Below are 110770 nucleotides of genomic sequence, written 5' to 3' on the forward strand. Positions count from 1 at the left end.
TGCCACGGACGTCCAGGTGTACTTCTGTGATCCCCGCAGCCCTTGGCAGAGAGGATCCAACGAAAACACCAACGGACTGCTGCGCCAGTACTTCCCCAAGGGCACAGACCTGTCCGGGTTCAGTCAGGACCAGCTCGATGCTGTGGCCGACAGGCTCAACACCCGTCCACGCAAGACCCTTGGCTATAGCACCCCGGCCGATACACTAGCCAAGGCACTGTTGCGGTGACCGGTTGAATCCGCCACGCAAAGGTTACGCAGAGGACGCAAAAGGAAGACATTGAAGGTGTCCGTTGGCAAACGACGGCCACGTCCACGAAGGAGCCTTTAGGCGTCCCTCAGCCACGCTGCTCAAGCCACAACGAAACCTTTAAAGGGGTTTCCCTTCTGCGTCCTCTGCGTAACCTTTGCGCCCTCTGCGTTCCGGTTGTCCGCTCCCGCCTTCCGCCCTCTACCAGGCGCGTGCGGGCAACGCGAAGCCGGCCGGAGCGTGGCGTTCGTCGCCGAAGCTGACGACCTGGAAGGCGTCCTGGTCGGCCAGCAGGGCGCGGATCAGCTTGTTGTTCAACGCGTGTCCTGAACGGAACGCGCTATACGCCGCGAGCAAGGGCTTGCCCAGCAGGTACAGGTCGCCCATCGCGTCCAGGATCTTGTGCTTCACGAACTCGTCGTCGTAGCGCAGGCCCTCGGCATTCAGCACGCGGTAGTCGTCCACAACGATGGCGTTGTCCATGCCACCGCCCATGGCCAGGCCGCGGGCCCGCATCATCTCCAGGTCCTTCGTGAAGCCGAACGTGCGGGCGCGCGCGATGTCTCGCGAGTAGTGCCCCGAGCTCAGGTCGAATTCGTAGCGCTGGCCGGTCGAGTTCACCACGCGGTGGTCGAAGTCGATCTCGAAACCCAGCTTGTAGCCGTGGTACGGCTCGAGCCGCGCCCACTTCAGGTTCTCGCCCTCGCCTTCCCGCACCTCCACCGGCTTGGTGACGCGCAGGAAGCGGCGCGGCGCATTCTGCTCCTCGATGCCCGCGCTTTGCAGCAGGAACACGAAGGAGGCGGACGAGCCATCCAGGATGGGCACTTCTTCCGCCGTGATGTCGACGTACAGGTTGTCCACGCCGAGACCGGCGCACGCCGACATCAGGTGTTCGACCGTGTGCACCTTGGCGCCGCCGTTGGAGATGGTCGACGCCATGCGGGTGTCCGTCACGGCCTCGGCGGACACCGGGATGTCCACGGGCTGCGCCAGGTCGACGCGCCGGAACACGATGCCGGTATCGGGCTGGGCGGGCCGCAGCGTCAACTCGACCCGATGACCGCTGTGCAGGCCGACGCCCACGGCCTTGGTCAGAGTCTTGAGGGTGCGTTGACGGAGCATGGTGCCGATTTTAGAGGCGCCCGCGTTCCCGCCACCCTCGCCTTCCGCATGCCCTCGTTGGATCCAGCCCATTGGCTCAGCCTCCACCAGGCGAGTAAAGGGCTGATGTAGCTCGGGTAAAACAGGGGCCAGGGTCCAGGACATGGGGACCAGGAACAACAGTTCGCAATCCCTGGTCCCCCATCCCTGGCCCCTAGCCCCTTCAGTCGGCTTGCTTGCGCAGGAACGCCGGGATCTCGAAATCGTCCATCCCGCCGTTCGACAGCGCATCGACCTTGGCCGCGGCCTGCGTGCGGTTGGTGCGCCACACGCTGGGAACCGCGAGGCCGCCGTAGTCCGGCTGCGGCGCCGTCGTGCCCTGCATCTCGCGCGTGACGATCGCGCCCGGCCCGGCCACCGCGTTGTTGACCGTCGGCACGTTGAACGGCACGTTGTCCGTGCCGGTGCGCAGCACCTGCAGCGGCGGCGCCGTGCGGCGCTGCTGACCCTGACGGGACAAGCCCGTGGCCACCACCGTCACGCGCACCTGGTCACCCAGGGCGTCGTCGTAGGCCGTGCCGTAGATCACGTGCGCGTCCGGCGAGGCGTAGGCGCGGATGGTGTTCATCGCCAGCTTGGACTCGGACAGCTTCAGGCTGCCCTTGGCCGCGGTGATCAGCACCAGCACGCCCTTGGCGCCGGACAGGTCGATGCCTTCCAGCAGCGGGCAGGCCACGGCCTGTTCCGCGGCGATGCGCGCGCGGTCCGGGCCGGAGGCCAGGGCCGTGCCCATCATCGCCTTGCCGGGCTCGCCCATCACCGTGCGCACGTCCTCGAAGTCCACGTTCACGTGGCCGGGCACGTTGATGATTTCCGCGATGCCGCCGACGGCGTTCTTCAGCACGTCATTGGCGTGCGCGAAGGCTTCGTCCTGGGTGATGTCGTCGCCAAGCACTTCCAGCAGCTTCTCGTTGAGCACCACGATCAGCGAATCGACGTTGGCCTCCAGCTCCGCCAGGCCGTTGTCGGCGTTGGTCATGCGCCGGCCGCCTTCCCAGTCGAAGGGCTTGGTCACCACGCCCACCGTGAGGATGCCCATCTCCTTGGCCACGCGCGCGATCACCGGAGCGGCGCCCGTGCCCGTGCCGCCGCCCATGCCCGCGGTGATGAACAGCATGTGGGCACCGGCGATCGCCTCGCGGATCGACTCCACGGCGGCTTCCGCGCACTCGCGGCCCTTCTCCGGCTTGCTGCCGGCGCCCAGGCCGCTGCCACCCAGCTGGATGTGCTTGTGGGCCGAGCTGCGCTGCAGCGCCTGCGCGTCGGTGTTGGCGCAGATGAACTCCACGCCCTGCACGCTGCGCTCGATCATGTGGGCCACGGCATTGCCCCCGCCACCGCCGACGCCGATCACCTTGATCTGCGTTCCCTGGTGGAACTCCTCGACTTCAATCATTTCGATGCTCATTTGCTACTCCTGTTCCTTGCAGTTGCCACTGACTAGTCTTGTTGGATTGCGTGTTAACGCGGAAGCGGTGGATCGGTGCACCGACATCGCTCCTTTCTGCGTGGGCCTGCACGCGCGAGAGTCAACGGAATGTCTTCCTCAGTGCCGCCGCGGAACCGGCTTTGCCGGGCCGCTGGGGGCGCCCCCTTGAGGGGGAGGCGGCCGAAGGCCGCTTCGGGGGTGGTCCATTTCTTCATTTCAGAAATTCCCCACGATGAAATCCTTGATGCGTCCGAAGGCGGTCTTCACCGAGCCGTGCTGCTGCGCCACCTTGGCGCCGCGCACGCGGGCGAGCCGCGCCTCCTCCAGCAGGCCCATGACCGTCGCGGCGCGCGGCTGCGCCACCATGTCGGCCAGGGCCCCGCGGTAGTGCGGGATGCCGCGGCGGACCGGCTTGAGGAAGATGTCCTCGCCCAGTTCCACCATGCCCGGCATCACCGCGCTGCCGCCGGTGATCACGATGCCCGAGGACAGCACTTCCTCGTAGCCCGACTCGCGCACGACCTGCTGCACGAGCGCGAAGATCTCTTCCACGCGCGGCTCGATCACGCCGGCCAGCGCCTGGCGCGAGAGCATGCGCGGACCGCGGTCGCCGAGTCCCGGCACTTCCACCTGCGTCTCGGGGTCCGCGAGCAGCTGCTTGGCGAAGCCCGACTCCACCTTGATGTCCTCGGCGTCCTTGGTCGGCGTGCGCAGCGCCATCGCGATGTCGCTGGTGATCAGGTCGCCGGCGATGGGGATGACGGCGGTGTGGCGGATCGCGCCGCCGGTGAAGATGGCCACGTCGGTGGTGCCGGCGCCGATGTCCACCAGCGCCACGCCCAGTTCACGTTCGTCTTCCGACAGCACCGCGGCGCTCGACGCGAGCGGGTTCAGCAGCAACTGCTCCACTTCCAGCCCGCAGCGGCGCACGCACTTGATGATGTTCTCGGCCGCGCTCTGCGCGCCGGTGACGATGTGCACCTTCGCTTCCAGCCGGATGCCGCTCATGCCGATCGGCTCTTTCACGTCCTGGCCGTCGATCACGAATTCCTGCGGCTCCACGAGCAGCAGGCGCTGGTCGGTGGAGATGTTGATGGCGCGCGCGGTCTCGACGACGCGCGCCACGTCGGCCGGCGTCACCTCGCGGTCCTTCACCGCCACCATGCCGCTGGAGTTGATGCCGCGGATGTGGCTGCCGGTGATGCCCGTGTACACGCGGGTGATCTTGCAGTCGGCCATCAGCTCGGCCTCCTTCAAGGCCTGCTGGATGCTCTGCACCGTGGCGTCGATGTTGACGACGACGCCGCGCTTGAGTCCGTTGGACGGCGCGACCCCCAGCCCGGCGAGCTTGAGTTCGCCGCCGGGCATGACCTCGGCGACGACCGCCATCACCTTGGCCGTGCCGATGTCGAGTCCGACGACGAGATCCTTGTAGTCCTTGGCCATCCGCGTTGTTTCCTCAGTTCCCCTGCGTGCCTGTCGTGGTCACGCCCCTCAGCTTCACCGCATACCCGTCCGTGTGCCGCAGGTCCGCGGTCACCAGGGCTTCGGGCCTGCGACCGTACTTCGCCGTCACCTGCGTGAGCGTGGCCGCGAAGCGCTGGCTGCGTGCCAGCACTTCCTCCGTCGCGCCGCGCCCCAGTTCCACCGTCGCTCCGCTGTCCAGCGTGAGCGTCCAGCCGCCCCGCCCGCTCAGCGCCACCTGGTCGATGCCCAGGTCCAGTGTTTCAAGCATGGGCTTGAGCCCGCGGTACATCGCCAGCACCTGCGCCGCCGTGCCGTCCGGGCCCACCAGCCGCGGCATCTCGTCCTGCTCCACGTCGCCGGGATTCGCTTCGAACACTTCGCCGTAGGTGTTCACCAGCCGCGACTCGGAGTCCGCGCCCCAGAACGCCTCGGCCTCCTGCTCCTGCAGCTGCACGCGCAGCTTGTTCGGGAACTGGCGCTTGACGATCGCGTGCCGGACCCAGGGCACGGCCTCGAAGGCCTCGCGCGTCTTCTGCAGGTCCACGGTGAAGAAATTGCCGCGCAGCCTGGGCAGCACGTTGGCGCGCAGCGTCGCTGCACTGTTGTGTCCCGTGTCGCCCTGCACCACGATGCCGCGGATCGCGAACATCGGGTTGCGCACCACCCACCAGCCCAAGGCTCCCGCGAGCAGCAGGCCGCAGGCGATGAACAGCACCGCAGCGGTGATGTTCATCAGCCTGACGTCCAGCGGCACGGGGGAAGCCTGGTGCTTCATGGCTGCGCGGCTCCTTGCGCCGGCTGGTCCAGCGTGGCATCGGCCAGCAGCAGCAGGCAGAGGTCCTCGTAGCTGATGCCGGTCGCGCGGGCCGACATCGGCACCAGCGAGTGGCCGGTCATGCCGGGCGAGGTATTGATCTCCAGCAGCGAGGGCTGGCGCGTGCGACCATCGATCATCACGTCGATGCGGCCCCAGCCGCGGCAGCCCAGCACGCGATAGGCCTTCACCACGAGCTCCTGGATCGCCGCTTCCTCGCCGGGCGGCAGGCCGCAGGGCACCAGGTACTTGGTGTCGTCGGTGAAGTACTTGTTCTGGTAGTCGTAGTTGCCTTCGGGCGCCACGATGCGGATCACCGGCAGCGCGCGGGCGCCGTCGCCGGTGCCCAGGATCGGGCAGGTCACCTCGTCGCCGGCGATGAACTGCTCGCACAGCACGTCCGCGTCCAACGCCGCGGCCGCATCGACCGCGCCCTGCATCTCCGAGTAGCCCTGCACCTTGGCGACGCCGATGGACGAACCCTCGCGCGCCGGCTTCACGATCAGGGGCAGGCCCAGGTCGTCGGGGATCTTCAGCACCTGCTCGCGCTGGTACGCGCCGCGGCGCAGCAGCGTGTAGCGCGGCGTGGGGATGCCCTCGGCCAGCCACACACGCTTGGTCATGACCTTGTCGATCGCGATCGCCGAAGCCATCACGCCGGAGCCGGTGTAGGGGATGCCGAGCAGCTCCAGCGCGCCCTGCACCGTGCCGTCCTCGCCGAAGCGGCCGTGCAGCGCGATGAAGCAGCGCTGGAAGCCTTCCTTCTTCAGCTCCGAGAGGTCGCGCTCCGCCGGGTCGAAGGCGTGCGCGTCGACGCCCTTGGACTGCAGCGCCTTGAGCACGCCGCCGCCGGACAGCAGCGAGATTTCGCGCTCCGCCGACTTGCCGCCCATGAGGACGGCGACCTTGCCGAAACCCTTGGGGTCCGGTGTTGCCCGTTGGGCCTTGGACGTCATGCCTTGCCTCCCCGTTCGACGATCCTGGCCGGCACGCCACCGATGGAGCCGGCGCCCATGCACATCACGACGTCGCCATCGCGCACCGTGTCCAGCACGGCTTGCGGCATGTCGGCGATGTCGGCCACGAATTGCGGTTCCACCTTGCCGCTCACGCGTACGGCGCGCGCCAGCGAGCGGCCGTCGGCGGCGACGATCGGCTCCTCGCCCGCGGAGTACACCTCGGACAGCAGCACCACGTCGGCGGTGCCCAGCACCTGCACGAAGTCCTCGAAGCAGTCACGCGTGCGCGTGTAGCGGTGCGGCTGGAAGGCCAGCACCAGCCGCTGTCCCGGGAAGGCGCCGCGCGCGGCAGCGAGCGTCGCGCGCATCTCCACCGGGTGGTGGCCGTAGTCCTCGATCAGGGTGAAGCTGCCGCCGCCCTGCGCCGCGGGCACGGGCACCTGGCCGTAGCTCTGGAAGCGCCGGCCGACGCCGCGGAATTCATGCAGCGCCTTCACGATGGCGTCGTCGGGAACGTTCAGTTCCACCGCCACCGCGATCGCCGACAGCGCGTTCAGCACGTTGTGCATTCCGACGAGGTTCAGCTTCACCTGCAGGTCGGGCAGCGTGACGCCGTTGCGCCTCTGCACCGTGAAGTGCATCTGCGGGCCGACCGCCTTCACGTCCACCGCGCGCACCTGTGCGTCCTCGCCGAAGCCGTAGGTGGTCACCGGGCACTGCACCTGCGGGATGATGGAGCGCACGGCCTCGTCCTCGACGCACAGGATCGCCGTGCCGTAGAAGGGCATGCGGTGCAGGAACTCGACGAAGGCCTTCTTCAGGTTGTTGAAGTCGTGCCCGTAGGTGTCCATGTGGTCGGCGTCGATGTTCGTCACGACCGCCATCACGGGCAACAGGTTCAGGAAGGACGCGTCGGATTCGTCCGCCTCCACCACGATGTAGTCGCCGGATCCCAGCTTCGCGTTCGCGCCGGCGCTATTGAGCTTGCCGCCGATGACGAAGGTGGGATCGAGTCCGCCTTCGGCCAGCACGCTCGCCACCAGGCTGGTGGTGGTGGTCTTGCCGTGCGTGCCGGCGATGGCGATGCCCTGCTTCAGGCGCATCAGTTCCGCCAGCATCACGGCGCGCGGGACGATCGGGATCTTGCGCTTGCGGGCGGCCAGCACCTCAGGGTTGTCCTGCTGAACCGCCGTCGACGTGACGACCGCGTCGGCGCCGATGACGTTGCCGGCGGCATGGCCGACGAAGGTCTGGATGCCCAGCTCCGCCAGCCGGCGCAAGGTGGCGCTGTCGGCGATGTCGGAGCCGGAGATCAGGTAGCCGAGGTTGCGCAGGACTTCGGCGATGCCGGACATGCCGGCGCCGCCTATCCCGACGAAATGTATGTGTTTGATCGCGTGTTTCATCGTGCGAGAGCCTCGCAGGCGGCGACCATCTGCTCGGTCGCCTGGGTCTTGGCCAGCTTGCGGGCCGCCACCGCGCGCTGGAGCAACTGCTCGCGCGTCAGCGACTCCAGCATGGCCGCCAGCTTGTCGGGGGTGAGCTCGGCCTGCGGCACGAGCCAGCCGCCGCCGGCATCCACCAGGAACCGCGCGTTGGTGGTCTGGTGGTCGTCGACGGCGTGGGGAAAGGGAACGAACACGGCGGGCGTGCCGACCGCGGCGATCTCGGTGACGGTGCTCGCGCCGGCGCGGCAGATCACGAGGTCGGCTTCCGCGAACGCGCTCGCCGTGTCGTCGATGAAGGGCGTGAGGTCCGCCTGCACGCCGGCCTTCGCGTAGTTGGCGTGCAGTTCGTCGATCTGCTTCGCCCCGCTCTGGTGGACCACCAGCGGGCGGCGCGCCTGCGGAATGCGCGCGAGGGCCTGCGGCACGATGTCGTTGAGCGCCTTGGCGCCCAGGCTGCCGCCCACGACCAGCAGCTTCAGCGGGCCGCTGCGGCCGGCGAAGCGCTGCTCGGGCGGTGGCTGGCGCAGGAAGTCCTCGCGCAGCGGATTGCCCACCCACTGCGCCTTCTTCATCGCCTCGGGAAAGGCGCTGTAGACGCGGTCGGCGACGCCGGCCAGCACCTTGTTGGCCATGCCGGCCACCGAGTTCTGCTCGTGCAGCACCAGCGGCTTGCCGAGCAGCACGCTCATCATGCCGCCGGGGAAGGTGATGTAGCCGCCCAGGCCGACGACGACGTTCGGCCGCACGCGGCGCACCACCTGCAGGCTTTGCCAGAAGGCGCGCAGGAGCTTGAGCGGCAACAGCAGCAGCGTCTTCACGCCCTTGCCGCGCACGCCGCCGAACGCGACGGTCTCCAGCGGGAAGCCGCGGGGCGGCACCAGCCGGCTTTCCATGCTGTCGGGCGCGCCCAGCCAGTGCACGTCCCAGCCGCGTGCGCGCAGCGCCTCGGCCACGGCGAGGCCGGGGAAGATGTGCCCTCCGGTCCCGCCAGCCATCACGAGTGCGGTCTTCATGCGCGGCCTCCGCGCATCAGCGTGCGGTTTTCGTAGTCGATGCGCAGGACGACCGCGATCGTCACCACGTTCATCAGCACCGCCGACCCGCCATACGACATCAGCGGCAGCGTCAGGCCCTTGGTCGGCAGTGCACCGAGGTTCACGCCCATGTTGATGAAGGCCTGGAACCCCATCCAGATGCCGACCCCTTGTGCCACCAGCCCGGCGAACACGCGATCCAGCGCGATCGCCTGGCGGCCGATATGCATGATGCGGCGCGTCATCCAGAGGAACAGGCCGATCAAGGTGATCACGCCGACCAGGCCGAACTCCTCGCCGATCACGGCCAGCAGGAAATCGGTGTGCGCTTCGGGCAGCCAGTGCAGCTTCTCGACGCTGCCACCCAGCCCGACGCCGAAAATCTCGCCGCGGCCGATGGCGATCAGCGAGTGCGAGAGCTGGTAGCCCTTGCCGAGCGTGTACTTCTCGTTCCACGGATCCAGGTACGCGAAGATGCGCTCGCGCCGCCAGTCCGAGAAGGCGATCATCAGCACGAAGGCGAACACCATCACCGCGGCGATCAGGAAGAACATGCGCGCGTTGACGCCGCCCAGGAACAGGATGCCCATCGCGATCACCGCGATCACCATGAAGGCGCCCATGTCCGGCTCGGCCAGCAGCAGCACGCCGACGATGGCCACGGCAGCGGCCATCGGCAGCACGGCGCGGAAGAAGCGTTCCTTCACCTCCATCTTGCGCACCATGTAGTTCGCGGCATAGAGCAGCACCGAGAACTTGGCGAGTTCCGAAGGCTGGAAGGAGATCGGGCCGAATCCGAGCCACCGGCGCGCGCCGTTCACGCCCTTGCCGATGTGCGGGATCAGCACGACGATCAGCAGCAGCAGCGAGGCGACGAACAGCCAGGGGGCGACCCTCTCCCAGGTCTCGACCTTCACCTGGAATGCGATCAGGCCGGCCGCGAAGGACAGCACCAGGAACAGCGCGTGCCGGGTGAGGAAGTACGTGTGCGCGTAGTGTCCGAAGCGCGGGTTGTCCGGCATCGCTATCGTCGCGGAATAGACCATCACCAGGCCCCAGGCGAGCAGGGCCACGGTGACCCACAGCAGCGCAGGATCGAAGGCGTGCACGTGCACGCCGCCGCGCTCGGGGAGGGCGCGCCGCCGCGTGAAGCCACCGAGGACGCCTGCCAGGTTCAAGCCTCGCCTCCCATCATCGCGCCCGCGGCATCGGCCACTGCCTGCACGGCCGCGCGGAACACCTCGGCGCGGTGGGGATAGTTGCGGAACATGTCGAAGCTGGCGCAGGCGGGCGACATCAGTACCGCATCGCCGGCATGCGCGCGCTGCGTCGCAATCTGCACAGCCTCCTCCATCGTGCCGGCGTCCACCAGCGGCACGCCCGTGTCTTCCAGCACCGCGCGGATCAGCGGGCCGTCGCGGCCGATCAGCACGGCCGTGCGGGCGAAGCGTGCGACCGGGTCGGCCAGGGGCGTGAAGTCCTGCCCCTTGCCGTCGCCGCCCAGGATGACCACCACCTTGCGCTCGGCGCCCAGCCCCTGCAGCGCGGCGACGGTGGCGCCGACGTTGGTGCCCTTGCTGTCGTCGAAGTACTCGACGCCGTTCACGATGGCGACCGGCTCGACGCGGTGCGGCTCGCCGCGGTACTCGCGCAGCCCGTACAGCATCGGCGCGAGCTGGCAGCCGGCGGCGGTGGCGAGGGCCAGCGCCGCCAGCGCGTTGATCGCGTTGTGGCGGCCGCGGATGCGCAGCGCGTCGGCGGGCATCAGGCGCTGCAGGTGGATTTCCTCGTCCGCATCCCTGCGCCGCTTCTCGGTCTCGTCCGCTTCGTGCGCGCGCACCAGCCAGGCCATGCCGTGCACGACCTCCAGGCCGAAGTCGCCGGGCCGGTGGGGCAGGTCGCCGCCGAAGGTCAGGTACTCGCGCTGCTCGAACTTGCCGCCCTTCATGCGCACCGGATCGGGCAGCATCTTCATCACCAGCGGGTCGTCGCGATTGAGGATCATGATCGCGCGCTCGCCGAAGATGCGCGCCTTCGCGGCCGCGTAGGCTTCCATCGAGCCGTGCCAGTCCAGGTGGTCCTGCGTGAGGTTCAGCACGGTGGCGGCGGTCGGCTCGAAGCCGGTGACGCCATCGAGCTGGAAGCTGGAAAGCTCCAGCACCCACACCTGCGGCAGTGCGCCGCTCGCGCGCTTGTCCGCCAGCGTGTCGAGCAGCGTCGGGCCGATGTTGCCGGCCACGGCAACCGTCTTGCCGGTGCGTTCCACCAGTTGCCCGGTCAGCGCCGTGACCGTCGTCTTGCCGTTCGTGCCGGTCACGGCCAGCACGGCGGGGTGGTAGCCATCGGCCTCGCGCATCGCGGCCAGCGCGTCGGCAAACAGGCCCAGCTCGCCGCTCACGCGCAGGCCGCGCTCACGGGCCGCCTGCTCCACGGGCGCGACCTGTTGCGGCGTCAGCCCCGGGCTGCGCAGGACCATCTGCTGGCCTTCGACCAGCGACGCTTCGAACGGCCCGGCGACGAAACGCGCCTGCGGCAGCTCCTGCCGCAACTGCTCCAGTTGCGGCGGCGCTTCGCGCGTATCGGCGACCGTCACCTGCGCTCCGGCCTGCGCGCACCAGCGCGCCATCGCGAGGCCGGAGGCGCCGCAGCCGAGGACGAGGACGGGTTGGTCTTGCAGATCCATCACCGCAGCTTCAAGGTGGAGAGGCCGACCAGGCACAGCAGCATGGTGATGATCCAGAAGCGGATCACGACCTGCGTCTCCTTCCAGCCGGTCTTCTCGAAATGGTGGTGCAGCGGCGCCATCAGCAGGATGCGCCGACCCTGCCCGTACTTGCGCTTCGTGTACTTGAAGTAGAGCACCTGCGCCATCACGGACAGCGCCTCCACCACGAAGATGCCGCCCATGATGGCCAGCACGATTTCCTGCCGCACGATCACGGCGATGGTTCCCAGCGCCCCGCCGAGCGCCAGCGCGCCTACGTCTCCCATGAAGACCTGGGCCGGATGCGCGTTGAACCAGAGGAAGGCGAGCCCCGCCCCCGCGACCGCCGCGCAGAAGATCAGCAACTCGCCGGAACCGGGGATGTAGGGCAGCAGCAGGTACCGCGAGAACACCGAGCTGCCGGTCACGTACGCGAACACACCGAGCGCGGATCCGACCATCACCACCGGCATGATCGCCAGGCCGTCGAGGCCGTCGGTGAGGTTCACGGCGTTGCTGGAGCCGACGATCACCAGGTAGGTGAGGATCATGAAGCCGAACACGCCCAGCGGGTAGTTGACCTCCTTGACGAAGGGCACCAGCAGGCCCGCCTTGGGCGGCAGGGTCATGTCGAAGCCGGAGCGCACCCACTCGAAGAACAGGCCGATCACGCGCGTGTTGGAGGACTCGGAGACGCTGAACGCGAGGTAGAGCGCCGCGACCAGTCCGATCACCGACTGCCAGAAGTACTTCTCGCGCGAGGGCATCCCCTCGGGGTCCTTGTTGACCACCTTGCGCCAGTCGTCGACCCAGCCGATCGCGCCGAAACCCAGCGTCACGAGCATGACGATCCAGACGAAGCGATTGGTCCAGTCGAACCACAGCAGCGTGGACACCCCGATCGAGATGAGGATCAGCACGCCGCCCATCGTGGGCGTGCCGCTCTTCACGAGGTGCGTGTCCATCGCGTAGCCGCGCACCGGCTGGCCGATCTTGAGTGCGGTCAGGCGGCGGATCACCCAGGGTCCGGCGATGATGCCGATCAGCAGCGCCGTCATCGCGGCCATGACCGCGCGGAAGGTGATGTACTGGAAGACCCGGAAGAAGCCGAACTCGTGACCGTGGCTCTGCATCCAGGCGGCGAGGCTGACGATCATGCCCGGTCTCCTTGGCTTCGTTCTTCTGCGTGGGCGACGATCGCTTGCACCACGCGCTCCATCTTCATGAAGCGCGATCCCTTCACCAGCACGCTCTCGCTGCCGGCCAGGGCCTGGACCACGGCGGCGTTCAGCGCATCGACGTCACCGAAGTGGCGGGCCTTCAGGTGCGCGGCGAGTTCACCGAGCGTGAATACCTGCTCGATGCCGCGCTCGCGCGCATACGAGCCCACCTCGTCATGGAAACCGGGGCCCTGGTCGCCGACCTCGCCCATGTCCCCCAGCACCAGCAGGCGCGGGCCGGGAAGTTCGGCCAGCACGTCGATGGCCGCGCGCACCGAGTCGGGGTTCGCGTTGTAGGTGTCGTCGACGACGGTGAGCGTGCGCGCGCCCAGGCGCAGCCCCAGCGCGCGCGAACGGCCCTTCACCGGCTCGAAGCTCTCCAGTCCGCGCACGATCGCGGCCAGCGGCGCGCCCGCGGCCAGCGCGCAGGCGGCCGCGGCCAGCGCATTGCGCACGTTGTGGCGGCCGGCGATATGGAGTCGGAACGCGATCGGCCCGGCGGGCGTCTGCGCCCTCACCTGCCAATGTCCCTCTTGCCATTCAGACCCGGCCAGAAAGAGGTCGGCGCCGCTCGCCTGCGCGGCACCGAAAGCCATGCAGGGGCGCGCGTTCGCGAGCCCCGTCCAGAGCATCGTGTACGCATCGTCCCCGGGGAACACCGCGACGCCGCTGCGCGGCAAGGCCTCGAACACGCTGCCGTTCTCGCGCGCCACCGCTTCCACGGTCGCCATGAATTCCTGGTGCTCGCGCTGCGCGTTGTTCACCAGGGCCACGGTGGGCTCGGCGATCTTCGCCAGGTACGCGATCTCGCCGGGATGGTTCATTCCCAGTTCGACGACGCCCACGCGGTGCGCGCCCGTCAGGCGCAGCAGCGTGAGCGGCAGGCCGATGTCGTTGTTCAGGTTGCCCTGGGTGGCGAGATGGTGGCTGGGCTGCCAGGCCTTCAGGATCGACGCCACCATCTGCGTGACGGTGGTCTTGCCGTTGCTGCCCGTGACCGCGATCAGCGGCAGCTGGTAGCGGCGGCGCCAGGCATTGGCGAGCCGGCCCAACGCCAGCTTGCTGTCTTCCACCTCGATGCCGGGCATGCCCGCAGGCAGCTTGCCGGGTTGGGCGATGGCGGCCACGGCGCCCCTGGCGCGCGCGTCGGCGATGAAATCGTTGGCGTCGAAGCGTTCGCCCTTCAGCGCGACGAACAGGTCGCCGGCCTGCAGCGTGCGCGTGTCGGTGTGCACGCGCTGCACCGCGACGGCGCCGTCGCCCACGAGCCGGCCGCCGACCCATGCGGCTGCCTGCTGGAGCTGGAACATCTGGTTCACTGGATGCGGCCCACGCGGGCTCCGTAGTTCTGCAGCGCCGCCTGGGCGTGCGCCTGGTCGGAGAACGGCTGCTTCACGCCCCCGATCTCCTGGTAATCCTCGTGGCCCTTGCCGGCCACCAGGATCACGTCCTGGGGCGCCGCGGCGGCGATGCTGTCGGCGATGGCGCTGGCGCGGTCCGCCTGCACTTCGACCACGTCGGCATGGGACAGCCCCAGCAGCACCTGGCTGATGATGGCTTCGGGCTTTTCGGTGCGCGGATTGTCGCTGGTCACCACCACGCGGTCGGCTTCCTTTTCGGCGACGGCGGCCATCAGGGGCCGCTTCACCGGGTCGCGGTCGCCGCCGCAACCGAACACGCACCAGAGCTGGCCGCCCCGCTGCTGCGCGAGCGGGCGCAGCGCCTGCAGCGCCTTTTCCAGCGCGTCGGGCGTATGCGCATAGTCGACGGCCACCAGCGGCTTGCCCGCTTCGTTCAGCCGCTCCATGCGGCCGGGCACCGGCAAGAGGTCCGCGCATGCCGCCACCGCGTTCGCGAGCGGCACGCCGATGGCGCGCATCATGCCCAGCACGCCCAGCAGGTTGGAGACGTTGTACTGCCCGATCAGCTTCGTGCGCAGCTCGTGCTGCTCGCCGCCTTCGGCCACCAGGAAGCGCAGTCCCTCGCTGCTGTAGCCGATGTCGCGCGCACGCAGGCGGGCGTCACGTTCGCACGAGAGCGTCCACACGTCCATGCGGCTGCGCTGCAGCCTGGCCGCGAGCTCGGCGCCCTTGGCATCGTCGATGTTCAACACCGCCGCCTGCAGGCCGGGCCACGCGAACAGTTCGGCCTTCGCCGACCAGTAGGCGTCCATCGAGCCGTGGTAGTCCAGGTGGTCCTGCGTGAAGTTGGTGAAACCCGCGACCCGGATGCGGGTGCCGTCCAGGCGGCGCTCCACGATGCCGATGGAAGACGCCTCGATGGCGCAGGCCTTCGCGCCTTCCTGCACGAAGCGGCGGAAGTGCCGCTGCATCAGCACCGGGTCGGGCGTGGTCAGTCCCGTGTGCTCCACGTGCGGCGGCCGGCCGATGCCGAGCGTGCCGATCAGTCCGCAGGACAGGCCCACGTTCGACAGCGCCTGCGCCAGCCACCACGCGGTGGAGGTCTTGCCATTCGTGCCGGTGACGGCCAGCACGTCCAGCTGGTGGCTTGGCTCGCCGTAGAACAGCGCGCCGATCGGTCCCGTTGCGGCCTTCAGGCCTTCGTACGCGGCGACCGCGTCGCTGTCGAACCCGTACCCATCGCTCCCGGCCAGCTCCACCAGGCAGGCCTGCGCGCCCTGCGCCAGGGCGCCGGGCACGAACTTGCGGCCGTCGGTGGCCGCGCCGGGCCAAGCGATGAAAGCGTCGCCGCGGCCGACCTTGCGGCTGTCGCAGTGCACGTCGCCGGTGACGCGCGAACGGAGCCACTGCGCGGCTTCGTGCGGCGTGCGCAGGACCTGCATCAGAACGACTCCTCGACCGACTGCACCAGCACCTGCGGCTTCACGCTCATGTCCGGCTGCACGCCCAGGACACGCAACGTCTGCTGCACGGTGGCGCTGAACACCGGAGCGGCGACGTCGCCGCCGAAGTACTTGCCGGCGCTGGGCTCGTCGATCATGACCGCCACGACGATGCGCGGATTGTCGATCGGCGCCATGCCGACGAACACGCCGCGGTACTTGTGCTCGGCGTAGCCGCGGCCTTCCTGCTTGTGCGCCGTGCCGGTCTTGCCGCCGACCGAGTAGCCGAGGGTCTGCGCGCGCGGAGCGGTGCCGCCGTTCTGCGTCACCAGGTGCAGCATCTGGCGAATCTCCTGCGCCACCTTCGGCTGCAGCAGGCGGATGCCGGGCACGTTGCCATCCGTCTTCAACAGGCTCACCGGGACGATCTCGCCGTCGCGCGCGAACACGGTGTATGCGTGCGCCAGCTGGAACAGGCTCACGGACAGGCCGTACCCGTACGCCATCGTCGCCTGCTCCACCGGGCGCCACGACTTGTAGGGCCGCAGCCGCCCGCTCACCGCGCCGGGGAACGCGACTTGCGGCCGCTGGCCAAAGCCGACCTCGGTGTACATCTCCCAGACGTCCTTGGGCGGCATCTGCAGCGAGAGCTTGGCCGCGCCGATGTTGCTGGACTTCTGGATCACCTGGCTCACGGTGAGAGCGGTGCTCGCGTGGTCGTCATGGATGGTGAAGCCGCCCAGGCTCATGCGCCCGCCATTGGTGGCGATCACCGAGTCCGGTGTAACCAGGCCCTTCTCGAGGGCGAGCGACACGATCAGGGGCTTCATCGTCGAGCCCGGCTCGAAGCTGTCGGTGAGCGCGCGGTTGCGCAGCTGCGCGCCCGTGAGGTTCTGGCGCTTCGCGGGGTTGTAGCTGGGATAGTTGGCCAGCGCGAGCACTTCGCCCGTGTGTGCGTCCAGCACGATCACGCTGCCCGCCTTGGCCTTGTTCTGCACGACCGAATCGCGCAGTTGCTGGTACGCGAAGAACTGCACCTTGCTGTCGATGGAGAGCTGGATGTCCTTGCCGTCGACGGGTGGCACCTGCTGGCCCACGTCCTCGACGATGCGACCCAGGCGGTCCTTGATCACGCGGCGCGAGCCCGGCCGGCCGGCCAGCTGCTTCTCGTACGCGAGTTCCACGCCTTCCTGGCCCTTGTCCTCGACGTTGGTGAAGCCCACGACGTGCGCCGCGGCCTCGCCCTCGGGATACTGGCGGCGATATTCCTTGCGCTGGTAGATGCCCTTGATGTCCAGCGTCGCAATCTGCCGCGCGACCGATTCGTCCACCTCGCGCCGCAGCCACACGAAGCTCTTCTCGTCGTCGCCCAGCCGCTTCATCAGCTCCGGCAGCGGCATGTCCAGCAGCTTGGCGAGCTGCGCGAGCTTGGCGGAATCGCGTTCGACTTCTTCCGGCATCGCCCAGATGCTGGGCACGGGAACGCTGCTGGCCAGCAACTGGCCGTTGCGATCGAGGATGCGGCCGCGATTGGCGGGCAGTTCCAGCGTGCGCGCGAAGCGCACCTCGCCCTGCTTGATGTAGAAATCGTTGCCCCACACCTGCACCCAGGCCGCGCGGCCCGCGAGCCCCAGGAAGCCCAGGGCGATGCCGGCGACGATCAGCTTGCTGCGCCAGACCGGCGTGCGGCTGGCGAGCAGAGGGCTCGATGAATAAGCGACGACGCGTCCGCTCATTGCTCGGCCTCTGCGTGAGCGGCGCTGGCGGCCGCGCCCTTGAGCGTCACGTATTGCGTGATCGCGGGCGTCGCCGGCTTCATGTGCAGCTGGTCCTTCGCGAGCCGCTCGACGCGCGCCGGCGTGGCCTGCGCGCGTTTTTCCAGCTGCAGCCGCTCGTGCTCGATGTCCAGCTTGCGCGCCTCGTTCTGCGCCCGCTCGATCTCGGTGTAGAGGTGGCGCGAGTCGTACTGCACCTGCACGAGGTACAGCGCGCTGGCCAGCACCGACACCAGCAGGGTGAGGTTGAGGCGGAGCATCATGCTCGCGTCCTCTCCGCGACGCGCATGATGGCGCTGCGCGCGCGCGGGTTCGCCTGGATTTCCTGCGCGGTCGGCTTGACGCGCTCGATCGCGCGCAGCTTCATCGGCTTGGGTGCGGCGAACGGCGCACGGCGGTCCACCTCATCGCGCGAATGCCTGGCGATGAACTGCTTGACGATCCGGTCCTCCAGCGAATGGAAGCTGATCACCACCAGTCGGCCTTCCGGTTGCAATACGTCGAGACTCGCCTTCAGAGCTTCCTGCAGTTCGTCCAGTTCACCGTTGACGAAAATCCGAAGAGCCTGAAATGTGCGCGTGGCCGGGTCCTGGCCCGGCTCGCGGGTCCGCACCGCACCAGCCACGAGCTGGGCCAGCTCGGAGGTGCTTGCCAGCGGTCCGCGCTCCTGCCGGCGAGCTGCAATCGCCTTTGCAATCGGAACAGCAAACCGTTCTTCGCCATAGTCACGGATCACCTCCGCCATCAGTTCCACCGGGGCGGTGGCGAGCCAGTCCGCGGCGCTGGTGCCGCGCGTCGGGTCCATGCGCATGTCCAGCGGTCCGTCGGCACGGAAGGAGAAACCGCGCGCGGGGTTGTCGATCTGCGGCGAGCTGATGCCCAGGTCCATCAGGATGCCCGTCGCACTGTTCGCTTCCAGCTCGCGCAGCGCCGCGAAGCCCTGGTGCCGGATCTCGAAGCGCGGGTCCTCGATCGCATTGCCCACGGAGATGGCCTCCGGGTCCTTGTCGTACGCGAGCAGGCGGCCGCGCTCGTCCAGGCGCGAGAGGATCAGGCGCGAGTGCCCGCCGCGCCCGAAGGTCGCGTCGATGTAGTTTCCATCCGGCTTGGTGACGAGGGCGTCGACTGCTTCGTTCAACAAGACGGTGGTGTGTTGCCATGTGCCGTCCACCGCTTGCCTTCAGAAAGAGAAGTCCTTGAAGGCATCGGGCATGTCGCCGCGCATTGCCTCGGCCTCCTTGGCCTCGTAAGTCGCCTTGTCCCAGAGTTCGAAGTTGTTGCCCATGCCCAGCAGCATCACGTCCTTCTCGATGCCCGCCGCGGCACGAAGCTCGGGCGACACCAGGACGCGGCCGGTTCCATCCAGCTCCACGTCCATCGCGTTGCCCAGGAAGATTCTCTTCCACCACTGCGCCGACATGGGGAGCTGGGCGATGCGTTCACGAAATGTTTCCCACTCCGGCCGAGGAAAAATCATGAGACAGCCGTGCGGGTGGCGGGTGATGGTGAGGCGGTTCTCGGCGGTCGCGGCCAGGACGTCACGGTGCCGGGTCGGCATGGATAGCCGCCCCTTGGCATCGAGACTCAGCGACGAGGCGCCCTGGAACACTTGTGTCAGTCCTCACTGCGACGGAACGGCAAAAGGAGGAGTGGTTTCCCACGATCCCCCACTTCATTGCACTTTTTTGCACTGTAGCAGGAAATCGTTGAGGCGCAATGGGTGCTTGGTAATTTTTGGCAATGAAATCAAGCACTTAGCAAGCAAAACGGAGGCCGCAGCCTCCGTTTTCCCTTTCAAAGCAAGCACTTAGCCAGTGCACTTGATGTGATTCGTGCAGCCCCTCACAGGATGTAGCGCGAAAGATCCTCGTTGCGACTGAGCTCGGAAAGCCGCGCGTCCACGTACGGCCCGTCGATGCGCACCGACTGGCCCTCCAGGCGCGACGCACCGAAGCTCACTTCGTCCAGCAAGCGCTCCATCACCGTGGAGAGCCGCCGTGCACCGATGTTCTCCGTGCGCTCGTTCACGTCATAGGCGATCTGCGCCAGGCGCGTGATGCCTTCCGGGGTGAATTCGAGCTGCACGCCCTCCGTGGCAAGCAGGGCTTCGTACTGCTTCACGAGCGAGGCATGCGTGGACGTGAGGATCGCCTCGAAGTCCTGCACAGAGAGCGATGCGAGCTCCACCCGGATCGGGAAGCGGCCCTGCAGCTCCGGGATGAGGTCGCTCGGCTTCGCGAGATGGAATGCGCCACTCGCGATGAACAGGATGTGGTCCGTGCGGATGGGGCCGTACTTCGTCGAGACGGTCGTTCCTTCCACCAGGGGCAGCAGGTCGCGCTGCACGCCCTGGCGGGAGACCTCGGCGCCGCCCGCGTCGCTGCGCGAGGTGACCTTGTCGATCTCGTCGATGAAGACGATGCCGTTCTGCTCCGCGTTCTGGATGGCGGCGGCCTTGATCTCGTCCTCGTTCACCATGGCGGCCGCCTCCTCGTCCACCAGCAGCCGCATCGCCTCGCGGATCTTCAGCTTGCGCGTCTTGCGCCGGTTGCCGCCGAACTGGCTGAACATGCCCTTGAGCTGCTCCGCCATGTCCTCCATGCCGGCGGGTCCCATGATTTCCAGCTGCGGCTTCGCGTCGGCGACGTCGATCTCGATCTCCTTGTCGTCGAGCTCGCCCTCCCGCAGCTTCTTGCGGAACACCTGGCGCGCCGTGCTGTCGCCACCGTCCTCGCCGCGCGCCAGCGGAACGAGCACCTGCAGGATGCGTGCTTCGGCGGCGTCTTCGGCGCGCGTGCGCACCTTGCGCATCTCGGCGATCCGCGTCTGCTTCACCGCCATTTCGGCCAGGTCGCGCACGATGGAGTCGACGTCCTTGCCGACGTAGCCGACCTCCGTGAACTTCGTGGCTTCCACCTTGATGAAGGGCGCATCCGCCAGCCGCGCGAGCCGGCGCGCAATCTCCGTCTTGCCCACGCCGGTCGGACCGATCATGAGGATGTTCTTGGGCGTGATCTCGTGCCGGAGTTTCTCGTCGACCTGCTGGCGCCGCCAGCGATTGCGCAGGGCGATGGCCACTGCACGCTTGGCGTCGGCCTGGCCGACGATGTGGCGATCGAGTTCGGAGACGATCTCCTGGGGGGTCATGGAGGACATGAGGGGTCCTGGAGGAGTAAGTGGGGGGAGATGAAGACTGAAAGGCCAACAACCGGACGCAGAGGGCGCAGAGGGCGCAGAGGTTGCGCGGAGGACGCAAAAGGAACAGCCTATGAAGGATTCTCTTGCGACCTCTGCGAACCCTTTGCGGCCCCTGCCTCTGGATGTCTGTCCTTGGAACCTAGTCCAGCACCTCGATGGTGTGGTTCATGTTCGTGTAGATGCAAAGCGAGCCGGCGATCTCCAGCGACTTCTTCACGATGTCCTGCGCGCCGAGCCCGGTGTTGTCCAGGAGCGCCTTGGCCGAGGCCTGCGCAAAGCCGCCGCCGGAGCCGATGGCGATGATCCCCTGCTCCGGCTCCAGCACGTCGCCGTTGCCGGTGATGATCAGCGAGGACTCGCGGTCGGCCACCGCGAGCATGGCTTCGAGCCTGCGCAGGACGCGGTCCGTGCGCCAGTCCTTGGTGAGTTCGATCGCCGCGCGCACCAGGTGGCCCTGGTGCTTCTCGAGCTTGCCTTCGAAGCGCTCGAACAGCGTGAAGGCGTCGGCCGTGGCGCCCGCGAAGCCGGCCAGCACCTTGTCGTGGTAGAGCTTGCGCACCTTGCGCGCGGTGCCCTTGACGACGATGTTGCCCAGCGTGACCTGGCCGTCGCCGCCGATGGCGACCTGCCAGCGGCCGTCAGCGCCCTGGCGCCGGACGCTGACGATCGTGGTTCCGTGAAACTGTTCCATAGGAGTGGCAGCTTGGGGCAGCCACTCCGGATTGCAAGCTACTCGTTGCGGATGGTGATGCGCGCGTGCTCGCTGATGCCGATGACGTTGAAGAACGCCGCCACCAGGCGGTGCACGTCGGAGAACTGGACCTGCCGGCCGTCGACCTCGCGTGCCGTCACCCAGTTGAGCAGGGTGCCGGCCGCCGTGAAGTCGATGCGCATCAGGCGGGCGCAGGAAATGATCATGATGTCCGCATCGCCCAGCTTGGCATCCAGCAGGTCCAGCGCCTCCTTGCCGTCGCCGAGGATCTGTCCCGACAGCTCCACGGTCGCGACGCTCGACATCTGCGAGGACGCGCCGGGCATTTGCGAGTCGCCGTAAGGCATGGCGCTGGACATCACGGAGTCGCGGAACGCCTCGCCGATGATGGTGTTGCGGCTCGCCAGGCTGCCGTCCGGCTGCAGCGACTTGTAGTCGCAGCGGGCGCTCTCCCACGAAGGCGGGGAGACCTCGTAGGTGACGCAGTAGTCCAGTGCGACGAGCTCGAACTCGTCGGGCCGGTGCATCACGCGCAGCACTTCCATGCGCAGCCGCCACCACGCGGCGTTCACCGAGCGGTCGCTGGACGGCGTCGCCTCGCGCAGCACCTTCTCCAGCGTGTCCGCGCCGATGAAGCGCAGTTGCACGTTCTGGCCGGCCCACTGCGTGAACAGCTTGGTCAGCGGCTCCGCCGCGGCCTCGGCAATGGAGTTGAGCTTGGACCAGTTCAGCTTGTACGGCTGCGTGCCGCGCGCGAGCGCTGCGTTCAGTGCCGCCAGCGTCTGCGTGCCGAACACCGCCGGGGACGTCCAGTCCGCCTTGTCCTGCGCGCCCTGCGGAGCCGGCGCCGGCGTGTTCATCTTCGCGACGATCTCGGGCATCGAGAACCACTGCGGCGCCGAGCGGCCGAAGCGGCCGGCGAAATCGATCGCCGCGCTCTCGAAGCGGTCGTGCCATCCGGCCGCGCGGTACAGGTCGAACAGCGTGAGCCAGGTTTCGTCGTGGTTGATCCGCGTGCCGTTGGGCCCGAGCACTTCCAGCAGCCCCGCCTCGGCGCCCTCGTTGTCGCCGTTGGCGAAGCGGATCGACGCCTCCTCGAGCTCGGGGTCGTGCGCGAACTCCTCGACCTGGATCGCGAACTGCTTGGAGGGCGAGAAGGTGCTGGGCCCGCTGGGCGCGCCCGCAGCGGCAGCATCGCGCGGCAGGTCGCTGACCGCAGGCGCGGCGGGACGCCCGAGCGGCGGCGTTGCCTGGAGGGGCACGAGGCCCATCGCCTGCGTCGTCTCGGGCAGACCCGAATCGAACAGGGGCTGCATCGGCTCGGGCGCCGCAGCCGGCTTCGGCGCGAGTTCCTGCGGCGAGGTGCGCGAATAACTGGTGGCCGCGGGAGCCGGGGCGGCGGGGCGCACTCCCTCGGTCGCTGCATGCGCCGACATCGGGTAGCCGCTGCCGCCGCTGCCTGCGGTGCTGCCGCTGTGGCCGCTGTGGGGCATCTGCGAATTGCCATGCTTGGTCTTCCACCACTGCATGGACATCTGCGCCTCGATCTCGTCGATCTTCTTCAGCGTGGTCGCGCGGTCGTCCGGCTTGGACGGCATCGAGCTCTGGAAGAAGGAGGGGCGCAATCCCGGGTCCTGCCCCGCGAGCACCTCGCTGCGGCGCATCTTGCGCAGCATGTCGAACTCCCGCTTGCGCACGAAGTCGTTGCGCCGCTTGCGCTCGATCATCTCCTTGAGCATCTGCTTGGAGTACGAGCTCTCGCGATCGGCGTCGTGGGCATCCGCCTCGTTGAAGCCGCTGCTCGGGTTGCGGACGAACCGCACCACGCGCGACAGCAGGCCGGCGGGTGCGGAATCGTCTTTCGTCGCCATGGGAGCGCCTGGGATGGAACCGGGATGCTGGCTCAATCGCCGAACATCTTCTGCTTCAGCTCGCGGCGCTGCTGCGCCTCGAGCGACAGCGTCGCGGTCGGGCGCGCCAGCAGCCGGCCCACGCCGATCGGCTCGCCCGTCTCGTCGCAGTAGCCGTAGTCGCCGGCGTCGATGCGTGCGATGGACTGCTCGATCTTCTTGAGCAGCTTGCGCTCGCGGTCGCGCGTGCGCAGCTCCAGCGCGTGTTCTTCCTCGATGGTCGCGCGATCCGCGGGATCGGGAACGATCACGGTTTCCTCGCGCAGGTGCTCGGTCGTCTCGCCCGCGCTGTTCAGGATGTCCTGTTTGAGCTGCAGCAGCTTCAGGCGGAAGAACGCCATCTGCTTCTCGTTCATGTACTCCGAATCCGGCATGGCGAGCACTTCTTCGTCCGAGAGCTCCTCCGCGGACTTGGTCTTCCAATTGTTCGCCAGCTTCGGGTCCTTCTTGATGGCCACGACGGGCGGGGGCGTCAGTACGGATTGGGTTGCCATGGGGGTGTAGGTTGCCTTTGCACCTCCCCAGCGCTCCGGCACGGGGGCCGATGGGGGCGCGGTCCGCGGCGCGGCTGATGCCGGCTGGGGGACCCTGGCGCTCACCGGGCCCGGCTTGGCCTGGGCGCTTGCGAGGGGTGCGGGTGGAGGGGATGCCTTGGCGGGCGCGGCCTTGACTGGCGCGGTACTCGCATTGGCGGGGATCTTCTTCGCGGCCGCGACCACGGCCTTGGCGCCGCTCACGACGGCCTTCGCCACCGCGCCGACGACCTTGCCCGCTGCGCTCTTCGCGGCCTTGGGAGCCGTCTTCGCCGCCGCTTGCGCGGTCTTGGCGGGCGCGCTCTTCGCGGGGGTCTTGCCCTTCGCCGGCGGCTTCGCAGCCTTGGCGACGGGTTTCGTTGACTTCACGGGTGCCTTCTTCGCGGGAGTCTTCTTGGGCGCGGGCTTCGCCGCCTTGGCCGCGGGCTTGGCAGCCTTGGCCCTGGCGGGAGTCTTTGCCGCGGTCTTCCTGGCCTTGGCGGTCGCCTTGGGCTGAGCCTTCACTTCCCGTCTCCTCGCGTCGGCGCCGGCGGCCTGGGGTTCCCCCGCATTCCTGCCTTTTGTTGTAAGTGCAACGCCGTCATGACCGCGATTTATACCCTGAGTTAAGGGCTCTGCACGGCCGTGGACCTCCTTTTCATCAAAGCGCGCGGGCCCCACCCTGCTGACGGGGGAAGGCGTGAGTTGCGGAAGCGAGACAAACATGTCCGTGGGCGGCACGCGCAATGGCTGCAAAGGGCGCCAGACTAGTCTGCCGCCCCGTCCCCCCGGTTCAGACCGCGCCGCGCCGGCGCGTCAGACAAGGCACTGCTCGAGCCCCTGCAGGAAGATGTCGCGCGGCAGGTCGATGCCGATGAAGACCATCTTGCTCTGGCGGGCCTCGCCCTCGGCCCACTCCGGTCCGAGATCGCTTCCCATCAGCTGGTGCACCCCCTGGAAGATCACCTTGCGCGCGGTGCCCTTCATGTTCAGGACGCCCTTGTAGCGCAGCATGCGCGGGCCGTAGATGTTGACGATCGCCCCCAGGAAGTCTTCCAGCTTCAAGGGATCGAACGCGCGATCGGAGCGGAACACGAAGCTCTTGACGTCGTCGTCGTGGGCGTGGTGGTGCGGGTGGTCGCAGTGCTCGCCGTGCTCGTGGTCATGATCGTGGTCGTGGCCGTGCGCGTGGTCATGCTCGTCTTCCTTCAGGAAGTCCGGATCGATGTCCAGCTTCGCGTTCAGGTTGAAGCCGCGCAGGTCGAACACGTCCCGGATCGGCACGTCGCCGAAGTGCACGGCCTTCTGCGGCGCGCGCGGGTTCATGTGCTTCAGGCGATGCACCAGCGCTTCGACCTCGTCCTTCCCCACGAGGTCGGTCTTGCTGATGAAGATCTGGTCGGCGAAGCCCACCTGCCGGCGCGCTTCCTGGCGGTCGTCGAGCTGCTGCTCCGCGTGCTTTGCGTCCACCAGCGTGAGGATGGAATCGAGCAGGTAGCTTTCCGCGATCTCGTCGTCCATGAAGAAGGTCTGCGCCACCGGGCCGGGGTCGGCAAGGCCGGTGGTCTCGATGACGACGCGGTCGAAATCGAGCAGGCCCTTGCGCTTCTTCGCGGCGAGCAGTTGCAGGGCGGAACGCAGGTCCTCGCGGATCGTGCAGCAGATGCAGCCATTGCTCATCTGCACGATCTGCTCCTGCGTGTCGCTCACGAGGATGTCGTTGTCGATGTTCTCCTCGCCGAACTCGTTCTCGATGATGGCGATCTTCTGCCCGTGCGCTTCGCTCAGGACGCGCTTGAGCAGGGTCGTCTTGCCGGAACCGAGGAAGCCGGTGAGGATGGTGGCGGGGATGAGGCTCATGATTTTCGGAGGGGTTAGGGGCCAGGGGCTGGGGCCTAGGGAATGCCAAAGTCTAGCCATCTGCCCGCTGTCCAGCGCCGTGCCGCCCGAATCCCCTCGTCGCGAGCCCCTAGCCCCTAGCCCCTACTTCCGCACCACCACCAGTCCCTTGAGGTACTCGCCCTCCGGGAAAGCCAGCGTCATGGGATGGTCGGGGGCGGCGCCCAGTCGCTCGGCGATGTAGCCGTCGACGCCGGCGTCCGTCCCCGCCGACGCCACGATCTTGTGGAACAGGTCGGCCGAGATCCCGCCCGAGCACGAGAACGTGAACAGCAGGCCGCCCGGTGCGAGCAGCTTCAGTGCCAGCCGGTTGATGTCCTTGTAGGCACGCGCCGCGCGCTCGGCGTGCGCGGCGGACGGCGCCAGCTTGGGCGGGTCGAGCACGATGGCATCGAACACGCGCCCTTCTTCCCCGAAGCGCCTCAGGCTGGCGTTCACGTCCGCGTCGAGGAACTCCGCGCGCGCCGCATCGAACCCATTGAGTGCCACGTTGGCGCGGGCACGCTCCAGTGCGGGCCCCGACGAATCGATCGACGTGACCTCGCCCGCGCCGCCCGTGAGCGCCGCCACGGTGAAGCCGCCCGAATAGCAATAGCAGTTCAGGACGCGCTGCGCACCGAAGCCCCGCACCCACGCTGCGAAGCGCGCCCGGCTGTCTCGCTGGTCCAGGTAGAAACCGGTCTTGTGCCCGGCCGCGATGTCGACGCCGAAGCGCCACGTGTGCTCGGTGATCGTGAGCTCGGTCGGCCCGCTGCCCCGCAGCCAGCCCGTGACTTCAGGCAGTCCCTCCAGCGCGCGCGCATTCGCATCGGAGCGCTCGTACAGGCGCTGCAGCCCGGTGGCTTCGAGCAGGCCGTCGGCCAGCACCTTCTTCCAGCGCTCGGCGCCGGCGGACAGGAACTGCGCCACCAGCGTGTCGCCATACCGGTCCACGACGAAGCCAGGCAGACCGTCCGATTCCCCATGCACCAGGCGCACGCTGTCGCTCGCCGGGTTAAGCCGTTGTCTTAAGGCGACGGCCGCGACCAGCCGATCGTGCAAAAACCCGGGTTCGATGCGGTCCGCCTCGGCAAAACTCCACGCTCTCGCCCGAATTTTCGATGCGGGGCTGTAGGCTGCCCACGCAAGGAAGCGGCCGTCGTGCGCCTCGACGCGGACCGTCTCGCCCGCATCGGCCCCTCCGCGCGCAATCGCGGAATCGAAGATCCATGGGTGGCGGCGCAGGAGCGAGCGCTCGCGCCCGGCGTGCAGGCGTATCACTTTCATGGGCCTATTGTCGGCGCGGCCGGAAACCGTAAGAATGTGAAACAAGATATGGACGTCCAGGAGAACTCGTCGATGGGTTGGATCGCTTGCCGCCGCAAGGTGGCCGCACTGCTGTTCCTGGCGCTGCTGGTGCTCGCCGGGCCGGCCGCTGCGCGCGCCGTCCTCCAGTTGAACTCCGGGGCGCAGCCGGTCTCGCTCGCGGACGCCGGCGATGCCTGGCTCGACGACAGCGGCAAGGCCACCGTGGAGGACGTCGCCAGGAACCCCAACCTGCGCTGGCACCACACGGCGGCCGACAACATCTACAAGCTCGCCGGTGGCAAGGCCCTCTGGATCCGCTTCACCGTGCCGCCCACCACGACCAACGAGCGCTGGTACCTCGAGGTGATCTATCCCGGCGTGGATCGGGTCGAAGTGTTCGTCAAGAACGCCGCCGGCGAATGGACCTCGCGCGTCGCCGGCGATTCCATTCCGGTGGCCAGCTGGCCGGTGCCGCACCGCCACCCGGTGATGCCGCTCGCGGTCTCCGCCACCGAGCCGCGCGTGCACTACCTGAAGATCGAGAACGGCACCATCTTCGGCGCACCCCTGGAGTTCGTCAGCGAGAATTACCTGGGCTACACCGAGCAGAGCGTCGCGCTCGGGCTCGGCGTGTACCTCGGCCTTGTCGTGCTTGCCGTGATCCTCGCGGGCATCGGCGGCGTGTCGCTGCAGGACAAGGGCTACTGGCTGTTCTCGATTTCCGCCGTGATGATGTGGCTGTGCCAGGCCACGCTGACCGGGCTGGCCGGCCTGTTCCTCTGGCCCAACTGGGCGTGGTGGAACAACATGGCGCCGCAGATCTCGCCGCTGTTCGCCATCGCCTCGCTGCAGGTGTTCTTCGCCGAAGTCGTGTCGCTGCGCGAACGCGGCCTGCGCATCTATCGCGCGCTCGTCGCGGGTGCGCTCGCCGCGTTCCCGCTCGCCATCTACCTGATGATCACGCCGGACGTGATGGAGCGGCTGAACCTGATCGTCCTGTACGTCTGCGGTGCCTCGATCGCCGGCCTCGCCGTCGTGGTGTGGGCCGCCATGCGCGGCGACCGCTACGCGCCCTGGCTGCTGCTCGGCTGCCTGCCGGTGGCCGTCGGCGCCGGCTTCCCGCTCGCGCGCGCCGCCGGTCTCATCCCGGTCAGCTTCATGACCCAGTACGGCATGCAGATCGTGATCGCGATCGAACTGCCGGTGCTGCTCATCGTGCTCGCCCTGCGCAGCCAGCACCGCCGCGAACACGTGCGACGGATCCAGGGCCTGGACCGCATCGACCCGGCCACCGGCCTGATCAACGCCGCGGTGTTCCACGAGCGGCTCGTGCGGCTCATCGCGCGCTCGCAGCGGCTCAAGTTCCGCAGCGCCATGCTGCTGGTCGACATCGGCAACATCGACCAGATCCGCCGGCAGTTCGACCCCGATTCGGCTCGCGAGCTGACGCTGCGCGTCGCCGGCCGCCTGCTGTCGGTGGCGCGCGAGATCGACACGGTCGCCCGCCTGTCCGACCATCGCTTCGGTGTCCTGCTGGAAGGCCCGCTGCACGCGGACGAAGTCGCCGAAGCCGGTCCCCGCATCGTCGCGCGCTGCCTGATGCCCTTCAAGGGCCGGCCGCTGGAATGGTCCGCGCACGTTCGCGTGGCGCAGGCGCTGATCCCCATGGACGGCACCGACCCGTCGCAGTTGATCGGCCGGCTGGAAACGCTGCTCGCCAGCGCGCCGGCGGACAGCCGCCGTGCGGTCTTCACGCTGCCCCGCAGCAGCACGCCGGCTGCGCTGATGTCCTGAGCCTGCGCCGCAGGATCTCCAGGGCCGCGATCGAACGACGCGCTACTTGCGCTTGGCGCGCGGATGCGCCGCGTCGTACGCCTTCGCGAGATGCTGGAAGTCCAGGCGCGTGTAGACCTGCGTCGTGCCGATGTTCGCGTGGCCCAGGAGCTCCTGCACCGCGCGCAGGTCGCCGCTCGATTGCAGCAGGTGGCTCGCGAACGAGTGGCGCAGCATGTGCGGGTGCACCGGCGTCGCGAGCCCCGCGCGCAGGCTGCGCTGCTTGAGGCGCTGCCAGATCGCCTGGGCGCTCAGCCGCCCGCCATTGCGGCCCAGGAACAGCGCGGGCTCGCCGGCATGCCGGCCCGCAGCGCGCTGGGCGCTCCACTCCTTCAGCGCCTGCAGCGCCTTGCCACCGACCGGCACCGTGCGGCGCTTGCTGCCCTTGCCCAGCACGTGGGCTTCGCCGGCCTGCGCGTCGATCCAGCCACGCGCTGCGGTGCTCGCCTGCACATCCAGGCCCACCAGTTCGCCCACGCGCAGGCCGCATCCGTACAGAAGTTCCACGATGGCGGCGTCCCGCGCCTCCATCCACGGATCCGCCCCGTCGCCGGTGTATTCCGCGAACTGCACTGCTTCGTCGACGCCCAGCGCCTTGGGCAGCGGCTTGGGCGCCTTGGGGGCGCGCACGTCCTGCACCGGATTGCTCTGCACCAGTCCTTCGCGTCCCAGCCAGGTGTAGAACCCGCGCCAGCCGGAGAGGATCAACGCGATGCCGCGACCCGAGCGGCCGCCCGAGTGCATCTGCGCCACCCAGCGACGGATGTGCGCGTTCTGCACCTGCAGCAAGCCGACGCGGGCCTGGGTGGCGTTCTCCGAGAGCTTCTGCAGGTCCAGCGCATAGAGTTCCACCGTGCGCGCGGCGAGGCGCTTTTCCACGCGCACGTGTTCGAGGTAGCGCTCGACCAGTGCGACGTCGTCCATGCGCTTCAGCGGGGGCGCAGGCGGGACAGCGCGGCGCTGGCGAGTTCGGCGATGCGCTCGAGGAAGTCGGTGGCGAAGCCGGCCTGGAAGCGCTGCGGATCCGGCGAGGCCAGCACCAGCATGCCGAAGGCCGGGCCGGCGCCGTTCGCTGCGCCCGGGCGCAGCGCGATCAGCGCGATCGACATCGCCGTGTCCGGATCTTCCAGCCAGCCCACCGCCTCGATGCCGGTGGCCATGCCGCAATACGGCTGCGCGAGCGAGGAGGCGAAGCTCTTGGCGTCCTCGCTCACGCCCTGCGCGAAGGGCTCGTTGGCGTAGCGCGCGTCCACGTCCCAGACCTTCAGGGCCACCTGCGGGACGAGGAACTGCGACTGCAATTCGGCGGCCAGCGTGGCCGGCAGCGCGCGCGTGGACTGCACCAGCAGCAGCGACTGGGCCCAGCGGTGCACGCGGTCGGAGATCACCATGTTCTCGTTGCCGTGCCGCACCATGTCCATGATGCGGTGCTCCAGCGCCTTGATCTTTTCGCGCAGCATCTCGGCCTGCCGCTCCTGCAGGCTCACCGCGCGATTGCCATGCGGGCTGGTGAGCAGTACCGAGGCGAGCAGTTGCGCGTGCCGCTCGAAGAAGTCGGGGCTGTTCGCCAGGTAGTTGGCGATGTCGTCTTCGGTGATCGGGTTCATCTGTGGGGGGCCCATCCTCATTCCTGCAATTCGATTTCGCCTTCGAAGACCGTCACCGCCGGTCCCGTCATGAACACCGGGGCATCGCCGCCGGCCCATTCGATGGTGAGCTTGCCGCCGCGGGTCTCCACGTCGACCCGTGCGTCGAGCTTGCCCAGCCGGATGCCCGCCACGACCGCGGCGCAGGCGCCGGTGCCGCAGGCGAGCGTCTCGCCGGCGCCGCGCTCCCACACGCGCAGCCGGATATGGCTGCGGTCCTGGATCTCCATGAAGCCGGCGTTCACCCGCTTGGGAAAGCGCGAGTGCCGCTCAATGAGCGGACCCTGCTGCGCCACCGGCGCGTGGTCCGCGTCGGCGACTTCCTGCACCGCGTGCGGATTGCCCATGGACAGCACCGCCACGGCGACGATCTGCGACTCGGCATAGGTCCCGAGCGCCAGGTGCCATTTCAGCCAGTTGCCATCCTTGTGCGGGCTGAGCCCCGCGGCCACGAAAGGCACCTGCTCCAGCGCGAACACCGGCTGGCCCATGTCCACGGTGACCCGGCCATCCGGGTTCAGCCGCGGCTCGATCACGCCCGAGAGCGTCTGGACGCGGATGCGGTCGCCCTGGGCCAGGCCCTTGTCGGCGACGTAACGTGCGAAGCAGCGCGCTCCATTGCCGCACTGCTCCACCTCGCCGCCGTCGGCGTTGTGGATCACGTACTCGAAGTCGACGCCGGGCGCCGGCGAAGGCCGCACCGACAGCACCTGGTCGGCGCCGACGCCGAAGTGCCGATCGGCGAGCTGCCGGTACTGCGCGGGCGTGAGGTTCAGGCGCTGGCGCGTTTCATCGAGCACGACGAAATCGTTGCCCGCTCCCTGCATCTTGGTGAAACGGATGCGCATGCCCGGATTATCCGCGCAGGCGGTCCAGATAGCGATCCACGAAGAACAAGCGGTCCTGCCCCCACCAGCGCTCAGGGTGCCCGCGCACGATGAAGGTCGGCGCGCCGAACACGCCCAGCCGCACCGCCTCCTCGCTGAAGGCATCGTATTCCCGCTGCACCGAGGCCGAACGCTCCAGCGCCTGCAAGGCGACGCCGTCGTAGCCGTTCTCGTCGGCCACCGCGATGCGCACCTGGGCCTGCGAGGTGTCGCGCTCCTCCGCCCACAATGCGCGCAGCAGCGCATGCGACAGCACGAAGGCGTCCAGCCCCTGCTGCTGCGCGGCGATCACCATCCAGCCCGCGTACTTGTTCCAGTCCGGATCCTGCGGCATGGACTGCGGGTAGTGCTTCGGCTCCAGCGTCAGCGGCATGCCCAGGTAGTCGCGCCAGCGGGCCAGCTCCTCCGCGTGGTAGCTGCGGCGCGCGGGCGGCCGCGTGCGGATGGGGATGCCACCGGTCTGCACCACCACCGCCTGGAAGTCGTAGGGCTTCAACACCAGCTTGACCTTGTGACGGCGCACCACGTCCTGCAGCTGCGGACCGGCAAAATAGGCCCAGGGCGATGACAGGCTGTAATAGCAGTCCAGTTGAATCGTCATCCGCGGATTATCGACTCGTGAACCTTCCCGTCTTCGCCCTTCCGCCCGTGCCGCCGCAATCCATCGCCAGTCCGCGCGACGAAGCCGCATTGGCGCGGCTCGCGCGCGACGCCCGCGCGCAGCTCGCGCGGCTGAACTATCCACCCGCGAACTGGGTGCCGCCGGCGACCGCGCCCGACGGCACGTCGGTCGTCGACGTGCTCGTAGCCGGCGCCGGCATGTGCGGGCAGACCGCGGGCTACGCCTTGCTGCGCGAAGGCATCGCGAACCTGCGCGTCGTCGACCGCGCGGCGCGCGGCGACGAAGGGCCGTGGAGCACCTACGCGCGCATGCTCACGCTGCGCAGTCCCAAGCACCTCACCGGGCCCGACCTCGGCGTGCCCGCCCTCACCTTCCGGGCCTGGTACGAGGCGCAGCACGGCGAGGAGGGTTGGACCGCATTGCACAAGGTCGGCCGCATCGACTGGCGCGACTACCTGCTGTGGGTGCGCGAGACCGTGGGCCTGCCCGTGGACAACGGCGTCACCCTGCTGTCGATCGATGACGAGGGCAGCCTGTTGCGCGCGCGCCTGCAGTCGGCGCAGGGCGAAGAGACCGTGTGGGCGCGCAAGATCGTACTGGCCCTCGGCCGCGACGGCAGCGGCGCGCCGCGCTGGCCAGCGTTCCCTTCCTTGCGGCGCGACGACCCGCACGCGGCGGGCCGCGTCTTCCATTCCGCCGACGCGATCGACTTCGAAGCGCTGCGCGGCCGGCGCGTCGCCGTGCTCGGCGCCGGCGCGTCCGCGTTCGACAACGCCGCCTGCGCGCTGGAAGCGGGCGCGCGCGTGGAGCTGTTCGCGCGGCGGCCCTTCCTGCCGCAGGTGAACAAGAGCAAGTGGACGGCCTTCGCCGGCTTCTTCCGCGGCTTCGAGGCGCTGGACGACGCCCGCAAGTGGCGCTTCTATACCTACATCTTCGAGGAGCAGGTGCCGCCGCCCTGGGAGACGGTGCGACGCTGCGATGCGCACGCCGGCTTCGCCTTGCACCTGGCGACGCCCTGGACCGACGTGCGCCCGCAAGCCGACGGCGTGCTGGTCACGACGTCCGCGGGCACCGAGCGCTTCGACGCCGTGATCTTCGGCACGGGCTTCGACGTGGACCTGCTGGAGCGGCCGGAGCTCGCGCGCTACGCCGGCGCCATCGACACCTGGGCGCGGCACGTGCCGGCGGACCAGGCGCAGCGGCACGCGGAGTCCGCGCGCTTCCCTTATCTCGGCAACGGCTTTGAGCTGCGAGCGACGGGAGAGGAGCATCGCGCTGCGCTCGCCAACCTGCACCTGTTCAACTGGGGCAGCACCTTGAGCCACGGCGCGCTCGCGGGCGACATCCCGGGGCTCGCCATCGGCGCGAGCCGGCTCGCGCACGCGATCGCCCGGGACCTGTTCGTCGCCGATGCGGACCTGCACTGGGAGCGCCTGCAGGCGCTGGAAGAGCCCGAGCTGCTGCCGACGAAGTGGTACGTGCCGCCGGCGGACCGCTGCTGAAGTCCCCTGCCGGCGCGGGCGGCACGGGACGCGCGGACGGCCGGCTCAGTCGATGTGGATCTTCGCCGCCTTCACCACCTCCGCCCACTTGAGGCGGTTGGCGTGCACGGTCTGGCGGAACTGCTCCGGCGTCTCCAGCCGGATCGTGTTACCGGCGCTTTCCAGCTTCACGCGCACCTCGGGGTCCTGCAGCACCTGGCGCACCGCGGCGTTGATCTTCGCGACGATCGCCGGGTCCGTATTCTTCGGTGCGAACAGCGCGAACCAGGTCGACGAATCGAAACCCTGCGTGCCGGGGATGCCGCTTTCGCCGATGGTCGGGACCTCCTGGATCGCCGCGACGCGCTTGGCCGTCGTCACGCCCAGCAGGCGCACCTTGCCCGCCTTGTACTGGCCCAGCACCGTCTGCACCTGGTTCATGATGCAGCAGGCCTCGCCCTTCAGCACGCCTTGCATGGCCTCCGGGCCGCCCTTGTAAGGCACGTGCACCATGTCCAGGCCCAGCTTCGAGTTGAGTTCGGCGAAAGCCATGTGGGTGCCCGTGCCGTTGCCGGTGGACGCGTAGTTGTACTTGCCGGGATTCGCGCGCACCAGGTCGACGAACTCCTTGAAGGTCTTCACGTTCATCACGTCGGGATTGATCGTGAGCACGTTGGAGACATCCAGGATCGGCGTCACCGGCACGAAGTCCGCTTCCACGTCGAAGGGCAGTTTCTTGTAGAGCGCGGCGTTGCTGCCGTGCGTGGCGGCCGTCCCGAACACCAGCGTGTACCCGTCCGGCCTGGCGCGCGACACGTATTCGAGCGCGACGTTGCCGGCGGCGCCGACCTTGTAGTCGATGATCACCGGCTGCCCCAGCACCTTGCCGAGCGGGTCCTGCAGGATCCGCCCCACCACGTCCACGCCCGAACCGGGCGGAAAGGTCATCACGATGGTGACGGGCTGCTGCGGCCAGGCAGCGGGCCCCTGCGCTTGCGCGAGCGGGGCCAGGGCCAGGGCGGCGAGCGCGGCGACGAAGGCGCGGCGCAGGAACGAGGGGGTGGTCACGCGGAGTACTCCTGAAAGGGGCGACCGCGCATTGTGGCAAGCCCCATGCCTTCTTTCCAGCATGAGCTTATGCTGCGCGCTTCCCCGCAAGACCCCTCCGCAACACCATGCGCATTCCCGACTGGACTCCCGAACGCAAGCCGCAACCGCAGGACCTGGTGCAGGCCATCCTGGAACGCCGCGGCGGCCAGCTGATCAACCTGGACCGCGCCCTGCTCTGGAGCGAACCGCTCGCCCGCGGCTGGAACACCTACCTGAAGGCGGTGCGCACCGGCCTCGGCGCGAGCCGGCAGTTGCGCGAGATCGGCATCTGCACGGTGGCCCTGATCACCGGCGCGGCCTACGAGTACCACCACCACGCCCCGGACTACCTCGCCGCCGGCGGCACGCAGGCGAGCCTGGACGCGCTGCAGGCCTACGTGCAAGGCGGCGCCCGTGGCGAGCCCTCCGGCCTCGCGGGCGACGAAGCCCTGGTCGTGCAATACGCGGCGCAGATGACGCGTGACGTCAAGGTCGAGGACGCGGTCTTCGCCCGGATGCAGCAGCGATTCGAGACGACCGAACTGGTGGAGATCACCTCCGCGATCGCCACCTACAACATGGTGGCGCGCTTCCTCGTCGCACTCGGCGTGAGCCCCGAGTCCTGAGGACGCAGCGGGCGGAGCTCACTCCGCCTTGATGTTGTTCTCCTTCACCACGCGCGCCCAGGTATCGAGCTGCTTGTCGATGAAGGTGCGCGCGGTTTCCGGCGAGCCGCCCACGACCGTGATGCCCTGCTGCTCCAGCCGGTGCGCGATGTCGGGGACCTTCAGCGCCTTGTTGATCTCCTCGTTCATGCGCTTCACCACCTCCGGCGGCGCCTTCGCGGAGGCGAGCACGGCCCACCAGGTCGGCGCGTCGAACGCCGGGAAGCCGCTTTCGGCCACCGTCGGCACGTCGGGCAGTTCGGGCGAGCGCTTGCTGGTGGTGACGGCCAGCGGCCGCAGGCGCTTGCTGTCGATGTGCGGCTTGGTGACGAACACCGAGGCGATCGAAAGCGGCACGTGGCCCGCCACGACGTCCTGCATCAGCGGGCCGCCGCCCTTGTAGGGCACGTGCGTCATCTCCAGGTGGCCGTCCTTCGCGAGCAGGGTCATCGCCAGGTGGCCCAGGCTGCCCGAACCGATGGTGCCGAAGCTCACGTTCTTGTTTGCCTTGGCCGCCGCCACGACGTCGGCGAAGGTCTTGTACTCGGAGTTCGCCGGCGTGGCGATCACCATCGGCGAGGTGCCGATCAGGATGACCGGCGCCAGGTCCTTCTTCGTGTCGTACGAGAGATTCGGGATCAGCGACTGGTTGACGCCGTGCGTGTCGAACACGACCGCGAAGCTGTAGCCGTCGCCACCGCCGTGCGCGACGGCTGCCGTGCCTATGGTGCCGGAGGCGCCGCCCTTGTTCTCCACGATGACCGTCTGCCCGAGCTGCTGCGTGAGCTGCGGCGCCAGGATGCGCGCCACCTGGTCCACCGAGCCGCCGGGCGGGAACACCGCGACCAGCCGGATGGGGCCGCGCTTGGGCCAGTCGCCCACCTGGGCGTGGGCCGGGACGACAGCGCAGGCGGCGAGCGCCAGCGCGAGGAAGGTTCTGCGGGTGTTCATGCGCCTCCAGCGTGATGTAATCGAGCGCATGGTAAGAGCCAGCCAGCTTCTGCATGCTCAGCGTGAACCCGCAGTGCCGCGCCCCGCCGCGACCGTCCTGCTGCTGCGGGATGCGCCCGGCGGCATCGAAGTGCTGATGACGCGCCGCTCCGCGACGGCGAGCTTCGCGCCCGGCGCCTACGTCTTTCCCGGCGGCGGCATCGACGCTGGCGACGCGCAGGCGGCCGACACCGCGGCCCGCCGCCCCACGCAGCAGGACGCGCACTTCGTCGCCGCCATTGCCGCGATCCGCGAGAGCTTCGAGGAGCTGGGCGTGCTGCTGGCGCACCGGGCGGACGGCCGCCCCGCGGACGCATCCGACATCGCTGCCCTGGATCGCCACCAGCCCTTCGTGGCGCAGTGCCGCGCGCGCGGCCTGACCCTCGCGGCCGACGAGGTGTTCGTGCTCGCGCACTGGATCACCGACCGCGACCTGCCGCGGCGCTTCGACGTGCCCTTCCTGGTGGCGCGCATGCCGCAAGGCCAGTCGCCGGTGGCCGACGAGGCGGAGCAGTTCGAGCCCGTGTGGGTGCGCCCTGCGGACGCGCTCGCGCGCCACGAGGCCGGCCAGTTCTTCATGATCTTCCCGACCATCCGCACGCTCCAGCGGCTGGCGAAGCTCGATGACGTCGCCGCCGTGCTGGCCGCCTGCGCGGGCGAGCAGCCCCTGTGGACCAGTTCGCCGCGCGCAGGCTGGGTGAAAGGCGCCGAGACGCGCTTCATGGAGCACGAGATGCCTTACGGCGAGCTCGCGCTGGTGAGTCCGGACGGCCAGATCGTGCACCACCTCGACTGGCAAACCGAGCAACCGGTGGCGCTGCTGAAGAACGTGATGCGCATGACGGCGCCCAATCCCGGCGTGATGACCGGGCCCGGCACCAACAGCTACATCGTGGGCGACCCGCACACCGGCTACATCGTGATCGACCCCGGTCCGGAAGACGCGGAGCACCAGCAGAAACTCTGGCGCGCCACCCATGGCGACATCCGCATGATCGTGTGCACGCATTCGCACGCGGACCACTCGCCCGGCGCGCGGCCGCTGCAGGCGCTGTGCGCGCAGCGACCGCCCATCCTGGGCCTCGCCTCGGCGCCCACCGCGCGCCCGGCAAGCGCGTTCACGCCCGACCGCGCACTGGCCGACGGCGAGGTGCTCACGCTCGCGGGCGGCGGCACCACGCACAGCCTCCAGGTGATGCACACCCCGGGACACGCGGCCAACCACCTGTGCCTGGTGTTGATGGAAGACGGCCTGCTCTTCTCGGGCGACCACATCCTCAACGGCAGCACCACGGTGGTCGATCCGCCCGACGGCGACATGACGGCCTACCTCGACTCGCTCGATCGCCTGTCCGCCGCGTGTGAACAAGTTGGCATCGACTTCATTCTTCCGGCGCACGGTCACGTGCTCGGTTTCGCCAGCCAGGCGATCGCGCACCTGAAGGCGCACCGGCTGCAGCGCGAGGCACGCATCGTCGCTGCCATGCGCCAGCGGCCGCACGGCACGCTGGAGGATTGGGTCGAACTCGCCTATGCCGACGTGCCGCCGCGCATGTGGCCGCTCGCCCAGCGCTCGCTGCTGGCGCACGTACAACGGATCGAGGCCTTGCAACTGGCCGGATAGCGCACCCGAAAGTACACTGCTCCCAGGCTCCTGGAGGAGATGGGATGCAGCAAAAGACAAACGCGGCGAACCGCGGCATCGATGCCTATCCGCTGGAATTCAGCGGCTCGGGTGGCGAGTACTTCCGCCTGTGGTTCGTCAACCTGCTGCTGACGGTGCTCACGCTCGGCTTCTACACGCCGCTGGCACGCCGGCGCACCGCGCAGTACTTCTATGGCCATACGCTGGTGGCGGACAGCCCGCTGGAGTTCACCGCGCAGGGCCGGCGCATGCTGCTCGGCTTCGTTCTGTTCGTGGCGTTGTACGTGGCGCTGAAGATCGCCGCGCAGACCGGGCAGAACCGCATGGTCGCCGTGCTGATGCTGGGCGGCGCCGCGCTCGCGCCTTACTTCTGGGGCAGCGCGATGCGCTTCCGCTTCAACGCGACGCGCTGGCGCGGCGTGCGCCTGCAGTTCACGGCGAGCTGGGGCGAGGTGTACCGCGCGAGCCTGCCGGCCTTCGTCTTCTCCGTCGCGTGGATCGGCGGGATCACGGAGATCGAGGTCCTGGTCGGCAAGGGCAAGAGCGGCTCGCCCACGGCGACGGGATTCGCGATCGCAGCCGCCGTGGTGGCGGTCGTGGTGAGCGTGCTGTGCGCGATCCGCCTCGAATACAACTACAAGAGCCTGATGGTGGCGCGCGGCCGCATCGGCGGCCAGCCCGGTCGCTGGAAGCCGCGCTTCCTCGATTTCGTCGGCATCTGGATGGCGACCGTGGGCGTCTTCCTCGGTGTCGTGCTGCTGGTGGGCGTGGCGATCGCGGCGACCCTGGGCGGCTCCTTCGCGCTGATGAAGCGCACGCACCCGGCCGGCGTGGCCGCCGTGCTGATGGCAGCCGCCATCGGGGTCGCCGTGCTGTTCCTGCTGTTCCTCGCCTCGGCGCCGGCGCGTGCCTACCGGGAGGCGCGCATGTTCAAGCTGGTGTGGAGCAACATCGGCGTGAGCCAGGTCGCGCGCTTCAAGTGCAGGCTGCGGCCCTGGCGCTTCGTCGGCCTGCGGGTGAAGAACGTGCTGCTCACGGTGCTGACGCTGGGCTTCTACCGGCCGTTCGCGCGCGTGAGCGAGTACCGCATGAAGTGCACGTCGGTCACCCTGCACGTGAAGGGCAGCCTGGACCAGCTCGCCGGCCAGCTGGCCCGCGAAGAGCTGGCCGTCGGCGATGCGCTCGCCGATGTGGTGGGCCTGGAGCTCGTGGGTTGATGCACGCATGACGCAGGCGCTGGCGGGCCGCTGGTTCGACGGACGCAGCAGCGCTGCGCGCGCGGTGCAGGTCCGCCTGCACTCCGCGCCGCGCGGCCCCTCGCTCGCACTGCAGGCCACGGACGGCGAGTCGCTGGTCCTCAGCCACGCGCAGGTGCGCTGGCCCGAGCAGTGGAGCGCGCGCCGCCTGCCCAGGCGCGTGCTCGTGGACCTCGGCGCGCGCGGCAGCCTGGAGATCGACGATGCCGCGGGCTGGCAGCAGGCGCTCGCCGCTTCCGGCCACAAGGCCTCGGTCGCGCAGCGCATGCAGACGCGCTGGAGCAGCTTCGCACTGGCGCTGCTGGCCGTCGCCGCGATCGCGCTCGCGTTCTATCGCTGGGGCACGCCCTGGGCCGCGACGCAACTCACGCGCGAGGTCCCGCTCGCATGGGAGACCAGCCTGGCCGAGCGAGCGCTGCACGACCTGGACGCGCGCATGCTCCGGCCGACCCAGTTGCCGGCGCAGCGCCAGGCCGCGCTGCGCGCGCGTTTCGCCGCGCTGGCGGCCGCCGTGCCCGCGGACCTGCGCCGCTATCCAGGCTACCAGCCGCAACTGGTGCTGCAGTTCCGCCGCGGCATGCCTGCCAACGCCTTCGCGCTGCCGGGCGGCACCATCGTCATGACCGATGCCATCGTGGAGCTCGCCGACCGCGAGCACCTGGGCGACGATGCGCTGGCGGGCGTGCTCGCGCACGAGATGGGCCACGTGTTCCACCGGCACACGACGCGCGCGGTGGTGGAGCAAGGCGTGCTCAACGTGGGGCTGGGCCTCGCGCTCGGGGACGTGTCGTGGATCCTGTCCACCGGCGGCTCGCTGCTCACCGGGCTCGCCTATCGGCGCGAGCACGAAAGCGAGGCGGACTGCTTCGCCGCGGCGCTGATGGCGCGCACGGGCAGCGGCACCACGCCCATGGCGGACCTGCTCATGAAGATCGACCAGGGGGCCGGCCCGGGCGCCGGCTTCGGCGAGCTCCTGAGCAGCCACCCGAACACGCCGCAGCGCGCGCAAGCGCTGCGGCACGCCGCGCCGTCCTGCCGCTGAGCGCGATCTGCGCCTTGCGGGGATAATCGCGCCGTGAAGCACGCCAGGCCGTCGCTGGTGCAAGGGCCGAAAGGCCGCACTGGAGGAACGTCCGGACTGCACAGGGCAGCGTAGCAGGCAACACCTGTCCACCGTGAGGTGAGGATCAGAGCAACAGAGACGAGTCGGGATGTCGCGTCGCGGCGGCGCAAGCCGCCGCAAAGCCCTTTCGGGGGTGAGCGGCAGACCGGGTGAAACGGGCAATCTCTACGCGCAGCAATACCAAATAGGCCAGCGATGGAGGGCGGTTCGCCGTCCTCCGGATCCCGTGGCCCGCGGGCGGCTGGCGGGTAGGTAGCACCGAGCCGTGGGGGCGACTCCCGGCCCAGAAGAATGGCGGTCACGCCCGGGCAACCGGGCGCACAGAATCCGGCGTAACGGCGCGCTTCACACTATTTTCCTGTCGGCGCTCAGGCTCGAGTCAGCCTGGAGACCGCCTGGGCACCGCACCCCCTGCGCATGCGCGGGCAATTGATTTTCATCAACGCCAACGCACATGGCAGGCGGAGAGTCCGATCCGCAACAAGGAGAAGCCATGGTTGCGGACACCCCGATTTTCTCGTTCCGGCAGCGCGCCCGCGGCAGCTGGATGGCGTGGGTACTGGCCTTCGCCGGCCTGCTGGGAGCATGCGTCCCTGCGCATGCGCTGCCGCTGTTCGCGCGCCAGACCGGCCAGAACTGCGTCGCCTGCCATGCGGGTGGCCAGTTCCCGGAACTGACGCCCTACGGGCGCATGTTCAAGATGACGGGGTACACCATCGGCGAGCGGACCGTCCCGTTGTCCGTGATGGTGCTCGGGTCCAGCTCGCGCGTGGCGAACACGTCCAAGAGCGACGAGCCGGGGCAGGACTTCCAGAAGAACGGCGATGCCCTGGTGGCCTCCGCCAGCCTGTTCCTGGGCGGCAAGGTCACCGAGAACATCGGGGCCTTCGCGCAGATCACGTACGACCCGTACGCGACGCAGGACGCGGCCGGCAGCTTCCACGGCCACTCGCAAGCCGACAACATCGACCTGCGCTACGCCGACCGGTTCGTCAACGGGAACCGTGACTTCATCTTCGGGGTGTCCCTCAACAACAATCCCTCGGTGTCCGATCCGTGGAACACGGCGGCCGCGTGGATGCAGTACGTGCCCGTGCCGTCTCCGACCAGCAGCCGCTTCATCGACGGCGCCGCGCCCTACCCCGGCTATGCCGCGGGCTCCAACATCGCGGGCCTCACCGCCTACGGCTTCTGGAACCGGACGTGGTACGCGGAGATCGGCGCCTACGGCACATCGCGCGGAGCCCTGTCCTTCATGCACGCCGGCATGAGCAACGACGCCGTCACCAAGCTCTCGGGAGCCAACCCTTACTGGCGATTCGCCTGGAACCACGAATGGGGTCCGCACAACATCATGCTGGGGACCGCCGGCATGGTGGCGAGGATCTACGACGACCCGCTCGACACTTCCGACAGCGCGACCCTGCACCACACGCAGGACCTGCTGCTCGATGCGCAGTACCAGTATCTGCTGGACCCGCATTCGGTCACCGCGCAGATGGTCTACCAGCACAGCCACCATCGCTATCCCGACGCGCTCGCCAACCAGCCGGCGACCTTCGTCGACGCCTTGGGAAATCCGCTGCCGAACACGAACAGCAGCGACACCACCAACCTGCTCAGGGCCAAGCTCACCTACGTGTACCGCGCCACGTACGGAGGCAGCTTCGGGCTGTTCCATCTCACCGGCTCCACCAATACGGCCAACCAGACATCCGGCTTCAGTCCCGACACGCTGGGCATCACGACCGACCCGAGCGCGCAGGCGCCGTCGCAACGGGTGGGCGGCAACTTCAGCGGCAACCCGGCCACGAACGGTGGGACGCTGGAGGCGTTCTGGACCCCCTTGCAGTACGTCCGCATCGGCGCGCAGTACACCTTCTACACGAAGTACAACGGCGCCTCGGAGAACTACGACGGCTTCGGCCGCAATGCGCGCGACAACAACTCGCTGTTCCTGTACATCTGGGCCGCCTATTGAACGGCAGCACGGCCGCCGTCCCGTGATCGGAGATCGCCATGCAACGCTCCCGCTTCGCCCTGCTCTCGCTCGCGTCACTCATGCTGCTCGTTGCCGGCTGCGCCGAGCCCACGCGCTCGCGCAATACGGCGGACCCCGCCGTGCCGGCGATCGCGCTCGCGCAGCAGGTCTGCTCCAACTGCCACGGAATGACCGGTATCAGCGTCTCGCCGAACTTCCCGCAGCTCGCCGGCCAGACTCCGGACTACCTCCTGAGCCAGTTGCAGGCCTTCAAGAGCCATGGCCGCCAGGACCCGGCGGGTTTCGAGTACATGTGGGGATTGAGCCGCCACCTCACCGACGCGCAGATGCAGGCCCTGGCCTCGTACTACGCCGCGCAGGCGCCCGCGGCGGGAAGGCCGGCCGGGGTGGGCGACGCGCACAAGGGCGAGAGCATCTTCACTAGCGGAATTCCCGACCGCGGCGTGCCGGCCTGCGCTTCGTGCCACGGCGACAAGGCGCAGGGGCACGAAGCTTTCCCGCGCCTGGCGGGACAGCATGCGGACTACGTCGTCAAGCAGCTGATGGTGTTCCAGCGGACCGACGAGCGACCGGCGGGCGCGGCCATGAAGGTCGTCGCGCATGAACTGCATGACGCGGACCTGCGCGACGTGGCGGCGTACGTGCAGGCCCTCGACACACGGTGAGGGCGCTGCACCCGGTTCTCACGCGCCCTTCTGCAGCGCCGCGATCCGCTCCTCGATGGGCGGGTGCGTCGAGAACAGCTTGCCCACGCCGGACGTGATGCCCATAGCCTGCAGCCCCTTGGGCAGCTCGCCGGGCACCATGCCGCCCAGCCGGGCGAGCGCGTGGATCATGGGCTGCTTGTTTCCCATCAGCTGCGTCGAGCCGCGGTCGGCGCGGAATTCGCGCTGGCGCGAGAACCAGGCGACGATCATGGCCGCGACGAAGCCGAGCAGGATGTCCAGCACGATCGTCGTCATGAAGTAGCCGATGCCGGGACCGCGGCGGTCCTCGCCGCGACTGAGCCAGCCGTCCACGATGTAGCCGATCACGCGCGACAGGAACACGACGAAGGTGTTCATCACGCCCTGGATCAGCGTCATCGTCACCATGTCGCCGTTGGCGATGTGCGAAACCTCGTGGCCGATCACGGCCTCCACCTCTTCGCGCGTCATGCCTTGCAGGAGGCCGGTGGAGATCGCGACCAGTGCGCTGTTCTTGAACGCGCCGGTGGCGAACGCGTTGGGCTCGCCCTCGAAGATGCCGACCTCGGGCATGCCGATGCCGGCCTGGTCGGCGAACTTGCGCACGGTGTTGACGATCCAGGCTTCGTCGGCATTGCGCGGCGATTCGATCACCTGCACGCCCGCACTCCACTTGGCGATCGTCTTGGACAGCAGCAGCGAAATGATGGCGCCACCGAAGCCCATGATGAAGGCGAACACCAGCAGCGCGCCCAGGTTCAGCCCGTTCGCGGTGAGGTAGCGGTTGACCCCCAGCAGGCTGGCGACCACGCCGAGCACGACGACCACGGCGAGATTGGTTGCCAGGAAGAGGAAGATGCGTTTCATTGCTTGGACACTCCGTAGGGTGGATGAGATGCACCCTCGCGCGCCAGATGCGGCCGGCGCCGGCGGAAATCAAGAGCGCGAGGATCCCGCGGACGTTGTTGTTGGAGTGGGTTCTGGCGTCTTGCGTGGACGGAATACGAGGGAGTCATCATAAAAGGAAAAGTCCTCGTTTCCGGGCCACCAGCCGGGCACGCCGAGCACGGGCAGCGGCGTGAACGGCTTGCCGGCCAGGGCCTGCGGCGTGCACTGCGCGGCCAGCCATTCGTCCGCCGCCGCTCCTGAATCGAGAGCAGCGTCGGCACGCCACACGTGGGCCGTCAGCCCTTTGCGCGGCACGGCGAGCTGCTCCAGCAGCGCGTGCCCGAAGATCCAGAGCCGCGCCTGCGCCCACAGCGGCCGCAGCTCCACGAACAGGCGCTGCCAGGCACGCTCCTGCAGCGCGGCCCACAGCGCGGGCGGCGCCTGCAGCAGCGCGCCGTTCTCGTCGAACACGGTGATCGCATCGCGCACCGGTCCGCGCCGCGCGCCTATGCCGGCCCGGGCGATCTCGGTCGCCTGCAGCCGGTTCAGCGCCGCCTTCGCGCGCGGGAAGCGCATCCAGACCAGCGCATTGAAGAAGTCGTGCAGTCCGGGGCGCACGGGGCACTGGCCGGTCTCGAAGATGTACTGCTCGTAAGGCCTGCCGGCGGGCAGTTCCTCCTGCAGCACGAAGCGCACCGGACCGGCGCCCGCATCGTTCAGCGCTGCGTGCTGCGGCCGACCCGCGGCCACCTGCGCGGCGACGCGCTCACCCGGCTCGCGCCAGGGCGCGAGCCACGGCGCGCTCCAGTCCAGCGCAGGCAGCACCTAGGCCTTTCCGCGGCGGGCCTTCCTCTCGCGCACCGCCACGCTGGACTTGCCTTCGTCGGCGAGATCGAACAGGTCGATGGCCGCGAGCAGCTTGGTCAGTGTGGAGTAACCGTAGTTGCGGTGATCGAAGGAAGCCTGGTTGCCGATCTGCTGGCGCACCGCGTTCACGCGGGCCCAGCCCTCGTCGTCCGCGGCGGAGCGCACCGCGTTGCGCAGCAGGTCCACCAGCCGGCGGTCCTGGCGCAGTTCCGCCGGCGTCCTGCGCAGGGGCTGCGAGCGTTCTGATTCGCCGGCCTCGCTGTCGGCGTCCCCGCCCTGCAGCTCGTCGAGGAACAGGAAGCGCGAGCATGCGTTGACGAAGGGCTCCGGCGTCTTGCGGGCGCCGAAGCCGTACACCGCGGCGCCCTTGGCGCGCAGGTGCATCACGAGCGGCGTGAAGTCCGCGTCGGAACTCACGATGCCGAAGGCGTCGGGGCTGTCGGTGTACAGCAGGTCCAGCGCGTCGATCACCATGGCCATGTCGCTGGCGTTCTTGCCCTTGGTGTAATCGAACTGCTGCATGGGACGGATCGCGTGCTCGTGCAGCTGCTCTTCCCAGCCCTTCAGCTCGTTCTTCTTCCAGTTGCCGTAGGCGCGCCGCACGTTGGTCTCGCCGAACGTGGACAGCTCGTTGAGGATCAGGCCGATCTTCGAGGCCGGCGAATTGTCGGCGTCGATCAGCAGCGCCACGCGTGGCTTGCCGGCGTTCATGCCACCACCCGCCACGGCAGCATCTCGCCGCCGCGCAGGGGCTTGAGCTCCGCTTCGCCGAAGGGCACCTTCTCCGGCAGCTGCCACTCTTCCCTCTTCAGCGTGAGCTTGCCCGTGTTGCGCGGCAGGCCGTAGAAGTCGGCGCCATGGAAGCTGGCGAAGCCTTCGAGCTTGTCGAGCGCGCCGGCATTGTCGAATGCTTCGGCATAGAGCTCCATCGCCGAGAGCGCGGTGTAGCAGCCGGCGCAGCCCAGCGCATGCTCCTTCAGCACCGCCGGGTGCGGCGCGCTGTCGGTGCCCAGGAAGAACTTGGCGCTGCCGCTGGTGGCGGCATCGACCAGCGCCTGGCGATGCACCTCGCGCTTGAGCACCGGCAGGCAGTAGTAATGCGGGCGAATGCCGCCGGTGAAGATCGCGTTGCGGTTGTACAGGAGGTGGTGCGCAGTGATCGTGCCGGCGGTGAAGCGATCGGCGTCGCGCACGTACTGCACCGCTTCCTTCGTCGTCATGTGTTCGACGACGATCTTCAGCTCGGGGAAGTCGCGGCGCAGCGGCTGCAATTTCGTCTCCAGGAACACGGCTTCGCGGTCGAAGATGTCGACGTCCGGGTCGGTGACCTCGCCGTGCACCAGCAGCAGCATGCCGGCGCGCTGCATGGCTTCCAGCGTCGGGTAGGTCTTGCGGATGTCGGTCACGCCGGCGGCGCTGTTGGTGGTCGCGCCCGCGGGATAGAGCTTCACGGCGACCACGCCGTCCGCCCTGGCGCGCGCGATCTCCCCGGGCGCCAGGTGGTCCGTGAGGTACAGCGACATCAGCGGCTGGAACTGCACGCCTTTCGGCACGGCGGCCAGGATGCGCTCTCGGTACGCGTTCGCCAGCGCCGCCGTGGTCACGGGCGGCTTCAGGTTGGGCATGATCAACGCCCGGGCGAACTGCGCCGCGGAATGCGGCACAACGGAAGCCATGGCCGCGCCGTCGCGCACGTGCAGGTGCCAGTCGTCGGGGCGGGTGATGGTGAGGGTCTGGGACATCCCGGGATTGTCCCATTTGCGGCCGCCGGGCCCGCGGACGTCCGTAGGCTGGCGGTGAGCGCAGCGAACCCCAGCGCCTCGCGGGCGCCCCCACCCCCGCCCTCCCCCGGTGGGGGTGGGAGAAGCAAGCCTCAGTGGCTGAGGATCTTGTTCAGGAAGTCCTTCGTGCGCGGCTGGCGCGCCTCGAGGTTGCCGAAGAATTCTTCCTTGCTGCAGTCCTCGAGGATGCGGCCGCCCACGTCGATGAAGATGACGCGGTTCGCCACCTTGCGCGCAAAGCCCATCTCGTGCGTGACCACCATCATGGTCATGCCCTCCTTCGCCAGGCCCACCATCACGTCCAGCACCTCGCCCACCATCTCGGGGTCGAGCGCGGAGGTCGGCTCGTCGAACAGCATCGCGATCGGGTCCATCGACAGCGCGCGGGCGATCGCCACGCGCTGCTGCTGGCCGCCCGAGAGCTGGCCGGGGAACTTGTCCTTGTGCGCCATCAGGCCCACGCGATCGAGCATCTTCAGCCCGCGCGCCTTCGCCTCGTCGACGCTGCGCCCCAGCACCTTGATCTGGGCGATGGTGAGGTTCTCGGTCACCGAGAGATGCGGGAACAGCTCGAAGTTCTGGAACACCATGCCTACGCGGCTGCGCAGCTTCGGCAGGTCGGTCTTGGGATCGTTCACCTGCGTGCCGTCCACGAAGATCTCGCCCTTCTGGATCGGCTCCAGCCCGTTGACGGTCTTGATCAGCGTGGACTTGCCCGAGCCCGAAGGCCCGCAGACCACCACCACGTCGCCCTTGTCGATGCGCACCGAGCAGTCGTTGAGCACCTGCACCGGGCCGTACCACTTGGAGACGTTGCGGATGTCGATCATGGGTCGTTGGTCGCTCATGGCGTGTCCTTCAGCGAATGATGGCGATGCGTTTCTGCAGCCGCTTCACGAGATACGAGAGCGTGAAGCAGATGATGAAATAGAAGACCGCGGCGAGGATGTAGCTCTCGCGCGGATGGCTCAGGTTGTTGCCGGCCACGGTGAAGCCGTGCAGCATGTCGTGCGCCGTGATGATGTAGACCAGCGACGTGTCCTGGAACAGGATGATGGTCTGCGTGAGGAACACCGGGATCATGTTGCGGAAGGCCTGCGGCAGGATCACCAGCCGCATGTTCTGGCCATAGCTCATGCCGAGCGCCTGGCCCGCGAACACCTGCCCGCGCGCGATGGACTGGATGCCCGCGCGCACGATCTCCGAGAAGTACGCCGCCTCGAAGGCGACGAAGGTGATCACCGCGGTCAGCTCCGCCCCGATCGGCCGGCCGATGATGAAGGGCACGAGCAGGAAGAACCACAGCAGCACCATCAGCAGCGGGATGGAGCGCATGCCGTTGACGTAGATCGCCGCGGGCAGGTCCAGCACCTTGCGGCCCGACAGGCGCATCAGTGCGAGGATGGTGCCGAAGACGATGCCGCCGAGCGTGGAGACCCCCGTCAGCGCGAAGCTGAAGTACATCCCGTTCAGGATGTAGGAGCGGAAGACCTCGCCGGTGAAGAAGGAGAAGTCGAGTGCGTGCATCAGTGCCCGCCCCCGCCGGTGTGCGCGACGAAGCCCGGCACGCGCGCGCGCTTCTCGATGAAGGCCATGATGCGGTTGATCGCGAAGGCCGACACGATGTACAGCGCCGTGACCGCCATGTACACCTCGATGCCGTGCGCCGTCTCCTCGCCGACCTGCTGCGCGTAGAAGGTCAGCTCGGTGATCGACACCGCGAACGCCACCGAGGAATTCTTGAAGATGTTCATCGCCTCGCTGGTGAGCGGGGGGATGATGATGCGGAAGGCCATGGGCAGCAGGACGTAGCGGTAGTACTGCACCGTGGTGAAGCCCATCGCCATGCCGGCGTAGCGCTGGCCGCGCGGCAGCGCCTGCACGCCCGCGCGCACCTGCTCCGCGATGCGCGCCGAGGTGAAGAGGCCCAGCCCCAGCACCACGAGTACCAGCTTGGGCGTATCGGCGAAGGCCGGGATCAGCACCGGCATGACGTGGTACCAGAGGAAGATCTGGACCAGCAGGGGGATGTTGCGGAACAACTCCACCCACCAGTTCCCGATGCGCGCGAGCACGGGACTGTCCGGAAGCGTGCGGATCGTGCCGACCAGCGCGCCGATGACCAGGGCCACGACCAGCGCCAGCGCCGAGACCTGCACCGTCTGGCCCCAGGCCTGCAGCAGCCAGTCCAGGTAGGTCTGCGTGCCCTTGGGCCCGCCGGTGCCGAAGCACCCCTTGACCACGGTCCGGTCGATCGTGTCCTGGCAGAAGATCTGCCAATCGAGCGCCATCCGCCCTCCTCGTTGTTCTCGAAGCACCGGCCGCTGCGCGCGGCCGGTGCGCCGCTCAGCTTCTTACTGGTTGTTGAAGGCTTCGGCCGGCTTGTCGTTCGGGTGCGCGACGAGATCGGTGAGGATCTTGCCCATCGGCAGGTTCACGCTGGTGTTCTTCGGCGGGATGGGCTGCATGAACCACTTGTTGTACAGCAGCTTGATCTCGCCGTCCTTCATCGCCTTGCGGATGTAGTCGTCGACTGCCTGCTTGAACTTGGGATCGTCCTTGCGGATCATCAGCGCGATCGGCTCCACGTTCAGGGTCTCGCCGACGATCTTGTACTCCTTGGGGCTCTGCGAACCCGCGATCAGGCCGGCCAGGATGTTGTCGTCCATCACGAACGCGTCGGCACGGCCGGACTCCAGCAGCAGGAAGCTGTCGGCGTGGTCCTTGCCGTAGACCTCCTTGAACTGGATGCCTTGCGCGCGCTTGTTCTTGCGCAGCAGGGCGACCGAGGTCGTGCCGGTGGTGGTGGCCACGGTCTTGCCGTTCAGGTCGGCCACGGACTTGATGTTCGAGTTCGCCTTCACCGCCGTGCGCACTTCGGTCACGTACGTGGTCAGCGCGAACGCGACGTCCTTCTCGCGGGCCTCGTTGTTCGTGGTGGAGCCGCACTCGATGTCCACGGTGCCGTTCTGCACCAGCGGGATGCGGTTGGCGGAGGTGACGGCGACGTACTCGACCGGCACGCCCGGGAAGATGGACTTCAGGATGCGCTGGCACAGCTCCACGTGGTAGCCCGTGTACTGGTTATTGCCCAGGGTGTAGGCCAGGGGCGCCGAGGATTCGCGCGTGCCCATCACCACCTTGCCGGCCGCCTTGACCTTGGCGATGGTGTCGTTCGGCTGCGCGAAGGCGCCGAACGCCACTGCGGTCAGGGCGGCAGCCAGCAGCAATTTCTTTTTCATTCCAATCTCCTGGGAGGTGCGTTTAAACAGAGGCAAGCCGAAATTCTAGGCGCGACGGCGCGCCCCGCCGCTTGCCGCGGGTGGCGGAAGCTTAGGGCCTGCGGGAACACCCGGTAAGCAGGGTTTGTGCCCGGTGCATACGGTGCAGCGCCGGCACCGTCAGGGTTTCGGCAGTGTTCCATCCTGCGCGGCCTGCCCCAGGTAGCCCCAGAGCGCCTGCGCCGTGCCCTTGGCCGGCTGCTTGCCCGAAGGCCGTGCGCGATACGCACGCACTTCCATCGTGATCGCCAGCGGCGGCAGGTCCGCCGGCCAGGCGCCGGCGAGCGCGCCCGCACGCAGCTCCTTCTGCACGGCGCTGTGCGGCAGGAAGGCGACGCCGTGCCCTTCGGTTGCCATGGCCTTGAGGCCTTCGGCCATGTCGGTCTCGTACACGCGGTCGAGGTGGATGGCGGTGCCGGACTGCTTCAACAGCAAGTCCGTCAGCTGCCCGAGGTAGGCGCCCGGCGCGTATCCCAGGTAAGGCAGCGGCTGCGCGGGGCGGCCCGGCAGCCGGAACAGGGGCTGGCCGTGCTCATCGGGGCGGCTGTACGGCGCCAGCGATTCGGAGCCCAGCGTGATCATCTCGTAGCGGTCGGCATCGAGCTGCAGCGGCTGCGACGGGTGGTGGTAGGCGATCAGCAGGTCGCAGCTGCCTTCGACCAGGCGCATGGCGGCGTCGTGCACGTTCAGCGCGATCAGGCGGCTCTTGAGGGGGCCGAAGCGTTCGCGCAGGCTGGACACCCAGGCCGGGAAGAAGGTGAAGGCCAGCGTGTGCGGCACCGCGAATTCGATGACGTCCTGCCCCGCGGACGCGTGGCCGCGCAGCATGGCGCGCGTGTTGTGCAGCGCCTGCAGCATCTCGATGGACTGCGCGTACAGCGTCTCGCCGGCGGGCGTCAGCCGGGTCGGATACGAGCTGCGATCCACGAGGTCCGTGCCGGCCCACGCCTCCAGCGCCTGGATGCGGCGCGAGAAGGCCGGCTGCGTCACGTGGCGCAACTGCGCCGAGCGGCTGAAGCTGCGCGTCTCGGCCAGGCTGACGAAGTCTTCCAGCCACTTGGTTTCCATGGCCGGGGATTATGGAGGGCGAAGCTGGGGTTCGCTGTCGCTCACCGCCAGCCTACCAATGCTCGTCCCAGCGAACCGTAGGCTGGCGGTGAGCGCAGCGAACCCCAGCTTGTCAGCGCAAGGGCGTACGCGCCAACCGACGCGCGTTCGCCGTCGCCTTGCGATGCACCGGCGCCAGGCCGCGCGCGAGCACTGCCTGCGTATCCACCAGCGGCACGCGCGCGCCTTGCAGCATCGCCATCCAGGCCTGCTGCATCGCCTGCGTCATGGCCCAGCCCATGGCGAACCAGGACTGCCAGAACGCGTGCGCCTTCTCCTGTGCCATGCCGTGGAACTCGCGGCGGTCGCGCGCATTGGGAACGGGACCGGCCAGCGCCATGCGCGTCAGGCGGTGCGCCATCACCTGCGGAACGGCGACCGCGAGTTCGGTGGCCTGGCGTGCCAGGGTGGTGGAGCGGGTACGTGTCATGCGGCCAGTATGGGTGCCGCGGCCGCCGAACCGTGTCGGCCGTCTTCGTCAATCCGCGGAGCCGACCGGCGGGCCTTTCAGTTCCACCGTATTCCCCTCCGGGTCGCTGAGGTACAGCGACGGGCCCTGCCCTTCGGCGCCGAAGCGCTGCGCCACCGGTCCGGGCTCGACACCGTGGGCGCGCAGGTGCGCTCCGATCGCATCCGCGTCCCAGGGATCCACGCGCAGGCAGAAGTGATCGAGGTTGCGCCCTTCGCGGCCCGGCGCGGCGCCGCCCGCCCGGCCCAGTTCGCTGTCGACCGGGATGAGGTCGATGAGCCCGCGGCCGGCGCGCAACTGCACCAGACGGATCTTCTCGTCGATGCGGTGCACCGGGCAGCCCAGCACCTCGCCATAGAAGCGAATCATCGCGTCCACGTCACGGACGCGCAGCACCAGGTGGTCGATCTCGCGGATGCGCAGCATGCGCCCATTGTGGACCGGCTGCCTCAGAACTGCACGAGCTTTGCCTCGACCGCTGCGCCCGCAATGCGCAGCTCGCCGGCCGAGATCGGGAGCTTGAAGCGCCGAGGCCCGGCGCTGCCCGGATTCACGTACAGCACGCCCTCGCGCTCCGCCACGCTGGGCTTGTGCGAGTGGCCGCAGATCACCACGCGTGCGTCCTCTGGCAGCACGAGATCCTTGAGGTCGTGGACTACGTGGATCGCGATGCCGCCCAGGCGCACCGTCACCTGGTCCGGCAGCGCGCCGGCCCAGGCACCGTGGTCGTTGTTGCCGCGCACGGCGGTGAGCGGCGCAAGCGCACGCAGCGCCTGCAGCACGGCGTCGCCACAGATGTCGCCGCCGTGCACGATGTGGTCGCTGCCGCGCAGGTACTCGAGCACCTCCGGCCGCAGCAGGTTGTGCGTGTCGGAGACGACGCCGATGCGCAGCGCTTCAGCCTTCGTCGACCGCGAGGGCATGCGCGATGCGCTGGCGGGCGGCGGCGAGCCGCTCCGGGTGGGTCTTCTTCAATCGGGCCAGCAGGCTGTCGATCTGCTCCAGCACGTCGATCGCATCGCGCTCCTTGACGTCCTCGATACGCGCCTGGATCTCGCGCAGGCGCTGCAGCGACTTGCGGCCCTGAGCCGTCTTCGGTGGCGCCTGTGTCGCGAGGTCGGCCAGCACCTCGGTGATCAGGCCCAGCTGCCGCCCATACGTCGCGACTTCGAAGGCCTTGCGCTCGATCACGGGATCGCCCGAGGCCGGCGCGATGCCGGCGAAGAACCAGTTGGTGTCGGGCCGGATGTCCTGCGCCACGGCCCCACCGAAGGGCATCGTGAGCTGCGGGGCCCAGAAGAAGAACCAGGGGACCATGCGAACCTCCCTCGTCGAGGCGACAAGCGTACCGGTTTCGCTGTCCGTGGCAAGCCGCTACTCGTCGGGGATCAGCCGCTTGCCCAGCGGCACGGAGTCGTCCTGCGCGTAGCCGAGCTTGCGGTAGAACGCCCGCACCTGCTCGTTGGCGCTGCGCACCAGCAGGCTCACCTTGGGGCAGCCGCGCACCAGCATCTCCTCCTCGACGCGCCGCACCAGCAGCGTGCCCAGGCCTTGCCTCTGGTGCGCGGGAGCTACCGCCAGGTAATACATCCACGCGCGATGCCCGTCGTAGCCCGCCATCACGGTGGCGACCACGCGGCCATCCAGTTCGCCGACCAGGAACATCTCGCGCTGCACGATGCGCTTGCGCGCGATGTCCTTGTGCGGATCGTTCCAGGGCCGCGTGAGGCCGCACGCGCGCCACAGGGCGACCACCGCTGGTTCGTCGTCGTCGCGGAACGGGCGGATCTGCATCGGCTACATCCCGATCACTTCCGCGAAGCGCTCGCCCTCGGCGCTCTGCTGCAGGGCCCACATGTCGGCGTAGCGGCCGCTCCGCGCCAGCAACTGCTGGTGGGTGCCGCGTTCGACGATGCGGCCTGCCTCCATCACCAGGATCTCGTGCGCGTCCACCACGGTGGAGAGCCGGTGCGCGATCACCAGCGCGGTCTTGTTCTGCGCTGCGCTCTTCAGCTCCGCCTGGATGGCGCGTTCGTTGGCGCTGTCCAGCGCCGACGTCGCTTCGTCGAAGATCAGGATGGGCGGATCCTTCAGCAGCGTGCGCGCGATGGCCACGCGCTGCTTCTCGCCGCCGGAAAGCTTCAGGCCCCGCTCGCCCACCATGGTGCCGTAGCCCTTGGGCGTGGAGGCGATGAAATCGTGGATGCGCGCGGCGCGCGCGGCCTCCTCCACCTCGGCGCGCGAAGCGCCCGGGCGGCCATAGGCGATGTTGTATTCCACCGTGTCGTTGAACAGCACCGTGTCCTGCGGCACGATGCCGATCGCCTGCCGCACGCTGGCCTGCGTCACCTCGCGCACGTCCTGGCCGGCGATGGTGATGCGGCCCTGCTGCACGTCGTAGAAGCGGTACAGCAGCCGCGCCAGCGTGGACTTGCCCGAGCCCGAGGGCCCGACCACCGCCACGGTCTTGCCGGCCGGAATCTCGAAGCTCACGTCGTGCAGGATGGTGCGCGCCGGCTCGTAGGCGAAGGTGACGTGCTCGAAGCGCACGGTCCATCCTCCTGCACCCTCTCCCCTGCGGTAAGGGCCGGGCTCCCCTCTTCCTCCCTCCCCCCCTGGGGGAGGGTTGGGGTGGGGGCGCGCGCCCAAGGGCAGCGCCCCCGGCTTGTCCGCCACCTCGCGCTCCTTCTCCATCAGCGTGAACATCTTGTCCAGGTCGGTGAGGCTCTGCTTGATCTCGCGGTACAGCACGCCCAGGAAGTTCAGCGGGATGTACAGCTGGATCATGTAGGCGTTGATCATCACCAGGTCGCCCAGCGTCATGCGCCCTTCGACCACGCCGGTGGTCGCGCGCCACAGCATCGCGACCAGCCCGATCGCGATGATCAGCTGCTGGCCCGTGTTCAGCATCGAAAGCGTCGTCTGCGCCTTCAGGCGGGCGATGCGCAGGCGCTTGAGGCTCTCGTCGTAACGATTCGCCTCGAACTCCTCGTTGTTGAAGTACTTGACCGTCTCGTAGTTCAGCAGCGAGTCGACCGCCTTGGTGTGGGCGGCCGAATCGAACTCGTTGGCCTCGCGCCGGTACTTGGTGCGCCACTCGGTGATGGTGACCGTGAAGACGATGTACACGACCAGCGCGGCGATGGTGATCCAGGCGAACCAGACATCGAACTTCACGGCCAGGATGGTCAGCACCATCGTGACCTCGATCAGCGTCGGCACGATGCTGTAGAGCGAATACGAGATCAGCGACTCGATGCCGCGCACGCCCCGCTCGATGTCGCGCGTCATGCCCCCGGTCTGGCGCTCGAGATGGAAGCGCAGCGACAGCGCATGCAGGTGCCGGAAGGTCTGCAAGGCGATGCTGCGCGCCGCGCCCTGCGTCGCTTTCGAGAACACGAGGTCGCGCAGTTCGGTGAACAGCGACGTGGACAGGCGCAGCAGCCCGTAGGCCACGAGCAGCCCGACCGGCACGACGAGGAGCGCCGCCGGGTCGGTCTTCTTGATGTCCATCGCGTCGATGAGGTGCTTCAGCAGCAGCGGCACGCCCACGTTCGCCAGCTTGGCGCCCACCATGAACAGCAGCGCGCCCAGGGCGCGCCACTTGTAGTCCCAGAGATAGGGGAACAGGCGCTTGAGCGTGCTCCAGTCGGAGCGCGACTGCGCCGCGCCGCCGGCGGGAAGGGGGAGGGAGGAGGAACTCAGTTCGCCGCTGCGGCGCATGGGGGACAATCCGTTCGGTTCTTTCCGGAGATTGTGCCCATGTCCGCAAATCCAGGCGCGCCCCCCGCGCATCCCGCTCCGGCGACCCCGCCTTCCAACAAGGAACTGGTGCTGAAGGTGATCCCCATGCCGGCGGACACCAACGGCAACGGCGACATCTTCGGCGGCTGGGTGATGGCGCAGGTGGACCTCGCCGGCTCGGTGCTGCCGGCGCGCATCATCCGCGGTCGCATGGCGACCGTGGCGGTGAAGGAATTCATCTTCAAGCAGCCGGTGCGCGTGGGCGACATCCTCAGCTTCTACTCTTCGGTCACTCGCATTGGCCGGACCTCGATCACCGTGGACGTGGAAGTCTTCGCCGAACGCTTCCGCGAGCAAGGCGCATTCGTCAAGGTGACCGAAGCGCTGGTGACCTACGTGGCGATCGACGACAACGGCAAGCCGCAGGCGATTCCGCGTTGATCGGGCAGTGAAGACAAACAACCGGACGCAGAGGACGCAAAGGTTACGCAGAGGACGCAAAAGGACATCCAATTAAAAAAGGGAAGTCCATCTGCGTCCTTTCGCTCTTTTGCGACCTCTGCGTCCGGTGGTCCGCTCCTGCCTTCTTCAGAACTTGCCGTGCCGTCCCTCGCCCTGCGCGAAGCGGGCCGCGCCTTCCAGCGCATCGGGGATGCGGGGCTTGCTGCGTTGCCATTCGGCGTGCAGCGCCTCGGGCAGCGGCTTGCCCCATTGCTCGTAGGCATTGCGGCGATCGGCGCGCATCGTCTCCTGCGGGAAGCGGGCTAGCTGCTCGGCCAGCGCGATCGCTGCGTCGCGCGCCTGGCCGCGCGGGACGACGCGGTTGGCCAGGCCCATCTGCAGCGCCTCGGCGGCTTCCACCTTGCGGCCGGTGAGGATCAGGTCCATCGCGTGGCCCATGCCGATGAGCCGCGGCAGGCGCACGGTGCCGCCGTCGATCAGGGGCACGCCGAAGCGGCGGCAGTACACGCCGAAGTAGGCATCCTCCTCCAGCACGCGCAGGTCGCACCACAGCGCCAGCTCCATGCCGCCGGCGACGGCGGCGCCGCTGACGGCTGCAATCACGGGCTTGTCCAGCAACAGCCGCGAGGGTCCCATTGGAGCCAGCGCCCTCGCGTCCGCGGCATCGAAGTCGAGGTCCGCGAGCACGCCGGCCCCGCCCGGCTGCTGCGCCATGCGCGCACCGAACTGCAGGTCCCACCCGGCGCAGAAATGCCCATTCGCGCCGTGGAACACGGCCACGCGCGCCTCCGGATCCTCGTCGAAGGCCACGAAGGCGGCGTGGAGGCGCCGCGCCGTGTCGGCGTCCACCGCATTGCGGACGTCGGCGCGATCCAGCGTGACGATGGTGACGGCGCCCTGCTGCTCGATGCGAACGGAGTCTGGCTGCATCCGCGCATTACACCGCGGCAGCGGCGCGCGCGCACGTAGCGGAAACGTGCGCTGATCCCCGCCGCCTGGCGCCGCTACAAGCCGAGACAAGCAGCCCCCGGGCGGCGGGTTTGTTGATACGCTCGTCCGGATGAGTGCGCCCAACCCGCTGCAGAACCCCGACCTGGAGTCGAAGTCGCTGCTGTTCCTGGTGCTGGTGGCCACGGTGCTGTTCGTGCTCATCCTGTGGCCCTTCTTCGGCGCGGTGTGCTGGTCCGTGTTCATCGCCATCGTGTTCTGGCCGATGCACCAGCGCTTCCTGCGCGGCAGCCATGGGCGGCGCAACATGGCGGCGGCCGCCTCACTCACCGTCGTGCTGCTGATCGTGATCCTGCCGCTGGCGACGCTCGCGTCGTCGATCACGCAGGAAGCCTCCCTGCTGGTCGACGCCATGCGCACCGGCAAGTTCCAGCTGGGGACCTACTTCGACCAGGCGATCGCGAGCCTGCCGGAGTGGCTGCGCAACCTCCTGCACCGCTTCGGCATCGCAGATCTCAGCCTGGTGCAGCAGAAGATCATGGCGGTGCTGGGCAACAGCGGCCACGCCCTCACCACGCGCGTGGTCGGCATCGGGCAGGTGACCATGGACTTCATCGTCGCGTTCTTCGTGATGCTGTACATGCTGTTCTTCCTGTTCCGCGACGGTGACCGGCTCTCGCAGTCGGTGGCGCGGTCGATCCCGCTGCATCCGCAGCACACGCGCCGGCTGCTGACGCAGTTCGCGACGGTGGTGCGGGCAACGGTGAAGGGCAACATCGCCGTGGCGCTGGTGCAAGGCGCCCTGGGCGCCCTGGCCTTCTGGTTCCTGGGACTGGCAGGCGCGGTGCTGTGGGGCGCCGTGATGGCGCTGCTGTCGCTGCTGCCCGCGGTCGGGGCCGCCATGGTGTGGGGCCCCGTCGCGCTGTACTACTTCTTCACCGGCGCGTTGATCAAGGGAGTCGGGCTGGTGGTCTGGGGCACCGTCGTGATCGGCCTGATCGACAACTTCCTGCGTCCGGTGCTGGTCGGCAAGGACACGCGCATGCCGGACTACCTGGTGCTGGTGGCCACGCTCGGCGGCATCGTGGTGTTCGGGCTCAACGGCTTCGTCATCGGCCCGGTGATCGCGGCGGTCTTCCTCGTCAGCTGGGAGATGCTGGCCTCGGTGCGGCAGCAGCCCAGCGTGCCGCCGGGCGGCTGAACGCCGCGACTCAGCTGCCGCTGCCGAGGCCCCCCATCGCGAACACGGAGGTGGGGATGCGCCCGGCGAGCTGTTCAGCCGTCTCGGACATCCAGCTGCGCTTGCGCAGCTCCTCGACCTTGGCCTTGCGTTCTTCGGCGAGCTCTTTCGCGCTGAGGTCGGCGGCGTCTTCGATGACGATCAGGAATTCCTCGGGATCGATGGCCTGTACTGCGGGGATATTGGGCATGGCCGCGATTGTGCTTCAAGAGGGCGCATTTCCGACGCCCAGGGGCGCGAGTGAGAGCGCCGCGTGGGGTCATCCCACCGCCGGCCGCCGAGTCGTTGTAGCGAGTGCCAGGCGCGATCCACAGCAGCATCGCCGCGGAAGCCGGCGGGAGCCTGCAGGGCGCGGCCCTATCCCGCGGGAACCGGCAGCACCTCCATCACCTCGACGCCCTCGCCCGGGAAGATCGTGAAGTGAGGATGGTCCAGGAACAGGCGGGCAGCAGCGTCCTGCGATTCCGCTTGAACCACCGTGAAGCCGGCGAGGTTGTTACGAATGTCGCTCACGCCGGACTTGCCGACCAGCTTGGTGCGGCTGAGGGGGCCGCCCATTTCGACGATAGCTGCCTGGTTGTCGGCCGCCCACTTCTTCCAGGCGGTGATGCCTTGCGACTCGCGTTGGCGGCGCTCCGGCTCGGAGAGCTTTTCCCATTGCGACATCGCGTCCGGGGAACCGGTGAAGACTGCGAGAAATCGCTTCATGCTGACCTCCTTCGACCTGGGGTGCCCAGTCTACTGCCGAAGGGCCGATTCGCTCGGGCGCTCGCAAGCCCCTGCCGTCGTCAAAGCAAATCCGGATTCGCCCGCCACACCGCCCAGGTCAGCACTGACGCGAAGCCGACCCACAGCACGTACGGAACCAACAGCAAGCCGGCCACGCGGCTGATGCGCGCGAACGCGACGGCCGTCCACGCGACCAGTACCAGCAGCAGCGCCACCTCCGCCGCCGCCAGCGCGCCGCGGTCCCAGTTGAAGAACAGCCGCGACCACAGCGCATTCGCTGCGAGCTATCAGTGACCCGTGTCCGCCCGCTGGGGCGGCGGCCAAGCGTCCGGGCGGATTGCCAGGAGTATGGCAACCAGGCCGGCCACGCCCAGGCCCAGGTCCGGGGCCACGTCCAGCAGGAACGCTGCCTGGACGCCGATGGCGCACCACGCGATCGGCGCGACGAACACCCACCGCGCCACGCGGCCGCGCGCCAGCGCCAGCATGCCCACGGTGAAGATCGTCGTCGGGCACGGAAGGCCGAAGGTCGGCAGATGCGGATACGCGTGACCTGACAGCGACGACCAGATCGGATACGCGACCAAGGCATAGAGCACCAGCGCGAGTCCCAGCACGGTGCGTGCGTCGCGCTGCAATCGGAACACGGAGGCGCCGCGCACCGCGCCGAACCACAGGAAAGCCAGCGCGCCCAGCAGGAACAGGACGCCGAACGCGTAGGCAGCGGGATTGATCTGCGCAAAGAACGCGAACTGGTACGTGACAGCGATCCAGGCCCAGAGCAAGGCCAGGATGGACCAGCCCACCTGCGATGCCCAGCGCTTGTCCACGCAGGCCAGCACAAGTGCGCAGACGCCGGCGGCACCCAGCGCAAGCTGCGAGGGCCAGACGGCTTCGTTGTACGACTGGATGACGTCGAAGAACTGCGCGGTGGTGAATGGAAGGCGCATCGGCCGGTCCTCGTGCTCGCGTGGGCAGCAGGCTAGGTTCGGTTCCAACCTCTGCAAAAGGCGGCAGCGCCTGCTTCACGCCGGACCAGCCCTACGCGTCCAGTTGGCTCGCCTGGCGCGACAGCGTGCCGAGTACACCGCCTCGAACTGTTGCACGGCGCTGGCGACCGCGGGGGTTGTTCATACGGATTGCGACAGCCGAATCGTGCCCCAGACGAGGACGGCCAGCAGGGCCACGTTGATCAATAGCGCGGTACCGTGCATCCGCCTGAAGCGTCGGATCGGCTCCGCATCGCTGCCCTCGATGCGTGCGCCGACCTCCTCCATCGCGTCGAGGAAGTGTTTACGAAGAACCGTCACCAGGATGGCGATGCCCACCGCGCCGATCGCGAAGGCGACGCGTCCCCACAGCGCATAGCTCAGGGCCGCTCCCACGGCTGCCCAGAACGTGACCTTGTAGTAGACGTTGAAGAATGACCGCACGAACCGCGCATCGAGTGGCACATCGTGTTTGAGTACGAGCAGCGGCAGGCCGCCCAGCAGGAAGTACGCGGTGAAGACCAGCAAGGCCACCGTGAAGATGAAGGCACCATACATTCCCCACGTCATCGCGTTGGCTCCCGGGTGGGCGCGAGAACGTCCCTGCCGACTGCTCTGTTCGACCGCAACTCACGCAGCGTGTGCATGGAACTTCACCCCGAGAGCCCGCACCACCTTGAGCACCGTGGCAAAGCTGGGATTTCCGTTCTCGCTGAGCGCCTTGTAGAGGCTCTCTCGGCTCAGGCCTGCGTCTCTTGCGACCTGGCTCATTCCTTTGGCCCGCGCAATGTCGCCAAGGGCACGCGCAATCCCGGCTGCGTCCTCGGGAGCCTCTTCCAGCCAGGCATCCAGATATGCCGCCATTTCTTCCGGCGTTCGCAGTTGCTCCGCGACGTCGTACGCGATCGTCTTCGTCCGCGCGGTCGCGGAGTCCTTCGTCTTTGCTGCCCTTGCCATCGCTACTCCTGCAAGCCCTTCGCAAGGCAGAGCGCTGCCTCAATGTCCTTCTGCTGCGTCGATTTGTCGCCGCCGGCAAGGAGGACATCAGCACTCCCCTGCGCTCGGTGTAATACACCCGATGCCCAGGTCCGAAGTCAATCTTCAGTTCACTCACACCCCCGGTCAGCACTCTGTACTGGCCAGGATTTCCATGGACCAGCCTATCCACCCGCACCTGGATCCGCGCGCGGCCGACCCGGTCTCTCAGAGAGTTGATCCAGTCTCGGTAGACCTCGGTCATCTCCACGCGCATGGGTTAACTGTATCCCATGGACTACAAGCGCGTCAAGCTCAGAGGCTGGCTGACTTTGCGGTTGAACGCAAGAGTGACCGGCACGGTGACTGGCGAATTCACTTGCGCCAGCTCAAGGCGCTCCCGCGTGCGCGGCGCATTCTTGGTACATCTTCCCGTTGGAGACCGACCGTGACGCAGACCCAGGAGCATCCGCACCCGGATGAATCCCTGCTGCCTCTCCCGCAGCGGTCCGGCTCTGCGCGCGCGCCCAGGACCGGGACACTCCGTGCCGCTGCCCCGACCGCCATCTCCCTCGAGCAGGTCTCGAACATGCTGTGGGCGGGCTTCGGACTGAACCGCCGCGGCAGCGGCGGCCGCGCCGTCCCCAGTTGCCGCGGCGTGCGGGAAGTGGAGGCCTATGTCTGCCTGCCCGATGGCTGCTACCGGTACGACGCTTGCGACCACGCGCTGGTGCTGGTCAGCGCCCACGACGCGCGCCCCTGGACCGGATCCCGCGGCACGGAGCCGGGCCCTGCGATCGCCCTGGTCTACGTCACGGGCGCTGGCGACGAGGCCGACACCTGGGAAGAAACGGGCCACATCCCCGGCGCGGACGTGGCGACCGTCGCCGGCAAGGTCGCTGCCTGTTCGACCGCTTCCGGGCTGGTCGCGCGAGGGGAGGAATGGTTCCACCCGCAGCTCGCGCACCTGCTCGGGCTGCGCGCCCGGCAACGCATCGCGCTCACGCAGACGGTCACCGCATCGCCGAAACCCAGCCACTGAAGGAGGCGCACTCGATCCACCTGCTGGACCCATGCCGCTCACAGGAGCTTGAAGGAAATAGCCATGTCGAACTTCACCTCTCCGGCCGCGGCCGCTCGCGGCCCCGGGCGTTCCACGCGGAGCCGCCAGAAGGCGCTGCGCTGGGCCACGTTGACGGTGCTGCTCCTGTTGGCAGCCGCAGCGGCCGGCGGCACCTAGCCGTCGCCGTTCGAGGGCTTGTTCGCGCGAACGAGGTTCAAGAGGTGACGGCTGCCTCGCTCCGCCCCATCGTCGCGTCCAGCAGCCGACGGACCTCCTCCAGCGGCCGCGTGTTCAGGACGTGCCGCGCTTCCAGCCATCCCCGGCGGGCCTGTCCCACGCCCCAGTCGAGGTGGCCGAATTCGAGGAGTCCGTGCGCATCGCTCGCGATGCTGACCAGCACGCCGATGTCGCGTGCCATGCGGCAGGCATGGTCGTCCAGGTCGAGCCGGGTCGGCTGTCCGTTCAGTTCCATGAAGCAGCCGCGTTCGCGCGCATGCCGCAACACGCGCTCGAGGTCGAACGCGCAGGGCTCCCGTTCGCCGAGCAGGCGCGCGGCGGGATGGGCCAGGATGCTGAAGTACGGATGGTCCATGGCACGCAGCAGCCGCGCGGTCTGCTGGTCGGCCGGCAAGTCGAAGCGCTCGTGCACGGCACCCACCACCAGGTCCAGCCGCTGCAGGATCGCGCCCGGCAGGTCCAGCTTGCCATCCTTCAGGATGTCGACCTCGACGCCCTTGAGCAGCGTGATGCCCGAAAGTTGCTCGTTCATCGCGTCGATCAGGTCGATCTGGCGGGCCAGCCGTCCGGCATCCAGGCCGTGCGCGATGGCCAGGCGACGGGAATGGTCCGTGACGGCGATATAGGACAGGCCGCGGGCCGCAGCCGCCTCCGCCATGACGCGCAGGCTGTCGCGGCCGTCGCTGTCGCTCGTGTGGACATGCAAGTCTCCGCGCAGCTCCTGCAGGCGCACCAGATGCGGCAGGCGGTCGGCACGCGCCGCATCGAGTTCGCCGCTGTCCTCTCGCAGTTCGGGATCGATCCACGGCAGTCCGAGCGCGCGGTAGACGGACTCCTCGGTGTCACCCGCCACCCTGTGCGCGCCCTGGAACAGGCCGTATTCGTTCAGCTTGAGTCCCGCCTCCTGCGCGAGCCGGCGCAGCGCGATGTTGTGCGGCTTCGAGCCTGTGAAGTACAGCAGCGCCGCGCCGAAGCTCGCCTGCGGCACCACCCGCAAGTCCACCTGCACACCGCCTTGCAGCACGATGCTGGCCCGGGTGCTGCCCTTGGCCAGCACACGCTGCACGCCGTTGCCTCCAGCGAAGCGCTCCATCACCGGCGATCCCCTGCCGGCGCTCACCAGCAGGTCGATGTCGCCGACCGTGTCGCGCCGACGGCGCAGGCTGCCGGCGACGGCTGCCTGCTGCACGCCGGCCACGGTTTGCAGTTCGGCCAGCAGCGCCGCGGCCATCGGCGCCGCCGTCGCGAGCGGCACGCGCCGCTGCGTCTTCAGGAGGGCGATGATGGCGTCGAGGATGCGACGCTCGGCGTCGCGGCTGAAGCCGCGCACGCCGCGGATGCGCCCCTGTTCCGCCGCGGCCTGCAGGTCGGCCAGGCACTGCACGCCCAGGGCTCCACGCAGCGCCTGCACGCGCCGGGGGCCGATGCCGGGGAGCCGCAGCAACTCCGTGATCCCTTCTGGCAGTTCCTTGCGCAACGCATCGAGCTGGACGCAGCTGCCGGTGGCGACGATCTCCGCGATCTTGCCGGCGAGGTCCTTGCCGATCCCGGGCAGGTCATCGAGGTCTTCGCCGGCCGCGATCATTTCCTTCGCGCTGCGCCCGAGGCCGGCCAGCGTGCGCGCGGCATTGCGGTAAGCCCGCACGCGAAATGCGTTGCCACCCTGCACCTCCAGCAGGTCGGCGATCTCGTCGAAGACGGCCGCGGCGGCAGCATTGGAATAGGCCATGCGGCTCGTTCCTTTCGTCGAAAGAGAACCGTAGGCCGTGGCCGCTGCAGCAAGTTGACGTGCATCAACCGCGTGGCATGGGGCGTTTCCAGAATGAAGAACGATGGATGACTTCTGGCTCGCCCTGCGCCTGCTGCTGTTGCTGACCGTGGCCAACAACGGGCCCATCGCGGCCAAGTTGCTGCTGCGAGCGCGATGGGATCGGCCGATCGATGGCGGTGTACTGTTCCGTGACGGCCGTCCTTTGCTCGGTCATTCCAAGACCTGGCGAGGCCTGGCCTCCGCCGTGCTGCTGTCGGCGCTGCTCGCGCCCGTCCTTGGCTTCAGCGCCGCCATCGGTGCGCTCACCGGCGCACTGAGCATGGTCGGGGATGCGCTGGCCAGTTTCACCAAGCGCCGGCTGGGCGTGCCCACTAGCGGCCGCTCGTTCGGCCTCGATCAACTGCCCGAGGCCGTCCTGCCTTTGCTGGTGCTGCATGAACCGCTGCAGCTGTCGTGGCCGCTGATCACGGGCGTGGCAGTCGCATTCCTCCTGCTGGAAACGCCGGCGGCGCGGCTGGCACATCGGTTGGGATGGCGGGATACGCCGCACTGAAGGATGGGCAAGGTGATCCTCGCGCGAGCGCAGTGGCACATCGCTGAAGATGAGCGTCGCATCCATGAAGGCGAACAGGACCGTGATATGCGCGGGAACGCCCAACCGCGCGGACTCGTCGTAAAGCATCCGGAGTTCGCGAACGCACTCCTCCGCTTCCGGCGCCTTCACGATGAAGGCAGAGGATCCCACTGAGGGCTAAGGTCGGAACTGACCCGCACGCACCGACCGCGCGCCGCGAGGTGCACGATCTCCTGCGCGCCTCGCGGTGCGCTGCCGGCGCGGGTCCGCGTCGACCGACCTGTTGGACATCGAAGCGTCAGAGTTCATGCGAGTACACGATGAAGCCGAGATGCTTGGCCATCCTGTCATAGAGCGCGCGACCAGCAACGTTGGTCGTCTGCGTGGTCCAGTAGACGCGCGAACTCCCGGCCTCTTTCGCGGTGTCCAGCACCTGCTGAATGAGCGCGCGCCCGACTCCCCGGCCACGGCATGCCTCGTCGGTGAACAGGTCCTGCAGGTAGCAGACGTCAGCAAGACGCGTCGTGCTGCGATGAAACAGGAAGTGCACGATGCCGACGACCCTGCCGTCCAGTTCGGCTACGAACGCGTGCACCGACTCGGCGGCATCAAAGAACCGCTCCCATGTCTGTTCCGTCACACGCTCGTCCAGGGCGGTGGCTCCGCTGCGTCCGTAGAACGCGTTGTAGCCATCCCAGAGTGGACGCCATTGCGGGTAGTCATCGTGCCGGATGGGTCTGACGAGTGGAGGAGTCACTGTGCTTGTTCGCATGATTAACGCAGAAACGAGCGGCGGACAGTAGGCGGCGCCAGCGTGCGGCGAGAACGTCCGTATCGGCTGCCAAGGTTAACTAACACCACCAAGGAGAACCGCCTGACGGGGACGACCACCATCACGGGATTCTCCGCACGTCACCGTGGCCTGGAGTCGCGTTTTCGTGAAAGAGATCGAACAGGTACTGCTCCAACTCAGCATCCTCAATGAAGTCGGGAATCACGAAGCCCGCCGGCAACTGCTTTCCATCGGCTCCGACGGCATAAGCCTGCCACAGTTCGCCCTCGCGTCGAACGAGGAATATCCGACCAAAGACGTTGAAGCGCAGTGCGTCCATGCGCGGTCTAACGTGAGGGTGACCGGCACGTTGCGGCAAGGGGCCGCGCGGTGCAAGATTTCCAACGGCATTGTGCGGCCTCTTGCCGCAACGTGTCCGAATCGACCGACCTGTTATTCCTCACGCGCCGCTACTCGCCAGCAACCGCCAGCAATGCCTTGGGATTCTTGCGGGCGATGGCGAGAAGCGTGCGAGCAGCCCCGCTCGGCTGCTTACGGCCTTGCTCCCAGCCCTGAATGGTGCGCACGGAAACTCCAAGCAGCTTGGCGAATTGCGACTGTGAGAGTCCGGTGCGCTCACGGGCCTCGATTGCGGGGGAAGAAACCACCTGGGTCTTCCCGGCCTTCATCTGCTGCACTGAATCAAGCAATTCGACTGCCAAGTCGCGCTTGGATTCGTATGCGCGCAATTGCGCTTCGGACAGGGGTTTACTCTTCGAGGGCACGGCGGATCTCCCAGCGAACACTCCGAGGAGCGCTAGTGCGAACGTGAGCTTCCGCATCCGTCTAACGTCGGAGTTGCCCGGCATGCAACGGCATTGCGCCGCCGGGCGTATGCTCACCGGCACGCTTCGCGGCGCTATGCGGTTGCGTGTCCGCGTCGAACGACCTGTCAGGGCTCACGACCGCGGCACTCCCTGGGGATCTCGACAGCCCTCAGCGGCCTTCCTGATGCGAGGATCTTCCGGCTCGTCACCGAGGCGACCAAGAAGGATGAAGCGATCAGCTCTCTCGCCGGGCAATTGCAGCCGGAGCACCAACTCCGAAGATCCGATGAAGAAGTGAAATGGGTCGGAGGGCACGAACTTCGCCAGTTCAGGCTCGTCGGCATAGCGACCGAGAATGACACGCCCCTTGTAGAGGGTCATGTGTCCGCCCGCCAGCGTTCCGCGATAGAGGCGGATGCCGGATATCTCCTCGTTCATTCCGTTGACTCGAAGAGCACAAACGGATGAACCATTCGGCAAGACGTACCAGTTCTCACCAAAAGAAGGTCGGCTTCCGTTGATGGTCAATGGCGATTCGCTCGCTCCCCACCACCCTTCCGGCGATGCGGCAGCGTGAGAATTGTTCGCGGCGCTGAAAACGCTGAACAAAACGACTGCTGGGAATCGGCGGAACATCGTGCGCCCTAACGTAGAGGTGCCGGGCCACGAACAGGAGCGAGCGCAGCTCGCGGACGCCGGTGGGCGTCCGTGTCGACCGCAAGGTTAGATCGTGACACGAGAGGTCTACGCATTCGCTGCCTTCACCAAAGGAAGGCCTGCGCTCGCCCAACCTTCGACGCCACTCTTGAGGTTTTGGACGTACTTGAACCCGTTCCGGACAAGGATGTCCGTGGCTTCGGGGCCGCTGCTGTGGCCGTCATTGCAATAGACCACGATCTGACGCTCTTTCGCCTGACTCAATGCAAGCGGGATGCTCGTCCGAAGTGCGACCAACGGAATAAGCATTGCGCCTGGCAGATGCCGATAGTCGAACGGATCCTGGCCTCTAACGTCAACTGCAAGCGCCCCAGCATCGAGGAGCGCTTTAGCTTTCGCAACATCGACTTCCGGCACGCTGAAGCGCGTCGAGCGGCTGGATTGGCCCGTCGCGACCCAAACAACCCCGACAAGTCCCAAGCCGATCACTGCCAAAGCGTCTCGCCTTCCCGCCACTCTGGACATAGCGTCTCCCTCAATGAAGCGATCTAGCGTGAAGATGACCGGCACGTTGTGGCAAGGGGCTGCACGGTGCACGATCTCCGACGCCGCGGTGCAGCCCCTTGACGCAACGTGCCCAAGTCGACCGACCTGTCAGGCATCAACTCCACGTGCCTCGAACTCAATTCCCCCAATGTGCTTGTATAGCAAGTTGTACACCGCGCATCCAATAGCGACGCTGATATAGCCCGCCACCAGGTACAGCACCGGCATTACAAGCAAGATCAATGTTGGAGGTCTGGCTTCCGGCGGTGCGCTCGCAAATGCGATCAGCATCATCGGAACCATGAATACCAGCGAGCTCACCAAGGCAAGCACTGAAAAGACCTTTCCGTTCTGGTGCGGCGAGAACCGCGCGATCTGCTGTTTCATTCGAAGGCGCCTCCCCACGCCTGCGACGATTGTCTGATCGAAGTGCGCGAGCGCCAAGCTCCCTGTGACTTTGATGCCTAACGTGAAGGTGAGCGGCGACCAGCGGCAAAGCGGCGCGTGGCGCTCGATTTCCAACGGCACTACGCGACGCTGTGCCACTGGGTGTCGGTTGCGAACGAACTGTTAAATCTCGGGTCGCGCGATGAAAGCCTGCTTGCCATGGCGATCGAAGCCGGCACTTTCGTAGAACCGGAACGTTCCTTCATCCAGCCTGCCAGTTTGAAGCATCACCTTGTAGCAGCCCGCTGTGTGCAGATGCGCGTAAAGGCGAAGCAACTCGTCGAGATCGGATTCGCGAAGACGGCGGATTTCCATTTGCGCGGACTAACGTCGCTGTCAATGATGGGTTTGGCGGCAAGGCCGGGAACCGCAGTGCTTCCTATGTGTTCGCGCTTCCCCGACAGCCACGGGGCCAGGGCGTCACAAAGGTCTCGCCGCTCAAGTGGGAAGCCTCGACCCACTTGAGGTCGTACTCGGCGAGCGTCACGCCTCGCGGATCGCCCTCATCAACGCATCGAAGCGCTCGCCGCACAGCGCCCGCAGCCGCTCGACTTCCGCGATGGCGTGAGTCGGCTTGGCGGTCTGGCCGCGCAGGTACAGACCGATGGCGTCGGACAGCACCTGTTCCATGCGACGTAGTTCACTGTTGATCTCCTCCCAGTCGGTATGCAATCGCGCGATGTTGCCCTGCGGGCGGGAGGACGCATTCATGGCCGCCTCAGTCTATCGGCTGCTCGCTCGGCCGCAGGTAACGAGCCGTTGGCCAGCCGCCAGGCGGTCACCTCAGGTACACCAGCAACCCGACCACCGCCGCCGTGGCGAGCGCGACCAGCAGCACGGCGGCGCCGCCGGACTCGGCGATGCTGCGCGGGCGGCCCCGGTCGATCTGTTCCCACACCGGCTCGTCATCGGGCGGCGGGACGCTGCCGTAACGGCGCACGGGAATGTCGCTGCGGACGCCGATCCCGCAGCGCGCATGCGCGCCCGCGTCCTCGTGCGTGCCGCTCGCGCGGCCGGCCGCGTCCCGCACGCCGGCCGGTTCGCCCCAGCCCTCCGCCTGTGTCTGCATATCGATCCAGATTCCAGAACAAGCAGGCAGCGTAGCGAGCCGCCCGCGCCGGCGTCAAACCCCCGTTCGGGGTATGCCGCGGGGCGCCAGGGCGAGCACGGCCTTGCATCCGTAGATCACGATCGGCGGCGCATCGAGCTCGCCGATGAGCATTCCAGGAAGCCGCGCAGCAGGTGCGGCTGGCCTTCGAGCGCGAAGCAGCGACAGTGAAGCAACGGGCTGGCCAGCGCGTAAGCGAGCACCAGCACGAGCAGCCGGGGCGGCGTGATGCGAGGCCGCGTGCGGTCAGGAGTCCAGCAAGCCTGGCATGGTAGAGCAGTGATATTGCTACTTTTTGCTTCACAATTCCAGCGTGACCAGATCCACCCACAGCGCCAAGGCAAGGACGGGAGCCGACATCTACCTGCGCTTCCTGCAGTTGTCCGACGCCATCCGCGGCGTGTCCTCGCTGCCGCCGCTGGACCCGCTCGAGGAGCAGATCCTGGCCTGGGTGGCGCGTGCGACCCGCGCCGGCGAGCGGCTGTCGGTGCGCGACATGATGGCCAAGGAAGAACTCGGCGCGCCGGCCACCATCCACGGCCGGCTGAAGTCCATGCGCGAAAAGGGCTGGATCAGGCTCGCCGATACGGAGGACGCGCGCCGCAAGCAGGTGGAGCTCACCGACGACGCGCTGCGCTACTTCGCGCAACTGTCCCGTGCGCTTGTCAAGGCCGCCAAGGGCGCCTGAGCCTCAATCGGGCTTGCTGCCGGCCTGCGCGCGCAAGGGCGCGAGCAGGTGCTTCAGCCCGTTGTGGTCGATCTCGTGCATCAGCGCCAGCAGGCGGCCGAGCTCGCCCGATGGAAAACCTTCGCGGGCGAACCAGTTCAGGTAGTTGCCCGGCAGGTCGGCGATCAGCCGGCCCTGGTACTTGCCATAGGGCATCTCCACCTGCACGAGCCTGAGCAGCGGGTCGCTCATGGCGCCGCGCACCCCGGCCTGCCGGTGCCACCTGCGCGCCGAGTCACAGCGCGATCCAGTCGGTGTGGAAGCTGCCGGCACGGTCCACGCGCTGGTAGCGGTGGGCGCCGAAGTAGTCGCGCTGCGCAGCCAGCAGGTTGGCCGGCAGGCGCGCGGTGCGCAGGCCATCGTAGCTCGCGAGCGCACTGGCCAGCCCCGGCACTGGCGTCCCCTGCAGCACCGCCGCCGCGACCACTTCGCGCAGCGGCTGCTGCGTGCGCGCGAGCATGTCCCCGAGCCCGGGCGCGAGCAGCAGGTGCGCCGGCGGCGGGCTGGCGGCCAGCGCCGCCCGCAGGTCGTCGAGCACGCGTGCGCGGATGATGCAGCCCGCTCGCCAGACCGAGGCGATGCGCACCAGGTCCATGCCCCACTGGTACTCCGCGTTGCCGGCGGCCAGCAACTGGAAGCCTTGCGCATAGGCGCACAGGCGCGCGGCGAGCAGCGCGTCGCGCAGCCTGGGGATCCACTCCGGTCCCTGGCCGCCGTCGGGCCGCGGCCCCGGCAGCAACTTCGCAGCCTGCTCGCGCAGCGGCTTGGCGGCGCTCACCGCGCGCGCGAAGACGGCCTCGCCCATGGTCGAGGCGGGCACGCCCAGGTCCAGCGCGGCCTGCGTGGCCCACTTGCCCGTGCCTTTCTGTTCGGCCGTGTCGAGGATCAGGTCCACCAGCGGCTGACCGCTCTCCGCGTCCTCGTGGTGCAGGATGTCCGCCGTGATCTGGGTGAGATAGCTTTCCAGCTCGCCGCGGTTCCACTTGGCGAACACCTGGCCTGCTTCGCGCGCGTGCAGGCCGGCGAGGCCGCGCAGCAGCGCGTACACCTCGCCGATCAACTGCATCTCGGCGTACTCGATGCCGTTGTGCACCATCTTGACGAAGTGCCCGGAGGCACCGCTGCCCATCCACTCGCAGCACGGCTGGCCATCCGCGGTCTTCGCGGCGATGGCCTGCAGCATGGGGCGCAGCAGCGGCCACGCCTGCGCGTCGCCTCCCGGCATGATGGACGGACCCAGCAGCGCACCCTGCTCGCCGCCGCTGATGCCGGCGCCGACGTAGAGGATGCCGGTGCCGGACAGCGCGGCCATCCGCCGCTGCGTGTCCGTGTAGCGCGTGTTGCCGCCGTCGATCACCACGTCGCCGCGCGCGAGGTGCGGGCGCAGTTCGGCCAGCACGGCGTCGACCGCCGCGCCCGCCGGGACCATGAGCAGGATGCGGCGCGGCGACTGAAGTGCCTGCAGCATGTCCAGCACGGAAGCGACTGCTCGCGCGCGCCCTTCTGCCACGCGCAGGAGTTGCGCGCGCTTGCCCTCGTCCAGGTCCAGGCCGACGACCGTGTAGCCGTGGCGCACCAGGTTGAGCGCGAGGCTGTGCCCCATCACGCCGAGTCCCACCACGCCGATGTCGCCTGCCTGCTGTTCCGCCATATCAACCCCTTGCTACTCCGCGCGGTGACCCCGCGCCGGGGGAAGAGCTTAGCGCGACTTTGACCCGCCCGCGGGACCTGCCTCGCGCGCGTCAGCTAGCGGGTTCCGCGGCGGGGGTAGGCTGGCGGTGAGTGCCAGCGAACCCCAGCTCTCCGCCCCTCACGCCGCCTGGTGCTGGCGCGAAGCCATCAGCTCGATCACGGCCTGGTTGAACGCCGGGATGTCGTCGGGCTTGCGGCTGGAGATCCAGTTGTTGTCCTTCACCACCGCCTGGTCGACCCACTCGGCGCCCGCGTTGCGCAGGTCGTCCTGCAGCGAAGGCCAGCTGGTGAGCGTGCGCCCCTTCACCAGCCCCGCGGACACGAGCAGCCAGGGCGCGTGGCAGATGATCGCGAAGGGCTTGTCCTGCTTCTGCATCGCCTGCACGAACTGCTGCGCCTGCTCGTTGGTGCGGATCTGGTCGGCGTTCATCACGCCGCCCGGCAGCAGCACGGCATCGAAGTCGTTGGCATCGAGCTCGTCGAAGGTCATGTCGACGTCGAACTTGTCGGCCGGCGTGTGGTGGTTGTAGCCCTGGATCTGGCCCTTCTTGAGCGAGGCGATCTTCGTTTGCGCGCCCGCCTGCTGCAAGGCCTTGCGCGGCTCGGCCAGTTCGGCCTGCTCGAAACCCTCGCAGGCGAGGATCGCGACTTTCATTCCATGGAGGTCCTGTTGTGCCATCGTGTGCATCTCCTGAGAACCTTCCATGTTGGGCCGGGCCGGAGAGCACGGCGTCGTCGTGGCGTCCAGGCGGGTGTAGGAGAAAGGCGGACAACCGGAAGCCGGACATCCGGAACGCAAAGGACGCGAAGGTTTCGCAAGGGACGCAAAAGGACTTCCATAAAAAAATGGACTTTGTCTTTTCTGCGTCCTTGGCTGTTCCCCTTTTGCGCCTTCTGCGTTCTGGCTGTCCGCCTCCTACGTGGCTAAGCCTGGGCACCAGCTCAGGAGATGATGTACGCGCCCGCGCCGGTGGACAGCAGGCGGCCGTCGGCGCCGAGGAACTCCATGCGCGTGCTCGCCACGCGCGAGCCCAGGCGCAGCACTTCGGCGCGCAGTTCGAAGTGCTCTCCGATCGCCGGGCGCAGGTAGTCGATGCGCAAGTCGATCGTGCCCAGCTTGCCGAAGCGGTGCAGCCTCTGCGCCGGCGGCTCGTCCATGTGGCGCGCACCGATGGCCGCCATCACGGCCAGCCCGCCCATGGCGTCGAGTCCCGCGCTGATCACGCCGCCATGCAGGCGGTTGAAGCTGAAGTGGCCGACCAGTTCCTGCCGCATCGCTATGCGGCCGATCACGCCGTCCGGCCGCAGCTCTGCGATCTTCAGGCCCAGCACGCGGTTGAAGAGGATGCGGTCCTCGAAGATGGCGCGCAGCCCGGTGACGAACTCGTCCTCGAACGGCTGCACGGGCGCGGGCGGCTGGCGCGTCATGCCGGCTCCTGCAGCGTCACGAGCAACTGCGCGGGCGCCACCTGCTGGCCCGCCTGCACATGCAGGCTGCGCACGACGCCGTCGCGCTGCGCGGCGAGCGCGTGTTCGAGCTTCATGGACTCGACGACGACCAGCGTCTCGCCCTTTCGCACCGCGTCGCCGGGCCGGGCGTGCACGGCCACCACCTTGCCGTTGAACGGGACGCGCAGTTCGTCCGCCGCCTGGGCGGACTGCGCGCCCGCGGGCGCATCGAAGGACGCGTCGCGCAGGAACAGGTCCACCGCACCGAGCTGCACGTGCCAGCCACCACCGTCGAGGCGGACCACCTCGGCCTGCGCGGGGGCAACGCGATCGTCCTCGCGCAGGGGCAGGTCGAACAGCCTCCCGCGGTGCGCGATGCGCAGCGGCCGCACGAAGGGCGAGGCCAGCTCGCGCGCCGCGCCCGGCGGCAGCAAGGCGGAGACTGCCGCTGCCTGCGCGCAAGCGCGCTCCTCCTGTTCCAGCTGCCGGCGAATGGACTCTCCCTCGTCGGCAAGGAACGAGGTGCGCGCCTCGCCCCGTGCGAACACGGGATGGCGCAGGCAACCGGCGAGCAAGCGGCGATTGGTCGGCAGGCCGAGCACCTGCAGGTGGTCCAGGGCGGACGCGAGCTTGGCAATCGCCTCGGCGCGCGTGGGTGCATGCGCCACCAGCTTGCCCAGCAGCGAGTCATACCAGGGCGACACCTCCATGCCGGCATGGATCGCGTGGTCGAAGCGCAGGCCCATGGCACGGCGCTGCGCCGGCAGCGGCGCCAGGAACTGCTGGATGCGGCCGGCATGCGGATGGAAGTGCTCGTCCTCCGCGCACAGCCGCACCTCGATCGCATGCCCGTCCAGGCGGATGTCGCCCTGCCGCCCCGGCAGGCGCTCGCCGCAGGCGACCCGCAGTTGCCACTCCACCAGGTCGAGGCCCGTGACCATTTCGGTGACCGCGTGCTCGACCTGCAGGCGCGTGTTCATCTCCATCAGGTAGAAGGAGCGGTCAGTGTCCAGCAGGAATTCCACGGTGCCCGCGCCGGCGTAGCCCGCGGCGCGGGCCAGCTCGATCGCGCAACTTCCCATGGCCTCGCGCAGCTGCGCGTCCACCGCGGGGCTGGGCGTCTCCTCGATCAGCTTCTGGTGGCGCCGCTGCACCGAGCATTCGCGCTCGCCCAGGTGGATGCAGTGGCCGTGCAGGTCGGCGAACACCTGCACCTCGACGTGACGCGGCGCGGCCAGGGCGCGTTCCAGCAGCAGCTCGCCCGATCCGAAGGCCGCCTGCGCTTCCGAGCGCGCACTGCGCAAGGCCGCCGGCAACTGCGCTGCTTCGGTCACCAGCCGCATGCCGCGTCCGCCACCACCCGCCGCGGCCTTCACCATCAGCGGATAGCCGATGTCCGCGGCGGCCGCGAGCAGGCGCTCCTCGCGCTGGTCCTCGCCCGCGTAGCCGGGCAGGCAGGGAATGCCGCGGGCCTGCGCCAGCTGCTTGGCGAGCGACTTGCTGCCCAGCGTGCGAATCGCGCCGGCCGGCGGCCCGATCCAGGTGAGGCCCGCGTCTTCCACCGCCTGCGCGAACTCCGCGTTCTCGCTCAAAAAGCCATAGCCCGGATGCACCGCGTCGGCGCCGCTGCTGCGCGCGGCGGCCAGCAGCTTGTCGATGCGCAGGTAGGAGTCGGCCGGGGCGAAGCCGCCGATGGCGCAGGCCTGCGTCGCCTCGCGCACGTGCAGCGCGTCGGCGTCCGGCTGCGAGTACACGGCCACCGTCTCGATGCCCAGGCGATCCGCCGTGCGCAGGATGCGGCGCGCGATCTCCCCCCGATTGGCGACAAGCAGCCGGCGGATCTTCATCTCACTGCGGCCCGGGGCGCTTCGCGATGCCCATCAGCTTCGCGAGGATGCCCATCATCACTTCGTCAGCGCCGCCGCCGATCGAGGCGAGGCGGCCATCGCGGAACATGCGCGAGACCTTGTTCTCCCAGGTGAAGCCCATGCCGCCCCAGAACTGCAGGCAGGTGTCGGGCACCAGCCGGTTCAGGCGGCCGGCCTTGAGCTTGGCCATGGAGGCGAGTTCCAGCACGTCCTGGCCCTGCACGTAGAGGTCGCAGGCCCGGTAGGTGAGCGCGCGCAGCGACTCCACTTCCGTCTTCAGTTCCGCCAGCTTGAACTGCACCCACTGCTGGTCGGCCAGGCTGCTGCCGAACAGCTTGCGCTCCTGCGCCCACTCGATGGTCCACTGGATGCAGTTGGTGAGCGACTGCAGGCAGCTCGCGGCGGCCCACAGCCGTTCTTCCTGGAACTGCTGCATCTGGTAGATGAAGCCCCGCCCCTCCGCGCCGATGCGGTAGCGCTGCGGCACGCGCACCTCGTCGAAGTAGATGAGGCCCGTGTCCGAGCTGTTCATGCCGATCTTGCGGATCTTCTTCGCCACCTCGATGCCGGGGCGCAGCTTGCCGTGCTCGCGCATGGGCACGATCACCAGGCTCTTGTTCTTGTGCACGGGGCCTTCGCCCGTGTTCACCAGCATGCACATCCAGTCGGCCTGCAGGCTGTTGGTGATCCACATCTTCTGGCCGGTGATCACGTAGTCGTCGCCGTCCTTGCGGGCGCGGCTCTTGATGCCGGACACGTCGCTGCCGGCGGCCGGCTCGCTCACGCCGATGCAGGCGACCGTGTCACCGGCAATCGCGGGCGCCAGGAACTCGCGCTTCAACTCTTCGCTGCCGAAGCGCGCCAGCGCGGGCGTGGCCATGTCGGTCTGCACGCCGATGGCCATGGGCACGCCGCCGCACTCGATGTGCCCGAGCGCCTCGGCCATCGCCATGGAATACGAATAGTCCAGGCCCGCGCCGCCGTACGCCTCGGGCTTGGTGAGTCCCAGCAGCCCGAGCTGGCCCAGGCGCTTGAACACCTGGTGCGCCGGGAAGATCTCCGCTTCCTCCCACTCGTCGACGTGCGGATTGATTTCCTCCGCGATGAAGCGCTGCAGCGTCTTCTGGATCTCGCGATGTTCGTGGCTGTAGTCCATGCTCTCTCCTCACATGCGCGCGACGCCGAACTGCAGGGGCCGCAGTTGCCGGGTTTGCGCTTCGGCGATCGTGTCCAGGCAGAAGGCCAGCACGGCGCGGGTCTGGCGCGGATCGATCACGCCGTCGTCCAGCAGCAGGCCCGAGGTGTGGAAGGCATCGGCCTGCGACTCGAACACCTCCACGATCTGGTCGAACTGCAATTTCGCCTGCACGGGATCGGGCCGCTGCCCTTTGCGCGCCAGCGCGGCCTCGTTGACGATCTGCATCGTGCGCGCCGCCTGCTCGCCGCCCATCACCGCCGTGCGCGCGCTCGGCCAGCTGAAAAGAAAGCGCGGCGCATAGGCGCGCCCGCACATGCCGTAGTTGCCCGCGCCGAAGGAGGCGCCGCACTGGATGGTGAGCTGCGGCACGGTCGCATTCGTCACCGCCTGGATCATCTTGCTGCCATGCTTGATCATGCCGGCCTGCTCGCTGTCCCGGCCCACGATGTAGCCCGTGGTGTTCTGCAGGTACACGATGGCGTGCCCGAGCTGGCACATCCACTGGATGAAATGCGTCGCCTTGTTCGCGCCCGCGACGTCGATCGGCCCGTTGTTGCCGATGAAGCCCACCGCGTGCCCGGCTATGCGCCCCTGCGCGCACACCGTCGCCGCACCATACGCCGGCTTGAACTCGAGCAACTCCCCGCCATCCACCAGCCGCACCATCACCTCGCGCAGGTCGACCGGCTCGCGCAAGTTGGCCGGCATCAGCGTGAGCAGAACATCCTTATCGGGGTCAGATTCCAATTTCGCCCGCTCTTGCTGCCAGCCGAGCGACGCAACCACCTCCCGCGCGATTCCGAGCGCATGACGATCGTCTTCGGCGAGGTACTCGCCCAGCCCCGACACGGCCGTGTGCATCTCCGCGCCACCGAGTTCCTCCTCGGTCGCGACTTCCCCCGTCGCCGCCTTGAGCAACGGCGGCCCTGCGAGGAACGCACGCGAACGCCCGCGCACCATGATCACGATGTCGCTCAGCCCCGGCATGTACGCACCACCGGCCGTCCCCGACCCGTGCTGCACGGTGATCACCGGAATGCCCGCCGCGGACAGGCGCGCCAGGTTGCGGAACAGCGCCCCGCCCTGCACGAAGCCCTCCACGCGATAGCGCATCAGGTTCGCACCCGCGCTCTCCACGAGATGCACGAAGGGCAACCGGTTCTCCAGCGCGATCTCCTGCAGGCGCAGGATCTTCTCCAGCCCCATCGGCTGGATCGCCCCCGCATCGATGCCGGAATCGCTCGCCACCACCATGCAGCGCGTGCCGCGCACGAAGCCGATGCCAGCGACCATGCCGCCGCCCGGGATCGAGGACGCGGCCTCGCGCGTGTCCTGCTGGTAGCCCGCCAGCGTGCACAGCGGCAGGAAGGGCTCGCCCGGATCGAGCAGCAGCCCCACGCGCTCGCGCGGCAGCAACTGCCCGCGCTTGTCGAAGACCGGTCGCGCCTCGGCCGAGCGATCCACCGCGCGCTGCTCCAGCGCCCGCAGCTCGCGCAGGCGCACCAGCATGGCGTCGCGCCGCTGTTGCGCTATGGCGGTGGTCGGATCCCAGGACGGCGCGAACTTCATGGCTTCAGCAGCTTGGGCGGGACGTAGCGATGGAAGCCGTCGAACGGCCGCACCGCATCGCGCTGCTGCACCTCCGGCGGCGCCGCGACCTGCCCCCATCCCATGCGCACCTGCGGCCGGGCGCCGTCGATGCGCAGCACGCTGCCGCTGATGAAGGACGCGGCCGGCGACAGCAGGAACACGATGCCGGCGGAAGTCTCTGCCTCCGTGCCGAAGCGTCCTGCCGGCACGGTCTGCACCATCTCGCGCAGCATGGGCACGGCCTCGGGCGGATAGTGGTCCATGCCGCTGGAGGCGATGTAGCCCGGCGCGACCGCATTCACTCGCACCCCGCTCTTCGCCCACTCCAGCGCGGCCGTCTCGGTGAAGCTCACCATGCCCGCGCGCGCGGCGCCGCTGTGGGCCATGCCGGGCATGGAGCCCCACACGTCCGCCACGATGTTGACGATGGCGCCGCCATGCGCTTGCATGGACTGCAGGTAGCACTCGCGTGCGACCAGGAAGCCGCCCGTGAGGTTGGTCGCGACCACCGCGTCCCAGCCCTTGGCGCTGATCTTCTCCAGAGGCGAGATGTACTGGCCGCCGGCGTTGTTCACGAGGCCGTGGATGCGCCCGTGCGCCACGACCGTCGCCTGCACGATGTCCTGCACCGACGTCTCGTCACGAATGTCGCAGGCGTGGAAGGTGCAGCGGCCGCCGTCGACGATGATCTCCTCGGCCACCGCCTGCAGCTTGTCCAGCTTGCGCCCCAGCAGCACCACGTGCGCACCCAGCGATGCCAGTTCGTGCGCGGTGCAGCGGCCGATGCCGGAGCCGCCACCGGTGACGACGATCACCTGGCCCGCGAACAGGCCGGGTGCGAACACGGAACGGTAATGCCCGGTCATTGCTTCTCCCCGATGAACAAGGCCAGCGCGGCGTCGGTCAGCTGCTCCAGCGTCGCGCCCTTGCGCCGGTCGAACCACTGCACCGACCAGTTCAGCGCGCCGAAGATCAGCAGGCGCGCGAGCTTCACGTCCGCCTTCAGCCGGCCGCTCTGGTGCAAGGCCTGCAGCACCGGCTGCCAGGCGGCCTCGTACTGCGCCTGCAGGCCGGCCAGCGTGGCGCGCTGGCGCGGCGTGAGCGAGCGCGCTTCGTACAGCATGACCGGAATGAAGTCGTTGCCCGGCCCCAGCAGCACCTCGAAGTGCTTGCGCACCAGCAGCCGCAGTTGCTCGGGTGCCGACAGCGCACCGGCCGCCGCCACCGCCTCGCTCTGGCGCTCCACGGCATGCCGCATGCCCTCCTCCATCACTGCGAAGAGCAAGGCCTGCTTGCTGCGGAAGTGATAGAAGGGCGAGCCGCTCTGCATGCCGGCCGCCGCCGCGATGTCGCGCGTGCTGGTGCCGTCGAACCCCTTGCGGCGGAACAGGCGCGCCGCGCCCACGATCAGTGCGCGCCGGCGGTTGCCGTCGTCGCGCTCGTCCAGCGTCTTGCGCGGCCGCCCGCGCGGCCGCTTGGCAGCGGGAGCTGCACGCGTGCTTGCCAGTGCGGTCTGCATGGCGGGGGACCATAGCAGAGCCGCCCAATTACGGCAAGCAAGCGCTTGGCGAAAATGTCGGAGGCGGCGGTTCGATGGGATCGTAGGCTGGTGGTGAGCCGCAGGCGAACCCCAGCTGCCCGCGCTTCGCCGCCGACGCCACGAGGACCCTGGATCAGCCGTCCAGCGCTTCGGCCAGGTAAGGCGCCGTCCGGCTGCCTTGCGCCTTGGCGACTTCCTGCGGCGTACCCGCCGCAAGGATGCGGCCGCCCTGCTCGCCCGCGCCCGGCCCCATGTCGATCACCCAGTCCGCCTGCGCCACCACGCGCATGTCGTGCTCCACCAGCACCACGGTGTTGCCTTCCTCGACCAGCCGCTGCAATTGCGCGAGCAGGCGATCGACGTCGGCCGCGTGCAGGCCCGTCGTCGGTTCGTCCAGCACGTACAGCGTGTCGCCGCGGTGCGTGCGCTGCAGCTCGGTGGCGAGCTTGATGCGCTGCGCCTCGCCGCCCGACAACTCCGTCGCCGGCTGGCCCAGGCGCAGGTAGCCCAGGCCGATGTCCAGCAGCACCTCCAGCGACCGCAGCACCGCGGGCTCGCTCGCGAAGAATTCCGCCGCCTGTTCCACCGTCATGCCCAGCACCTCGGCGATGCTCTTGCCCTGCCACAGGATCTCCAGCGTCTGCGCGTTGTAGCGCGCGCCATGGCAGGTGGGGCAAGGCGCGTACACGCTGGGCATGAACATCAGTTCCACCGACACGAAGCCTTCACCCTCGCAGGTTTCGCAGCGTCCCTTGGCGACGTTGAACGAGAAGCGCCCGGGGTCGTAGCGGCGCTTGCGCGCGGCGGGCGTGGCGGCGAACAGCTTGCGCACCGTGTCGAACAGGCCCGTGTAGGTGGCAAGGTTGGACCGCGGCGTGCGGCCGATCGGCTTCTGGTCCACCTGCACCAGCCGGCGGATCGCCTGTGTATCGCCCCCAAGCCGCCCCGACCAGACGGCATCGCGCGCGGTCGGCTCCAGCACCTCGTCGGCCTCTTCCTCTTCGCCTTCGGGCAGCTCGCTTCCGAGGTGCTGCGCCACCAGCTCCAGCAGCGCGCGCGTGACCAGAGTCGACTTGCCCGAGCCCGACACGCCCGCCACCGCCGTGAGGCAGCCGAGGGGAAACGCCGCCTTGAGGTCCTGCAGGTTGTTGCGCGTGACGCCTTCCAGCCGCAACCAGCCGCGCGCCGGCCGCGCAGCGCGCGCAGGCAGCCGCACTTCGCCGAACAGGTACGGCCGCGTCTGCGACGCCTGCACCTCGGCCAGCCCGGCCGGCGGACCGCTGTACAACACGCGGCCGCCGCGTTCGCCCGCGGCAGGACCTACGTCCACCAGCCAGTCCGCGCGCCGCATGAGCGACAGGTCGTGCTCCACCACGTACACCGAGTTGCCGCTGCGCTTGAGCCGCCGCAAGGCATCGAGCAGCGCCTCGCCATCGGCGGAATGGAGGCCCGCCGAGGGCTCGTCCAGCACGTAGATGACACCGAACAACTGGGAACCGAGCTGGGTCGCCAGCCGCAGGCGCTGCAGTTCGCCTGGCGACAAGGTCGGCGTGCTGCGTTCGAGCGAGAGATAGCCGAGGCCGAGCTCCACCAGCGTCTGCAGCCTCCCGCAGAGATCGCGCGCGAGCCGCCGCGCTGCCAGCCGCTTCTCTTCCGACAGCTCCGAGGTGAGGCGCACGTCGGGCGCGGCGGCATGCGAGGCGCCGCCCGCGCGCACGCGCTGATCGCGCTCCTGCGTCGACGCCGCGCGGCTCACCGTGTCGCCTGCGGACGTCTGCTGCGGCAACTCTCCCAGCGCGACCGGCCTCATGATCGCGTGCACGTCCTCCAGGGTCATCTGCGACAGCGCGCCGATGTCGTGGCCGGCGAAGGTCACCGTCAGCGCCTCCGGCTTGAGCCGCTTGCCGTGGCACACCGGGCACGGCGCGCTCACGAGGAACTGCGCCACGCGCTTGCGCATCATCGCGCTCTGCGTGCCGGCGAAGGTGTGCAGCAGGTAGTTGCGCGCGCCGGTGAAGGTGCCCATGTACGCCGGCTCGGTCCGATGGCGCAGGGCGGCCTTCGTCTCCTTGGGCGTGAAGCCGGGATAGACCGGCACGGTCGGCGTCTCGTCGGTGAACAGGATCCAGTCGCGGACCTTCTTCGGCAGCTCGCGCCAGGGCGTATCCACGTCGTGGCCCAGGCTCACCAGGATGTCGCGCAGGTTCTGCCCGTGCCACGCCGGCGGCCAGGCAGCGATGGCGCGCTCGCGGATGGTGAGCTTGTCATCAGGCACCATCGATGCCTCGGTCGCGTCGTACACGCGCCCTTGGCCGTGGCAACGCGGGCACGCGCCCTGCGGCGTATTGGGCGAGAAGTCCTCCGCATACAGCATGGGCTGGCCCGGCGGGTAGTGGCCCACGCGCGAATAGAGCATGCGCAGGAGACTGGAAATGGTCGTCACGCTGCCGACCGACGACCGCGTGCTGGTCGCGCCGCGCTGCTGCTGCAACGCGACAGCGGGCGGCAGCCCCTCGATGGAATCGACGTCCGGCACGCCGGCCTGGTCGATCAGGCGGCGGGCATAGGGCGACACCGACTCGAGGTACCGGCGCTGCGCTTCGGCATAGATGGTGCCGAAGGCGAGCGAAGACTTACCGGAGCCCGACACACCGCTGAACACCACGAGCGCGTCGCGGGGAACGTCGACGTCCACGTCCTGCAGGTTGTGCTCGCGTGCCCCACGCACCCGCACGAAGCCCTGCTCCGCTGACGCCGGCGCGTGGCGCTCGTCGTCCTGGTTTGTCTTGTGTTCTTTTCCCATCTGCGGCGACGGTAGCGGCAGGCCCACCAGCGTCAGGGTCGGGATGCAGCGAAAAGTACTGTAGGAGCGGCGCGCCCTAAGATCGGCGGATGTCCGATCTGCCTTCTCCCGTCCCCCGCCGCCCCGTCCACACCCGCAAGACCACCTTCGAAGGATTCCTGCGCGACGATGGCCTCTGGGACATCGACTGCACGCTGAGCGACACCAAGGCCGAGCCGATCCAGATGCGCGAGCGCGGCGTGCTGCCCGCGGGCGAACCCATCCACCTGCTGCGCGTGCGGCTCACTGTCGACGACGGCTTCACCATCCGCGCCGTGCAGACCGGTGCGCTCGCCACGCCCTTTCCCGAATGCCAGGTGCCGGCCGACGCACCCATGCAGAAGCTCGTGGGCCTGACCATGGGTCCCGGCTGGCGCAAGGCCATCGACGGCGCCATCGGCGGCGTCACGGGCTGCACCCACCTGCGCGAACTGGTGTTCAACGCCGCGACCGCGGCCTTCCAGATGATCCCGCACTACCGCGCCACGCAGGGCGGGCAGAAGGACGACATGGAAGCCATGAATGCCGGTAAACCCCCCTTCTACATGGGGAAGTGCATGACCTGGGCGTTCGAGGGGCCGGTGGTGCAGAGGCTCGCACCGCAGTTCTATCGCAAGCCCGCCAAGTCATCGACGTGAGCGCAGCGGCCATGGGCTCGCCCCGCGCTGCCTGCCAAGCGAGCGAGGGCGAGTAACCGCAAGCCCCGCTGGGGCTCGCATTGCGCCTTATGCTTGCGGCCCCGGACCCGCTCCGGCGCCAACCAGAAATCCCGTGTCCTCTTCCTCCCCCGAGATCCTCACCCCGGGGCTGGTCCGCCTCATGGCGGCCGGCGCCGGCCTTTGCGTTGCGAGCAACTATTTCGCGCAGCCCCTGCTCGCCCTGTTCGCCCAGCAGTTCCGCATCAGCCCGGCGCATGCCTCGCTGCTGGTCACCTTCACGCAGCTGGGCTACATCGCCGGCCTCGTATTGCTGGTGCCGCTGGGCGACCTGGTGGAACGCAGGAGCCTGCTGGTGACCTGCACAGCGTGCTCCACGGTGCTGCTCGCAGCCATGGGACTGGCGCCGAACTTCCAGGCGCTCATCGGCATCGCCATCCTGCTCGGCACGAGCACGGTCGCCGCGCAGATCCTGGTGCCGCTGTCGGCGCACCTGGCGCCGCCGCTGCGGCGCGGGCGCATCGTCTCCAGCGTGATGAGCGGCCTGATCATCGGCATCCTGCTCGCGCGCTTCGCCGCGGGCCTCATCGCCGACCTCGCCGGCTGGCGGGCGGTGTACCTGAGCGCCTCGGTGCTCATGGCCTTCTTCTGCTGGACCTGCCATCGCCGGCTGCCGCGTGTCGCAGCGACGACGCAGGGAAGCTATGGCGCGCTGCTGCGGTCGATAGTGCAACTGTTCGCGCGCGAGCCGGTGCTGCGCCGCCGCGGCCTCATCGGCGGCTTCGGCTTCGGCTCCTTCGCCGCCTTCTGGACCGCGATGGCCTTCATGCTCAAGTCGCAGTGGCACGCGAGCGAAGGCGCGATCGGCGCCGTGGCGCTGGTGGGCGCCATCGGCGCGATGAGCGCGCGCTTCGCCGGCCGCCTCGCCGACGCGGGCTGGGCGCGGGTGTCCACCGGCGTCTTCCTGTCGCTGGTGGTCGTGAGCTGGTTCCTGCTGTTCGCCGGCACGCATTCGCTGCTCGCCCTGGGCGCCGGCGTGGTGCTGCTGGACCTGGGCCTCCAAGGCTCGCACATCTCCAACCAGAGCGAGGTGTACCGGCTGGACCCGGCGGCCCGCAGCCGCATCACGACCGTCTACATGACGATGTACTTCAGCGGCGGCGCACTCGGCTCGGCCCTCACCGGCCCCGCATACGCAGCCTACGGCTGGCCAGGCGCCTGCGTGATCGGCGGCGCGATGGCGTTGGGCGCGTTCGTGGTGTGGGCGCTGGGCGAGCTGCGCTTTCCCGTGCGCCGGATGCGGCATGAGCGGGTGGCGAGTTCGTAGCAGTCAAAACGAACGCAGAGGGCGCAAAAGGGAACAGCCAAGGACGCAGAAGAAAAAAGATCTTTCAAATGGAAGTCCTTTTGCGTCCTCTGCGAAACCTTTGCGCCCTCTGCGTTCTACTTGTCCGCCTCGCAACGGCGCGTCGTCAAGGCGCCATCTCCGCCGCCCGCGCCAGCAGCATCGCGCGTTCGCGCGCGTTGCCCGCGAGTTCGGCAGCTTGCAGGAACTCCGCGCGCGCCTCGCTGTGGCGACCGAGCTTGGCCAGCAGGTCGCCGCGCACGCTGGGCAGCCACTGGTAGCGGCGCAGCGCGGGTTCCTCGCGCAGGCGATCGATGATCGCCAGGCCCGCGGCGGGGCCTTCGGCCATGCCCACGGCCACGGCACGATTGAGTTCCACCACGGGTGAAGGCGCCGCCTCGGCGAGTTGTGCGTACAGCGCCGCGATGCGCGTCCAGTCCGTCTCCTCGCTGCGGCGCGCGCGCGCATGGCAGGCGGCGATGGCGGCCTGCAGCGCATACGCGCCGCGCGCCCCATCGAGTTGCTGCGCGCGTTGCAGCGCCGCCAGCCCGCGCCGGATCAGCAGCGGGTCCCAGCGGGCGCGGTCCTGGTCGGCCAGCAGGATGGGCCGGCCTTGCGTGTCCGTGCGCGCGGCCATGCGCGACGCCTGCAGTTCCATCAGCGCCAGCAAGCCATGCACTTCCGGCTCGGCCGGCGCGATCTCCGCCAGCATGCGGCCCAGGCGCAAGGCTTCCTGCGCGAGCTCGGGGCGCATCCAGTCGCCGCCCGCCGTCGCCGTGTAGCCCTCGTTGAACACGAGATAGACCACTTCCAGCACGGAGGCGAGGCGCTGCGCCAGTTCTTCCCCGCGCGGCACCTCGTAGGGCAGCTTCGCTTCGGCCAGGGTGCGCTTGGCCCGCACGATGCGCTGCGCGATCGTGGGCTCGGGCACCAGGTAGGCGCGCGCGATCTCGTGCGTCGTGAGGCCGCCCAGCAGCTTGAGCGTGAGCGCCACGCGCGCGTCCATCGACAGCACGGGATGGCAGGCCGTGAAGATCAGGCGCAGCAGGTCGTCGCCGATCTCGTCCTGCCGCGCCGCATCGAGTGCGTCGACGAAGTCGGGCACCACCAGGGCCTCCCGAGCTTCGAGGTCGTGGCCGATTTCCTGGTGCTTGGCGTCCTGCATCTTGATCCGCCGCAAGTGGTCGAGCGCGCGCCGCTTCGCCGCCGTCATCAGCCAGGCCGCCGGCTTGTCCGGCACGCCCTCGCGCGGCCAGTGCTCCAGCGCCGTGACCAGCGTGTCCTGCGCCAGCTCCTCGGCGACGCCGACGTCGCGCACCATGCGCGCGACCACGGCGACGATGCGCGCCGACTCCAGGCGCCAGACCGTCGCGATCGCCTGGTGCGTCGCCGAGTGCATGTCAGGGCGCCAGCAATGCGTGCACCACTGGCTACGCGTGGGGCGGCGCGGCGGCCGGGTCCATCCACACCAGCTCCCACACGTGGCCGTCGAGGTCCTCGAAGCCGTGGCCGTACATGAAGCCGTGGTCCTGCGGTGCGTTCGGCGCCGTGCCGCCGGCGGCGAGCGCCTTGCGCACGAGGTCGTCGACTTCGCCGCGCGACTCGCACGAGAGGCACACCAGCACCTCGGTGCCCTGCTTCGCGTCGACGATGGGCTTCTTGGTGAAGGTCCGGAAGAAGGGCTCCACCAGCAGCATGGCGAAGATGTCCTCCGCGATGACCATGCAGGCGCCCTGCTCGTTGGTGAACTGCGGGTTGAAGTCGAAGCCGAGCGCCCGGAAGAACGCCTGCGAACGCTCCATGTTCTTGATCGGCAGGTTGACGAAGATCTTGCGGCTCATGGGCACCTCAGGGATGGAAAACGGGTTCGGCCCGCGGGGTGCCGATGGCACGCGCGGATGCGTCGCTGGCGTCGTTCATGGCGCGTTGCTCCTCAGCGGGTCTCGATCTTCTCGAAGCGCTGCCGCGTCTCGTCCTTGACGATGCCGTCGAAGTCCTCCAGCTCGTACAGCTGGCGCACTTCGACGTGGCAGGCCACGCCTTCGCCGATCGGGTTGGGGAAGCGCTTGGTCCACTCGATCGCCTCGTCGCGCGTGCGCGTCTGGATGAGCGTGTAGCCGGCGATCAGTTCCTTGCTCTCGGTGAACGGGCCGTCCACGATGCTGCGCTTGCCGCCTTCGTACTGCACGCGCCAGCCCTTGCTGCTCGGTTGCAGCCCCGAGGCGTCGAGCAGCGCGCCGGCGCGCGCCAGTTCCTCGTGGTAGCTGGCCATCGCCTGGAAGACCGGCTCGGGGTTGGGCGGGAAGCGGCCGGCTTCGGAGTCGGCCGTGGCCTTGACGATGATCATGAAGCGCATGAGAGCTCCTTTGCGGGATCGGTTCGAAGCGGCGCCCGTCGCCCCTTCCACTGGCACGACGAAGCAGGACCGGCGGAATCGACACGCGCCGGACCGGAAAAACCCTGAGGAGCCGGCGCGGCGAACTCCTAGAGGTAGCAGGGCGCCGTTTCGCGCACTTCGACCGTCGCCCACTCCGCCGCCGGGCAGGCGCGGGCAATGGCCAGTGCCTCCTCTCGCGTGCCGACGTCCAGCAGGAAGAAGCCGCCCACCATCTCCTTCGCCTCGGCGAACGGGCCATCGAGCACCTGGGCCTTGCCGCCGCGCACCTGCACGCGCGCACCGCTCTTCTGCGACGCGAGCGACTCCACGGCCAGCAGCTTGTCCTGCTTCTTCAGGTCTTCGGCGAAGTCCACCATGCGCTGGAACACGGCTTCGCCCTCGGCGCGGGAGCGCGTGTCGCGCTGGGCCGGATCTTCGAGGATGAGGAGCATGTAGGACATGCGGGCGATGATAGGGGCGCTGCTCGCGGGCGGCAACCGCGGGCGCGCCGCAGCGCGCGCAGTTCAGGCGCGCACGCGCGTGAGCATCCGGCCCAGGACCCACAGCGCCGCGATCACGTACGCCAGGCCCGCGGGCACCCACATCACCAGCCCGCCCAGTTGCTGGTCCTGGGCGGGGTCGAAGCCGAGCGCGCTCGAGAGCGGGATGTAGGGTGCGTACCAGGGCGTCGGCGCGAGGCTCAGCAGCGCGCCGAGTGCGCCCGTGTGCAGCATGGTGGTGAACAGGTAGGCCGTCGAATGCCCGGGGCCATAGCGCCCGCGCGGGTCGTGCCCCAGCACCGACCACCAGAAGAACAAGGCGGTCCCGAAGAAGGACAGGTGCTGCAGGATGTGCAGCCATTCATGCTGGAGCGCCGCGTCGAAGGCCGCGGGAATGTGCCAGCCCCACAGCGCCAGCGCGTGCAGCGCCCAGGCCACCAAGGGGTCGGTGAGCGTGCCCCACAGCGCCGACCAGCCGCGCGCCTGGAACCAGCGGCCCACGACGCGGCGCTGCGCCGGCGAGAGCGCCCAGGTCCAGGTGGCGAGCGGCCGCCCGATCACCATGAGCGGCGCCGCCACCACCATCAGCACTTCGTGCTGCACCATGTGCGCCGAGAACAGCAGGCCGCCCCAGGTGTCCAGCGGCGACACGAGGGCCGCGGCCAGCGACAGCCAGCCGACGCCGAACGCGGCGGCCTGCGTGAGCGCGACGCCGCGGCCGGCGCCCGCGTTGGACCACAGGCGCCACAGCCCCACGGCGTAGCCGATGGCCGAGAGCGCCAGCAGCGCTACGAGCCAGGGCGCAAGGTCCCAGGCCCACGGCGAAGGCACCGCGGGTCCGGGCTCGGGCACGTGTGCGAGGGCGGCCGCAGGCAGGGCGGCGAGCAGGATCAGAACAATTCGCAAGGCCCGTTCACCCACAGCGCGAACCAGATCCCCAGGATCACCAGGCAGGACAGCGCTGCGACCGCGGCAGCCATGTCGGCAAGGAAGCGCCGGGGCACCCGCGGATGCGCGCCGTCGTCGTCGGGCGAGCCCGGCTCGCCGCGGTGCAGCGACGACTCGCTGAACGCGATCACCGCGAAGATGGCGGCGATCGCGAGCGCCACCGCCGCGGTGAGGTGCATGTTCAGGCGCATCTGCTGGCCGCACGAGGGTGTGACCATCGAGTACAGCGTGCTCTGCGTGGCGAGCGCGACCACCGGGGCCACCACCAGTCCCAGCCAGCTCTTCATCTTCATGTCGTCCTCGCGCCCCAGTAGATGACGAAGTAGATGGGAAGCCAGGTCGCCACGACGAAGTACCAGTAGAAGGAGTTTTCACTGACATCCACGTAACGCTTGCCATCGAGCGGCCCGGTGAAGAACAGCACCGTGAGCACGATGGTATCGAGCAGGTCGGTCACGATGTGGGTCGTGTGCAAGCCCAGCAGCAGCCACACCACCGAACCGTAGGCGTTGCTGTCCCAGCGCACGTTGATCGCGGCGAACTCCATGGCGCGGATGGCGCAGAACGCGACGCCGAACAGGCAGCTGATCACGAGCCAGACCTGCACGCTGCGCAGCTTCAGCGCCTCCGCCGCCTTCTTGGCCAGGTGCGCGGGCACGAAGCTCACCAGCATGACGATGGTGTTGAGCGTGCCCCAGGTCAGGTCCGGTGGCAGCGAGGTGAGCGGCCAGGTCTCCTGGTGGCTGCGCAGGTAGAAGTAGGCCATGATGGCCAGCGCGAACACCGTGCCCTCGATGGCCATGATGCCGAGCGTGCCCCACCACATCAGGCTGCGGTGGCCGAAGACCACGGTGGGCAGTTCGGTCACGTCCAGCGCGCGGCCCCGCACCACGGCGCTGTTCACTGCACGATCTTCGTGCGGTGCACGGCGCAAGTCGCCTTCGAAGCTGCCGGTCGTGCTCATGGGATCTTCTCCAGCGCCAGTTCCTCCGCCGCCTCCTGCCGCCGCGGCCAGAACCAGGCAATGAGCGCGATGGCGACCGGCACCGTGAGCACCGCGGCCAGCACCGGCGAGAAGATGGAACCGATGAAGAAGATCGTGGTCGCGAGTGCGCTCAGGAACGGCCAGGGCGAGGAGTCCGGGAACATCATGCGGCTGTCGGGCCGCGCGTCGACCACCGTCGTCGAGATCAGTTCGCGCAGGTCCGCGGCCAGCCCGGCGACGTGGTCCGGCTCGCCTTCCGGCACGCCTTGCCACAGCGGGTCCCGGCCATGGACGACGGGGATCACGGGGAAGTTGCACATGCGCGGCGGCGACGCCGTGGCCCACTCCAGCGTGCCGGCGCCCCAGGGGTCCGGCCCGGCGAGTTCGCCGCGCCGCGCGCTCACGACCGCGTTCACCAGCACGAGGAAGATGCCGAGCGCCAGCGCCAGCGCGCCGACGGTGGCCAGCTGGTTGAGGCCACCCCAGCCCATCTCCGGCGCATAGGTGTAGACGCGCCGCGGCATCCCCTGCAGGCCGAGCAGATGCATGGGGAAGAAGGCCACGTTGAAGCCGATGAACATCAGCCAGAAACCCCAGCGACCCAGGTTCTCGGACATCATGCGGCCCGTGAACTTCGGGAACCAGTAGTAGAAGGCGCCGAACAGGGGGAACACGGCGCCGCCCAGCAGCACGTAGTGCAGGTGGGCGACCACGAAGTACGAGTCGTGCACCTGCGAATCGAGCGACACGGACGCGAGCATCAGCCCGGTCAGGCCGCCGATCACCAGGATGAAGAAGAACGAGAGCACGTACAGCAGCGGCACGCGGAAGTTCAGGCGGCCGGTCCACAGCGTGGCGATCCAGCAGAAGATCTGCGTGGCCGTCGGGATCGCGATCAGCATGCTGGCCGCGGTGAAGAAGGTCTTGCCCAGCTCCGGCACGTTGGTGGCGAACATGTGGTGCACCCACAGGCCGAACGAAAGGAAGCCGGTCGCGATCACCGACAGCACCATCGCCGTGTAGCCGAACATGGGACGCCGCGCGAAGGTGGGGATCATCGCCGACATGAAGCCCAGGCCCGGCAGGAAGATCAGGTAGACCTCGGGATGGCCGAAGAACCAGAACAGGTGCTGCCACAGCAGGACGTCGCCGCCCTCGGCCGGGTTGTAGAAGTGCGTGGCGACCAGCCGGTCCAGGATCAGCAGCGTGCTGGCGAGCGCCACGGCCGGCATGGCGAACAGGATCATGAAGGCGGTGACCAGCATTGCCCACACGTACAGCGGAATGCGGTTGAGCGTCATGCCCGGGGCGCGCATCTTGAACACCGTGCAGATGATGATGATGGCGTCCAGCAGCGCCGACACCTCCGTGAAGGTGATCATCTGGGCCCAGAAGTCGGTGCGCTTGCCGGGGCTGTAGGCGGGCCCCGCGAGCGGCACGTAGCTGAACCACCCGGCCTCCGGCCCGGTGTTGCAGAAGAAGGCGATCCAGATCATCACGCCGCCGAACAGGAAGATCCAGTACGAGTACGCGGTCATGCGCGGGAACGCGGTGCTGCGCGCGCCCACCATCAGCGGCACCAGGTAGATCGCCACCGCCTGCATCACCGGCACCGCGAACAGGAACATCATGTTCGTGCCGTGCATCGAGAAGACCATGTCGTACAGGTCCGGGTCCATGAAGGGATGGCCGGGCCGCGCGAGCTGCAGGCGAATCATCGCGGCGAGGATCCCGCCGAGCGCGAAGAACACCATGCAGGTGACGATGAAGCGCTTGCCGATGGTCTTGTGGTTGATCGCGCAGAACCAGCCGAAGAAGCCGGGCGGGTCGCTCCAGGTGTCGTCGAGCACGCGCGCGACCAGTTCGCCGCCGGCCAGGCCGTCCTTGGTGCGCCCCCTGGTGGGATGCGGCTCCTCGCCGAGCGGGCCGCGCGCCCTCGTTCGTTGCTCGCTCATTTCAGGGTTCCCAGGTAGGCCACCAGGGCGGCGAGGTCGGTGCCGGACATGGGATTGGGCGGCATGTTCACTCCGGGCTTGTGCTTCTGCGGGTCGGCGATCCAGGCGGCCAGGTTGGCCGCCGTGTTGGGCAGCGTGCCGGCGGCGATGGTGCGCCGGCTGGCCAGGTGCGTGAGGTCGGGCGCCATCTGGCCCTGCGCGATCGTGCCCTGCACCGCATGGCACATGGCGCACTGGATGGACTGGAACAGCATCTTGCCGCGCTGCGCCTGCGGGTCGCTCGGCTCCGCGGCGGGCTGCAGCTGCTGCTGGCGCCAGGCCTCGTAGTCGGCGGGCGCGTCGGCGTGCACCTCGAAGGCCATGAACGCATGCTGGAAGCCGCAAAACTCGGCGCACTGGCCGCGGAAGATGCCGGGATGGTCCGCACGGAAGGTGATGTTGGCGGTGCGCCCCGGAATGAGGTCGCGCTTGCCGGCGAGGCTGGGCACCCAGAGGCTGTGGATCACGTCGCCGCCGTTCAGCCGGACGATCACCGGCCGGCCGACCGGCACGTGGATCTCGTTGGCGGTCGCGAAGGTCTGCGAGACGGGGCCGTCGATGTACTTCACGCTCCACCACCACTGGTAGGCGGTCACCTCGATGTGGACCGCGTCCTTGAGCGACATGCGCGCGAGCGCGCGGTCGGTGAAGACACTGGCGGCCAGCAGCACCAGCAGGCCGAGGGTCGCGATGGCGACCGCGGTCGTGACGTTGCGGCGCACGCGCGGCTCGGGAACGTTGAGCGTGCCGAGGTCGGGCGGCTCGAGAGCATGGATGCGCGGTGCGCGGCGCAGCGCCAGGATCAGGGCGACGAGCACCGCGGCGAACACCACGGTGCAGACGACCAGGAAGACACGCCAGAGGTCCACGATGTTGCCGGCCTGCGGACCGAAGGCGTGGAGCGCGTCGTGAACGCCGGGATTCATCGCACCTCCATGGATTGCTCCGCCCGCGAGTCGCCCTTCTGGATCGCCGGCTGCGGCGAGCGGAAGTTCTCGGGCTTGCCGGGATAGAGGGAGTCCGAGCGCGAAGGCGCCACGTCGCTGCGCAGGCCGCCGCCCATGGAGCGCACGTAGGCGACGATCTTCCAGACCTGGTCCTCGGGGATGTGGCCGCCGAAGGAAGGCATGCCGTTGGGCCGCCCCTGCGTGATCGTCTCGTACAGGCTCGCGGGATCGCTGCCGTAGCGCCATTCGCTGTCCATCAGCGACGGGCCGTAGCTGCCGCCGCCATTGGCGTGGCAGCCGTTGCAGTTGTACCAGCGGTACAGGCGCTTGCCCTCGTTCACCGCGAACGCGTTGTCGTCGTACATGCTGATGTTGGCGGCGGGCGGCTTCACGAATCCGCTCAAGGCCATTCCCGGCTGGTTGACGCTGTTGCGGACCGCGGATTCGTTCGGACCGGTGTTGAGGCGCTCGGCCTCGAAGTGGCGCTCCTCGCGCTCGCAGCCGGCGAGCAGCACGGCAGCCAGAAGCAGCGGCAACGCGATGCGGTTCATGACGCCGGGTCCTCCACGCGCGGAACGCCGTAACCGTCCAGGATGCGCGCGATGTCCGCGTGCCGGCGCGCGATGAAATCGTCGAGCCGATCGCGCAGCGCCTGGTCGCCCCGCCGCACGCCCATCGCGATCGGGAAGGAGAACGACTGGTGCAGCAAGGACGGCGGCGGGGGAACGTAGTGCACCGCCAGCGGCCGCTTCGCCTGCGCGGCGTAGTAGCCGGCCTGCGGGCCCCACACGAAGGCCGCGTCGAGTTCGCCGCGGTCCAGCGCATGCATGATGCGCGCCGCGGCGGGCGTGTCGCCGCCGATGGGATAGCCCACCACGTTGGTGGTCGCGCCCACGCGGGCAAGGGCGTGACCTGGCGGCGAGGTCGCACCGTCGTCGCCGATCAGCTGCACGCCGATGCGCCACTGCCGCAGGCGCGGGTCGTCGAAGCCCGCGGGCGGCGATGTGTCGCCCGCGGGCTCGACCAGCACGTAGCTCGAGCGGTAGTAGGCGCGCGTGTTCAGCGTGCGCTCGAATCCCACCGGCACCCCAATGACCACATCGCACAGCCCGGCGCCCATGGTCTTGCGGATGAAGCCGCGAACGTCCGGAAGCCACGCGTATTCGAGCGGCACGCCGAAGTCGTCGGCGACCAGCTGCGCGATGCGGTTCTCGAAGCCGCTGCCGTCGGCGCGCGAGTAAGGCAGGTTGTCGGGGTCGGCGCACACCCGCAGCGCTTGCCGCTGCGGCTGCTGTGACGGCAGCGCTTGCCGCTGCGGCTGCTGTGACGGCAGCGGCTGGGCCTGCGCGCCCGCGGCAACGCAGGCCAGCAGTCCGGCGAGCAGCCGCTTCACTTGGCCGCTCCGTTGAGGCTGAACACGTACAGGTGGCCGCCCTTGCGCGTGGCCGAAGGCAGGTCGCGCATGGCGTTCACGAAGCCGCCGCCGGCAGTGGCGTCGCGCGGATCGAGGCCCCCCGAGACGATGGCGCCGGCCCAGCCGCCGACCCCCGCGAGCACCGCGACGTACTGCTGCCCGTCCGGGCCGCGGAAGGTCACGGGCTGGCCGATGATTCCGGACTCCCCCTTGAACTGCCACAACAGGTGGCCGTTGCGCGCATCGACCGCCTTGAAGTAGCCGTCCATGGTGCCGTAGAAGACGACGTCGCCGGCCGTCACGAGCGCACCGCTCCACACCGGGAACTTCTCATCGATCTGCCACGCCTTGCGCTGGTTCACCGGATCCCAGGCCGTGAAGAGGCCGCGGTTGCCGCCGGGACCGGGATAGAGCTTCAGGTCCACGCCGACGAAGGGCGTGCCCGCGATGTAGCTGACCTCGTACGTGATCGCGTCCTGGCACAGGTTCTGGTGCGGGATGTACAGCAGCTTCGTGCGCGGCGACCAGGCCGAGGGCTGCCAGTCCTTCGCACCCGGCGATCCGGGACAGATGCTGCGCGTCGTCTCGCCCGTGCGCGGCGTCTTGGCGGGGTTGTAGCGCAGCGCGCCCGTCTGCAGGTCGACGCCGCTCGAGGTCGTCGTGTACCCATACGGCGTGGCGGCGAGCACCTGCCCCGTCGTGCGGTCCATCACGTACAGGTAGCCGTTGCGATCGGGGTGCAGCAGCACCTTGCGCCGCGTGCCCTGCCAGTCCAGGTCGACCAGCACGCTCTCGTTGACGCCGTCGTAGTCGTGCAGGTCGTGCGGGCTCGTCTGGTAATACCAGACGGCTTCGCCGGTGTCGGGCCGGCGCGCGAAGATGCCCGACGTGTACTTGTTGTCGCCCGGGCGCTGGTCGGGGTTCCACGGGCCCGGGTTCGACGTGCCGTAATAGAGCAGGTCCTGCTCCGGGTCGTAGGAGACGAAGCCCCATGCGGTGCCGCCGCCGATCTTCCAGCCCTCGCCGGGCCAGGTCTTCACGCCGAGGTCGGTGCCGCGGTCGGCCGCGTAGAACGGCTTGAAGTTGGGGCCGATCAGCACGTCCTTGTCGGGGCCGGTCGCGTAGGCCCGCCACACGATCCGGCCGGTGGCCGCATCGAGCGCCGTGAGCCAGCCGCGCACGCCGAGTTCGCCGCCGCTGTTGCCGACGATCACCTTGCCCTTCGCCACCTGCGGGGCCATGGTGAGGGTCTGGCCGTCCTTGATCTCGCCGAGCTTGGTGCGCCACAGCTCCTTGCCCGTCTTCACGTCGAGCGCGATGGTGTTGTTGTCCAGCGTGTTGAGGAAGAAGCGGCCGTCCGCGTAGGCGCCGCCGCGATTCACGGTGTCGCAGCAGGCGACGCCCTGCGAACTGCGCTCGGGCTTCGGGTCGTAGGTCCACTTCAGCGGGAAGCCCGGCTTGGCAAGGTCGAAGGCGTAGACGACGTTGGGGAACGGCGTCACCACCAACATCGTGTTGTCGGCAATGATGGGCGCGGCTTCGTGACCGCGGTCGTTGCCGGTCGGAAAGTGCAGCGCGAGCTTCAGCTGCGCGACGTTCCCGGCGTTGATCTGCGCGAGGCTGCTGAAGCGCGTGAGGCCCGGGTCCTTGCCCGCAGTAGGCCAGTCACCGGCATCGGCCGCAGGCTGCTGCGCCCCGACCGCAGTGCAGAGCAGGAAGGCGGCGATGGCCCATGGAAAACGCAACTTCATCTCCACGCATGAATGAAGTCCCGGTTCCTCCGCGCCGCTGCGCGATCTCCCTTGCTCGTCTGGCCGCCCCTGCGGCTCTGCTTGTTATGCCGGCAAGTCTACTGAGCGCGCGCCTTTTTGGGGCATCTTCTACAAAGCTTTTTGGCGCGAGCTGCGCGGCTGCTTTCTTTTGTCAATCGACAAAGAAGTCAGGGATCAACTTTCGATTACCTGGCGTCACGGCATAGCGGTCGAGATCGACCTGTCCGTGCGCCGCGAGCAGCGTGTCGTCGATGTGGAAGTTGCCGCTGTTGCGTTCGTCGCGCGCGTCCGACGTGAGGATGAGGTAAGCGGCGTCGGCCAGGATCTCCGGCTTGCGGCAGGCCTTCAGGTCCACGCCCGGGATCATCTGCAGGGCCGCCGTCGCGATCGCGGTGCGCGGCCACAGGCTGTTGACGGCGATGCCGTACTTGCGCAACTCGCCGGCATGGCCGAGCGTGCACATGCTCATGCCGTACTTGGCCATCGTGTAGGCGGTGTGCGGAGCGAACCAGTGCGTCTTCATGGACAGCGGCGGCGACATGGTGAGCACGTGCGCGTTGCGCCCGGCCGCCGCCGACTTCTTCAACTCGGGCAGGCACGCCTGCGTGCACAGGTAGGTGCCGCGTGCATTGATGCCGTTCATGAGGTCGTAGCGCTTCATGGGCGTGTGCTCGGTGTCGGTGAGGCTGATCGCGCTGGCGTTGTTGACCAGGATGTCGATGCCGCCGAAGGTAAGGACCGCCTGCTGCACGGCGGCGAGCACGGCGTCCTCGTCGCGGATGTCCACCTGCACCGGCAGCGCCTGTCCGCCCGCCGCCCGGATCTCCTCGGCCGCGCTGTAGATGGTGCCGGGCAGCTTGGGATTGGGCTCCGCGGACTTGGCGGCGACCACGATGTTCGCCCCATCCGCGGCCGCCCGCTTCGCGATCGCCAACCCGATCCCGCGCGACGCGCCGGTGATGAAGAGGGTCTTGCCCTTGAGGTCCATGGTGTCTCCGTTCCAATGATCTGCAAACACGGGCAAGTTGAACGCAGAGGGCGCAAAGGTACGCAGAGGACGCAGAAGGATTCAATGAAGTCGAATCCCTTCTTGTCCCTTGTCTTCTCTGCGTCCTCTGCGAAACCTCTGCGTCCTCTGCGTTCACCTCTCCGCTATCGCGCTCGCGCCCTTCAAAGCTTCGAAAAGTCCGGCCGGCGCTTTTCCATGAAGGCGGTGAAGGCTTCCTTGGCGGCGGGGGCGGTGAGGAGTTGGCGGAAGCTGGCGCCTTCGTCGGCCATCTGCTGCAGGACGGCCGCGTGCTGGCCCTTCTTCATCAGGCGCTTGGTTTCCACGAGGCTGGCGATCGGCTTGGCCGCCAGCTTGCGGGCCTGCGCGTTCGCGTAGCCGTTCACTTCGGTCGGCGGCAGCACGCGGTTGACGAGGCCGACTTCCATCGCCGCCTCGGCGAAGAAAGGTTCGCCCAGCATCAGCGCCTCGGCCGCGCGGTGGTAGCCGAGCATCTGCGGCACCAGCAGGCTGGACGCCGCCTCCGGACACAGGCCCAGGTTCACGAAGGGCATGGAGAACGCCGCGTTGTCGCCGGCGTAGACCAGGTCGCAGTGGAACAGCATGGTGGTGCCCACGCCGACCGCGGGACCGCACACCGCGGCGAGCAGCGGCTTGGGAAAGCGCGCGATGCCCTGCAGGAAACGGAACACCGGCGAATCCTCGCCCGCCGGCGGCTTGTTCAGGAAGTCGCCGATGTCGTTACCGGCCGAGAACACCGTCTCGTGTCCCTGGATCAGCACCACGCGCACCGACGCGTCCTGCTCGGCACGCGCGAGGCCTTCGGCCAGCGCGCCGTACATGTCCGAGGTAATCGAGTTCTTGCGCTCGACGCGATTCAGGGTGAGGGTCATGACGCCGGCTTCGGCGTGCTGGAGGATGTCGCTCATGTTTGCAGTCTTTCTTTCACGAAGTCGAGGCGGTCCTGGCCCCAGAACATGTCCTGGCCGACGAAGAAGGTGGGCGCACCGAACACGCCGCGCGCCACCGCCTCCTGCGTCTCGGCCTTGAGGTGATCCTTCACGGCCGGGTCGGACGCGAGCGCAAGCAGTTGCTCCGGCGCGAAGCCCGCCTGCTGCAGCACCTTGGCGACGGTAGCAGGGTCGTTCATGTTCTTCCCGTCCACCCAGATCGCGCGGTAGACGGCATCCACGTACGGCACCATGCGGGCCGGCTCGCGCATCTGCAGGCCGATGGCGCCGCGCATCAGCGTGAGCGTGTTGATCGGGAAGTGCGGGTTGCGCGCGAAGGGCACGCCGTAGCGCCGCGCGAAGCGCTGCAGGTCGTCCTGCATGTACTGGCCTTTCGCCGGCACCTCCATGGGTGAGCGGTTGCCTGTCGCCTGGAACACGCCGCCCAGCAGGAAGGGGCGGTACTCGATCTCCGCGCCAGCTGCGCGCGCGATCTGCGGCAGTTGCGTCCACGCAAGGTAGGCGGCGGGACTGCCGACGTCGAAATAGAACTCCACTGCCTTGCTCATCAGAATTTCTCCATCCAGGGTCGCAGGTCGAGCTCGTGGGTCCAGGCATCGCGCGGCTGCATGTGCAGCATCCAGTACTGGTCGGCGATGTGGTCGGGGTTCAGGATGCCGTCGTTCGCCTTCTGCGCGTAGCGCTCGGGAAAGTTGTCGCGGATGAAGGCCGTGTCGATCGCGCCGTCAATCACGACGTGCGCCACGTGGATGCCGCGCGGCGCCAGCTCGCGCGCGGTGCTCTGCGCCAGCGCCCGCAGCGCCGCCTTGGCGCCTGCGAAGGCGGCGAAGTTCGCCGACCCGCGCAGCGATGCCGTGGCGCCGGTGAACAGCATCGTGCCCTTGCCACGCGGCGCCATGCAGCGCGCCGCCTTGCGCGCGGTGAGGAAGCCGGCGAAGCAGGCCATCTCCCAGATCTTGAAGTACTTGCGCGCCGTCTCTTCCAGCACGCTGCTCTGGACGTTGGCGCCGATGTTGAAGACGAACACTTCCACGGCACCGATGCGGCCCTCGATGTCGTCGAACAAGGCATTGACCTCGTCCTCGTTGCGCGCGTCGGAGGCGAAGCCGTGCGCGTCTCCACCGGCGGCGCGGATCTCGTCCACCAGCGGCTGCAGCTTGTCGAGGTTGCGGCGCGTCATGCACACGGTGTAGCCACCGCGGGCGAAGCGCTTCGCGATCGCGCCGCCCGTGGAGTCGCCGGCGCCGACGACCACGGCGACGGGCCGCGCATTCTGTGCTGCCATGGAGTTCACTCCTTGTAGTACATGACCTGGTGGGTGGTCGCCAGCAGCGAGCCGCCTTCGTGCCACACCTGGGCGGCGTGGTCGAAGTATCCGCCGCCGAAGCCCTGTCCGCGCGCCTGCGCGAGCAGGTAGCCGGTGCCGGCGCGCGCCAGCTCTTCCGCGTCGGCGTGGAAGTAGACCGTCATCGAGACCGTGCCCAGCGGCGTCTGGCGCGCGCGGCGCAGCCAGATGCGCGGGAAGAACACGTCGCACAGCGCCGCCAGCGAGGGGAAATCCAGCGGGCGCGGCGGGTCGTCGCGCACCCACAGGCGCGACAGGCTCTCGGGGCCGCCGCTGCCGTCCCAGTCACGCGGGAGCATGCCCAGCACGAAGCGCATCTCGTAGCGCTCCATCCACGCCACACCGCGGCGCAGGGTGCGCTGGATTTCCGCGGGTCGCGGCACCTCGGGCAGGTGCGCTTCGTGGCCGCCCCAGGTGGGACGGCGCACGGCGGTCAGGGCAGTCGCCGTCGCAACCACCTCGTCGCCTTGCAGCATCTCGACGATCCAGTGCTGGGTGGAGCGGTTCGTGCGGGCGGGGCGCGCGCGCACGAGGAATTCGCCGTCGGCGACCGCTGCCGCGAAGTTGATCGTGAAGGCGACGGGGTCGCCGAGCCGCTGCGGGTGCTGCAGCACCGCGTTGAGGCACTGCGCAGCGGTGATGCCGCCGTAGGGGCCGATGAAGTTGGCGTAGGGCGGGCTGGTGCGGCCGAGGAAGAGGCCGTCCTCGCGTGACTGCAACGCGATGGCGGCGTCGAAAGGATGGGCGCTCATGCAGGAAACCTCACGGTCACTCGTTCCTCCGTTTGCTGTCTGTCTCCCTCGCGTCTGGGCGAGGGAAAAGAGGGTCACACGCGCTCGAAGATCCCCGCCGCGCCCTGGCCCATGCCCACGCACATCGTGACCATGCCGTACTTCAGATTCTTGCGACGCAGCGCATGCACCACTGTCGCCGAGCGGATAGCCCCGGTCGCGCCCAGGGGATGGCCCAGCGCGATGGCGCCGCCCATGGGGTTCACCTTGCTGGCATCCAGGTGCAGCGTGTCGATGACGGCCAGCGACTGCGCGGCGAAGGCCTCGTTCAACTCGATCCAGTCGATCGCGTCCTGCTGCAGGCCCGCGGCCTTCAGCGCGGCCGGGATCGCCTCGATCGGGCCGATACCCATGATGTGCGGCGGCACGCCGCGGCTCGCGTAGCTCACGAAGCGGGCGAGCGGTTGCAGGCCGAAGCGCTGGATGGCGGCCTCGCTGGCAAGGATCAGCGCGCCGGCGCCGTCCGAGGTCTGCGAGCTGTTGCCGGCCGTCACGCTGCCGCGCGCTGCGAACACCGGCTTGAGCTTGGCCAGCGACTGCACGGTGGTGTCGGGGCGCGCGCCTTCGTCGAGCTTGACCTTGCGCGTGGAGATAGCCACTTCGGCGGACTCCAGGTCGACCGAGCGCTCGGCAACCTCGACTTCCGTCATTTCGCTCGCGAACTCGCCGGCCTGCATCGCGGCGATCGCCTTCATGTGCGAGCGGTACGCGAACTCGTCCTGCGCCTCGCGGCTGACCTTCCACTGGCGCGCCACTTTCTCGGCCGTCAGGCCCATGCCGTACGCGATGCCGTAGCTCTCGATGTCGTCCGGGTTGGAGAAGATGGAGGGCGACAGCGAAGGCGTGTTGCCCATCATCGGCACCATGCTCATGCTCTCGGTGCCCGCGGCGATCATCACGTCGGCCTCGCCGACGCGGATGCGGTCGGCGGCCATCTGCACGGCCGCCAAGCCGGAGGCGCAGAAGCGGTTGACCGTGATGCCGCCCACGCTCTTGGGCAGGCCGGCAAGCACGGCGCCGATGCGCGCCACGTTGAGCCCCTGCGGCCCTTCGGGAATCGCGCAACCACAGACGATGTCCTCGATGGCATGCGGATCGAGGCCGGGGGCTTGCGCCAGCGCCGACTTCAGCACCGTGGCGAGCAGGTCGTCGGGGCGGGTGTTGCGGAAGAAGCCGCGGTGGGAACGGCCGATGGGCGTTCGGGTGGCGGCGACGATGTAGGCGTCGTGGAGTTGTCGGGTCATGAGCGTTCGTTCCTTCTCTCTTGCTCCCTCCCCCTCTGGGGGAGGGCTGGGGTGGGGGCAGCGCCCGCCAACACCTTGATCTGTTCCCGGATCGCTGTACACACACCGTCCAAGTTGGTCAGCGGTGCGTTGCTGGGGAATCTCAGTACTGCATATCCATGCTCGCGAAAATAGCGGTCGCGGCGCTCGTCGTAGGTGGCATCCGTCGCATGTTGCGACCCATCCAGCTCCACGATCAGCTTCGGGTCCAGGCACGCGAAATCCGCGATGTAGTTGCCGAAGGGATGCTGGCGCCGGAACTTCACACCCAGCCGCTCTGCACGCAATCCCGGCCACAACTTCCGTTCGGAATCCGTCATCGTGCTGCGCAGCGCGCGTGCGTTGCGTTGTGCGATGGGCGTGGACTGGTTTTGCATGTGCGGCGTGCTGCCCCCACCCCCACCCTCCCCCAGAGGGGGAGGGAGAGGGGAGAACATCAATTCCTCACCGGCTTCCCCGTGCTCAGCATCCCCAATATCCGCTCCTGCGTCTTCGGGTGCTGCACGAGCGCGCAGAAGGCCTGGCGTTCCAGCGTCATCAGGTACTCCTCGCTCACCAGCGTGTTGGCGTCCACGTCGCCGCCCGTGACCACGTTCGCGATCATGCTGGCGATGCGGAAGTCGTGCTGGCTCGCGAAGCCGCCGTCGCGCAGGTTGACCAGCTGGCCCATGATGGTCGCCTTGGCGCTGCGGCCCGCGACCGGGAACAGGCGCTTGTGCGGCGCGCGGTACCCTGCATCCATCAGCACCTTCGCCTGCTGGAGCGCGACGTACAGCAGTTCATCCTTGTTCGGGACGATGACGTCGCTCTCCAGCAGGTATCCGAGCTTGCGCGATTCGATGGCGCTCGTGCCCACTTTCGCCATCGCCGCGGCCGTGAAGCCCTCGGCCACGAACTTGAGCAGGTCCTTGTCGGTGCTCGCGGCGGAATTCTCCGCGGCGCGTCGCGCGATGTACGTCAGCCCGCCCGCGCCCGGCACCAGGCCCACGCCGACTTCGACCAGGCCGAGGTAGCTTTCCATCGCGGCAACGCGCTTCGTCGAATACAGCGCCAGCTCGCAACCGCCGCCCAGGGCCAGCCCGCGGATCGCCGACACGACCGGAACGCTCGCGTAGCGCAGGCGCAGCATGGTCTGCTGCATGAAGCCTTCCGCGTCCTCGATCGCCGCGACGCCGACGGCGATGAACGCCGGCAGCGTGGACTCGAGGTCCGCGCCGGCGCTGAAGGGCTCGTCGCCCGACCAGACCACCAGGCCCTGGTACTCCTTTTCCGCGAGCTCGATCGCCTGCTGCAGTCCCTCGCACACCTCGGGGCTGATGGTGTGCATCTTGGTCTTGAGGCTCGCGATGAGGACCTCGCCATCGAGCGTCCACAGGCGGATGTTCCTGTCCTCATGCAAGGTGGTGCCCGCGGTCTCGAAGCGCGGACCGGCTTCACCCAGCAGCAGTTCGGGGAACAGCTGGCGCTCGTACACCGGCAGCTCGCGGCGCGGCTGGAACTGGCCCGTCGTCGGGTTGAACGAGCCCTGCTCCGTGTGCACGCCACCGGCTTCGGCGACCGGGCCTTCGAACACCCACCTGGGCAACGGCGCCTTCGACAGCGCCTCGCCCGCAGTGATGTCTTCCTGCACCCACTGGGCGACCTGCGACCAGCCCGCTTCCTGCCACAGCTCGAACGGGCCCTGCTTCATGCCGAAGCCCCAGCGCATCGCCTGGTCCACGTCACGCGCGGTCTCGGCGATCTCCGCGAGATGCACGGCCGCGTAATGGAAGCCGTTGCGCAGGATGGACCAGAGGAACTGGCCTTGCGGTCCCGTCGCGTTGCGCAGCAGCTTCAGGCGCTCGGCGGCGGGCTTCTTCAGCATGCGCGCATAGACCTCGTCGGACTTCTGGCCGCCCGGCACGTAGTCCCCGCTCTTCAGGTCGAAGCGCAGGATGTCGCGCCCGGCCTTCTTGTAGAAGCCGGCCTGGGTCTTCTGCCCGAGGTTGCCGAGTTCCAGCAGCTTCTTGAGCACCTCCGGCGTGCCGAAGCTCGCGTAGAAGGGGTCGGTTTCGGCACTGAGCGTGTCCTGCAGCGTCTTGATCACGTGCGCCATCGTGTCGAGGCCGACGACGTCGGCCGTGCGGAAGGTGCCGCTCGACGCCCGGCCCATCTTCTTGCCGGTGAGGTCGTCGACGACGTCGACGCTCAGTCCGAACTTCTCCACCTCGCGCATCGTCGCGAGCATGCCGGCGATGCCGACGCGGTTGGCGATGAAGTTGGGCGTGTCCTTCGCGCGCACCACGCCCTTGCCCAGGCCGCTGGTGACGAAGGTCTCCAGCTGGTCGAGGATCTCGGGGCTGGTGGTCGGCGTCGCGATCAGCTCCACCAGGTACATGTACCGCGGCGGATTGAAGAAGTGGATGCCGCAGAAGCGAGGCTTGAGCTGCTCGGGCAGCGCCTCCGACAGCTTCGTGATCGACAGCCCTGAGGTGTTGGACGCCACGATCGCATGCGGCGCGATGTGCGGCGCGATCTTCTGGTACAGCTCCCGCTTCCAGTCCATGCGCTCGGCGATCGCCTCGATCACCAGGTCGCATTCGCCGAGCAGGCCCAGGTGCTCCTCGTAGTTCGCCTGCTGGATCAGCGCGGCGTCCTCGGGCACGCCCAGCGGAGACGGCTTGAGCTTCTTCAGGTTCTCGACCGCCTTGCTGACGATGCCGTTCTTCGGACCTTCCCTGGCGGGCAAGTCGAACAGCACCACCGGTACCTTCACGTTCACGAGGTGCGCGGCGATCTGCGCGCCCATCACGCCCGCGCCGAGCACGGCCACCTTCTTCACGAGGAAGCGGTTCATCGCTGCCTTCCCTTCACCCGCCGCCGGCGTTGCACCCGCGCGATCGGCCTGATCCTTGTACATGGACTCTCCTGTTCTTTGTCGCCCTCCCCCTCTGGGGGGAGGGTTGGGGTGGGGGCACTCCGGGCACCTGAGACGCCTGGTGGCCGAACTTGCACCCACCCTGCCCTCCCCCAGAGGGGGAGGGAAAATCACATCATTGAACGCGCACCCAGGTCTGCGTGCGGAAGAACGGGCCGATGTAGCCCCGCACCTGCAGCTTCTGGCCGCCGTCGATGGGCGCGAGGCGCAGCGTGTATTCCTTGCCGTTCTCTGGGTCGAGGATCTTGCCGTGCTCCCACACGGCCTGGCCCTCGGACTTCTGCGCGTTGCGGATGATCTCGAGGCCCACGATCGGCTGGTCCTTGCGCTCGTCCTTGCATTCCTCGCAAGTCGGCTTGCCGTTCTTCGTGAGCGTCTTCTCGATCCGGCCGGACAGCTTGCCGCCCTGGTCGACGATGCGGATCTCGGCCTTGGCCTCGCCGGTCTTGTCGTCGACGTTGCGCCACAGGCCCAGGGGTGTCATCTGCGCGAAGGCGGCGCAGGCCGCCATCGACAGCGCGAAAGCGAGGATGCGTTTCATGCCAAGGCCGCGTCGGTGTCGAGCAGCACGCCGACGCCCGAGCGCGCGGTGCGCATCAGCGTGGCGGTCTCGGGGAACAGGCGCGCGAAGTAGAAGCGAGCCGTTTGCAGCTTGGCCTGGTAGAACGGGTCGGTGTTGCCGGCCTCGATCTGCTGCAGCGCGACCTGCGCCATGCGCGCCCAGAAGTAGCCGAACACGAGGTGGCCCAGCACGCGCAGGTAGTCCACCGCCGCGCCGCCCACTTCGTCCGGGTTCTGGAAGGCCTTGAAACCGATCTCGGTGGTGAACTTCGTGAGCTGGTCACCGAGGTAGGCGACCGGGTTGATGAACTCCGCCATCTTCTCGTTCACGCCTTCTTCTTCCACCAGTTGCGCGACCAGCTTGCCGAACTTCTTCAGCGTGGCGCCGTTGTTGCCCAGCACCTTGCGGCCCAGCAGGTCCAGCGACTGCACGGTGTTCGTGCCTTCGTAGATCATGTTGATCCGGTTGTCGCGCACGAACTGCTCCATCCCCCACTCCTGGATGTAGCCATGCCCGCCGAAGACCTGCATGCAGGCATTGGTGGCGATGTGCCCGTTGTCGGTGAGGAAGGCCTTCACGATGGGCGTGAGCAGCGCGACGATCTCTTCGCTGTCCTTGCGCACCTTCTCGTCGGGGTGGTACAGCTCCTTGTCGAGCAGCATGGTGCAGTAGATGGCCACCGCGCGCCCGCCTTCCGCATACGCCTTGGCGGTCAGCAGCATCTTGCGCACGTCCGGGTGCACGATGATAGGATCGGCCGGCTTGTCCTTGGCCTTCGGCCCCGAGAGCGCGCGCATCTGCAGGCGCTCCTTCGCGTAGGCCAGCGCGTTCTGGTACGCCACTTCGGTGAGGCCAAGCGACTGGTTGCCCACGCCCAGGCGCGCCGCATTCATCATCACGAACATCGCGGGCAGGCCCTTGTTCGGCTCGCCCACGAGCGTGCCGACGGCGCCATCCAGCACCAGCTGCGCCGTCGCATTGCCATGGATGCCCATCTTGTGCTCCAGGCCGCCGCAGTAGATGCCGTTGCGCTCGCCCAGCGAGCCGTCCGGCTTCACCTTGTATTTCGGGACGAGGAACAGCGAGATGCCCTTGCTGCCCTGCGGTGCGTCCGGCAGGCGCGCGAGCACCAGGTGGATGATGTTCTCCGCCATGTCGTGCTCGCCGGCGGAGATGAAGATCTTGTTGCCGGTGATCCTGTAGGTGCCGTCGGCCTGCGGTTCGGCCTTGGTGCGCAGCAGGCCCAGGTCGGTGCCGCAATGCGGCTCGGTCAGGCACATGGTGCCGGTCCATACGCCCGACACCAGTTTGGGCAGGAACAGCTTCTTCTGTTCGGGCGTGCCGTGCGCGTGCAGCGCCTCATACGCGCCGTGCGACAGGCCGGGATACATCGTCCACGCCTGGTTGGCGCTGTTGAGCATTTCGTAGAAGCACTGGTTCAGCACGAAGGGCAGGCCCTGGCCGCCGTACTCGGGGTCGCAGGAGAGCGCGGGCCAGCCGCCTTCCACGTACTTCGCATACGCTTCCTTGAAACCGGCCGGCGTGGTGACCTCGTGGGTCTCCTTGTTCAAGGTGCAGCCCTGCTCGTCACCGGTACGATTCAGCGGGAACACCACTTCCGAGGCGAACTTGCCGCCCTCTTCCAGCACGGCGTTGATCGTGTCGGCATCGACCTCCGCATGTTTCGGGATGTCCTTCAGCTGCTCGGTGACGCGGAACAGCTCGTGGATCACGAACTGCATGTCGCGCAGGGGCGGGGTGTACTGGGGCATGGGATTACTCCTTGGAACTCTTCGCCGCGCGGGCAGGCCTGGTCTTGGTGGTGGTGGCAGCGCCGTAATGCTGCAGGATGTGCTCGAAGCCCGCATTGGCACGGGCGATGGAGCCGGGGTTCTTCAGGAAGCGCGCCTCGTAGTGCAGCGCGAGGATGAGGCCGTGGATCTCGAAGAGCATCTGCTCTTCGTCGGTGGCGGCATCGAGGTGCCCTTCCTCCTTGGCCATGGCAATCGCGCGCTTCATCGCGTCGTGCCAGGTCTGCACGGACGAAGCGAGCGCGTCGCGCACGGGCCCGGGACGGTCGTCGAATTCCACGGCGCCGCTGATGTAGATGCAGCCGGAGTCGATCTCCACCGATGTGCGCTGCATCCAGTGCGCGAACATCGCGCGCAGGCGCGGCAGGCCGCGCGGCTCGCCCAGCGAGGGATAGAACACCTCCTGCTCGAAGCGCTGGTGGTACTCGCGCACCACCGAGATCTGCATCTCCTCGCGCGAGCCGAAGTGGGCGAAGACGCCCGACTTCGACATCTGCGTAACTTCCGCGAGGGCGCCGATGGACAGGCCTTCGAGCCCGATCTGGGTGGCGAGGCCCAGCGCGGCGTCGACGATGGCCGCCTTGGTCTGCTGGCCCTTCTGCAAGGCCTTGCCCGCACGGGCGGGCTTCACGGGCAGGTCGGTGACGGACATGGCTTGGGAATTGAAAAACGAACGATCGTGCTATTTTGCCCGAAATCCGGTCGGATGCGGAAGGCAGGCGGCGACTGCAGGCAATCCAGGCCGGCCGAATGCTTTCCCCGGTGTCTTCTCCAGGGCGCCGCGTACCTGCGAGGCCGCGCAGCAGATCGTCGCATCGGATACATGTCCATACACATCGCAACCGGCCGGGGCGTAGCGTCTGGACAGGCCAACCGGGGGAAGAGGCATGAGAGCGGCGCTCAGATCCATCGTCAACCACCGGTGGTTCCAGTCCACGTTTGCGCGGAACCGCGGAGTGATCGACTGGCTGTTCTCGTATTCCATCATTCCCGCGGCGTACCTGCTGCTGGCCTATCGGCGCCTGGGTGCCGGCGACCTGCCCCGGACCACCACACGCCTGAGAGACATCGGCGTGTTCCCGATCCGCAATCACTACTACGAGCCGCTGTTCGACCATCGGCAGCTGGCTGCGCCGTCGCAGGAGGGTCGCCGCCTGCCGGGGCTGGACCTGAACGTGCCCGGCCAGCTCGCCTTCCTGCAGCAGCTTCGCTGCGCCGACGAACTGCGGGCACTGCGCCTGCAGGAACCCGGCGACGGCGTCGCTTCGTTCTGCATCGTGAACGACACCTTTCCTTCGGGCGACGCCGATTTCCTGTACCAGTTCCTGCGGCAGGTGAAGCCGGCGAAGGTGGTGGAAGTGGGGAGCGGCAACTCCACGAAGCTGGCCCGCCTCGCGCTGCAGAAGAACCAGGCCGAAACCGGGCAGGCTGCTCAACACATCTGCATCGAGCCTTACGAGCAGCCCTGGCTGGAGCAGCTGGAGGGCGTAAAGGTCGTGCGCAAGCGCGTGGAGGACTGCGGCATCGACTGGGCTTCCGAACTGAACGCCGGAGATCTCCTGTTCATCGACTCGTCCCACGTGATCCGGCCCCAGGGCGACGTGGTGACCGAGTACCTGGAGATCCTGCCGCTGCTCCAACCCGGCGTGTACGTCCACATCCACGACATCTTCACCCCCAGGGATTACCTGCCGTACTGGCTCGCGCAGCACGTGAGGTTCTGGAACGAGCAGTACCTGCTCGAGGCGCTGCTGACAAACACGACGCGCTACCAGGTCGTCGCCGCACTCAATTACCTGACGCACAACCACTACGAAGAGATGAGCCGGGTGTGCCCCTACTTGACACCCGAGCACGAGCCCAGCTCGTTCTACTTCCGCGTCGCTGCCTGAAGCCGCATCCGGCGCAGCACGCTTGCGCGGCCGCGGCTGGCACGTGCAGTGGTACGTGGCGCCCGCGGTGCTCCCGCCGCTCGCGGGATGGCAGCAGGAGTGTCGCGTGCCCTTCGTGCTCGACCACCTGGCCGGGATGACAGCGGCGCACGCGCAGGACGACGGTCACGCGCTCGCTGGGCGATGCGGCGGCGCGCGCGGTGCGGCAGGCCGGGGCGCGGCTGTACGCCTGACTCGCGCCGCCGGCGCGCGTCCGGGCGGCCGATACCCCGGCGGGCAAACCTGCGCGGCTCAGGACGCCTTGTACGGCACGATCAGCTGGCGCTGCTCGCCCAGGCCGTCGATGCCCAGCGTCATGACGTCGCCCTTCTTCAGGAACTTCGGCGGCTTCATTCCCAGGCCCACGCCGGGCGGCGTGCCGGTGGTGATCACGTCGCCGGGCTCCAGCGTCATGAAGTGGCTGCAGTAGCTCACGAGCTTGGCGCAGTTGAAGATCATCGTCTTCGTGTTACCGGTCTGCATGCGCTCGCCGTTGACGTCCAGCCACATGCCCAGGCGCTGCACGTTCGGGACTTCGTCGGCGGTCACGAGCCACGGGCCGATCGGGCCGAAGGTGTCGCAGCCCTTGCCCTTGTCCCATTGCGAGCCGCGCTCCAGCTGGAACTCGCGCTCGCTCACGTCGTTCACCACGGTGTACCCGGCCACGTGCGCGAGCGCCTTGGTGGTCGGCACATAGCGGGCGGTGGTGCCGATGACGATGCCCAGCTCCACTTCCCAGTCGGTCTTGACGGAGCCGCGCGGCAGCATCACCGGATCGTTCGCGCCCTGGATGCAGCTGGTCGCCTTCATGAAGACGATCGGCTCCTTCGGGATGGGCATGTTCGATTCGGCAGCGTGGTCCGAATAGTTCAGGCCGATGGCGATGAACTTGGGCACGTGCGCGATCGGGCAGCCGAAGCGCGGGTTGCCGCGCACCAGCGGCAGCTTGGCGACGTTCGCCTTGCGGATGCGCGCGAGGCCCACCGAGCCGAGCTGGGCCGGGCCGATGTCGGGCACCACGCTGCTCAGGTCGCGCAGCTTGCCGTCAGCGTCGATCAGGCCCGGTTTTTCCTTGCCGGGGTTGCCATAGCGAACCAGTTTCATTCTTCTTTCCTCGTTGTTGGGGGATCTAGTAAGTCGAGCGGCCACCGGAGAGGTCGAACACCGCGCCGGTGGAGAAGGAGCAGTCCTCGGTGCAGAGCCAGCCGACCAGAGCCGCGATTTCCTCGGGCGTGCCGAAGCGGCCCATGGGGATCTTGGAGAGCATGAACTGGATGTGCGCCTCGGTCATCTGGTCGAAGATCGCCGTCTTCACGGCCGCCGGAGTCACGCAGTTCACGCGCACCTCGGTGTCGGCGAGCTCCTTGCCCAGCGACTTGGTCAGCGCGATGACGGCGGCCTTGCTCGCACTGTACGCGCTCGCATTGGGGTTGCCGTCCTTGCCGGCCACCGACGCGATGTTGACGATGCGGCCGTAGCCGGCCTGCCGCATCACGGGCACCACCTCGCGGCAGCAGAGGAACAGGCCCGTGAGATTCACCTCGATCACCTGGCGCCAGGCATCGACCGGGTACTCCCACAGCTTCGTGTTCGGGCCGGTGATGCCCGCGCTGTTCACGAGCGCATCCACGCGCTGGCTGCGCCGCACCGTGGATTGCAAGGCATCGCGCACCGAGGTCTCGTCGGTGACGTCCACCTGCACGAAGCTGCAGCCTGCACCGAGCCGTTCGGCGGCGGTGCGGCCCGCGGCCAGGTCGCGGTCCCACACCGCCACGCTGCCGCCGGAAGCGACGAGCCGTTGCGCGATGGCGAAGCCCAGCCCCGTCGCACCGCCGGTGACGATGGCGTGGCGGCCCTGGAAGTCCAGCTGGTTCATATCGTGATCCCTCCATCCACCGCATAAGCCTGTCCGGTCACGAAGCGCGACTCCTCGCTGGCGAGGTAGACCACCAGCGGCGCGATCTCCTGCGCCGTGGCGAGGCGGCCCATGGGCTGGCGCGCGACGAACGCCTGGCGCGCCGCGTCCGGATCCGGGTTGGCGTTGATGCGGTCCTGCAGCGAGGGCGTGTCCACGGTGCCGGGACAGATCGCGTTGCAGCGGATGCCGTGCGCGACGTAGTCGGCGGCGACGCTCTTGGTCAGCCCGATCACCGCGGCCTTGGTCGTGCCGTAGATGAAGCGATTGGGCAGGCCCTTGATGCTGCTGCACACGCTGGCCATGTTGATGATGCTGCCGGCGCCCTGCCCGCCCTGGTTCTGCAGCATGCGCGGCAGCGCCGCCTGGATCGCCCAGAACTGCGCGCGCACGTTGAGGTTGAGCGCGAAGTTCCACTCTTCATCAGTGGCCTGCAGGGCCGTGCCACTGTGCACGAAGCCCGCGCAATTGAACAGGATGTCGATGGCGGGCATCTCGCCGATGACGCGCGCGATCGCCTGCTTGTCCAGCACGTCGAGCTGCACGCAGCGCACGTTGGCCACGCCTTCGTAGCTCTCCAGCAGGCGCGGGTTCACGTCGGTGGCCCACACCTGCGCGCCATCGGCGGCCAGGGCCAGCGCACTCGCGCGGCCGATGCCCTGGCCGGCGGCGGTGACCAGGGCGGTCTTGTTCTTCAGTCGCACTTCGTGCTCCTTCGTAGGGGCTAGAGCTTAGGGGCTAGGGACTAGGGGAACAACCGGATGCAAGCCAGCTGCGTCCGCCGCATCATAATTGGCCTGACCACTTGGCCAATCCGGTCCGACCCCTAGCCCCTAGCCCCTAGCCCCTAGCCCCTAGCCCCTAGCCCCTAGCCCCTAGCCCCTAGCCCCGCCCCATGCCCCTGCAGACCGTAGGATCCAGCCGCCTCTATCGCCAGATCGCCGAGCAGTTGCGCGGCCTGATCTCGGCCGGCGAGTTCGCGGTCGGCACCCGGCTGCCGGCGGAGCGGGACCTGGCGCGCGAGCTGGGCGTGAGCCGCCCCTCGGTGCGCGAGGCGCTGATCGCCCTCGAAGTCGAAGGCTGGGTGGAGGTGCGCACCGGCTCGGGCATCTACGTGCTGCCGGCGCAGCAGCGGCAGTCGCAGCGCCTGCCGGCAGCGCATGCGAACGACGGCAACGACTGGGGCCCGCTGGAAGTGATGCGCGCCCGTGAACTGGTCGAAGCCGAAGTGGCGGCGCTGGCGGCGCGCAACGCGCGCAAGCCGCAGGTAGGCGCCATCGCCGCCGCGCTGGAGCGCATGCACGAAGACGTGGCCGCCGGCATCGCGCCCTCGGAGAGCGACGAGACCTTCCACGCGGCGATCGCCGACGCCTGCGGCAACGAGGTGCTGTGCGATACGGTGCGCAAGTACTGGAGCACACGCCATGGGCCGCTGTTCGAGCGGCTCGGCGACCACTTCGAAACACCGGCCTCCTGGCGGACCGCGCTCGCCGAGCACGCCGCCGTCCTCGCGGCGATCCGCGTGCGCGACCCCGACGCCGCGCGCACGGCGATGCAGCAACACCTGAAGAAAGCCACGGGCCGGTACAGCGCGAGCTGGCGGCGCACGCGCCCGGCCTGAACCTGGAACCCCGCATGACCCCTTTCATCCGCCTCCATCCGAACGACGACGTCCTCATCGCCCGCACGCAATTGCTGGGCGGAACCAGCGTCGAGAACGTCACCGTGCGCGGGCTCGTCCCGCCCGGCCACAAGCTGGCGGTGCACGACATCGCCGCCGGCCAGCCGGTGCGGCGCTACAACCAGATCATCGGCTTCGCCAGCCGCCCCATCGCCGCCGGCGAGCACGTGCACACGCACAACCTCGACGTGGGACCCGACGGCGGCGACTTCGCGCGCGACTACGCCTTCGGCGCCGACGTGAAGCCGGAGCCGGCCCGGCGCGAGGCCACGTTCCTGGGCATCAAGCGCCCCGACGGCCGCGTCGCGACGCGCAACTACATCGGCATCCTGTCCAGCGTGAACTGCTCGGCGACGGCCGCGCGCGCGATCGCGGACCACTTCTCGCGCCAGACCAACCCCCAGGCCCTGGCGGCCTACCCGAACGTCGACGGCGTGGTCGCGCTCACGCACGGCACCGGCTGCGGCATGGACACCGAAGGCCTGGGCATGCACATCCTGGAACGCACGCTCGCGGGCTATGCGACGCATGCGAACTTCGCCGCCGTCATCGTGGTGGGACTGGGCTGCGAGGCGAACCAGATCAATGCGTGGCTCGCGCACAGCAGCCTGCGCCAAGGCGAGACGCTGCAGGTGTTCAACATCCAGGACACCGGCGGCACGCGGCGCACCGTGGAGAAGGGCATCGGGCTGGTGAAGGACATGCTGCCGCGCGCCAACCG

The 110770-nt window shown here is 68.4% G+C and carries 117 protein-coding genes, 1 other RNA gene and 2 pseudogenes (1 of these 120 cut by a window edge); 22 read left to right on the forward strand and 98 right to left on the reverse strand.

All coding sequences use genetic code 11. The features are described 5' to 3' along the window. The coding region (locus tag JJB11_RS00005) for an IS30 family transposase (protein ID WP_201165857.1) at positions 1-229 on the forward strand (229 nt) is incomplete at its 5' end. A gap of 222 nt (positions 230-451) precedes the next feature. Here the strand turns inward: JJB11_RS00005 and lpxC are convergent. The 20 genes from lpxC to dksA all read right to left on the reverse strand — a co-directional run bounded on the left by lpxC (position 452) and on the right by dksA (position 23381). Then, positions 452-1375 carry a UDP-3-O-acyl-N-acetylglucosamine deacetylase gene (lpxC, locus tag JJB11_RS00010; protein WP_201165858.1) on the reverse strand — a complete coding sequence of 308 codons (924 nt, stop codon included), beginning with the start codon at positions 1373-1375 and terminating at the stop codon, positions 452-454. A 202-nt stretch (positions 1376-1577) separates the two neighbouring features. After that, entirely contained in the window at positions 1578-2822 is a 1245-nt protein-coding gene (gene ftsZ, locus JJB11_RS00015; RefSeq protein ID WP_201165859.1) for a cell division protein FtsZ, read from the reverse strand. Between the two features lie 237 nt (positions 2823-3059). Next, the gene (gene ftsA, locus JJB11_RS00020) at positions 3060-4289 is read right to left on the reverse strand and encodes a cell division protein FtsA (protein ID WP_201165860.1); all 1230 of its coding nucleotides are present in this window, start codon (positions 4287-4289) and stop codon (positions 3060-3062) included. Positions 4290-4302: 13 nt separating this feature from the next. After that, entirely contained in the window at positions 4303-5085 is a 783-nt protein-coding gene (locus JJB11_RS00025) for a cell division protein FtsQ/DivIB (RefSeq protein ID WP_201165861.1), read from the reverse strand. Further along, on the reverse strand, positions 5082-6080 hold the full coding sequence (locus JJB11_RS00030) for a D-alanine--D-alanine ligase (RefSeq protein ID WP_201165862.1): 999 nt from the start codon (positions 6078-6080) through the stop codon (positions 5082-5084). Before JJB11_RS00030 ends, JJB11_RS00025 begins: the two co-directional genes overlap by 4 nt. Further along, on the reverse strand, positions 6077-7489 hold the full coding sequence (murC, locus tag JJB11_RS00035; RefSeq protein ID WP_201165863.1) for a UDP-N-acetylmuramate--L-alanine ligase: 1413 nt from the start codon (positions 7487-7489) through the stop codon (positions 6077-6079). Before murC ends, JJB11_RS00030 begins: the two co-directional genes overlap by 4 nt. Then, entirely contained in the window at positions 7486-8544 is a 1059-nt protein-coding gene (gene murG, locus JJB11_RS00040) for an undecaprenyldiphospho-muramoylpentapeptide beta-N-acetylglucosaminyltransferase (RefSeq protein ID WP_201165864.1), read from the reverse strand. The genes murC and murG overlap by 4 nt, the downstream gene beginning before the upstream one ends. Next, the gene (gene ftsW / locus JJB11_RS00045) at positions 8541-9851 is read right to left on the reverse strand and encodes a putative lipid II flippase FtsW (protein WP_377370794.1); all 1311 of its coding nucleotides are present in this window, start codon (positions 9849-9851) and stop codon (positions 8541-8543) included. The genes murG and ftsW overlap by 4 nt, the downstream gene beginning before the upstream one ends. Continuing rightward, positions 9740-11248, reverse strand: a complete 1509-nt coding sequence (gene murD / locus JJB11_RS00050; RefSeq protein ID WP_201165866.1) for a UDP-N-acetylmuramoyl-L-alanine--D-glutamate ligase — start codon at positions 11246-11248, stop codon at positions 9740-9742. Before murD ends, ftsW begins: the two co-directional genes overlap by 112 nt. Continuing rightward, on the reverse strand, positions 11248-12426 hold the full coding sequence (gene mraY, locus JJB11_RS00055) for a phospho-N-acetylmuramoyl-pentapeptide-transferase (protein ID WP_201165867.1): 1179 nt from the start codon (positions 12424-12426) through the stop codon (positions 11248-11250). The genes murD and mraY overlap by 1 nt, the downstream gene beginning before the upstream one ends. Continuing rightward, entirely contained in the window at positions 12423-13799 is a 1377-nt protein-coding gene (locus tag JJB11_RS00060; protein WP_201165868.1) for a UDP-N-acetylmuramoyl-tripeptide--D-alanyl-D-alanine ligase, read from the reverse strand. Before JJB11_RS00060 ends, mraY begins: the two co-directional genes overlap by 4 nt. Positions 13800-13804: 5 nt before the next feature. Continuing rightward, a complete protein-coding gene (locus JJB11_RS00065) occupies positions 13805-15292 on the reverse strand; it encodes a UDP-N-acetylmuramoyl-L-alanyl-D-glutamate--2,6-diaminopimelate ligase (RefSeq protein WP_201165869.1) in 1488 nt (495 codons plus the stop codon). Further along, the gene (locus JJB11_RS00070) at positions 15292-17028 is read right to left on the reverse strand and encodes a peptidoglycan D,D-transpeptidase FtsI family protein (RefSeq protein ID WP_201165870.1); all 1737 of its coding nucleotides are present in this window, start codon (positions 17026-17028) and stop codon (positions 15292-15294) included. The genes JJB11_RS00065 and JJB11_RS00070 overlap by 1 nt, the downstream gene beginning before the upstream one ends. After that, positions 17025-17327, reverse strand: a complete 303-nt coding sequence (gene ftsL / locus JJB11_RS00075; RefSeq protein WP_201166963.1) for a cell division protein FtsL — start codon at positions 17325-17327, stop codon at positions 17025-17027. The genes JJB11_RS00070 and ftsL overlap by 4 nt, the downstream gene beginning before the upstream one ends. Beyond that, positions 17327-18238, reverse strand: coding sequence for a 16S rRNA (cytosine(1402)-N(4))-methyltransferase RsmH (gene rsmH, locus JJB11_RS00080; protein ID WP_201165871.1), 912 nt, complete (start codon positions 18236-18238; stop codon positions 17327-17329). The genes ftsL and rsmH overlap by 1 nt, the downstream gene beginning before the upstream one ends. A 9-nt stretch (positions 18239-18247) precedes the next feature. Continuing rightward, positions 18248-18676, reverse strand: a complete 429-nt coding sequence (gene mraZ, locus JJB11_RS00085) for a division/cell wall cluster transcriptional repressor MraZ (protein ID WP_201165872.1) — start codon at positions 18674-18676, stop codon at positions 18248-18250. A 233-nt stretch (positions 18677-18909) separates the two neighbouring features. Further along, positions 18910-20223 carry an ATP-dependent protease ATPase subunit HslU gene (gene hslU / locus JJB11_RS00090; protein ID WP_201165873.1) on the reverse strand — a complete coding sequence of 438 codons (1314 nt, stop codon included), beginning with the start codon at positions 20221-20223 and terminating at the stop codon, positions 18910-18912. 181 nt (positions 20224-20404) lie between these two features. Next, entirely contained in the window at positions 20405-20956 is a 552-nt protein-coding gene (gene hslV, locus JJB11_RS00095) for an ATP-dependent protease subunit HslV (protein WP_201165874.1), read from the reverse strand. A 38-nt stretch (positions 20957-20994) separates the two neighbouring features. Continuing rightward, the gene (locus JJB11_RS00100; RefSeq protein WP_201165875.1) at positions 20995-22848 is read right to left on the reverse strand and encodes an STAS domain-containing protein; all 1854 of its coding nucleotides are present in this window, start codon (positions 22846-22848) and stop codon (positions 20995-20997) included. A 32-nt stretch (positions 22849-22880) separates the two neighbouring features. Further along, complete coding sequence (dksA, locus tag JJB11_RS25855; RefSeq protein WP_201964517.1) at positions 22881-23381, reverse strand: RNA polymerase-binding protein DksA; 501 nt, start codon at positions 23379-23381, stop codon at positions 22881-22883. Positions 23382-23538: 157 nt separating this feature from the next. On the opposite strand from dksA, the gene JJB11_RS25860 reads away from it, so the two are divergent. Beyond that, positions 23539-23916, forward strand: coding sequence for a hypothetical protein (locus JJB11_RS25860; RefSeq protein WP_201964518.1), 378 nt, complete (start codon positions 23539-23541; stop codon positions 23914-23916). A 299-nt stretch (positions 23917-24215) separates the two neighbouring features. On the opposite strand, the gene JJB11_RS00110 is transcribed toward JJB11_RS25860, so the two are convergent. Both JJB11_RS00110 and JJB11_RS00115 read right to left on the reverse strand, forming a co-directional pair. Then, positions 24216-25259: a CobW family GTP-binding protein gene (locus JJB11_RS00110; protein ID WP_201165877.1), complete on the reverse strand. Its 1044-nt coding sequence runs from the start codon at positions 25257-25259 to the stop codon at positions 24216-24218. A 123-nt stretch (positions 25260-25382) separates the two neighbouring features. After that, on the reverse strand, positions 25383-26564 hold the full coding sequence (locus JJB11_RS00115) for a class I SAM-dependent rRNA methyltransferase (protein WP_201165878.1): 1182 nt from the start codon (positions 26562-26564) through the stop codon (positions 25383-25385). 72 nt (positions 26565-26636) lie between these two features. Here JJB11_RS00115 and JJB11_RS00120 point away from each other — a divergent pair, with 72 nt between their 5' ends. Next, a complete protein-coding gene (locus JJB11_RS00120; protein ID WP_201165879.1) occupies positions 26637-28379 on the forward strand; it encodes a sensor domain-containing diguanylate cyclase in 1743 nt (580 codons plus the stop codon). 42 nt (positions 28380-28421) lie between these two features. Here JJB11_RS00120 and JJB11_RS00125 read toward each other — a convergent pair whose 3' ends face one another. The 4 genes from JJB11_RS00125 to JJB11_RS00140 are packed head-to-tail and all read right to left on the reverse strand — an operon-like array spanning position 28422 to position 31552. Further along, positions 28422-29342, reverse strand: a complete 921-nt coding sequence (locus JJB11_RS00125; protein WP_201165880.1) for a tyrosine recombinase XerC — start codon at positions 29340-29342, stop codon at positions 28422-28424. Between the two features lie 5 nt (positions 29343-29347). After that, positions 29348-30025 carry a DUF484 family protein gene (locus JJB11_RS00130; protein WP_242528813.1) on the reverse strand — a complete coding sequence of 226 codons (678 nt, stop codon included), beginning with the start codon at positions 30023-30025 and terminating at the stop codon, positions 29348-29350. 17 nt (positions 30026-30042) lie between these two features. Continuing rightward, positions 30043-30912, reverse strand: coding sequence for a diaminopimelate epimerase (dapF, locus tag JJB11_RS00135; protein WP_201165882.1), 870 nt, complete (start codon positions 30910-30912; stop codon positions 30043-30045). 7 nt (positions 30913-30919) lie between these two features. Continuing rightward, positions 30920-31552: a 2-hydroxychromene-2-carboxylate isomerase gene (locus JJB11_RS00140; RefSeq protein ID WP_201165883.1), complete on the reverse strand. Its 633-nt coding sequence runs from the start codon at positions 31550-31552 to the stop codon at positions 30920-30922. Between the two features lie 17 nt (positions 31553-31569). Here JJB11_RS00140 and JJB11_RS00145 point away from each other — a divergent pair, with 17 nt between their 5' ends. Further along, entirely contained in the window at positions 31570-33075 is a 1506-nt protein-coding gene (locus JJB11_RS00145; protein ID WP_201165884.1) for an FAD/NAD(P)-binding protein, read from the forward strand. A gap of 45 nt (positions 33076-33120) precedes the next feature. On the opposite strand, the gene JJB11_RS00150 is transcribed toward JJB11_RS00145, so the two are convergent. Next, complete coding sequence (locus JJB11_RS00150) at positions 33121-34122, reverse strand: tripartite tricarboxylate transporter substrate-binding protein (RefSeq protein WP_201964519.1); 1002 nt, start codon at positions 34120-34122, stop codon at positions 33121-33123. 107 nt (positions 34123-34229) lie between these two features. On the opposite strand from JJB11_RS00150, the gene JJB11_RS00155 reads away from it, so the two are divergent. Continuing rightward, positions 34230-34769 carry a carboxymuconolactone decarboxylase family protein gene (locus JJB11_RS00155; protein ID WP_201165886.1) on the forward strand — a complete coding sequence of 180 codons (540 nt, stop codon included), beginning with the start codon at positions 34230-34232 and terminating at the stop codon, positions 34767-34769. 18 nt (positions 34770-34787) lie between these two features. On the opposite strand, the gene JJB11_RS00160 is transcribed toward JJB11_RS00155, so the two are convergent. Beyond that, a complete protein-coding gene (locus tag JJB11_RS00160; protein ID WP_201165887.1) occupies positions 34788-35759 on the reverse strand; it encodes a tripartite tricarboxylate transporter substrate binding protein in 972 nt (323 codons plus the stop codon). A gap of 28 nt (positions 35760-35787) precedes the next feature. On the opposite strand from JJB11_RS00160, the gene JJB11_RS00165 reads away from it, so the two are divergent. From JJB11_RS00165 to JJB11_RS00190, 6 genes are all read left to right on the forward strand, one after another. Further along, entirely contained in the window at positions 35788-37422 is a 1635-nt protein-coding gene (locus JJB11_RS00165; protein WP_201165888.1) for an MBL fold metallo-hydrolase, read from the forward strand. A gap of 44 nt (positions 37423-37466) precedes the next feature. Beyond that, positions 37467-38660, forward strand: a complete 1194-nt coding sequence (locus tag JJB11_RS00170) for a YjgN family protein (protein ID WP_201165889.1) — start codon at positions 37467-37469, stop codon at positions 38658-38660. Positions 38661-38667: 7 nt separating this feature from the next. Further along, positions 38668-39741: a M48 family metallopeptidase gene (locus tag JJB11_RS00175; protein WP_201165890.1), complete on the forward strand. Its 1074-nt coding sequence runs from the start codon at positions 38668-38670 to the stop codon at positions 39739-39741. A 35-nt stretch (positions 39742-39776) separates the two neighbouring features. After that, an RNA gene (gene rnpB, locus JJB11_RS00180) (RNase P RNA component class A) lies at positions 39777-40173 on the forward strand. Between the two features lie 142 nt (positions 40174-40315). Further along, on the forward strand, positions 40316-41803 hold the full coding sequence (locus tag JJB11_RS00185) for a cytochrome C (RefSeq protein ID WP_201165891.1): 1488 nt from the start codon (positions 40316-40318) through the stop codon (positions 41801-41803). A 38-nt stretch (positions 41804-41841) separates the two neighbouring features. Next, a complete protein-coding gene (locus JJB11_RS00190) occupies positions 41842-42489 on the forward strand; it encodes a c-type cytochrome (RefSeq protein ID WP_201165892.1) in 648 nt (215 codons plus the stop codon). Between the two features lie 18 nt (positions 42490-42507). On the opposite strand, the gene htpX is transcribed toward JJB11_RS00190, so the two are convergent. The 15 genes from htpX to JJB11_RS00265 all read right to left on the reverse strand — a co-directional run bounded on the left by htpX (position 42508) and on the right by JJB11_RS00265 (position 54626). Beyond that, positions 42508-43377 (reverse strand): protease HtpX, encoded by an 870-nt coding sequence (gene htpX / locus JJB11_RS00195; RefSeq protein WP_201165893.1) that lies wholly within the window; start codon positions 43375-43377, stop codon positions 42508-42510. Between the two features lie 69 nt (positions 43378-43446). After that, on the reverse strand, positions 43447-44220 hold the full coding sequence (locus tag JJB11_RS00200) for a DUF3025 domain-containing protein (RefSeq protein ID WP_201166964.1): 774 nt from the start codon (positions 44218-44220) through the stop codon (positions 43447-43449). Positions 44221-44223: 3 nt separating this feature from the next. Continuing rightward, positions 44224-44976, reverse strand: coding sequence for an NYN domain-containing protein (locus JJB11_RS00205; RefSeq protein ID WP_201165894.1), 753 nt, complete (start codon positions 44974-44976; stop codon positions 44224-44226). Next, positions 44973-46007 carry a dihydroorotase gene (pyrC, locus tag JJB11_RS00210; protein WP_201165895.1) on the reverse strand — a complete coding sequence of 345 codons (1035 nt, stop codon included), beginning with the start codon at positions 46005-46007 and terminating at the stop codon, positions 44973-44975. The genes JJB11_RS00205 and pyrC overlap by 4 nt, the downstream gene beginning before the upstream one ends. Positions 46008-46138: 131 nt before the next feature. Further along, on the reverse strand, positions 46139-46876 hold the full coding sequence (locus JJB11_RS00215; protein ID WP_201166965.1) for an amino acid ABC transporter ATP-binding protein: 738 nt from the start codon (positions 46874-46876) through the stop codon (positions 46139-46141). A gap of 28 nt (positions 46877-46904) precedes the next feature. Continuing rightward, entirely contained in the window at positions 46905-47573 is a 669-nt protein-coding gene (locus JJB11_RS00220; RefSeq protein WP_201165896.1) for an amino acid ABC transporter permease, read from the reverse strand. Continuing rightward, positions 47573-48337: an amino acid ABC transporter permease gene (locus JJB11_RS00225; RefSeq protein ID WP_201165897.1), complete on the reverse strand. Its 765-nt coding sequence runs from the start codon at positions 48335-48337 to the stop codon at positions 47573-47575. Before JJB11_RS00225 ends, JJB11_RS00220 begins: the two co-directional genes overlap by 1 nt. A 63-nt stretch (positions 48338-48400) precedes the next feature. Further along, the gene (locus JJB11_RS00230) at positions 48401-49288 is read right to left on the reverse strand and encodes an amino acid ABC transporter substrate-binding protein (protein WP_201165898.1); all 888 of its coding nucleotides are present in this window, start codon (positions 49286-49288) and stop codon (positions 48401-48403) included. 159 nt (positions 49289-49447) lie between these two features. Continuing rightward, the gene (locus tag JJB11_RS00235) at positions 49448-50395 is read right to left on the reverse strand and encodes a LysR substrate-binding domain-containing protein (protein ID WP_201165899.1); all 948 of its coding nucleotides are present in this window, start codon (positions 50393-50395) and stop codon (positions 49448-49450) included. Between the two features lie 112 nt (positions 50396-50507). Continuing rightward, positions 50508-50864, reverse strand: a complete 357-nt coding sequence (locus tag JJB11_RS00240; RefSeq protein ID WP_201165900.1) for a polyhydroxyalkanoate granule-associated phasin — start codon at positions 50862-50864, stop codon at positions 50508-50510. A 48-nt stretch (positions 50865-50912) separates the two neighbouring features. Further along, entirely contained in the window at positions 50913-51329 is a 417-nt protein-coding gene (locus tag JJB11_RS00245; RefSeq protein ID WP_201165901.1) for a VOC family protein, read from the reverse strand. Between the two features lie 23 nt (positions 51330-51352). Next, the gene (locus JJB11_RS00250; RefSeq protein WP_201165902.1) at positions 51353-51826 is read right to left on the reverse strand and encodes a metallophosphoesterase family protein; all 474 of its coding nucleotides are present in this window, start codon (positions 51824-51826) and stop codon (positions 51353-51355) included. Further along, positions 51801-52220, reverse strand: a complete 420-nt coding sequence (locus JJB11_RS00255; protein WP_201165903.1) for a hypothetical protein — start codon at positions 52218-52220, stop codon at positions 51801-51803. The genes JJB11_RS00250 and JJB11_RS00255 overlap by 26 nt, the downstream gene beginning before the upstream one ends. Before the next feature lie 57 nt (positions 52221-52277). After that, the gene (locus tag JJB11_RS00260) at positions 52278-52697 is read right to left on the reverse strand and encodes a GNAT family acetyltransferase (protein WP_201165904.1); all 420 of its coding nucleotides are present in this window, start codon (positions 52695-52697) and stop codon (positions 52278-52280) included. Between the two features lie 3 nt (positions 52698-52700). Beyond that, a complete protein-coding gene (locus JJB11_RS00265; protein WP_201165905.1) occupies positions 52701-54626 on the reverse strand; it encodes an ABCB family ABC transporter ATP-binding protein/permease in 1926 nt (641 codons plus the stop codon). Between the two features lie 39 nt (positions 54627-54665). On the opposite strand from JJB11_RS00265, the gene JJB11_RS00270 reads away from it, so the two are divergent. Further along, a complete protein-coding gene (locus tag JJB11_RS00270) occupies positions 54666-55088 on the forward strand; it encodes an acyl-CoA thioesterase (RefSeq protein ID WP_201165906.1) in 423 nt (140 codons plus the stop codon). A 147-nt stretch (positions 55089-55235) separates the two neighbouring features. On the opposite strand, the gene JJB11_RS00275 is transcribed toward JJB11_RS00270, so the two are convergent. Next, on the reverse strand, positions 55236-56039 hold the full coding sequence (locus JJB11_RS00275) for a crotonase/enoyl-CoA hydratase family protein (protein WP_201165907.1): 804 nt from the start codon (positions 56037-56039) through the stop codon (positions 55236-55238). Positions 56040-56169: 130 nt separating this feature from the next. On the opposite strand from JJB11_RS00275, the gene JJB11_RS00280 reads away from it, so the two are divergent. Further along, positions 56170-57258: an AI-2E family transporter gene (locus JJB11_RS00280; RefSeq protein ID WP_201165908.1), complete on the forward strand. Its 1089-nt coding sequence runs from the start codon at positions 56170-56172 to the stop codon at positions 57256-57258. A 10-nt stretch (positions 57259-57268) separates the two neighbouring features. Here JJB11_RS00280 and JJB11_RS00285 read toward each other — a convergent pair whose 3' ends face one another. The 7 genes and pseudogenes from JJB11_RS00285 to JJB11_RS26715 form a co-directional block, all read right to left on the reverse strand. Then, positions 57269-57487 (reverse strand): hypothetical protein, encoded by a 219-nt coding sequence (locus JJB11_RS00285; protein WP_201165909.1) that lies wholly within the window; start codon positions 57485-57487, stop codon positions 57269-57271. Positions 57488-57654: 167 nt separating this feature from the next. After that, on the reverse strand, positions 57655-58005 hold the full coding sequence (locus tag JJB11_RS00290) for a YciI family protein (RefSeq protein WP_201165910.1): 351 nt from the start codon (positions 58003-58005) through the stop codon (positions 57655-57657). A gap of 80 nt (positions 58006-58085) precedes the next feature. Then, positions 58086-58298: pseudogene (locus tag JJB11_RS00295) on the reverse strand (tryptophan-rich sensory protein); the annotation flags it as partial. A gap of 15 nt (positions 58299-58313) precedes the next feature. Beyond that, a complete protein-coding gene (locus tag JJB11_RS00300; RefSeq protein ID WP_201165911.1) occupies positions 58314-58976 on the reverse strand; it encodes a DUF6064 family protein in 663 nt (220 codons plus the stop codon). A 180-nt stretch (positions 58977-59156) separates the two neighbouring features. Then, positions 59157-59573 carry a hypothetical protein gene (locus JJB11_RS00305; RefSeq protein ID WP_201964522.1) on the reverse strand — a complete coding sequence of 139 codons (417 nt, stop codon included), beginning with the start codon at positions 59571-59573 and terminating at the stop codon, positions 59157-59159. 72 nt (positions 59574-59645) lie between these two features. Further along, positions 59646-59972 (reverse strand): addiction module antidote protein, encoded by a 327-nt coding sequence (locus JJB11_RS00310; RefSeq protein WP_201165913.1) that lies wholly within the window; start codon positions 59970-59972, stop codon positions 59646-59648. Positions 59973-60105: 133 nt separating this feature from the next. After that, positions 60106-60267, reverse strand: a pseudogene (locus JJB11_RS26715) (type II toxin-antitoxin system RelE/ParE family toxin); the annotation flags it as partial. A gap of 171 nt (positions 60268-60438) precedes the next feature. On the opposite strand from JJB11_RS26715, the gene JJB11_RS00320 reads away from it, so the two are divergent. Together JJB11_RS00320 and JJB11_RS26305 are read left to right on the forward strand one after the other, a co-directional pair. Next, positions 60439-61032 (forward strand): nitroreductase family protein, encoded by a 594-nt coding sequence (locus tag JJB11_RS00320; protein WP_201165914.1) that lies wholly within the window; start codon positions 60439-60441, stop codon positions 61030-61032. A gap of 63 nt (positions 61033-61095) precedes the next feature. Further along, a complete protein-coding gene (locus JJB11_RS26305; RefSeq protein WP_277988745.1) occupies positions 61096-61230 on the forward strand; it encodes a hypothetical protein in 135 nt (44 codons plus the stop codon). Positions 61231-61267: 37 nt separating this feature from the next. Here the strand turns inward: JJB11_RS26305 and polX are convergent, their stop codons facing one another. Further along, the gene (gene polX, locus JJB11_RS00325; protein WP_201165915.1) at positions 61268-63019 is read right to left on the reverse strand and encodes a DNA polymerase/3'-5' exonuclease PolX; all 1752 of its coding nucleotides are present in this window, start codon (positions 63017-63019) and stop codon (positions 61268-61270) included. Positions 63020-63122: 103 nt separating this feature from the next. On the opposite strand from polX, the gene JJB11_RS00330 reads away from it, so the two are divergent. After that, entirely contained in the window at positions 63123-63614 is a 492-nt protein-coding gene (locus JJB11_RS00330) for a CDP-archaeol synthase (protein ID WP_201165916.1), read from the forward strand. A gap of 319 nt (positions 63615-63933) precedes the next feature. On the opposite strand, the gene JJB11_RS00335 is transcribed toward JJB11_RS00330, so the two are convergent. The 10 genes from JJB11_RS00335 to JJB11_RS00380 all read right to left on the reverse strand — a co-directional run bounded on the left by JJB11_RS00335 (position 63934) and on the right by JJB11_RS00380 (position 67953). Then, positions 63934-64407 (reverse strand): GNAT family N-acetyltransferase, encoded by a 474-nt coding sequence (locus JJB11_RS00335; RefSeq protein WP_201165917.1) that lies wholly within the window; start codon positions 64405-64407, stop codon positions 63934-63936. Positions 64408-64528: 121 nt separating this feature from the next. Further along, positions 64529-64747, reverse strand: a complete 219-nt coding sequence (locus JJB11_RS00340) for a DUF7661 family protein (RefSeq protein WP_201165918.1) — start codon at positions 64745-64747, stop codon at positions 64529-64531. Positions 64748-64877: 130 nt separating this feature from the next. After that, a complete protein-coding gene (locus JJB11_RS25880) occupies positions 64878-65192 on the reverse strand; it encodes a helix-turn-helix domain-containing protein (RefSeq protein ID WP_340643126.1) in 315 nt (104 codons plus the stop codon). A 174-nt stretch (positions 65193-65366) separates the two neighbouring features. After that, positions 65367-65870 (reverse strand): hypothetical protein, encoded by a 504-nt coding sequence (locus tag JJB11_RS00350; RefSeq protein ID WP_201165920.1) that lies wholly within the window; start codon positions 65868-65870, stop codon positions 65367-65369. A gap of 108 nt (positions 65871-65978) precedes the next feature. Further along, complete coding sequence (locus tag JJB11_RS00355) at positions 65979-66380, reverse strand: rhodanese-like domain-containing protein (RefSeq protein WP_340643131.1); 402 nt, start codon at positions 66378-66380, stop codon at positions 65979-65981. A gap of 165 nt (positions 66381-66545) precedes the next feature. Further along, on the reverse strand, positions 66546-66824 hold the full coding sequence (locus JJB11_RS00360; protein ID WP_201165922.1) for a hypothetical protein: 279 nt from the start codon (positions 66822-66824) through the stop codon (positions 66546-66548). A 183-nt stretch (positions 66825-67007) separates the two neighbouring features. Next, entirely contained in the window at positions 67008-67199 is a 192-nt protein-coding gene (locus JJB11_RS00365; protein ID WP_201165923.1) for a hypothetical protein, read from the reverse strand. Beyond that, complete coding sequence (locus tag JJB11_RS00370; protein ID WP_201165924.1) at positions 67112-67345, reverse strand: GrpB family protein; 234 nt, start codon at positions 67343-67345, stop codon at positions 67112-67114. The genes JJB11_RS00365 and JJB11_RS00370 overlap by 88 nt, the downstream gene beginning before the upstream one ends. A 22-nt stretch (positions 67346-67367) precedes the next feature. Further along, positions 67368-67595: a hypothetical protein gene (locus JJB11_RS00375; protein WP_201165925.1), complete on the reverse strand. Its 228-nt coding sequence runs from the start codon at positions 67593-67595 to the stop codon at positions 67368-67370. A gap of 67 nt (positions 67596-67662) precedes the next feature. Beyond that, positions 67663-67953 (reverse strand): hypothetical protein, encoded by a 291-nt coding sequence (locus JJB11_RS00380; RefSeq protein ID WP_201165926.1) that lies wholly within the window; start codon positions 67951-67953, stop codon positions 67663-67665. Positions 67954-68305: 352 nt separating this feature from the next. On the opposite strand from JJB11_RS00380, the gene JJB11_RS00385 reads away from it, so the two are divergent. Further along, positions 68306-68680: a winged helix-turn-helix domain-containing protein gene (locus JJB11_RS00385; protein WP_201165927.1), complete on the forward strand. Its 375-nt coding sequence runs from the start codon at positions 68306-68308 to the stop codon at positions 68678-68680. Positions 68681-68683: 3 nt separating this feature from the next. Here JJB11_RS00385 and JJB11_RS00390 read toward each other — a convergent pair whose 3' ends face one another. The 10 genes from JJB11_RS00390 to uvrA form a co-directional block, all read right to left on the reverse strand. Then, positions 68684-68911: a DUF3820 family protein gene (locus JJB11_RS00390; RefSeq protein WP_201165928.1), complete on the reverse strand. Its 228-nt coding sequence runs from the start codon at positions 68909-68911 to the stop codon at positions 68684-68686. A gap of 43 nt (positions 68912-68954) precedes the next feature. Next, a complete protein-coding gene (gene gndA / locus JJB11_RS00395) occupies positions 68955-70370 on the reverse strand; it encodes an NADP-dependent phosphogluconate dehydrogenase (RefSeq protein ID WP_201165929.1) in 1416 nt (471 codons plus the stop codon). A 159-nt stretch (positions 70371-70529) separates the two neighbouring features. Beyond that, positions 70530-71066: a type 1 glutamine amidotransferase domain-containing protein gene (locus JJB11_RS00400; protein ID WP_277988747.1), complete on the reverse strand. Its 537-nt coding sequence runs from the start codon at positions 71064-71066 to the stop codon at positions 70530-70532. A gap of 287 nt (positions 71067-71353) precedes the next feature. Beyond that, a complete protein-coding gene (locus tag JJB11_RS00405) occupies positions 71354-71839 on the reverse strand; it encodes a thioesterase family protein (protein WP_201165931.1) in 486 nt (161 codons plus the stop codon). Continuing rightward, positions 71836-73701, reverse strand: coding sequence for an acetyl/propionyl/methylcrotonyl-CoA carboxylase subunit alpha (locus JJB11_RS00410; RefSeq protein WP_340643132.1), 1866 nt, complete (start codon positions 73699-73701; stop codon positions 71836-71838). The genes JJB11_RS00405 and JJB11_RS00410 overlap by 4 nt, the downstream gene beginning before the upstream one ends. Positions 73702-73708: 7 nt before the next feature. Continuing rightward, entirely contained in the window at positions 73709-74884 is a 1176-nt protein-coding gene (locus tag JJB11_RS00415; protein WP_201165933.1) for an acyl-CoA dehydrogenase family protein, read from the reverse strand. Between the two features lie 9 nt (positions 74885-74893). After that, positions 74894-76495, reverse strand: coding sequence for an acyl-CoA carboxylase subunit beta (locus JJB11_RS00420; protein WP_201165934.1), 1602 nt, complete (start codon positions 76493-76495; stop codon positions 74894-74896). After that, a complete protein-coding gene (locus JJB11_RS00425) occupies positions 76492-77382 on the reverse strand; it encodes an SDR family oxidoreductase (protein ID WP_201165935.1) in 891 nt (296 codons plus the stop codon). The genes JJB11_RS00420 and JJB11_RS00425 overlap by 4 nt, the downstream gene beginning before the upstream one ends. Continuing rightward, positions 77379-78035, reverse strand: coding sequence for a TetR/AcrR family transcriptional regulator (locus JJB11_RS00430; protein WP_201165936.1), 657 nt, complete (start codon positions 78033-78035; stop codon positions 77379-77381). The genes JJB11_RS00425 and JJB11_RS00430 overlap by 4 nt, the downstream gene beginning before the upstream one ends. A 154-nt stretch (positions 78036-78189) precedes the next feature. Beyond that, entirely contained in the window at positions 78190-80859 is a 2670-nt protein-coding gene (gene uvrA / locus JJB11_RS00435; RefSeq protein WP_201165937.1) for an excinuclease ABC subunit UvrA, read from the reverse strand. A gap of 89 nt (positions 80860-80948) precedes the next feature. On the opposite strand from uvrA, the gene JJB11_RS00440 reads away from it, so the two are divergent. Together JJB11_RS00440 and JJB11_RS00445 are read left to right on the forward strand one after the other, a co-directional pair. After that, on the forward strand, positions 80949-81536 hold the full coding sequence (locus tag JJB11_RS00440) for a DUF2889 domain-containing protein (RefSeq protein WP_201165938.1): 588 nt from the start codon (positions 80949-80951) through the stop codon (positions 81534-81536). 133 nt (positions 81537-81669) lie between these two features. Continuing rightward, complete coding sequence (locus tag JJB11_RS00445; protein ID WP_201165939.1) at positions 81670-82881, forward strand: MFS transporter; 1212 nt, start codon at positions 81670-81672, stop codon at positions 82879-82881. Positions 82882-83026: 145 nt separating this feature from the next. Here JJB11_RS00445 and JJB11_RS00450 read toward each other — a convergent pair whose 3' ends face one another. From JJB11_RS00450 to JJB11_RS00560, 23 genes are all read right to left on the reverse strand, one after another. Next, a complete protein-coding gene (locus JJB11_RS00450) occupies positions 83027-84298 on the reverse strand; it encodes an RNA polymerase sigma factor (RefSeq protein ID WP_201165940.1) in 1272 nt (423 codons plus the stop codon). A gap of 31 nt (positions 84299-84329) precedes the next feature. Beyond that, positions 84330-84740, reverse strand: coding sequence for a VOC family protein (locus tag JJB11_RS00455; protein WP_201165941.1), 411 nt, complete (start codon positions 84738-84740; stop codon positions 84330-84332). Between the two features lie 92 nt (positions 84741-84832). Further along, a complete protein-coding gene (locus tag JJB11_RS00460; protein WP_201165942.1) occupies positions 84833-85255 on the reverse strand; it encodes a YciI family protein in 423 nt (140 codons plus the stop codon). Positions 85256-85383: 128 nt separating this feature from the next. Further along, positions 85384-85737 (reverse strand): YciI family protein, encoded by a 354-nt coding sequence (locus JJB11_RS00465; protein ID WP_201165943.1) that lies wholly within the window; start codon positions 85735-85737, stop codon positions 85384-85386. A 63-nt stretch (positions 85738-85800) separates the two neighbouring features. Further along, on the reverse strand, positions 85801-86682 hold the full coding sequence (locus JJB11_RS00470) for a cytochrome c oxidase assembly protein (RefSeq protein ID WP_201165944.1): 882 nt from the start codon (positions 86680-86682) through the stop codon (positions 85801-85803). Then, a complete protein-coding gene (locus JJB11_RS00475) occupies positions 86667-87017 on the reverse strand; it encodes a hypothetical protein (protein WP_201165945.1) in 351 nt (116 codons plus the stop codon). The genes JJB11_RS00470 and JJB11_RS00475 overlap by 16 nt, the downstream gene beginning before the upstream one ends. Continuing rightward, positions 87014-87688: a cytochrome c oxidase subunit 3 gene (locus JJB11_RS00480; protein WP_201165946.1), complete on the reverse strand. Its 675-nt coding sequence runs from the start codon at positions 87686-87688 to the stop codon at positions 87014-87016. Before JJB11_RS00480 ends, JJB11_RS00475 begins: the two co-directional genes overlap by 4 nt. Further along, a complete protein-coding gene (gene ctaD, locus JJB11_RS00485; RefSeq protein ID WP_201165947.1) occupies positions 87685-89664 on the reverse strand; it encodes a cytochrome c oxidase subunit I in 1980 nt (659 codons plus the stop codon). Before ctaD ends, JJB11_RS00480 begins: the two co-directional genes overlap by 4 nt. Continuing rightward, a complete protein-coding gene (gene coxB / locus JJB11_RS00490; RefSeq protein ID WP_201165948.1) occupies positions 89661-90629 on the reverse strand; it encodes a cytochrome c oxidase subunit II in 969 nt (322 codons plus the stop codon). Before coxB ends, ctaD begins: the two co-directional genes overlap by 4 nt. Then, positions 90626-91201: a c-type cytochrome gene (locus JJB11_RS00495; protein WP_201165949.1), complete on the reverse strand. Its 576-nt coding sequence runs from the start codon at positions 91199-91201 to the stop codon at positions 90626-90628. Before JJB11_RS00495 ends, coxB begins: the two co-directional genes overlap by 4 nt. After that, positions 91198-92043 carry a quinoprotein dehydrogenase-associated putative ABC transporter substrate-binding protein gene (locus JJB11_RS00500; protein WP_201964524.1) on the reverse strand — a complete coding sequence of 282 codons (846 nt, stop codon included), beginning with the start codon at positions 92041-92043 and terminating at the stop codon, positions 91198-91200. The genes JJB11_RS00495 and JJB11_RS00500 overlap by 4 nt, the downstream gene beginning before the upstream one ends. Then, complete coding sequence (locus JJB11_RS00505) at positions 92040-93815, reverse strand: methanol/ethanol family PQQ-dependent dehydrogenase (protein WP_201165950.1); 1776 nt, start codon at positions 93813-93815, stop codon at positions 92040-92042. The genes JJB11_RS00500 and JJB11_RS00505 overlap by 4 nt, the downstream gene beginning before the upstream one ends. A 172-nt stretch (positions 93816-93987) precedes the next feature. Next, entirely contained in the window at positions 93988-94824 is an 837-nt protein-coding gene (locus JJB11_RS00510; RefSeq protein WP_201165951.1) for an SDR family oxidoreductase, read from the reverse strand. Positions 94825-95006: 182 nt separating this feature from the next. Then, positions 95007-95771, reverse strand: coding sequence for an enoyl-CoA hydratase (locus JJB11_RS00515; protein WP_201165952.1), 765 nt, complete (start codon positions 95769-95771; stop codon positions 95007-95009). After that, positions 95768-96361, reverse strand: coding sequence for a 2-hydroxychromene-2-carboxylate isomerase (locus JJB11_RS00520; RefSeq protein ID WP_201165953.1), 594 nt, complete (start codon positions 96359-96361; stop codon positions 95768-95770). Before JJB11_RS00520 ends, JJB11_RS00515 begins: the two co-directional genes overlap by 4 nt. Then, a complete protein-coding gene (locus JJB11_RS00525; RefSeq protein ID WP_201165954.1) occupies positions 96361-97098 on the reverse strand; it encodes an SDR family oxidoreductase in 738 nt (245 codons plus the stop codon). The genes JJB11_RS00520 and JJB11_RS00525 overlap by 1 nt, the downstream gene beginning before the upstream one ends. Before the next feature lie 5 nt (positions 97099-97103). After that, the gene (locus tag JJB11_RS00530; protein WP_201165955.1) at positions 97104-97910 is read right to left on the reverse strand and encodes an acyl-CoA thioesterase; all 807 of its coding nucleotides are present in this window, start codon (positions 97908-97910) and stop codon (positions 97104-97106) included. A 74-nt stretch (positions 97911-97984) separates the two neighbouring features. Beyond that, positions 97985-99193 carry an acetyl-CoA C-acyltransferase gene (locus tag JJB11_RS00535; RefSeq protein ID WP_201165956.1) on the reverse strand — a complete coding sequence of 403 codons (1209 nt, stop codon included), beginning with the start codon at positions 99191-99193 and terminating at the stop codon, positions 97985-97987. After that, positions 99190-99609: an endonuclease domain-containing protein gene (locus JJB11_RS00540; protein ID WP_201165957.1), complete on the reverse strand. Its 420-nt coding sequence runs from the start codon at positions 99607-99609 to the stop codon at positions 99190-99192. Before JJB11_RS00540 ends, JJB11_RS00535 begins: the two co-directional genes overlap by 4 nt. Before the next feature lie 59 nt (positions 99610-99668). Then, positions 99669-102068 (reverse strand): 3-hydroxyacyl-CoA dehydrogenase/enoyl-CoA hydratase family protein, encoded by a 2400-nt coding sequence (locus JJB11_RS00545; RefSeq protein ID WP_201166968.1) that lies wholly within the window; start codon positions 102066-102068, stop codon positions 99669-99671. Positions 102069-102264: 196 nt separating this feature from the next. After that, entirely contained in the window at positions 102265-102690 is a 426-nt protein-coding gene (locus JJB11_RS00550) for a DUF2147 domain-containing protein (RefSeq protein WP_201165958.1), read from the reverse strand. Then, complete coding sequence (locus tag JJB11_RS00555; RefSeq protein ID WP_201165959.1) at positions 102687-104483, reverse strand: acyl-CoA dehydrogenase C-terminal domain-containing protein; 1797 nt, start codon at positions 104481-104483, stop codon at positions 102687-102689. Before JJB11_RS00555 ends, JJB11_RS00550 begins: the two co-directional genes overlap by 4 nt. Before the next feature lie 4 nt (positions 104484-104487). After that, the gene (locus JJB11_RS00560; RefSeq protein WP_201165960.1) at positions 104488-105174 is read right to left on the reverse strand and encodes a TetR/AcrR family transcriptional regulator; all 687 of its coding nucleotides are present in this window, start codon (positions 105172-105174) and stop codon (positions 104488-104490) included. A gap of 235 nt (positions 105175-105409) precedes the next feature. Here JJB11_RS00560 and JJB11_RS00565 point away from each other — a divergent pair, with 235 nt between their 5' ends. Then, positions 105410-106414: a class I SAM-dependent methyltransferase gene (locus tag JJB11_RS00565; protein WP_201165961.1), complete on the forward strand. Its 1005-nt coding sequence runs from the start codon at positions 105410-105412 to the stop codon at positions 106412-106414. A 291-nt stretch (positions 106415-106705) separates the two neighbouring features. Here the strand turns inward: JJB11_RS00565 and JJB11_RS00570 are convergent, their stop codons facing one another. Genes JJB11_RS00570 through JJB11_RS00580 form a run of 3 tightly spaced genes read right to left on the reverse strand, consistent with a single transcriptional unit; the run spans position 106706 to position 109072 of the window. Continuing rightward, on the reverse strand, positions 106706-107557 hold the full coding sequence (locus JJB11_RS00570; RefSeq protein WP_201165962.1) for a fumarylacetoacetate hydrolase family protein: 852 nt from the start codon (positions 107555-107557) through the stop codon (positions 106706-106708). A 25-nt stretch (positions 107558-107582) separates the two neighbouring features. After that, complete coding sequence (locus tag JJB11_RS00575) at positions 107583-108329, reverse strand: SDR family NAD(P)-dependent oxidoreductase (protein WP_201165963.1); 747 nt, start codon at positions 108327-108329, stop codon at positions 107583-107585. Next, on the reverse strand, positions 108326-109072 hold the full coding sequence (locus JJB11_RS00580) for an SDR family oxidoreductase (protein ID WP_201165964.1): 747 nt from the start codon (positions 109070-109072) through the stop codon (positions 108326-108328). Before JJB11_RS00580 ends, JJB11_RS00575 begins: the two co-directional genes overlap by 4 nt. 191 nt (positions 109073-109263) lie before the next feature. Here JJB11_RS00580 and JJB11_RS00585 point away from each other — a divergent pair, with 191 nt between their 5' ends. After that, entirely contained in the window at positions 109264-109989 is a 726-nt protein-coding gene (locus tag JJB11_RS00585; RefSeq protein ID WP_201165965.1) for a FadR/GntR family transcriptional regulator, read from the forward strand. A 14-nt stretch (positions 109990-110003) separates the two neighbouring features. Beyond that, positions 110004-110770, forward strand: partial view of a UxaA family hydrolase gene (locus JJB11_RS00590; RefSeq protein ID WP_201165966.1) — the 5' portion only. The gene runs 760 nt beyond the window's last position; 767 of the gene's 1527 nt are visible here — the first part of the coding sequence; its start codon is at positions 110004-110006; its stop codon lies beyond the right edge, outside the window.

The organism is Ramlibacter ginsenosidimutans (assembly GCF_016654015.1).
GTDB lineage: Bacteria > Pseudomonadota > Gammaproteobacteria > Burkholderiales > Burkholderiaceae_C > Ramlibacter > Ramlibacter ginsenosidimutans.

Bases quoted from the DNA above. Each gene is read 5' to 3' on its own strand.
- lpxC (WP_201165858.1), bottom strand. From the start codon at position 1,375: ATGCTCCGTCAACGCACCCTCAAGACTCTGACCAAGGCCGTGGGCGTC.
- ftsZ (WP_201165859.1), bottom strand. From the start codon at position 2,822: ATGAGCATCGAAATGATTGAAGTCGAGGAGTTCCACCAGGGAACGCAG.
- ftsA (WP_201165860.1), bottom strand. From the start codon at position 4,289: ATGGCCAAGGACTACAAGGATCTCGTCGTCGGACTCGACATCGGCACG.
- JJB11_RS00025 (WP_201165861.1), bottom strand. From the start codon at position 5,085: ATGAAGCACCAGGCTTCCCCCGTGCCGCTGGACGTCAGGCTGATGAAC.
- JJB11_RS00030 (WP_201165862.1), bottom strand. From the start codon at position 6,080: ATGACGTCCAAGGCCCAACGGGCAACACCGGACCCCAAGGGTTTCGGC.
- murC (WP_201165863.1), bottom strand. From the start codon at position 7,489: ATGAAACACGCGATCAAACACATACATTTCGTCGGGATAGGCGGCGCC.
- murG (WP_201165864.1), bottom strand. From the start codon at position 8,544: ATGAAGACCGCACTCGTGATGGCTGGCGGGACCGGAGGGCACATCTTC.
- murD (WP_201165866.1), bottom strand. From the start codon at position 11,248: ATGGATCTGCAAGACCAACCCGTCCTCGTCCTCGGCTGCGGCGCCTCC.
- mraY (WP_201165867.1), bottom strand. From the start codon at position 12,426: ATGATCGTCAGCCTCGCCGCCTGGATGCAGAGCCACGGTCACGAGTTC.
- JJB11_RS00060 (WP_201165868.1), bottom strand. From the start codon at position 13,799: ATGTTCCAGCTCCAGCAGGCAGCCGCATGGGTCGGCGGCCGGCTCGTG.
- JJB11_RS00065 (WP_201165869.1), bottom strand. From the start codon at position 15,292: ATGCAGGTCCTGCGCACGCCGCACGAAGCCGCGCAGTGGCTCCGTTCG.
- JJB11_RS00070 (WP_201165870.1), bottom strand. From the start codon at position 17,028: ATGAGCGGACGCGTCGTCGCTTATTCATCGAGCCCTCTGCTCGCCAGC.
- ftsL (WP_201166963.1), bottom strand. From the start codon at position 17,327: ATGCTCCGCCTCAACCTCACCCTGCTGGTGTCGGTGCTGGCCAGCGCG.
- hslU (WP_201165873.1), bottom strand. From the start codon at position 20,223: ATGTCCTCCATGACCCCCCAGGAGATCGTCTCCGAACTCGATCGCCAC.
- hslV (WP_201165874.1), bottom strand. From the start codon at position 20,956: ATGGAACAGTTTCACGGAACCACGATCGTCAGCGTCCGGCGCCAGGGC.
- JJB11_RS00100 (WP_201165875.1), bottom strand. From the start codon at position 22,848: ATGGCGACGAAAGACGATTCCGCACCCGCCGGCCTGCTGTCGCGCGTG.
- dksA (WP_201964517.1), bottom strand. From the start codon at position 23,381: ATGGCAACCCAATCCGTACTGACGCCCCCGCCCGTCGTGGCCATCAAG.
- JJB11_RS00110 (WP_201165877.1), bottom strand. From the start codon at position 25,259: ATGAGCCTCATCCCCGCCACCATCCTCACCGGCTTCCTCGGTTCCGGC.
- JJB11_RS00115 (WP_201165878.1), bottom strand. From the start codon at position 26,564: ATGAAAGTGATACGCCTGCACGCCGGGCGCGAGCGCTCGCTCCTGCGC.
- JJB11_RS00120 (WP_201165879.1), top strand. From the start codon at position 26,637: ATGGGTTGGATCGCTTGCCGCCGCAAGGTGGCCGCACTGCTGTTCCTG.
- JJB11_RS00125 (WP_201165880.1), bottom strand. From the start codon at position 29,342: ATGGACGACGTCGCACTGGTCGAGCGCTACCTCGAACACGTGCGCGTG.
- JJB11_RS00130 (WP_242528813.1), bottom strand. From the start codon at position 30,025: ATGAACCCGATCACCGAAGACGACATCGCCAACTACCTGGCGAACAGC.
- dapF (WP_201165882.1), bottom strand. From the start codon at position 30,912: ATGCGCATCCGTTTCACCAAGATGCAGGGAGCGGGCAACGATTTCGTC.
- JJB11_RS00140 (WP_201165883.1), bottom strand. From the start codon at position 31,552: ATGACGATTCAACTGGACTGCTATTACAGCCTGTCATCGCCCTGGGCC.
- JJB11_RS00155 (WP_201165886.1), top strand. From the start codon at position 34,230: ATGCGCATTCCCGACTGGACTCCCGAACGCAAGCCGCAACCGCAGGAC.
- JJB11_RS00160 (WP_201165887.1), bottom strand. From the start codon at position 35,759: ATGAACACCCGCAGAACCTTCCTCGCGCTGGCGCTCGCCGCCTGCGCT.
- JJB11_RS00165 (WP_201165888.1), top strand. From the start codon at position 35,788: ATGGTAAGAGCCAGCCAGCTTCTGCATGCTCAGCGTGAACCCGCAGTG.
- JJB11_RS00170 (WP_201165889.1), top strand. From the start codon at position 37,467: ATGCAGCAAAAGACAAACGCGGCGAACCGCGGCATCGATGCCTATCCG.
- JJB11_RS00175 (WP_201165890.1), top strand. From the start codon at position 38,668: ATGACGCAGGCGCTGGCGGGCCGCTGGTTCGACGGACGCAGCAGCGCT.
- JJB11_RS00185 (WP_201165891.1), top strand. From the start codon at position 40,316: ATGGTTGCGGACACCCCGATTTTCTCGTTCCGGCAGCGCGCCCGCGGC.
- JJB11_RS00190 (WP_201165892.1), top strand. From the start codon at position 41,842: ATGCAACGCTCCCGCTTCGCCCTGCTCTCGCTCGCGTCACTCATGCTG.
- htpX (WP_201165893.1), bottom strand. From the start codon at position 43,377: ATGAAACGCATCTTCCTCTTCCTGGCAACCAATCTCGCCGTGGTCGTC.
- JJB11_RS00205 (WP_201165894.1), bottom strand. From the start codon at position 44,976: ATGAACGCCGGCAAGCCACGCGTGGCGCTGCTGATCGACGCCGACAAT.
- pyrC (WP_201165895.1), bottom strand. From the start codon at position 46,007: ATGTCCCAGACCCTCACCATCACCCGCCCCGACGACTGGCACCTGCAC.
- JJB11_RS00215 (WP_201166965.1), bottom strand. From the start codon at position 46,876: ATGATCGACATCCGCAACGTCTCCAAGTGGTACGGCCCGGTGCAGGTG.
- JJB11_RS00220 (WP_201165896.1), bottom strand. From the start codon at position 47,573: ATGCACGCACTCGACTTCTCCTTCTTCACCGGCGAGGTCTTCCGCTCC.
- JJB11_RS00225 (WP_201165897.1), bottom strand. From the start codon at position 48,337: ATGGCGCTCGATTGGCAGATCTTCTGCCAGGACACGATCGACCGGACC.
- JJB11_RS00230 (WP_201165898.1), bottom strand. From the start codon at position 49,288: ATGAAAAAGAAATTGCTGCTGGCTGCCGCCCTGACCGCAGTGGCGTTC.
- JJB11_RS00235 (WP_201165899.1), bottom strand. From the start codon at position 50,395: ATGGAAACCAAGTGGCTGGAAGACTTCGTCAGCCTGGCCGAGACGCGC.
- JJB11_RS00240 (WP_201165900.1), bottom strand. From the start codon at position 50,864: ATGACACGTACCCGCTCCACCACCCTGGCACGCCAGGCCACCGAACTC.
- JJB11_RS00245 (WP_201165901.1), bottom strand. From the start codon at position 51,329: ATGCTGCGCATCCGCGAGATCGACCACCTGGTGCTGCGCGTCCGTGAC.
- JJB11_RS00250 (WP_201165902.1), bottom strand. From the start codon at position 51,826: ATGCCCTCGCGGTCGACGAAGGCTGAAGCGCTGCGCATCGGCGTCGTC.
- JJB11_RS00255 (WP_201165903.1), bottom strand. From the start codon at position 52,220: ATGGTCCCCTGGTTCTTCTTCTGGGCCCCGCAGCTCACGATGCCCTTC.
- JJB11_RS00260 (WP_201165904.1), bottom strand. From the start codon at position 52,697: ATGCAGATCCGCCCGTTCCGCGACGACGACGAACCAGCGGTGGTCGCC.
- JJB11_RS00265 (WP_201165905.1), bottom strand. From the start codon at position 54,626: ATGCGCCGCAGCGGCGAACTGAGTTCCTCCTCCCTCCCCCTTCCCGCC.
- JJB11_RS00270 (WP_201165906.1), top strand. From the start codon at position 54,666: ATGTCCGCAAATCCAGGCGCGCCCCCCGCGCATCCCGCTCCGGCGACC.
- JJB11_RS00275 (WP_201165907.1), bottom strand. From the start codon at position 56,039: ATGCAGCCAGACTCCGTTCGCATCGAGCAGCAGGGCGCCGTCACCATC.
- JJB11_RS00280 (WP_201165908.1), top strand. From the start codon at position 56,170: ATGAGTGCGCCCAACCCGCTGCAGAACCCCGACCTGGAGTCGAAGTCG.
- JJB11_RS00285 (WP_201165909.1), bottom strand. From the start codon at position 57,487: ATGCCCAATATCCCCGCAGTACAGGCCATCGATCCCGAGGAATTCCTG.
- JJB11_RS00290 (WP_201165910.1), bottom strand. From the start codon at position 58,005: ATGAAGCGATTTCTCGCAGTCTTCACCGGTTCCCCGGACGCGATGTCG.
- JJB11_RS00300 (WP_201165911.1), bottom strand. From the start codon at position 58,976: ATGCGCCTTCCATTCACCACCGCGCAGTTCTTCGACGTCATCCAGTCG.
- JJB11_RS00305 (WP_201964522.1), bottom strand. From the start codon at position 59,573: ATGTATGGTGCCTTCATCTTCACGGTGGCCTTGCTGGTCTTCACCGCG.
- JJB11_RS00310 (WP_201165913.1), bottom strand. From the start codon at position 59,972: ATGGCAAGGGCAGCAAAGACGAAGGACTCCGCGACCGCGCGGACGAAG.
- JJB11_RS26305 (WP_277988745.1), top strand. From the start codon at position 61,096: ATGTCGAACTTCACCTCTCCGGCCGCGGCCGCTCGCGGCCCCGGGCGT.
- polX (WP_201165915.1), bottom strand. From the start codon at position 63,019: ATGGCCTATTCCAATGCTGCCGCCGCGGCCGTCTTCGACGAGATCGCC.
- JJB11_RS00330 (WP_201165916.1), top strand. From the start codon at position 63,123: ATGGATGACTTCTGGCTCGCCCTGCGCCTGCTGCTGTTGCTGACCGTG.
- JJB11_RS00335 (WP_201165917.1), bottom strand. From the start codon at position 64,407: ATGCGAACAAGCACAGTGACTCCTCCACTCGTCAGACCCATCCGGCAC.
- JJB11_RS00340 (WP_201165918.1), bottom strand. From the start codon at position 64,747: ATGGACGCACTGCGCTTCAACGTCTTTGGTCGGATATTCCTCGTTCGA.
- JJB11_RS00350 (WP_201165920.1), bottom strand. From the start codon at position 65,870: ATGTTCCGCCGATTCCCAGCAGTCGTTTTGTTCAGCGTTTTCAGCGCC.
- JJB11_RS00360 (WP_201165922.1), bottom strand. From the start codon at position 66,824: ATGAAACAGCAGATCGCGCGGTTCTCGCCGCACCAGAACGGAAAGGTC.
- JJB11_RS00365 (WP_201165923.1), bottom strand. From the start codon at position 67,199: ATGGAAATCCGCCGTCTTCGCGAATCCGATCTCGACGAGTTGCTTCGC.
- JJB11_RS00375 (WP_201165925.1), bottom strand. From the start codon at position 67,595: ATGAATGCGTCCTCCCGCCCGCAGGGCAACATCGCGCGATTGCATACC.
- JJB11_RS00380 (WP_201165926.1), bottom strand. From the start codon at position 67,953: ATGCAGACACAGGCGGAGGGCTGGGGCGAACCGGCCGGCGTGCGGGAC.
- JJB11_RS00390 (WP_201165928.1), bottom strand. From the start codon at position 68,911: ATGAGCGACCCGCTGCTCAGGCTCGTGCAGGTGGAGATGCCCTATGGC.
- gndA (WP_201165929.1), bottom strand. From the start codon at position 70,370: ATGGCGGAACAGCAGGCAGGCGACATCGGCGTGGTGGGACTCGGCGTG.
- JJB11_RS00400 (WP_277988747.1), bottom strand. From the start codon at position 71,066: ATGAAAGTCGCGATCCTCGCCTGCGAGGGTTTCGAGCAGGCCGAACTG.
- JJB11_RS00405 (WP_201165931.1), bottom strand. From the start codon at position 71,839: ATGACGCGCCAGCCGCCCGCGCCCGTGCAGCCGTTCGAGGACGAGTTC.
- JJB11_RS00415 (WP_201165933.1), bottom strand. From the start codon at position 74,884: ATGGACTACAGCCACGAACATCGCGAGATCCAGAAGACGCTGCAGCGC.
- JJB11_RS00420 (WP_201165934.1), bottom strand. From the start codon at position 76,495: ATGAAGTTCGCGCCGTCCTGGGATCCGACCACCGCCATAGCGCAACAG.
- JJB11_RS00425 (WP_201165935.1), bottom strand. From the start codon at position 77,382: ATGACCGGGCATTACCGTTCCGTGTTCGCACCCGGCCTGTTCGCGGGC.
- JJB11_RS00430 (WP_201165936.1), bottom strand. From the start codon at position 78,035: ATGCAGACCGCACTGGCAAGCACGCGTGCAGCTCCCGCTGCCAAGCGG.
- uvrA (WP_201165937.1), bottom strand. From the start codon at position 80,859: ATGGGAAAAGAACACAAGACAAACCAGGACGACGAGCGCCACGCGCCG.
- JJB11_RS00440 (WP_201165938.1), top strand. From the start codon at position 80,949: ATGTCCGATCTGCCTTCTCCCGTCCCCCGCCGCCCCGTCCACACCCGC.
- JJB11_RS00450 (WP_201165940.1), bottom strand. From the start codon at position 84,298: ATGCACTCGGCGACGCACCAGGCGATCGCGACGGTCTGGCGCCTGGAG.
- JJB11_RS00455 (WP_201165941.1), bottom strand. From the start codon at position 84,740: ATGAGCCGCAAGATCTTCGTCAACCTGCCGATCAAGAACATGGAGCGT.
- JJB11_RS00460 (WP_201165942.1), bottom strand. From the start codon at position 85,255: ATGCGCTTCATGATCATCGTCAAGGCCACGGCCGACTCCGAAGCCGGC.
- JJB11_RS00465 (WP_201165943.1), bottom strand. From the start codon at position 85,737: ATGTCCTACATGCTCCTCATCCTCGAAGATCCGGCCCAGCGCGACACG.
- JJB11_RS00475 (WP_201165945.1), bottom strand. From the start codon at position 87,017: ATGAAGATGAAGAGCTGGCTGGGACTGGTGGTGGCCCCGGTGGTCGCG.
- JJB11_RS00480 (WP_201165946.1), bottom strand. From the start codon at position 87,688: ATGAGCACGACCGGCAGCTTCGAAGGCGACTTGCGCCGTGCACCGCAC.
- ctaD (WP_201165947.1), bottom strand. From the start codon at position 89,664: ATGAGCGAGCAACGAACGAGGGCGCGCGGCCCGCTCGGCGAGGAGCCG.
- coxB (WP_201165948.1), bottom strand. From the start codon at position 90,629: ATGAATCCCGGCGTTCACGACGCGCTCCACGCCTTCGGTCCGCAGGCC.
- JJB11_RS00495 (WP_201165949.1), bottom strand. From the start codon at position 91,201: ATGAACCGCATCGCGTTGCCGCTGCTTCTGGCTGCCGTGCTGCTCGCC.
- JJB11_RS00505 (WP_201165950.1), bottom strand. From the start codon at position 93,815: ATGAAGTTGCGTTTTCCATGGGCCATCGCCGCCTTCCTGCTCTGCACT.
- JJB11_RS00510 (WP_201165951.1), bottom strand. From the start codon at position 94,824: ATGGACCTCAAGGGCAAGACCCTCTTCATCACCGGCGCGTCGCGCGGG.
- JJB11_RS00515 (WP_201165952.1), bottom strand. From the start codon at position 95,771: ATGAGCGACATCCTCCAGCACGCCGAAGCCGGCGTCATGACCCTCACC.
- JJB11_RS00520 (WP_201165953.1), bottom strand. From the start codon at position 96,361: ATGAGCAAGGCAGTGGAGTTCTATTTCGACGTCGGCAGTCCCGCCGCC.
- JJB11_RS00525 (WP_201165954.1), bottom strand. From the start codon at position 97,098: ATGGCAGCACAGAATGCGCGGCCCGTCGCCGTGGTCGTCGGCGCCGGC.
- JJB11_RS00530 (WP_201165955.1), bottom strand. From the start codon at position 97,910: ATGAGCGCCCATCCTTTCGACGCCGCCATCGCGTTGCAGTCACGCGAG.
- JJB11_RS00535 (WP_201165956.1), bottom strand. From the start codon at position 99,193: ATGACCCGACAACTCCACGACGCCTACATCGTCGCCGCCACCCGAACG.
- JJB11_RS00540 (WP_201165957.1), bottom strand. From the start codon at position 99,609: ATGCAAAACCAGTCCACGCCCATCGCACAACGCAACGCACGCGCGCTG.
- JJB11_RS00545 (WP_201166968.1), bottom strand. From the start codon at position 102,068: ATGAACCGCTTCCTCGTGAAGAAGGTGGCCGTGCTCGGCGCGGGCGTG.
- JJB11_RS00550 (WP_201165958.1), bottom strand. From the start codon at position 102,690: ATGAAACGCATCCTCGCTTTCGCGCTGTCGATGGCGGCCTGCGCCGCC.
- JJB11_RS00555 (WP_201165959.1), bottom strand. From the start codon at position 104,483: ATGCCCCAGTACACCCCGCCCCTGCGCGACATGCAGTTCGTGATCCAC.
- JJB11_RS00560 (WP_201165960.1), bottom strand. From the start codon at position 105,174: ATGTCCGTCACCGACCTGCCCGTGAAGCCCGCCCGTGCGGGCAAGGCC.
- JJB11_RS00565 (WP_201165961.1), top strand. From the start codon at position 105,410: ATGAGAGCGGCGCTCAGATCCATCGTCAACCACCGGTGGTTCCAGTCC.
- JJB11_RS00570 (WP_201165962.1), bottom strand. From the start codon at position 107,557: ATGAAACTGGTTCGCTATGGCAACCCCGGCAAGGAAAAACCGGGCCTG.
- JJB11_RS00575 (WP_201165963.1), bottom strand. From the start codon at position 108,329: ATGAACCAGCTGGACTTCCAGGGCCGCCACGCCATCGTCACCGGCGGT.
- JJB11_RS00585 (WP_201165965.1), top strand. From the start codon at position 109,264: ATGCCCCTGCAGACCGTAGGATCCAGCCGCCTCTATCGCCAGATCGCC.